Genomic DNA, 98,851 nt, shown 5'->3' on the forward strand with positions numbered 1-98,851 from the left:
GCGCCTGCTACGACGTCTGCCCCGTCGCCATCAACATCCCCCAAGTCCTCGTCCACCTCCGCGAACGCGTCGCCCAGGGCGCCACCACCACCCACCACGGCCAACGCGTCACCATCAAACCCGCCAAAGGCCACGCCGCCGAACGCGCCACCATGCGCGCCGCCCGCTGGACACTCGACCACCCGGGCGTCATGCGCCAGGGCCAGCGCCTCGCCACCCGCACCCGACACCTCCACCCCCAACGACTCCCCGGACCCGCCAAAGCCTGGACCACCACCCGCGACCTCCCCACCCTCCCCCCACAGACCTTCCGCGACTGGTGGCAACACAACAAACACAACCACCCGCAGACCAAGGAGAACGGCCAGTGACCTCCCGCGACACCGTCCTCACCCGCATCCGCAACGCCCTGGGCACCACGTCGGACAGCCCGGCACCGGCCACCACGTACACAGCACGCGACTACCTCACCGTGCACGCCGACCGCACCCCGGACGAGACCGCCGATCTGCTCGCGGACAACCTCGCCGACTACCGGGCCCACATCCACCGCACGGATCAGGCGGGGCTGGCACCCGCGGTGGCGCGGCTGCTGGCCGAGCGGGGTGCGCGGACGGCGGTCGTCCCGGCGGGGGTCCCGAGGGAGTGGCTGGCCGGGATCGGCGGGACACGGTTGCTGGACGACGTACCGCCGCTGACCGCGGCACAGTTGGACCAGGTCGACAGTGTGATCACCGGCTGCGCCCTGGCTATCGCCGAGACCGGCACCATCGTGCTGGACGCGGGCGCCGACCAGGGGCGGCGGATTCTCACGCTCGTCCCCGACCACCACATCTGCGTCGTGCGGGCACCGGATCAGGTGGTCGCGTCGGTCCCCCTGGCCCTCCCCCGCCTGGACCCCACCCGGCCCCAGACCTGGATCTCAGGCCCCTCCGCCACCAGCGACATCGAACTCGACCGCGTCGAAGGCGTCCACGGCCCCCGCACCCTGGACGTCATCCTCGTGGGTCCGCCGCCGAGCGGCTGACCTTCAGCGCCCACACCACCAGAGGGATCTGGACAGGGAGCCGGGCGTAGGCCGCGGCCTTCAGGGGTGCGGGGCGGTGCCGCCAGTCGTAGGCCATCTTGACGTTGGCGGGGAAGACGGCGGCGAAGAATCCGGCGGTGACCAGGGCGCCGGTGCGGCGGGTCGCGGGGAGGGCGACGGCGGCGGCCAGCGCGAGTTCGGCGACGCCGCTGGCGCGGGTCCAGGCGCGGGGGCTGCCCGGAAGGGACTCGGGCACGATCGCCTCGTACGGTCCGGGGGCGAGGAAGTGGGTGGCGCCGGCTCCGGCGAGCAGGCCGACGAGCAGTCGAGTGGAACGTGCGGGCACCGGGCACCTCCTGAGCGGGCGGGCGATTCCCGCCGCACTCTCACCTTACCCATGAGTAAGGTCGGGGCGGCGGCCCCTTCCGCGTTACGAGGCGGTGGTGGCGAGCTGCGAGTCGCGCCGTACGAGCGCGGCGTAGCGACCGTCCTGGGCGAGCAGTTCGTCGTGCGTGCCGCGCTCCATGATCCGGCCCGCGTCGAGGACCACGATCTGGTCGGCGTCGCGCACGGTGGACAGCCGGTGGGCGATCGTGATGGTGGTGCGTCCCGCGGACAGCGCGTCGATCGCTTCCTGGACGTCGTGTTCGGTCCGGGTGTCGAGCGCGCTGGTGGCCTCGTCCAGGATGAGGACGGGCGGGTCGCGGAGGATGGTGCGGGCGATGGCCAGGCGCTGCTTCTCGCCGCCGGAGAAGCGGTAGCCGCGTTCGCCGACGAGGGTGTCGTAGCCGTCGGGCAGCCCGGAGATGTGGTCGTGGATCTGGGCGGCCTTCGCCGCGGCGCGGATCTCGTCGTCGGTGGCCTCGGGCTTGGCGAAGCGCAGGTTCTCGGCGACCGAGGCGTGGAAGAGGTACGTCTCCTGGGAGACGACGCCCACCGCGTCGGCGAGGGTGTCGAAGGTGAGGTCGCGTACGTCGGTGCCGTCGAGCGTCACCTTGCCGCCGGTCACGTCGTACAGCCGGGGCACCAGGTAGCTCAGGGTGCTCTTGCCGGAGCCGGTGGCGCCGACGACGGCGAGGCTGCTGCCCGCGGGGACGGTGATGTCGATGTCGCGCAGGGTCGGCGCGCCGGACTCGGGGTCGTAGGCGAAGTCGACGTGCTCGAAGCGGACGTCGCCGCGTACCCGGTCCAGGGTCCGGGCGTCGGGGCGCTCGGTGATGTCGACGGGCAGGTCGAGGTATTCGAAGATGCGCTGGAAGAGCGCGAGCGAGGTCTGGACGTCCACGCCGGTGGACAGCAGCGACACGGACGGGCGGAAGAGGCCCTGCTGGAGCGAGACGAAGGCGACGAGGGTGCCGATGGAGACGGCGGGCGCGCCGTTGGACATGGTCAGACCGGCGGCCCAGTAGAGCAGTGCGGGCATCGCCGACATGACGATGCCGATGGTGGACATCCGCCAGCGGCCGGACATGCTGGAGCGCACTTCGAGGTCGACCAGGCGCTCGGACTCGGTCGAGAAGTCGCGGGTCAGGGAGTCGGAGCGGCCCATGGTGCGGCCGAGCAGGATGCCGCTGACGGACAGCGACTCGGTGACGATCGCGGACATCGAGGCCATCTGCCGCTGCCGGTTGGTGGCGATCCGCTTGCGTTCGCGGCCGACCCGGCGGGCGATCCAGACGAAGAGCGGGAGCAACAGCAGCGAGACGACGGTCAGCCGCCAGTCGAGGGCGAGCATCGCGATGACGGAGGCGATGACCGCCGTGAGGTTGGAGACCAGGGAGGTCGCGGTCGAGGTGACGGTGGCCTGCATGCCGCCGATGTCGTTGGCGATCCTGGACTGCACCTCGCCGGTGCGGGTGCGGGTGAAGAAGGCCAGCGACATGCGCTGGAGGCGTTCGTAGACGGCGGTGCGCAGGTCGTGCATGACGCGCTGGCCGACGGTGGTGGAGATCAGGGTCTGGAGCACGCCGAAGACGCCGGTGGCGACGGCGGTGGCGATCATGCCGAGGGCGAGCAGGCTCAGCAGGCCGGTGCGGCCCTGCGGTATCGCGGTGTCGAGGATCGCCCGCAGCAGGAACGGCGAGGCGACCGAGACGAGGGAGGAGAGGCCGACCAGGGCGCCGACGACGGCGAGGCGGCCGCGGTAGGGACGGAAGAGCCGCAGGATGCGGCGCATGTCGACGGGGGTGTCGGGCTTCTTCTTCGGTGGTGTCCACCGGGAGGCGAGTTCTCGTTCGTGATCGGGGCGCAAAGGACTCCTTGAGAGTTCAGGCAGATGCTGATATTGGGAGTATAGGTCATTGTTACCTATGCTCACAATGGACATGATCCTGATACGCTCGTCACATGGAATCCCGTACGACAGCCGTGCCGCCGGGCCCGGTGACCGCCGGCCTCGCCACGACCGCGCCGGACGAGATCACCGGGCGGCTCGCCGACCAGCTCATCCGGCTGAGCCGCCGCCTGCACAAGTCCCAGCGCCACCTCATGGAGCCGCTGGGGATCACCCCGGCCCAGGCGCGGCTGCTGCGCACCCTCGCGCACTGCGACGAGCCGCCGCGGATGGCCGATCTCGCCCAGCGCCTGGAGGTCGTGCCGCGGGCCGTGACGACCCTGGTGGACGCGCTGGAGGGGCTGGAGCTGGTACGGCGGGTGCCCGATCCGAGCAACCGCCGGGTGATCAGGATCGAGCTGACCGAGGCGGGCGGCGCCGCGCTGCTGGAGCTGCGCGGGGCCCGCCGTACGGCCGCCGCCGAACTGCTGGCCCCGCTCGACGACGGCCAGCGCGCGGCACTCACCGCGCTGCTGGCCGTACTCGACGAGGAGGCGCCGCACGGCGGCGGCCACCGGCCGTCGCGCTGAGCGGCGTCCGCGGGCTCACTCGGCCAGGTCCGCCGGGGCGGTCTGGCCGCCGATCTGCGGCCCGACCTCGGCGGTGCAGGCGCTGCACCGGCGGGCGGCGGTCGGTATCGCGGTCAGGCACTCGGGGCACTCGCGGACCGGGGCCGCCGCCGCCTTGGGGAAGAACCTCTCCTGCATGCGGTTCATCGGCAGGACGACCAGGAAGTAGATCACCGCGGCGACGATCACGAAGCTGATCACCGCGTCGATGAAGGCGCCGTAGGGGAAGGTCACGCTGGAGACCGTGAACTTCTGAGTGGCGAAGTTGCCCGTGGCGCCGGAGGCCAGGCCGATGAGCGGCGTCAGGAACGCCTTGACGAAGGCGGTCACCAGAGCGGTGAAGGCCGCGCCGATGACGATGCCGACCGCGAGGTCGACGACGTTGCCGCGGAGCAGGAACGTCCGGAAGCCTCTCATGGGTGGGGGGTCCCCTCTGTAGTCAGGAATTGGAACACCACAGTGTGCCGGTCCTCACCACAGAGGGGTAATCGGTCGATGATCAGATCAATTACGCCAGGTGTCGTTGAGTGTGACCGCCCCGCTCGACGGGACCGTCGCCGTCCGGTTGGCGCCGGATTCCCACGTCACGTTGCCGCTTCCGTCCTTCCGTATGTACTTGTACTGGAACGAGGTGCCCGCGGGCATCGCCACGTTGAGCTTCCAGACCGGGTAGCTCGCCGAGGACAGCAGCAGGGCGCTGCCGGTGTTCCAGTTGCCGAGGGTGGAGTTGTCGCCGACGACGTAGATGTTCTGGCCGAAGACCGTGGTGGCGTTCACCGCGAAGGACGCGGCGGACGACGGGTTGGTGCTGCCCCCGGTGCTGCCGCTCGTGGTGCCGCCGTTCGTGGTGCCGCCGTTGGTCGTGCCCCCGTTCGTCGTGCCGCTGCCGCAGGGCGCGCCGACGTACAGCGCGACCGCGTCGTTGGAGCCGATGGTGGCGGTGAACTTGCCGTCGGAGCCGACGGTGTAGCTGGTGCCGCTGTGCTGGACGTCGCAGTAGGAGCCGGCGGGCAGTGAGGTGGTGAAGGTCTGGGTGAGCGAGCCGCCCTCGTGGTTGATCGCCACATAGCCCTTGCTGCCGCGGCCGAACGCGATGGCGTTGTTGCCGTTGGACCACCAGTTGGTGACGGCGGTGCCGGAGACCGCGTTGCGGAAGCCGACCATGTTGGCGATCTGCGGCCAGGCGTGCTGGCACTTCCAGCCGTCGCTGTAGCAGGCGTTGACGGTGCCGCCGTTGGGCGCGCCGGCGTCGTTGTTGGAGAACTCGTAGCCGGAGTAGACGTTGGGCGAGCCGTACGGCCAGGCCAGCAGGTAGACGTTGGCGAGGGTGTACGTGGCGCCGTTCTTGTAGCTGAGGGTCGAGCCGTTGCGCTCGGTGTCCCAGTTGTCCACGAAGGTGCGGGCCTTGTCGCTCGACAGGTAGCCCGCGCCCCACGACGCGCCCCAGTTGCTGAGGGAGGCCAGCTTGTCGCCGGTGAAGATGCGCTTGAGGTCGAAGGCGCCCTGGAAGGCGTCCACGTCACCGGTGTTGACGTACTCGCCCGGCTGCACGGCCTCGCCCGCGCCGTAGATGGCCTCCTGGGCCCAGTAGATGCCCGGATTGCTGAGCTTGGCCTTGATGGCGGCCAGGTCGGTCTCGGCCATGTGCTTGGCGGCGTCCACCCGAAAGCCGTCGACGCCCAGCGCGATCAAGTGGTTGAGGTAGGCGGCGATGGTGCCGCGCACGTAGTCGCTGCCGGTGTCGAGGTCGGCGAGGCCGACCAGCTCGCAGTTCTGGACGTTGTTGCGGTCGCCGTAGTTGTTGATGTCACTGCGGCAGGTGTGGAAGTCCTGGTTCTGGTAGTAGCCCGGGTAGTTGTACTTGCTGTACGTCGTACCGCCCGTGCCGGTGCCGGAGCCCGACGTCATGTGGTTGATCACCGCGTCGGCGACGACCTTGACGCCCGCGCTGTGGCAGGTGCTGACCATGTTCTGGAACGAGCTCTCGTTGCCGAGCCGCCCGGCGATCTTGTAGCTGACCGGCTGGTACGAGGTCCACCACTGGTCGCCCTGGATCTGCTCGGAGGCCGGGGAGACCTCGACGAAGCCGTAGCCCGCGGGGCCGAGGGTGTCCGTGCAGGCCTTCGCCACGGAGTCGAACTTCCACTGGAAGAGCGTCGCGGTGACGTCCTTGCTGCCGGGCGGCGTGGCGTCCGCTTGTTGCGAGGAGAGGGCGAACAGACCGGCGGCGGCGACGATCGCGGCCAGCGCGCCGTTCAGGACGCGGGATCTCATGGGCGGCTCCTTCGGTGAACGGGCAGAGTTCTGCCCTCGAAGGCAGCCACGCGCCTGGCCGCCGGGTGGGGGGTGCGGGCCCCGTTGTCCTCGGGGCCCTCGGGTTCCGCCCAGGAGCTTCCCGCCGTGTGTGCGTACACGTCAAGATGTCGGCGGAAGAACTTTCGCTGTTTTGCTGCAAGTTGTTGCCGAAACACTCCTCCGCGGACCTCGGCTCGTTCCCGTCGCTCACCGGAAAACCTGTTGACCCGGTACGGGCCGCAAGACGAGCCTTGCTCCTCTCCGACCGGATTCCGGCGGGATGTCCGCACGGGCGGAGTCGTCAGGTACGCGGCTGCCCGCCGACATCTCGCGCGAACCTCCGGCGGCCGTATCCGCAACCCGCGGCCGTAGCCTCGTCCGCCGACGCTCGCTCACACCCGCACCGAACTCAGGACACCATGCCGTCCCTCCGTAAGCTCCCCCTGTCCGATCCGGGCGTCCCCGACGCCCGGACGGGATTCCGCTTCCTGCTCTGGCTGTCGTTCCGCGAGGGGAAGGGCCTGGCAGCCGCCACCGCGTGGGGCATCCTGCACATGGCGGCCGTCGCGTCGTTCCCCGCGGCCGTCGGAATGGCCGTGCAGTCGGTCGTGGACCGCTCGGGGTCGCGGCTGGCGCTGTCGGGCGGGCTGATGCTGCTGCTCGGCGTGCTCACCGCGCTCGGCGACACGATGCTGCACCGTACGGCCGTCACGAACTGGATCAGCGTCGCGGCGCGGGTCCAGCAGTTGCTCGCCGGTAAGACGGTCGAGCTGGGCTCGGTGCTCACCCGCCGGGTCGCTGCGGGCGAGGTCGTCGCGGTCAGCACCGGAGACGTGGAGAAGATCGGGTGGTTCGTCGAGGCGCTGGCGCGCTTCACCTCCGCCCTGGTCGCCACGGTCGGCGTGGCCGTCGCGCTGGTCGTCTACGAGCCCGCGCTCGGCGTGATCGTGGCCGCGTCCGTACCGGTGCTGGCGCTGGCCGTACTGCCGCTGCTTCCCGCCGCCACCAAGCGGGCCGACCTCCAGCGGGAGAAGGCGGGCAAGGCCACGGAACTGGCCTCCGACACCGTCGCCGGACTGCGGGTGCTGCGCGGCATCGGCGGCGAGGAGCTGTTCCTCGACCGCTACCGTCGCGCGTCCCAGCAGGTCAGGACCGCCGCCGTGCACAGCGCCCGGATGTGGGCGGCGATCAGTGCCGTCCAGGTGGTGCTGCCGGGGCTGCTGCTGGTGGCCGTCGCCTGGGACGGCGCCCGGCTGGCGATGGACGGCCGGATCTCGGTCGGCGCGCTGGTGACCGTCTACGGCTCGGTGGCCTTCCTGATGTTCCCGCTGCGGAATTTCGAGGAGATCGCCATGGCCTGGTCCTTCTCGCGGCCCTCGGCGAAGCGGGCCGCGCGCGTACTGGCGCTGACCCGGGAGACCGCCGGGGGCGCGGCCGTCTTCCCCGAGGGGAGCGTCGCTCCCGAGGAGGCGGGCGCTCTGGTCGGGGAGATGTACGACCCGGAGTCGGGGCTGCGCGCTCCGGCCGGGCTGCTGACCGCCGTGGTGTGCGGCGACCCGGACGCGGCGGGCGTACTGGCCGACCGGCTCGGCGGGCACAGCCCGGTCCGCGCCGAGGGCGAGGCGTCGGCGCTGCTGGGCGGGCGGGCACTGGACGCGCTGCCGCTCGCGGCGGCCCGCGCCGCCGTGCTCGTCCAGGACAAGGACCCGGTGCTGCTGTCGGGAACGCTGACGGAACTGCTGGGTGTGCCGTCCTCCGGCCGGGTCACGGCGGAGCAGGCCCTCACCGCCGCGCAGTGCGCGGACGTGCTGGACGCGCTCGCGCAGTCCGCCGCCGACCCCGCGGGGGTGGCGGGCGACCCGATGTCGGCGCGGATCACCGAGCGCGGCCGGTCGCTGTCCGGCGGCCAACGGCAGCGCCTGGCACTGGCCAGGTCGCTGATCGCCGACCCCGAGGTGCTGGTGCTCGACGAGCCGACCTCGGCGGTCGACGCGCACACCGAGGCCAGGATCGCGCGCGGCCTCAAGGAACTGCGCGCGGGTCGCACGACGGTGGTGCTCACGTCGAGCCCGCTCGTGCTGGACCGCGCCGACCTGGTGGTCTTCGTGGACGAGGGCACGGCGACGTCGGTCGGCGACCACCACGAACTGCTGCGCACCGACCCGCGCTACCGGGCGGTGGTGACCCGCGAGAGCGAGCCGTCCGACGACCGCGATCCCGGCCACAGCCCCGTCACCGCTGCCGTCGCGGGCTCCGGGGCCGTACCCCACACATCGATGGAGGAATCCGCATGATCGGCCTGCGACCGCCGGAGTACGACCCGGCCGCGCCGCAGCAGAGCGCCACGCTGCCGGTGGGCTCCCCCGCGACCGTGCGCGGCTATGTGCGCGAACTGGCGAAGCGGCATCGCGGTGCATTCGCCCTGCTGGTGACCGTCAACACCGTGTCGGTGCTGGCCTCGATGGTGGGGCCCTACCTGCTCGGCGGTCTGGTCGAGGACCTGTCGAAGGGCGACCGGGACATCCATCTCGGGCGGGCCGTCAGCCTGTTCCTGGCCGCCCTCGTGGTGCAGGCGTACTTCGTGCGGCTGGTACGGCTGCGCGGCGCGATCCTCGGCGAGGAGATGCTGGCCGATCTGCGCGAGGACTTCCTCGTACGGTCGGTGTCGCTGCCGCCGGGTGTGCTGGAGCGGGCGGGCACGGGCGATCTGCTGTCGCGGATCACGACGGACATCGACCGGCTGTCGAACGCGATGCGCGAGGCGGTGCCCGAGCTGGCCATCGCCGTGGTCTGGGCCGGGCTGCTGCTCGGCGCGCTGACCGTGACCTCGCCGCCGCTCGCCCTGTCGGTGCTGGTCGCGCTGCCGCTGCTGCTGGTCGGCTGCCGCTGGTACTTCCGGCGCGCCCCGGGGGCCTACCGCTCGGAGGCGGCGGGGTACGCGGCGGTGGCGGCGGCGCTGGCGGAGTCCGTGGACGCCGGCCGCACCATCGAGGCGCACGGTCTCGGTGACCGGCGAGAGAAGCTGTCGCGGCAGCGCATCGGGCAGTGGGTGGCGTGGGAGCGCTACACGATGTGGCTGCGCAGCGTGCTGTTCCCGGTGATCAACATGACGCACGCGCTGATCGTGGTCGCGGTGCTGATGATCGGCGGCAGCTTCGCCCTCAACGGCTGGATGACGGTCGGCGAGCTGACCACGGGCGCGCTGTACGCGCAGATGCTCGTCGACCCGGTGAACATGATCCTGCGCTGGTACGACGAGTTGCAGGTCGCCCAGGTGTCGCTGGCCCGGCTGGTCGGGGTGCGCGAGGTGGCCGAGGACGAGCCGGACCACACGGTCTCGCCCGACGGCCGCGAGATGGCCGCCGACCAGGTGCGGTTCGGCTACCGGGCGGGCAGCGACGTGCTGCACGGCGTGAGTCTGACGGTGCCGCCGGGTACCCGGGTGGCGCTGGTGGGCCCGTCAGGCGCGGGCAAGTCCACGCTCGGGCGGCTGCTGGCGGGGATCTACGCGCCGCGTGCGGGCGAGGTCACGCTGGGCGGGGCCCAGCTGGCCCGGATGCCCGCCGAGCGGGTGCGCGAGCATGTGGCGCTGGTCAATCAGGAGCACCACGTCTTCGTCGGCACGCTCCGCGACAATCTGCGGCTGGCGCGGACCGGTGCCACCGACGACGAGCTGTGGACGGCGCTGCGCGCGGTGGACGCCGAGGACTGGGGCCGCAATCTGGCGGACGGTCTCGACACCGAGGTGGGCTCGGGCGGCGCGGTGCTCACCCCGGCGCAGGCGCAGCAGCTCGCGCTGGCCCGGCTGGTGCTGGCCGACCCGCACACCCTGGTGCTGGACGAGGCGACCTCGCTGCTCGACCCGCGCGCCGCCCGCCATCTGGAACGCTCGCTGTCCCGGGTGCTGGACGGCCGTACCGTGATCGCCATCGCGCACCGGCTGCACACCGCGCACGACGCGGATGTGATCGCGGTGGTCGAGGACGGCCGGATCAGCGAGCTGGGCAGCCATCACCAGTTGGTGGACGCCGACGGTGCCTACGCGGCGCTGTGGCGGTCCTGGCACAGCTGACCGCGGTGATGTGGCGCGGGGCCCGGCGGCACTGCCGCCGGGCCCCGCTCGCGTGCGAGGGGTCCCGCGTCAGCCGAAGACGCCCAGCGCGCCGAGCGCGCAGCCGCCGCCCGCCAGGAAGAAGACCGGGGTGAGGACCTTGAGCTCCACCCAGCTCCCGGCCCGGAAGCGCATGAACTTCGGCGGTCCCATCGGGTACCAGCGGCGGCGGCCGATCGGGATCGGCCACAGGATCGGGCAGCCGGAGACGGTCAGCGCGTCACCGACGCAGTGCACGAGCGAGCCGAGCACGATGGGCAGCCCGATCCACAGGTAGTGCTGGCCGGGATCGGTGAACAGCCAGTCCTTGCCGTTGCCCGGATTGTCGAGCACGTCGGCGAGCACCCAGGCGCTGGTGGCGCCGAGCAGCCACACCAGCACATCACTGGACATCCGGGCCTGCCGCCACAGCAGTCCCTCGACGGCGAGCACCATGTGTATGAACAAGATGACCAGCACCACCCAGCGCCCGCCGTAGACCGCGCCGGCCGAGAAGCCGCCGCCGACCAGGACCGCCCAGAGCCAGGTGTGGGTGAGGGTGCGGTGGCCGCCCGCCCGTCGCGGGTCGCCCTGCATCCGGGTCGCCTTGTAGACGGCGTGCGCCAGGTGCTCGATGATCTTGCACAGCACGCGGGAGATCGGGCCGAACGCGCGCGAGATCGTCGCCGCCTGGTGGTCCAGGTCGGGGGCGAGCGCGGCACCAGCACAGATCAGCGCACCGACGACGAGCGTCGGCCAGGGCATGGCATGATCCACACCCGCCGCGACCGCTCCGACGGCCAGCCAGGCCGCCGCTCCCGAGAGTGAGTGCGCAGGTCCCATCATGGTGGTGCTCAGCCCCCTACAAGGCCGCCCGCAGGCGGAGTTGACGCATCGTTGACGGCACACCATATCGTTGATGATCACCGCGGCCCGCTCCGGTTCCGCCGCGCGCCGCCGGTACAGGCAAGATGGTGGGGTGACCCTTATCGATCAGATGCCTCCCGCCCCGGACCCCGATGCCCTCTTCGAAGCGTTTTCGACGTGGGCCGAGGGTCAGGGGATCACTCTCTATCCGGCGCAGGAGGAGGCGCTCATCGAGGTGGTCTCTGGTGCGAACGTGATCCTTTCCACCCCCACCGGATCGGGAAAGAGCCTGGTCGCGGCCGGTGCGCACTTCGCCGCGCTGGCCCGGGACGAGGTCACCTTCTACACCGCGCCGATCAAGGCGCTGGTGTCGGAGAAGTTCTTCGACCTGTGCAAGCTGTTCGGCACCGAGAACGTCGGGATGCTGACCGGTGACGCCTCGGTCAACCCGGACGCGCCGGTGATCTGCTGTACCGCCGAGGTCCTCGCCTCCATCGCGCTGCGCGACGGCAAGAGCGCCGACGTCGGCCAGGTCGTGATGGACGAGTTCCACTTCTACGCGGAGCCGGACCGGGGCTGGGCCTGGCAGATCCCGATCCTCGAACTGCCCCAGGCGCAGTTCCTGCTCATGTCGGCGACGCTGGGTGACGTCTCGCGCTTCGAGGAGGACCTGACCCGCCGGACCGGCCGGCCCACGGCGGTCGTGCGCTCGGCGACCCGGCCGGTGCCGCTGTCGTACGAGTATGTGACGACGCCTTTGACGGAGACGCTGACCGAACTGCTGGAGACCCGGCAGTCCCCGGTCTACATCGTGCACTTCACGCAGGCGGCGGCCGTCGAGCGGGCCCAGGCGCTGATGAGCATCAACATGTGCACCAAGGCCGAGAAGGACGCCATCTCCGATCTGATCGGCCACTTCCGCTTCACCACGACCTTCGGCCGCAACCTCGCGCGCTTCGCCAAGCACGGCATCGGTGTCCACCACGCGGGGATGCTGCCCAAGTACCGGCGGCTGGTGGAGAAGCTCGCCCAGGCGGGTCTGCTGAAGGTCATCTGCGGCACCGACACCCTCGGGGTCGGCGTCAATGTGCCGATTCGCACCGTGCTGTTCACCGCGCTCACCAAGTACGACGGCACGCGGGTGCGGACGCTGCGGGCGCGGGAGTTCCACCAGATCGCGGGGCGCGCCGGGCGGGCCGGTTTCGACACCGCCGGGTTCGTGGTGGCGCAGGCGCCCGAGCACGTCATCGAGAACAAGAAGGCGCTCGCCAAGGCCGGGGACGACCCGAAGAAGATCCGCAAGGTGGTCCGCAAGAAGCCGCCCGAGGGCTTCGTCAACTGGTCGGATCTCACCTTCGAGAAGCTGATCGCCGCCGAGCCGGAGCCGCTGACCTCCCGCTTCCGCGTCACCCACACCATGCTGCTGTCGGTGATCGCCCGGCCCGGCAACGCCTTCGACGCGATGCGGCACCTGCTGGAGGACAACCACGAGGACCGCCGCCACCAGTTGCGGCACATCCGCCGGGCCATCGCCATCTACCGCTCGCTGGTCGACGGCGGTGTGGTCGAACGCCTCCCCGATCCGGACGCCGAGGGCCGCATCATCCGGCTGACCGTCGAACTCCAGCAGGACTTCGCCCTCAACCAGCCGCTGTCCACCTTCGCCCTGGCCTCCTTCGAACTGCTCGACAAGGACTCCCCCTCCTACGCCCTGGACATGGTCTCGGTGGTGGAGTCCACCCTCGACGACCCGCGGCAGATCCTGGCGGCCCAGCAGAACAAGGCCCGCGGCGAGGCCGTCGCCGAGATGAAGATGGACGGTGTCGAGTACGAGGAGCGGATGGAGCGTCTTCAGGACGTCTCCTATCCCAAGCCCCTCGAAGAGCTGCTGTCGCACGCCTACGGCATCTACCGCCAGAGCCACCCGTGGGTCGGCGACCACCCGCTGTCGCCCAAGTCCATCGTCCGTGACATGTACGAACGCGCCATGACCTTCGGCGAGTTCACCTCCTACTACGAGCTGGCCCGCACCGAGGGCATCGTGCTGCGCTACCTGGCCGGCGCGTACAAGGCGCTGGAGCACACGGTGCCCGACGACCTGAAGTCGGAGGACTTCCAGGATCTGACGGCGTGGCTGGGCGAGTTGGTGCGCCAGGTCGACTCCAGCCTGCTGGACGAGTGGGAGCAGCTCGCCAATCCGGAGGTGGAGACGGCCGAGCAGGCGGCGGAGCGGGCCGACCAGGTCAAGCCGGTCACCGCCAACTCCCGCGCCTTCCGGGTGCTGGTGCGCAACGCGATGTTCCGCCGGGTCGAGCTGGCGGCGCTGGAGAAGTACCACCAGCTCGGCGAGTTGGACGCCGAGGCCGGGTGGGACGCCGACACCTGGGCGGAGGCGATGGACGCGTACTGGGACGAGTACGACGACCTCGGCACCGGTCCCGACGCGCGCGGCCCGAAGCTGTTGCAGATCGAGGAGCAGCCGGAGCACGGCTTGTGGCGGGTCCGGCAGACCTTCGCCGACCCCAACGGTGACCACGGCTGGGGGATCTCCGCCGAGGTCGACCTCGCGGCCTCCGACGAAGAGGGCCGCGCGGTGATCCGGCTGACCGACGTCGGCGAGCTGTGATCCGGTGCACGACGAAGGGGACGCGATGACGAACCCGGCCGAGAGGCTGGTGGATCTGCTCGACCTGGAGCGGATCGAGCAGGACATCTTCCGCGGGCAGAGTCCGCAGGAGCGGTTGCAGCGGGTTTTCGGCGGCCAGGTCGCCGGGCAGGCGCTGGTCGCCGCGGGCCGCACCACCGACGGCGGGCGGCCGGTGCACTCGTTGCACGCGTACTTCCTGCGGCCGGGTCGGCCCGGCGTGCCCATCGTGTACCAGGTCGAACGGGTCCGTGACGGCCGTTCCTTCACCACCCGGCGGGTGGTGGCGATCCAACAGGGCCGGACGATCTTCAACCTGACCGCCTCCTTCCATCAGCCGGAACCGGGATTCGAGCACCAACTGCCGATGCCCGAGGTGCCCGAGCCCGACGACCTGCCGGGACTCGGCGAAGAGCTGCGTGCGCATCTGGACGTGCTCCCCGAGGCGCTGGAGCGGATGACCCGCCGCCAGCCCTTCGAGATCCGCTATGTGGAGCGGCTGCGCTGGACGCCCGAGGAGATCGAGGGCGCCGAGCCGCGCAGCGCGGTGTGGATGCGCGCGGTCGGGCAGCTCGGCGACGACCCGCTCGTGCACACCTGCGCTCTCACCTACGCCAGCGACATGATGCTGCTGGACGCCGTACGTGTGCCGATCGAACCGCTGTGGGGACCGCGGGGATTCGACATGGCGTCCCTCGACCACGCCATGTGGTTCCACCGGCCGTTCCGCGCCGACGAGTGGTTCCTGTACCAGCAGGAGTCACCTGTCGCGACGGGTGCCCGCGGTCTGGCGCGAGGGCAGATCTTCGACCGGCGGGGACGTCTGCTGGTCTCGGTGATGCAGGAAGGGCTGTTCCGCAAGATCGGCGGCTGACCCGCGTCCGCGCAGCAGTCCCAGCAGCCCGCGTCGCGGGCGCCTGCCCTCCCCCACCGGCCTGCCCGGCGGCCGGGCGGGGCCCCGCTTCCGGTGCGGCGCCGCGTGCCGGGCCCGCTCGGGCGCGGGCCTCCCTCCCGTGTGCGAACCGCCTGGCTCACTCGGCTCCGGCTCCGGCTCCGGCTCCGGCTCCGGAAGTCGTTCAGGCTGCCGCGGCACCCGCTCCACAGGCGGGAGCGCGAGCGGCGGACGGTCGGCTGGGGCGAACGCCGGGTGCGGTGCGGGCTGGTCGGTCCGGGCGCGGCCCATCGCGTCCGCGAGGGCGACCAGTGCCAGCGCGATCTCGTCCGGATGGTCGGCGGTCGTGAGGCTTCTCGTCAGCTCGGGGGAGGCGAGCGGTCCCGGGCGGCCCGGTGGCAGCGCCGCACGGATTCCGCGCAGCCGCGCCCGGTCGAAGGGGTCGGGCACGGCGTCGTCGGTCACCTCGGGACCGAGCAGCGCGGCCCAGACGGCGGCCTCGTCCCAGGCGTCATGGCAGTCCCGTACGAGCTGAGCGACCCGGCGGGACCGCCAGCCGAGGGCCCGCTGATCCTGCCCGGCGTCCAGCGCGTCACGCAGTCCCGCGGGCAGCCGCCCCTTCAGCATCGCGGGGCTCGCGGCGGCGAACTCCCTCAGCTCATGGCCGAGATACACCCACACCAGCGCCCGGTACCGGTTGACGTACCAGCGCACCGGGCGGATCAGCCCGAGCCTCGCCAGCCGTACGAGGCGGTCCCGGCTGATCCCGATCATCGCCGCGCCCTCGGTGCTGGTCACCAGTCGGAGCCGGTCGAGCAGCGCTTGTGGATGGCCTTCCGCGTCCCGCAGCCGGGTCACCTCGTCCACGGGCACCCGCCACTGGCCGCTGCCGCGCGAGACCGTGCGGATCTCGCCGAGTTGGAGCGCCAGCTCGAAGAGCGTGAAGTCCAGGCCCAGCTCCTCCCGCGCCCGGTTCAGCGTCAGCGTCTCCGGCGCCGCCCGCCCGCCTCCCGGCCCGCCGCCGGGCGTCCACGTCACCTGCCGCGTCTCGACGGTCGCCGTACCCGCGCTCGTCGCCGCCGTCGTCCCGGCCCTCGCTCCGGCCCTTGTCCCGGCCGCTCCGGCCCTCGCCCCGGAAGCCGCCGAGGCACCCGTCCCCGGCATCGAGGCGGGCACCGTCCCCGTCGTCGCCTTCGCGTTCTTATTCGGCGTTGTCGTCGCTGTCGTCGCTGTCGTCGTTGTCGTCGTGGTCTTGGCCGTCTTCGTCGTCTTCACTGTCGTCACTCCCCAGCAAACTTCGATCACTGACAGTGACGAATCTATCGCGTACGGACGACAGCCCGTTCGAAGCCTGTGGATAACTTCGGGACGCCCCGGCTCAGGAAGGTGCCGCGCCCGGTTGGCGGGGAGCCACGCCGAGGTGTTCGCCGACGCGGTGGACGAGCAGCGTCATCTCGTAGGCGACCTGGCCGACATCGGCCTCCATGCCGCTGAGTACGGACAGGCAACTGCCGTCGCCCGCCGCGGTGACGAAGAGGAAGCCGTCGTCGAATTCGACCATCGTCTGACGCACGCCGCCGACGGCGAACTGCCGCCCCGCGCCCTTGGCCAGGCTGTGGAAGCCCGAGGACACGGCGGCCAGGTGTTCCGCGGTCGGCCGGTCGAGATCGCCGCTGGCGCCCGTGACCAACCCGTCGTTGGAGAGCACGAGCGCGTGCTTCACGTGCGGCACCCGCTTCGTCAGGTCGTCGAGCAGCCACGCGAGCGGTTTGCCCACCGTCATTGCCTACCTCCCGTCTCCGCTGCGGTACGAGCCTGTCCTGCCGGGCCCGCTTCGGCAACCCCCTCTCGGGACGGGCGGCGCCCGACCGGAGCCGTGAAAGGAGGCGACCGGCGGAAATCAGCCGCCGCGTGGCGCGTACATGATGACACCCACTCCGACCAGGCAGATGACCGCTCCGACGATGTCGAATCGGTCGGGACGGTAGCCGTCGAGAGCCATCGCCCACAGGAGAGATCCGGCCACGAAGACCCCGCCGTAGGCCGCCAGGATCCGGCCGAAGTCGGCGTTGGGCTGGAGTGTGGCGACGAAGCCGTAGAGGCCGAGCGCGACGATTCCGGCCCCCGCCCAGCCGACGCCGCGGTGTTCGCGCACCGCCTGCCAGATCAACCAGGCACCGCCGATCTCCAGGACGGCGGCGAGCAAGAAGAGCCCGATGGAGCGGAACGTGATCATGCGACCATGATGCATGGCCAGTTTCGAGAGCGGGCGCCGCCAGGTCAGGGAGTTCTTCGCCGCGAAGGCCGTGGGATGGGAGAAGCGGTTCCCCGACGACACTCCCGTCTACGCGGCGGCGGTCGGCGAGTTGGGGCTGCGGCCGGGCGGCCGGGCACTGGACGCGGGTTGCGGTACTGCGCGGGCGCTGCCGCTGCTGCGGGCCGTCGTCGGTGCGGCGGGCACGGTGGTCGGTGTCGATCTGACCCCGGAGATGCTGCGGGAGGCCGTCGCCCTCGGCCGGGGCCGGGACGGAGCGCTGATCGAGGCGGCCGGCGAGGAGCTTCCGTTGCGGGACGCGGCTTTCGACGCCGTCTTCGCCGCCGGACTCGTGCACCATCTGCCGGACCCGGCGGCCGGACTGCGGGAATTGGCCCGGGTGACCAGGTCCGCCGGCCGATTGGCGCTCTTCCATCCGATCGGCCGCGCCGCCCTCGCCGCCCGCCGCGGCCACGAACTGCGCGCCGACGACGTACGCGCCGAGCCGCAACTGCGTCCTCTGCTGGCCGCGACCGGCTGGGAGCTGGCATCGCTGGACGACTCCGCGGAGCGGTACCTGGCGGTGGCCGTCCGACACGCCTGACCCTGCTCGGGGCTGCGGCGCGCACATCGGCGGCGTCCGGGACCGCGGCCAGCGCGTCGGCGTGCTCCGCCAGCGAGTAGCCGAAGTCCGCGGGGCGGTCGCTGACGCCGAAGCCGGGCAGGTCGACGACGAGCGTACGGCGGTTCATGAGCGCGGGATGCGCGGATATGTGCACGGTGTACGCGCCCGACGCCGCTCCCAGTCCGTGCACATGGACGCGGACCGGCCCGTCGCCCGCCTCCCTCGTCCACCGCACGTACGCACCCTGTGGTCCGCATTCCGTCTGTCGCACCGCTGGCTCACCATCGCCCGTGCCACCAGCCGCACCGAACTGGCCTGGCTGCGAACGACGTTGACCGCGCTCGACGCGAAGAGCTGACGGCGCGGCCGGGAACGGGCCGCCGCCGGGCGATCACCAGGTGCGGACCGTCGGGAAACCGGCCGTCCGGCGCCGTACCGCCCGAGCGGATTTCCGGCCATCGCGACCTCTCGACGCGGAGGTTACTCGCTGGTTAAGGTGCGCGGACGAGAGACGGCGAGCGAGGCGAGAGGGAACGACGGATGACCGCGGCCGAGAGCCCGGAGGACGACGACGCGCTGTTCGTGCTGACGGCCGCGATGCTGACGCCGGGGCAGTTCCCGGGCGTCCTGGGGGACGACTATCCGGCCGCTTGCGCCGAGTTGGGGCTCGAGCCGCTGGCCGACGGCTACGGCCTGGTCTTCGGGCAGGACGGCGGCGGGGCACGCTGGACCGTGGCGACGACGGACACCGCCACGGTGGCCTGCGCGCTGGCGGCCTGGGACTGCGGACTCGAGTACGACCTGGCGCCCGACGAGAACAGCCTGGCCGCCTCGCTGCCGGGCTGGCCGCTGCCGGTCGCCGTCGCCGTACCCGGCATCCCCGCCCCGCACGACCCGACGGACGGGGAGGGCGGGCGTGCCCCGCTCTCCCCACCCGACACCTCTGTCTGGGGTCCGCCGCAACGGCGCCTCGGGGCCGACGAGATCGCGGTCCGCTGGTTCGAGTGGCGCGACCAACTCGACGTACCGACGGAAGCGGCTCAGGAGGCGGCCGAGGACGCGGCGGCGGACGCGAGCAGGGATGCGGATACGGGTACGGACGCAGACACGGTCACCGACGCCGGAACAGCCGTCGGCACCGGGACGGAAGCCGAACCCCACAACCCGGCCGACCCGCCCTCCATCTCGCACACCGGCATCCGCCACGTCCTCGAAAGCGCGGAGGAGTACGTACGCAATCCGCCGCCACCCGGCCGCGTACGGGCCGCATATGGTGCGGTGCGCGCGGACGGACCCGGCTGGAGTCTGGTGGGCAGGACCGACGACATCGCCTTCGTGCTGTTGGACGACGCGCCCGGCGAGGTGTTGCCGGTCGGCCGCGGCGCCGCCCTGCCGCCGTTGCTGGAAGCCCTCAGCAAGCTGGCCGCGGCCCCGTCCTGACCGCGAAGCCGCGCGAAGAGCCGCGAACGCCCATCAGGACACGCGGGAACCCGCAAGGACGCGCAAGCTCTGCAAGGCACCCCAGGGGCCCGGAAGCGCAAACCGCCGCATATTGCTGCCGAAAACCACCGTCAGCCCGCTCTGACGTCCGCCGCCACCGCGTCCGCCGCCTTGCGCGCGGCGACCAGCACCGGGTCCCACACGGGCGAGAACGGCGGCGCGTAGCCGAGGTCCAGCGCGACCATGTCCTCGACCGTCATCCGCGCGGTGAGCGCGACGGCCCCGACGTCGACCCGCTTGGCGGCGCCTTCGCGGCCGACGATCTGGAGGCCGAGCAGCCGCCCTGTGCCGCGTTCCGCGAGCATCTTGACGGTCATCGGGTCGGCGTCCGGATAGTAGCCGGCCCTGCTGGTGGACTCGATGACGGCGGTCACGTAGCGGAGTCCGGCGCGGCGCGCTTGGGACTCCTTGAGGCCGGTGCGGGCGATCTCGACGTCGCAGACCTTGCTGACGGCGGTGCCGACGACCCCGGGAAAGGTGGCGTAGCCGCCGCCGATGTTGGTGCCGATGATGCGGCCGTGCTTGTTGGCGTGGGTGCCGAGGGCGATGTGCTGGAGGTCGCCGGAGACGAGGTTGAGGACTTCCACGCAGTCGCCGCCCGCCCAGACCCGCTCCTGGCCGCGTACCCGCATGGCCAGGTCGGTCAGCAGGCCGCCGTGCGCGCCCAGCGGCAGGCCCGCGTCGCGGGCGAGCGCGGTGCCGGGGCGTACGCCGATGCCCAGGATCACGATGTCGGCGGGGTATTCGGCGTCGTCGGTGGCGACCGCGCGGGCCCGGCCGTCGGCGCCGGTGAGCACCGCGCGGACGGCCGCGCCGGAGACGACACGGACGCCGAGTCCCTCCATCGCGTCGCGCACCAGGCGTCCCATGTCGGGGTCGAGGGTGCTCATCGGCTGCTCGGCGCGGTCGACGAGGGTCACGTCGAGGCCGTGCTTCAGCAGGGCCTCGGCCATCTCGACGCCGATGTAGCCGCCGCCGACCACCACGGCGCGGCGTACGCCGACCCCGTCGAGGCTGGCCAGGACGCGCTCGCCGTCGTCCAGGGTCTGCACGCCGTGCACGCCGGGCGCGTCGATGCCGGGGACGGGCGGCCGTACGGGTTCCGCGCCGGTGGCGACGACGAGGTGGTCGTAGCCGGTCCACTCCTCGCGGCCGTCGGCGTCCCGCGCCCGCACCCGGCCGGCGGCGAGGTCGATGTCGACCACCTCGGTGCCCATCCGCAGGTCGATGTCGCGCTCGCGGTGCTCCTCGGCGGTGCGCGCGACCAGCGCGTCGGGGCCGGCGGTGTCGCCGCCGATCCAGTACGGGATGCCGCAGGCGGAGTACGAGGTGTGCCGTCCGCGTTCGAACGCGACGATCTCCAGGTCGTCCGCCGCTCTGCGGCGGCGGGCCTGGGACGCGGCCGACATCCCGGCGGCGTCACCGCCGATGACCACCAGACGCTCCGTCATCTTCCGTGGGTCCCCTTCCGCTTACGGTCCGCCGGAGTCCGAGGCCGGGGTCCGGGTCCGGTCCGTACGGTTCTACGACCGGTCGGCCGGGTACGTCACCCGCCCGTCTCGGGAACCCTACGCGGCGGCGCGGCGGGACCCGGGAACGCAACCCCGTCAGACCTCTTTACGTCCATGACATGTCCCAGTAATCTCACGACCGTTCTCGCAGCAACTTGTTGCAGCAACTTGCGCAATTTATCCGGCCGTTCGTTCCGTGGCGCGCGGACGTACGGCTTCCTCCACCGGCCGCCCTCGCGGCCCCGTCCGAGGAGCACGACGTGACCGTCGCTTCGCGCCACAGATATCGACCAGGCCCGCTGACAGCCGTGGTGGCTGTCGTCTTGGGACTCCTGGCGACCCTGCTCCCCTCCCTGTCCACCGGTTCCGCGCACGCCGCCTCGGCGGCGGGCTCGAACACCGCAACCGTCTACTACTCCACCGCGACGACCAACTGGTCGTCGTACAACCTGCACTGGGCGCCCGACGGCGGGACCTGGACGACCGTGCCCGGCGTCGCCATGCAGAGCGCCTGCACCGGCTGGGTGAAGAAGACCGTCGACCTCGGCGCGGCCACCGGCTGGCAGGCGACCTTCAACAACGGCCAGGGCACCTGGGACAACAACGGCGGCAAGAACTACGCCCTGGGCACCGGCACCATCACCGTCAACAACGGCGCCATCGCCCACAGCGACCCGTGCGCGAGCGGCGGGGACCCGGGCGGCGGCGAGACGGGCAGCCCGTCCGGCACCTCGGCCACCGTCTTCTACTCCACCGCGACCGTCGGCTGGACCACCGTCAATCTGCACTACGCGCCGACCGGCGGCGCGTGGACGACCGTGCCGGGCATCGGCATGGAGGCGGCCTGCACCGGCTGGGTGAAGAAGACCGTCGACCTCGGCACGGCCGCGGGGCTCGCCGCCACCTTCAACAACGGCAACGGCACCTGGGACAACAACAACGGCGCCAACTACGCGCTGTCCAAGGGCGTCAGCACCGTCAAGGACACCAAGGTCACGGCCAACGCGGCCGATCCCTGCGCGGCCGTCGTCCCCGACACGACGCCGCCGACCGTCCCCGGCACGGTGAAGGCGACCGCGACCGACACCTCGATCGTGGTGACCTGGAATCCGTCGACCGACGACACCGGGGTCACGGGCTACCGGGTCACCAGGACCGGCGGCACCAAGGGCACGATCGTCACCAGTGTCGGCTCGACGGTCTTCTCCGAGTCCGGCCTGGAGGCGGACACCGCCTACACGTACACCGTCCAGGCGCTGGACGCGGCGGGCAACATCTCCGCCGCCTCCGCTCCGGCTCGGGCGACCACCGGCCACGCGCCGCCGCCCGCTACTCCGGGCACACCGATCGGCACCGACCCGCGCAAGGACCCGATCTACTTCGTGCTCACCGCGCGCTTCTACGACGGCGACACGAGCAACGACCGCGGCGGCAACCAGCACGTGGCGTCGGGGAACGCGGCCAACAACGACCCGATGTTCCGGGGTGACTTCAAGGGCCTGGTGCAGAAGCTCGACTACATCAAGGCGCTCGGTTTCTCGGCGATCTGGATCACGCCCGTGGTGCTCAACCGCAGCGACTACGACTACCACGGTTACCACGGCTGGGACTTCTACCGGGTCGACCCGCGCCTGGAATCGGCCGGGGCGTCGTATCAGGATCTGATCAACGCGGCTCACGCCAAGGGGATCAAGATCTACCAGGACGTGGTCTACAACCACAGTTCCCGGTGGGGCGCCAAGGGGCTGTTCGTGCCGACGGTCTACGGCGTCAGGGACTCGCAGTGGTCGTGGTACTACGACGAGAAGGAGCAGGGCTTCGAGTACGACGGTCTGACGATCGATCCCAAGACCGGCAAGTCGTACTACAACGGCGATCTGTGGTCCACGGCCGAGCCGTCCGGCAATACGTGCCTGAACTGGGGCAAGCCAACAGGGCAGAAGAGCCCCGAGGGCTACACGATCTACAACTGCCAGTGGCCGAACCCCACGTCGAAGATGTTCCCCGCGTCGCTCTACCACCAGTGCTGGATCGGCAACTGGGAGGGCGAGGACTCGCGTTCCTGCTGGCTCGCCGACGACCTCGCGGACTTCAACACCGAGAACGCGCAGGTGCAGAACTATCTGATCGGCGCGTACAACAAGTACATCGACATGGGGGTGGACGGCTTCCGCGTGGACACCGCCGTGCACATTCCGCGCGTCACCTGGAACCGGCGTTTCCTGCCCGCGATCCAGCAGCGCGAGGTCCAGGACTGGGGTCCCGACAAGGCGCGGAACTTCTTCGTCTTCGGTGAGGTCGGCGCTTTCGTCAACGACAAGTGGAACCGCGGATCGGTCAACCACTCGGCGCAGTTCTACACCTGGAAGGAGCGAAAGGAGTACAGCGCGGACGACGCCACCGCGTCGATCGAGCAGTACAACTACGAGGAGCAGCTCGGCACCGGAAACCAGCCGACGTCCGCGAACGCCTTCCTGGAAGGGAACGCGTATCACACCCCGGACCACAGCAAATTCTCCGGTATGAACATCATCGACATGCGCATGCACATGAATTTCGGTGACGCGCACAACGCCTTCAACAACGGCAAGGACTCGGACGACTCGACGAACGACGCCACGTACAACGTCGTCTATGTCGACAGCCACGACTACGGTCCCAACAAGTCGTCGGTGCGTTACACCGGCGGACAGGACGCGTGGGCCGAGAACATGGCGCTGATGTGGACCTTCCGCGGCATTCCGACGCTCTACTACGGGTCGGAGATCCAGTTCCAGGCCGGGAAGACGATCGACTGCGGGCCGAGCTGCCCGCTGGCGACGACGGGGCGCGCGTACTACGGCGACCATGTGGCGGGCACGGTGACGGCCTCGGAGTTCGGGAAGGTCGACAGTGCCTCGGGGGCGGTGGCCACCACTTTGGCGCAGCCTCTGGTCAAACACCTCCAACGGCTGAATCTGATCCGGCGCGCCATTCCGGCGTTGCAGATGGGCCAGTACAGCACCGAGGGGGTGAACGGCGGCGGCATGTCGTTCAAGCGCCGTTACACCGACACCGCGTCGGGCGTCGACAGCTTCGCGCTGGTGACGGTGACGGACGCGGCGTCCTTCAGCGGCGTCCCCAACGGCCGTTACGTGGACGCCGTCTCGGGTGACGTGCGGACCGTGACGGACGGGACGCTGGCCGTCGCGGCGCCCGGCAAGGGCGACATGCGGGTGTACGTGCTCGACCTGGGCGGCAAGAACGCGGCGCCCGGCAAGATCGGTACGGACGGCCCGTACCTGAAGTAGCCCGACCGGCCCGGCCGGCGGTGGAGGGTCTCTCCGCCGCCGGCCGGGTTCACGGGATCAGCCCCCGGCCCCCCGGCCGGGTTCACGGGACTAGCCCTCCGCCGCCAGCCGGGCCCTCGCCTCCATCAAGGCGAAGCCCAGCAGATTCAGCCCGCGCCAGGTGGCCGGGTCCGCGGCGCGCTCGTCGTCTGCGGCCAGTCCGATGCCCCAGACCCGGTCCATCGGGCTGGCCTCGACCAGGACGCGGCCCCCGGTGCCGAGCAGGTAGGCCAGCAGGTCGGGGTGCTGCCGGAATTTGTGGACATTGCCTTCGATGACCAGGCCGAAGCGCTCCGCTTCCCACACGGCCTGGTCGAAGCCGCGGACGGTGCGGCCGACGCTCTTGGCGGTCTTCGGGTGGCCCGCCGCGACAGCCCGCCGCTCGGCGTCGGGGTCGTCGAAGAGCCGGGCCTTGCCCGCCATCATCCAGTGCTCGGCGGTCGCGTAGGTGACGCCGTCGACGGTGAAGGGCGCGGGCCACCACTGGCTGAGGCAGCCGGCACCGACGCTTCCGTCGCGCTGCGGGCGGTGGCCCCAGAAGTACAGATACTTCAGCCGGTCCCCGGTGTGGTCGAGCAGGTCCTGGGTGGACCGGATGTCTGTCGCCATCGTCTGATCAGGCCCTCTCGTGCCGCGGCGACACGGGAACGGGACGTGTTCGCCCGGCTTCGGTGCCCTGGTCGCAGCGGCACACTATCGGGGGTCATACCAGGTCAGCGACCTATTTGCCGACGGCTCACGCGCCGCAGCCGACGCCGCTGCGAGGAGTCGAGGGAGAAGTAGGCGATCGCGGGCACGCCCACGATGACCAGGACGACAGCCCAGAAGGGGATCCAGATCCACAGGAACAGACCCAACGCCACGCCACCGATGACGATCTTCGCGCGATTCGACATTTCCCCGCCTCCGTTCACGGCGGCAAGCGCCGCGCCCTCACCGCTTCTACCCAGGAGAACGCGCCGCGGACAACCGTGGTTCCCCCCGCGTCCCGAGGGCCGTATCCCTGTAACCGTAACGCCGGGACGCGGGGGGAACCAGGCCGGGCGTCAGCCCAGCCGGGCGGCCGGGGCCACGGAGGGCGCCGGAGCGGCGGTCAGCGCGGCCTTGCCGCGGGGCGCCGCGCCCGCACGGGTCGACAGCGCGCCGGAACCGCCGACCAGCGGCAGCCTCAGCACGGAGTGCGACAGGTCGACGGTGACCTTGGGGGTCGTGTCGGGCGGCAGGATGAGGCCGCCGTCGGTGCCCGCGACGATCAGCGCGAGCCGGTGCCCCGCCGGTACGACGTGGTCGGTGGCCGCGAGCTGGACGGTCATCGTGTACGGCTTGCCCGGGGTGAGCGGCACGCCGTGGGAGAGCGACGCGTAGTGCCCGAGGTCGGCCCAGCCGCGGCTGAAGACCGTGTGGTCGACGGCCGTGGTGTCGGCGGCGGTGTCGAGGTAGCAGGCGCTGTCGCCCGCGGTGCTCTCCCCGTAGCAGGAGCGGGTGGCCAGGGTGGTGATGCCCTCGCCGTTGCCGAGGAAGTCACGGATGGTGGCCGGCCCGAGGTCGACCAGGACCGCCGACAGGTGCGCGCTGGTGGTGGACGAGGTGGCGGTCACGGTGAAGGTGCCGCCGCCGGACAGCCGCAGGTCCTTGGCGAGCGTCCCGGTGGTGAAGACGGTCTTGGCCGCGGTCGCGGTGTCGGCCGCCGCCGCCCAGTCCTCCTCCCACAGGTTCGGGTCGTCGGTGAACGACTCGGTGCTGCCGGGCCCGGCGTGCCGGGTGCCGAGCATGCCCAGGCCGTCGGTGGCCGTCGGGCTCAGGCTGAGCGAGGTGGTGCGGGTCGTGGCGGGCGGCCACACGCGGTCGGTGGTCCAGTGGTCGACGGTGCGCTCGATGTCGGCCATCGGCTGCCGCTGGATGCCGTTGTCGACGCCCAGCAGATAGTGGTCGAACCAGCGCTGGAGGGTGGGGACCCAGTCGGTGCGCCGGTAGTCGAAGGGGTCGACGTGGCCGGTCTGCGACAGCCACACCTTGCGCTCGACGCCGTGCGCGGCGAGCGCCTGCCACCACTGGCCGAAGTGCTTGGTGCGGACGTTGAGGTCCTGCATGCCCTGCACGGCGAAGACGCTGGCCCGTACCTTGCCCGCGTCCTTCACGTAGTCCCGCGCGGTCCAGAACGGCGTCCAGTCCCCGCTGCGCGGCGAGCCGTCGATGATCTTCTGCTGGGCGGCGGCGCAGTTGGCGTGCGCGCTGTCGCTCTCGACGTAGTCCGACAGCCACTCGGGGCCGTCCTGGAGCGCCGCGCCCTGGTGGAAGTAGTAGTCGTACCAGGAGGAGATGGAGCTGATCGGCACGATGGTCTTCAGGCCGCGCACCCCGGTGGCGGCGACGCCGTTGGCGATGGTGCCGTCCCAGCTCTTGCCGATCATGCCGACGTTGCCATTGGTCCAGCCCGCCGAGACCGCGTGGCCGCCGGAGCGGGCGCTGTAGCCGCGGGCGCGGCCGTTGAGCCAGTCGACGACGGCCTTCGCGGACCGCACGTCGGAGGGGCCGCCGACGTCCACGCAGCCGTCGGAGCGGTCGGTGCCCGCGAGGTCGACCAGGACGGTCGCGTAGCCGCGGGGCACGAAGTAGTTGTCGTAGAACAGCGGCGCCTGGACGATGTTCCCGTTGGCGTCATAGGTCTTGAGCTGGCTCTCGTTGCCGCGTCCGCAGCAGGAGTAGTACGGGCTCGCGTCCATGATCACGGGGACCTTGCGCCCGGCGGCGGCGGGCTCCGAGGGGCGGACGATGTCCACCGCGACCCGGTCGGTGCGGCCGTCGCCGTCACCGTCGAGACCGGTGTCCACCCAGACGGCCTCGCGGATCGCGTTGGCGTAGGAGTAGTCGGGTTGGCTGAGACCGTGCCGTACGGTTCCGCCTCCTGCGCCGCCGGGGGTACCGGCGTACGCGGAGGACGGAGCGGTGAGTACGGCGGCCAGGGCGGCGAGTACCGCCACCACCACGGATATCCACTGGAAGCGGGCAGCCCGCGTGAGGGAGAGCACGCCAGAGGCTAGCGCCTGACCAGGCCACGTCAACAGGGGGCGTACGCAAGGTCCTGGGACGGCTGAGGCGGCAGGGGGGTGTGCGGAGGTGCTGGCCCCGCCGCCTCAACGGTCGTACGTCCTCGGCTACTTGTTGCCGGTCAGGCCCGCCCTGCGCAGGGCGTCGGCCATCGCGCCGCCGGGCGCGGGCTGTTGACCGCCGCCGCGGCGTCCGCCGCCCTGGCCCTGGCCGCCGCCCTGGCCCTGCCTGCCCTGGCCGCCGCCTTGCCGGTTCTGGCCCTGGCCGCCCTGTCGGTTCTGGCCCTGGCCGCCGCCCTGCCGGGGCGGTCCGCTGCGGCGCTCGCCGCCGCCACCGGCCCCGCCGCCGCGCTGTTGGCGCCCGGCGCCCGGCTCGTCGTCCAGGCGCAGCGTCAGCGCGATCCGCTTGCGCGGCAGGTCGACGTCCAGCACCTTCACGCGGACGATGTCACCGGGCTTGACGACCTCGCGCGGGTCGGACACGAAGGTGTCGGAGAGCGCGGAGACATGGACCAGGCCGTCCTGGTGGACGCCGACGTCCACGAAGGCGCCGAAGGCGGCGACATTGGTGACGACGCCTTCGAGGATCATCCCCGGCCTGAGGTCCTTCATCTCCTCGACGCCGTCCTTGAAGGTGGCGGTCTTGAAGGCCGGACGCGGGTCGCGGCCCGGCTTCTCCAGCTCGGCGAGGATGTCGGTGACGGTCGGCAGACCGAAGGAGTCGTCCACGAAGTCCTGCGGGCGCAGCGTCCGCAGCACCGGGCCGTTGCCGATCAGCGACTTGATGTCGGTCTTCGCGGTGCCGCTGATCCGCCGCACCACCGGATACGACTCGGGGTGCACGCTGGAGGCGTCCAGCGGGTCGTCGCCGTCCACGATCCGCAGGAAGCCCGCGCACTGCTCGTACGCCTTAGGGCCGAGCCGCGCGACCCCCTTGAGGTCCTTGCGGGTACGGAAGGGGCCGTTGGCGTCGCGGTGGGCGACGATGTTGCCCGCCAGGCCCTCGGTGATGCCCGAGACGCGGCGCAGCAGCGGTACGGACGCGGTGTTGACGTCCACGCCGACGCCGTTGACGCAGTCCTCGACGACCGCGTCCAGGGAGCGGGAGAGCTTCAGCTCCGACAGGTCGTGCTGGTACTGGCCGACGCCGATCGAGCGCGGGTCGATCTTCACCAGTTCGGCGAGCGGGTCCTGGAGGCGGCGGGCGATGGAGACGGCGCCGCGCAGGGACACGTCGAGCTCGGGGAGTTCGGCGGAGGCGTAGGCCGAGGCGGAGTAGACCGAGGCGCCCGCCTCGGAGACGACGGCCTTGGTGAGCTTCAGATCGGGGTGCAGCTTGATCAGGTCGGCGGCGAGCTTGTCGGTCTCGCGGGAGGCCGTGCCGTTGCCGATGGCGATCAGGTCGACGCGGTGGGCCTTCGCGAGCCGGGCGAGGGTGGCCAGCGACTCGTCCCACTTGTTGCGCGGCACGTGCGGGTAGATCGTGTCGGTGGCGACCACCTTGCCGGTGTCGTCGACCACGGCGACCTTGACGCCCGTGCGCAGGCCGGGGTCCAGGCCCATGGTGGCGCGGGTGCCCGCGGGCGCGGCGAGCAGCAGGTCGCGGAGATTCGCGGCGAAGACCCGTACCGCCTCGTCCTCGGCCTCCTGGCGGAGCTGGACGCGCAGGTCGATCCCGAGGCGGACCAGGAAGCGGGTGCGCCAGGCCCAGCGCACGGTGTCGCCGAGCCATTTGTCGGCGGGGCGTCCGCGGTCGGCGATGTCGAAGTTCTGCGCGATCCGCCGCTCGAAGCTGGACGGTCCCTCGGTGGGCTCCTCCGGCTCCAGGGTGAGGTCGAGGATCTCCTCCTTCTCGCCGCGGAGTATGGCCAGCACGCGGTGCGAGGGGAGCTTGGTGAAGGGCTCGGCGAAGTCGAAGTAGTCGGAGAATTTGGCGCCCGGCTCCTCCTTGCCCTCGCGCACCTTCGCGACGAGCCTGCCGCGCGTCCACATCCGGGTGCGCAGCTCGCCGACCAGGTCGGCGTCCTCGGAGAAGCGCTCGGTGAGGATGGAGCGCGCGCCCTCGAGCGCCGCCGCCGGGTCCTCCACGCCCTTGTCGGAGGAGACGTACTTCGCGGCCTCGGCCTGCGGGTCGGTCTCCGGATCGGCCAGCAGCAGGTCGGCCAGCGGTTCCAGACCCGCCTCGCGGGCGATCTGGGCCTTGGTGCGGCGCTTGGGCTTGAAGGGCAGGTAGATGTCCTCCAGGCGCGCCTTGGAGTCGGCGGCCATGATCTGCGCCTTCAGCGCGTCGTCCAGCTTGCCCTGGGACTCGATGGACTCCAGGACGGCCGCGCGCCGTTCGTCCAGCTCGCGCAGGTAGCGCAACCGCTCCTCGAGAGCGCGCAGTTGCGCGTCGTCCAGGGTGCCGGTGGCTTCCTTGCGGTACCGCGCGATGAACGGCACGGTCGCTCCGCCGTCGAGCAGTTCGACGGCGGAGCGCACCTGCCCTTCGCGTACGCCCAGTTCCTCGGCGATCCTGCGCTCGACCGATCCGTTACCGCTGATGATCTCGCTCCTCGTGTGCTCGGCTGTTCACTAGCATGTTAGACGTCACCCGCCCGCGACCGGCCGCGGGCGGCGGGAACGATGCGCGGTTCCGGCTCGTTGTGCGGGTGCGGTGAGGCTGTTGACAGTGGCCCCCGCACCAGGCCCTGTCCCCGCCGAATCAGCTCACCGCAGCCGCTTTTCGAACCAGTGGTCCGCGTATGGGCTCGTGTTGTAGCGGGCGATCTCCCTGTAGCCGTGCTTGGCGTACAGCGCACGGGCCTCCACCAGGTCCTTGCGCGTGTCCAGGCGGATCGTGTCCGCGTGGAAGGTGCCGCGGGCGAGGGTTTCCGCGGCGCCGATGAGCAGGCCCGCGACGCCCTGGCCGCGGGCTTCGGGGCCGACATACATCCGGGTCAGCTCCATGGTGTGCGCGTCGAGGACGCGCAGGCCCACACAGCCGACCGGTACGCCGCGGGCAGGAGCGCCGGCGAGCCGGACGGCGAGGAATTCTCCGGTGGGTGGCACGAGATCGTCGCTGGGCTCCTCCGCGAGCACGGCGGAGACCTCGGCGTCGTCCGTCGGACGGCCGTAAAAGCGGCTGACCAGCTCGGTGTAGTAGCGGCGCAACAGCGTCGCCGCCTCGGGGCCGGTGATGGGTACAGGCGCGACCGCCCAGTCGGTCGCGTGCGTGTTGTTCGTCGTCACGCCGGACATCCTGGCAGCGCGTAGGTGGGGTTATCCCCAGGTTTTTCCGGGGTCTGCCACCCCGGGGAACCGGGTGATGGCGCCATGGTCGGGGATCAGTGGCAGTCCATAGCGTCGAGGTGTGGCCGGTCAGGCCAGACACCGGACGTCGAACCGGCCATCGCCGGACCCCGAGGAGCGCCCATGGCTACAGCGACCAGCACGATCATCGACGCGCCGGGACGGCGGTCCGACGGGACGGCGGGCCCGGACGCGGACTCCGCCGGTACGGGGGCGGACGCCGGTACGGGGGCGGACGCCGGTACGGGGGCGGACGCCGGTACGGGGACGGACTCCGGTACGGGGGCGGGACCAGGACCAGGATCGGGATCGGGATCGGGCAGTGATTTCGCGCCGCTGCTGCGCGAGGTGAAGGCGGCCGGGCTGCTGCGGCGGCGCGTGGACCACTACGCGAAGTCGATCGCGCTGAATCTCGTGGCCGTCGCCGCGGTGTGGTCGGCGGTCGTGCTGGTCGGCGGGACGGGTTCGTGGTGGGTGGTGGCGCTCGCGCTGCCCGCGGCGGTGCTGGGGGCGCGTACCGCGTTCATCGGGCACGACGCCGGGCACCACCAGATCGCCGAGAGCCGTCGGACGAACCGGCTGATCGGGCTCGTCCACGGCAATCTGCTGCTGGGCATGGGCGCGGGCTGGTGGACCGACAAGCACAATCGGCACCACGCCAATCCGAACCATGTGGGCAAGGATCCGGACGTCGAGGTCGGCGCGCTGGTGTGGACGCAGGCGCAGGCGGTCGAGCGGGAGGGCTTCGCGCGCTTCCTGACCCGTCATCAGGCGCGCCTGTTCTTCCCGATGCTGCTGCTGGAGGGGCTGGCCCTGAAGGTGGCGAGTCTCCAGGAGCTGAAGCGGCAGGAGCCGCGGCAACGGCTGGTCGAGGGCTCGCTGCTGGTGGCCCACCTGGCGGGTTACGCGGCGCTGCTGCTGTTCGCGATGCCGGTGTGGCAGGCGGTCGTGTTCGCCCTCGTGCACCACGCGCTGTTCGGGCTCCACCTGGGCTGTGCCTTCGCGCCCAACCACAAGGGCATGGAGATGCCCGAGGAGGGCTCGCGCTGGGGTCATCTGCGCCGTCAGGTGCTCACCTCCCGCAATGTGCGCGGCAATCCGCTCACCGACTGGTTCCTCGGCGGCCTCAACTACCAGGTCGAACACCACCTCTTCCCCAGCCTCCCCCGCCCGCACCTGCGCCTCGCCCAGCCGCTGGTGCGCGCCCACTGCCGCCGTCTGTCCATCCCCTACACCGAGACCGGTCTGATCGACTCCTACGTCCAGGCCCTGTCCCACATGCACTCCGTGGGCGCCCCCCTGCGCTCCCCCGCCGTCTGAACTCCCCACCGCCGCCCCCCTTCCGCACCCCCGGCGGCTCAGCCGTCACGGTCGTAGACCGTGACGGCCACCCCGCGTTCCACGAGCCGCGCGGTCACCAGCGGCTCGACCCGCGCCCACCGCCCGCCTGCCAGACCGCAGCCGATCCTCAGCATGTGCACGGAGGCGCCCAGCTCCAACGCCCGGTCGCCGAGCGCCGCGAGGGCGGCGTCGATCGCCTCGTACCGCACCGGCACACCCTTGCTGCCGGTGCGCATGCCGCGCTGGCCGATCAGGTTGGCCACCCACACATAGCTGCCGACCCGCACCAACTGGAGTGCGCCGAGGCCGAAGTCGTTGCGCGCCCGCTCGCGGTGCCAGCGCCGATAGGCGGCCTCGGGCTCCGGCCAGCGGCGCGACACGGCGACGACGAAGCCCTTGCCCCAGCCGCCCAGGTCGTTGCAGACATGCGCGATGACTTTGACGCCCTTGCCCTGTGGTGCGGTGGCGTCTCCCCGCACATACGTGATCTCCCCCATGCCGCCACGGTAAGCGCGACCACTGACAACGCGCCCGCGCTTAAAGCGACGACGGGTGGTGGGTGGTGTGGAGCCAGGCGGTGAACAGCGGGGTGAGGTCGTGGGGGGTGAGGCGTTGGCAGAAGGCGGTGAAGTCGGCGGTGGTGGCGTTGCCGTGGCGGCGGGCGGCGGGCCAGGTGCGGAGGAGGGTGGCGAAGGCGGTCGGGCCGAGGGCTTCGCGGAGTTGGTAGAGGACGAGGGCGCCGCCGCCGTACACGGGGGCGTCGGAGATGCGGTCGGGGCCGGGCGGCGCGCCGGGCGGGAAGGCGCTGTTGGCGGGGTCGGCCAGGGCCGCTGCGGCGCTCCGCTCGACGGTGCGCCCGCCCTCGTGCTCCTGCCACAGCCACTCGGCGTAGGTCGCGAAGCCCTCGTTGAGCCACATGTCCTGCCAGGCGGCGGGCGTGACGGAGTCGCCGAACCACTGGTGGGACAGTTCGTGGACGAGGGTGTCCAGCGGCACGGCGGGGTCGCCCGGCTCGCCGTCGCCGGGGAAGACCGGCTTCGTCTGGGCCTCCAGCGCGTACCCGACCCGCCCGCTCGGCAGGTGGTCGACGATCGCGCCGACGGACGAGAAGGGATAGGGCCCGAACAGCCCGCTCTCCCAGTCCACGATCTCCGGGATACGGCGCAGTGCCGCCGCCGTCGTCGGGTCGTCGGAGCGCGGGTCGACCGCGACGTAGACCGGCACCCCGCCACCGGTACGGGACCGCGTGATGTCGAAGTGCCCGATGGCGACGGTGGCCAGATACGTCGCCATCGGCTCCTTGGCGCGCCAGTGGAACGCGGTCTCGCCGCCGCGGTCGGCGCTGTCGACCAGTTCGCCGTTGGACACGGCGGTGAGACCGTGGGGGACGGTGACGGTGATGTCGTAGGCGGCCTTGTCCGAGGGATGGTTGTTCGAAGGGAACCAGGCCATGGCGCCGACCGGTTCGCCCAGGGCGAGCGCGCCGTCGTCGGTACGGAACCAGCCCTCGTGCGAGCCGTCCGGGTCGGTGAGGGTCGGCGGGACGCCTTCGTACGTCACGGTCGTCTCGAAGCGCGCGCCGTCGCGCAGCGGCGTCGCGGGCGTGACCCTCAGCTCGCTGTCCGCGCGGTCCACGGCGGCGCTCCGCCCGTCGACGGTCACGCGGGTGACGGTGAGCCCCGACAGGTCGAGGTCGAAGCGCGCGAGCGGCTGGGTGGCGGTGGCGGTGACGACCGCCGTGCCGCGCAGCTTTCCTGAGCCGGGGTCGTACGCGAGGTCGAGGCCGTAGTGCGTGACGTCGTATCCGCCGTTGCCCGCCCGCGGGAAGAGCCGGTCGCCGACGCCGGGCGCCCCGACGTCGGCGGAGCCCGAGGCGTGGCCCGTACGGTCGGGGGCCGTACGGTCGGCGGCCGTACGGTCGGGGGCCGCCGTGCCGTCGCCGGAGCACGACAGGCAGCACGCCAAGGAGCACGCGAGCAGGATCGGCAGGGCCGCGCGCGGCGGCGGGAACAGGCGCACGCGGGCCAGCGTACGAGGCTCGGGGCCGGGCGGAGGCGTCCGCCGTACGGCGTGCGAGGACTTTCACAGCGCTAGTGCGACAGCGATACTGTCCAGGTGCCCCAGACCGCTCTCACCATCGACGAGCTGGCCGCCCGCGCCGGGGTGACGGTGCGCACCGTCCGCTTCTACAGCGCCCGCGGCCTGCTCCCGCCGCCCGACATCGGTCCGCGCCGGGTGGGCCGATACGGCTCCGCGCACCTGTCCCGGCTGGCGCTGATCGAGGAGTTGCAGCACCAGGGCCTCACCCTGGCGGCGATCGAGCGCTATCTCCAGCAGCTCCCCGCCGACATCAGCGCCCACGACCTGGCGATCCACCGCGCCCTGGTGGCGTCCTGGCTGCCGGAGGGCAGCCAGGAGATCGACCGGGAGCGGCTCGAACGCCGCGCGGGGCGCCCGCTGGACGACGCGGACCTGGACCGGCTCGCGGCCATGAACGTGCTGGAGCGCACCGACGACCCCGACGCCTTCCGGGTGGATCCGGGCATCCTGCACCTGGGGGTGCGGCTGCTGGACGTGCCCTTTCCCGTGGAGACGGTCGTGGCCGCGCGCGAGGTGATGCTGGAGCACGCGCGGGCCGCCGCCCACGAGCTGGGCCGGATCTTCCTGGACGAGGTGGGGGAGCCGGACCGCCCGGAGCGGATGCGGTCGCTGTCGGCCCAGATGCAGCCGCTGGTCGTACAGGCGCTGGTCACCGCCTTTCAGCGGTCGCTGAAGGAGGAGCTGCGGGCCTGGCCGGTGCCCTCGCCGAAGCCGGACCCCGAGCAGAACCCGCAGCGTTCCCCGTAGCGCCTGAGCGCCTGCACCTCAGCGCCCGTCCGTGAACGTCTCCCCGCTCTCGGCCTTCGCCACCAGCAGCGCGGGCGGTGCGAAACGCTCGCCATAGGTGTCGGCCAGTTCGCGCGCGCGGGCGGTGAAGCCCGCGACGCCGCCCTCGTAGCCGTTGATGTACTGAAGGACGCCGCCGGTCCAGGCGGGGAAGCCGATGCCGAGGATGGAGCCGATGTTGGCGTCGGCGACCGAGGTGAGGACGCCTTCTTCGAGCAGCCGGACCGTGTCCAGCGACTCCGCGAAGAGCATCCGCTCCTGCATGTCGCGCATCGGGATCTCGATGCCGGGTTTACCGAAATGCTCCGCAAGACCGGGCCACAGCCGGGTACGGCGGCCGTCCGCGTAGTCGTAGAAGCCCGCGCCGCCGCTGCGCCCGGTCCGCTCGAACTCGTCCACCATGCGGTCGATGACCCGCTCGGCCGGGTGCTCCTGCCACTGGCCGCCCTCCGCCTCGATCGCGGTACGCGTCTCGCGGCGGATCTTGCGCGGCAGGGTGAGCGTCAGCTCGTCGAGGAGCGACAGCACCTTGGCGGGGTAGCCCGCCTGGGCCGCGGCCTGTTCGACGGAGGCCGCCGCGACGCCCTCGCCGACCATGGCGACGCCCTCGTTGATGAAGTGGCCGATGACGCGGGAGGTGAAGAAGCCGCGCGAGTCGTTGACGACGATCGGCGTCTTGCGGATCTGCCGCACCAGGTCGAAGGCGCGGGCCAGCGCCTCGTCGCCGGTCCGCTCGCCCTTGATGATCTCCACCAGCGGCATCTTGTCGACCGGCGAGAAGAAGTGCAGGCCGATGAAGTCGTCCTGCCGCCGCACGCCTTCGGCGAGCGCCGAGATGGGCAGCGTGGAGGTGTTGGAGCAGAGCAGCGCGTCGGGCGCCACGATGTGCTCGATCTCCTGGAAGACCTTGTGCTTGAGCGTGGCGTCCTCGAAGACCGCCTCGATGACGGCGTCACAGCCCGCAAGGTCCGCCGGGTCGGCGGTCGGGGTGATCCGGGCGAGCAGCGCGTCCCGCTTGTGCGGGGTGGTGCGGCCCTTGGCCAGCGCCTTGTCGAGCAGCGTCACGGAGTACGCCTTGCCGCGCTCGGCGGCCTCCGCGGTGACGTCCTTGAGGACGACGTCGATTCCGGCGCGCGCGCAGGAGTACGCGATGCCCGCGCCCATCATGCCCGCGCCGAGGACGGCGACCTTGGTGACCGGCCGGGCCGGGACGCCCTCGGGGCGGCTGGCACCGGAGTTGACGGCCTGCATGTCGAAGAAGAACGCCTGGATCATGTTCTTCGAGGTCCGGCCGCAGGCCAGCTCGGTGAAGTAGCGGGCCTCGATGAGGGTGGCGGTGTCGATGTCGACCTGCGAGCCCTCGACGGCGGCGGACAGGATCGCCAGCGGCGCCGGGTAGGGCGCGCCCGCGAGCTGCTTGCGCAGATTGGCGGGGAAGGCCGGCAGATTCGCCGCGAAGGCGGGACTCTTCGGGGTGCCGCCGGGGATCTTGTAGCCGGGGGTGTCCCAGGGCTGCCGGGCGTCGGGGTGGGCCAGGACGTACGCCCGCGCGCTCGCCAGCATGGCGTCCCGGTCGGTGGCGACCTCGTGGATGAGACCGGCCTCCAGAGCGCGCTGCGGCGCGTACTGCCGGCCCTGGAGCAGGACCTTCAGCAGCGCGTCGGCGATGCCGAGCAGCCGGACGGTGCGGACGACTCCGCCGCCGCCGGGCAGCAGGCCGAGCGTCACCTCGGGCAGGCCGATCTTGGTGCCGGGCGTGTCGAGCGCGATGCGGTGGTGGCAGGCCAGCGCGATCTCGTAACCGCCGCCGAGCGCCGCTCCGTTGATGGCCGCGACGACCGGCTTGCCGAGGGTTTCCAGGCGGCGCAGGCGGCGCTTGATGCGCAGCGATCCGGCGAGGACGTCGGCCGCGTTCTCCGGGGTGGCGCGGATCAGGTCGCGCAGGTCGCCGCCCGCGAAGAAGGTCTTCTTCGCGGAGGTGACGATGATGCCGCGCACGCCGTCGAGTTCGGCTTCGAGGCGGTCGAGGGTGGCGTCGAGGGAATCGGCGAAGGCCGCGTTCATGGTGTTCGCGGACTGCGCGGGGTCGTCCAGGACCAGGGTGACGATGCCGTCGGTGTCCTGCTCCCAGCGGATGGTGGTGGACTCGCTCATGGTCTTCGGGCTCCGTTGGATCCGTGAGGGGGCACGTGAGGGGGCAGGGGTCAGAGACGTTCGACGACGGTGGCGACGCCCATGCCGCCGCCGACGCAGAGGGTGGCGAGCCCGTACCGCTGGTCGCGGCGCTCCAGTTCGTCGATGAGGGTGCCGAGGATCATCGCGCCGGTCGCGCCGAGCGGGTGGCCGAGCGCGATGGCGCCGCCGTTGACGTTGACCTTGTCGATGCTGACGCCCATGTCGGAGGCGAAGCGCAGCACGACGGCGGCGAACGCCTCGTTCATCTCGATCAGGTCGATGTCGTCGATGGTCAGCCCGGCCTTGGCGAGGGCCTTGCGGGAGGCGGGGGCGGGGCCGGTCAGCATGATGGTCGGCTCGGAGCCGGAGACGGCGGCCGAGACGATCCGGGCGCGGGGGGTGAGGCCGTAGCGCTCGCCGATCTCGCGGTTGCCGATGGCGACGAGCGCGGCGCCGTCCACGATGCCGGAGGAGTTGCCCGCGTGGTGGACGTGGTCGATGGCCTCGACCCAGTGGTACTTCTGGAGCGCGACGGCGTCGAAGCCGCCCAGGTCGCCGATGTCGGCGAAGGACGGCTTGAGCTTGGCGAGGGTCTCAGGGGTGGTGCCGGGGCGGATGAACTCGTCGTGGTCCAGGACGGTGAGGCCGTTGCGGTCGAGCACGGGCACGACGGAGCGGGCGAAGTAGCCCTGCTTCCACGCCTCCGCGGCGCGTTCCTGGGAGAGCGCGGCGAAGGAGTCCACGTCGTGCCTGGTCCAGCCGCCGAGGGTGGCGATCAGGTCGGCGCCGACGCCCTGCGGCACGAAGCCGGTCTCGTACGAGGTCATGGGGTCCATGGCCCAGGCGCCGCCGTCCGAGCCCATCGCGACGCGCGACATGGACTCGACGCCGCCCGCGAGGATCAGGTCCTCCCAGCCGGAACGCACCTTGGCCGCCGCCAGGTTGACCGCTTCGAGCCCGGAGGCGCAGAAGCGGTTCTCCTGGACGCCCGCGACGGTGTCGGGCAGGCCCGCGGCGATGGCCGCGATCCGCGCGATGTCCGAGCCCTGGTCGCCGATCGGGCTGACGACGCCGAGCACGATGTCGTCGACGGCGGCCGGGTCCAGGGTCGGGAAGCGGCGCCGCAGTTCGTGGATGAGGCCGACGACGAGGTCGATCGGCTTGGTGCCGTGCAGGGATCCGTTCGCCTTTCCGCGCCCGCGCGGGGTGCGTACGGCGTCGTAGACGTAGGCCTCGGTGCTCAACGTCGTGCCTTTCTGGAGGGTGGGGCGGGGTGTCCTGGTCCGGCGCGGTGTCCGGGAGGTGCTGCCGTACGGGTCTCAGTCCAGCAGTGCGGGGGTGTCCCAGTCGCGGGCGACCTCCGCGGTGTGCGCGCCGGGCGGCGCGGGCGGCCGGCGCAGGGTGCCCGGTGTCGCGGACAGGCGCGGCGCGGGCGCGGGCTGCACGGTCCCGGCGGCCTCGGTGAAGGTGCCGCGGGCGGCCAGGTGCGGGTGGTGCGGGGCCTCACCCAACGAGAGTACGGGCGCCACGCACGCGTCCGTCCCGTCGAAGACGCGTGTCCACTCGTCGCGGGTGCGGGTGCGGAAGCGGGCCGCGAGGGCGGCGCGCAGGTCGTGCCAGCGGCCGGGTTCCGTGCGCAGGGCCGCGTCCCGCGGCGCCAGTTCCAGCAGCCGGACGAATTCGTCGTAGAAGCGCTGTTCCAGGGCGCCGACCGCCATGTACCGGCCGTCGGAGGTCTCGTAGACGCCGTAGAAGGGGGTGCCGCCGTCCAGGAGGTTGGCGCCGCGCCTGTCCTGCCAGCGGCCGGTGGCGAGGATGGCGTGGATCATCGTGGTGAGGTGCGCGACGCCGTCGACGATCGCGGCGTCCACGACCTGTCCCTCGCCGTGCGCGCGGGCGTGGTGGAGGGCGGCGAGGACGCCGGTGACCAGGTAGAGGGAGCCGCCCGCGTAGTCGCCGAGGAGGTTGGCGGGCGCGACCGGCGGTCCGTCGGCCGGTCCCGTCATGCCGAGCGCGCCGGTCACGGCGAGGTAGGCGATGTCGTGTCCCGCGGTGTCGGCGAGCGGGCCGCTCTGGCCCCAGCCGGTCATCCGGCCGTAGACGAGCCGCGGATTGCGGGCCAGGCACGCGTCGGGGCCGACGCCCAGCCGCTCGGCGACGCCCGGCCGGTAGCCCTCGATGAGGATGTCGGCGCGCTCGGCCAGGTCGAGCACGGTCGCGGGTCCCCGGTCCGCCTTGAGGTCGACCAGCACCGAGCGCTTGTTGCGGTTGGTGAGGTCGTGCTCGGGCGCGACGCCGAGGCCCGCGCCGCCCGGCCGGTCCACCCGTACGACATCGGCGCCGAGGTCGGCGAGGAGCATCGCGGCGAACGGTCCCGGACCGATCCCGGCCAGTTCGACGACACGCACGCCCGCCAGCGGGCCGTCGGGCGCCGCACCCCGGTTTGACAATTCTGATGTCACATCAATGATGCTAGGAACGTGTTCCAGTCTTGGCAAGAGCTGACTGAGCGCTCGCTCAGCCGGTTCACTCGCCTTCGGTTCCGTCTCCGGTCCCGCCTTCGGTCCCGCCGTCGGCCGCCGCCGTCGCGTGCGGCGTCACAGGTGGCAGTGGCCGCCGGAGCCGCGTCCGCTCTCCCGGGGCAGGTCGAGCGTGGGGTTGCGGTCGAAGAAGCCGGTCGGTCTCAGCGTGAAACCGCAGGTGTCCACCGGCATCACCGGCCAGTCCTCCAGGCGCGGCAGATGCGTCGGCCCGAAGGAGTGCCACAGCGTGAGGTCGGTGTCCTCCAGCGCCTCGCCCGGCCGCGACCACTGCCCGACACCGGCCCCGCCCCGGTGCTGGTTGGGGTAGTCGCCGTCCGGATAGTGCCGCTCGGGGCGGTAGCGGGTCACCCACAGGTGCTTGGTGGCGTACGTGACGCGCTCCGCGACCGGTGAGCCGGGCTGCGCGAGCAGCGTCGGTCCCGCGTCGGGCAGCAGGGTGTACGCGACCGGGCGGCCCATCCGGTTGAGCGAGCCGGGGTTGCTGATCCGCCAGCGCCGCCCGGCCGCCGGGTCGGCGACCCGGCCCGCGTCACCGCTGTCGGCCACCACGGTGGCGCGCGTGGTGAAGGCGTTGCCGTTCGGATTGTCCGGGCCCATCGGCAGCCGTACGACGTCCACTTCCTCGACCGTGTTGGCCGGCCCGTCCACCGCCACGTCGAGCCGGGCGCAGAACAGATGCTGGTGGTACGGCGCGAGCAGCCCCGGCGCGATCTCGGTGGCGTGCGGCGAGCTCTCCCCCGGCACGGCGGCCGACGTCTGCACGAGCCCGGTGGCCTTGGCCTCGAAGGCGATCGTGCCGTCCTGGTGGAGATACCAGTAGAAGCCGTAGTCGTAGTTGCCGAGGGTGGCGATGTACGAGATCACCAGGCGGCGCGAACGGCGGCTGTCCACCGCGAAGTTGTCGAAGATGTTGGTGTGCTTCCACAGCAGCCCCGCGTCCTCCTCGTGGACGCAGATCGCGTTGCTCAGCGTCTCCGGGCGGCCGAGGTCGTCGGCCAGCACGGCGTCCACGTACGCGATCTCGCCGAGGCAGTCGCAGCCCAGGCGCAGCGCGTTGGCGTTGCGGCCGAGCAGGTACTCGCCCGCGTCCAGGTAGCAGACCCAGTTGCGGGCCGCGTCGGGCTCCGCGTACGGCACGGCCATCTCGGCGATCGAGGCGCGGTGCAGGACGAGCCGGTCGCGGTCGCCGTCGCGGTGGGTGATCCGGTGCAGCACCAGGCCCTCGCGGGCGTTGAAGTCCAGCCGCAGCCGCCAGTTCTGCCAGCTCAGCACCGGGCCTTCGAGCGTGAAGGACGGCCCCTCCGGCTGGCCGATCTCCAGCGGGCGCAGGTCGGTGCGGGCCGGTCCGTTGAACTCGGCCTCGTAGCGCCCGCATTGGGTAGGCGTCGGGACGGCGCCGGTGTCGATGAGGCGTACGACGCGCCGCTCGATCAGGTCGACCTCCGCGACCAGGCCGCCGACCGGGTGGGCGAACGGGTTGTCGCTCTCGTCGCAGCGCAGGAAGGTCAGCGAGCGCAGCATGCGGCGGCCGGTCTCGGAGGCGATGCCGAAGTTGCCCGCGGCCAGCGGCGCCGCGATCACCAGCGAGGTGTCGGTGACGCCGCGCTCGGCCATCGCCGCGCGCCAGGCGGGGTCGGCCTTGACGATCTCGTCGCAGGTCTCGTACTCCTCGAACAGCAGCGGCGGTTGGCCGTCGGCGGCCGGGTCCAGGTCGCGGTGGGCGAGCAGCAGGCGCGAGGTGACGTCGACCAGGGCCTCGGCGGCGCGGCCGGTGGCGGAGTCGAGCAGTGTGACACGTACCCGGCGGGTGAAGGCGTCGCCGTCGCGGTGGGCGAGCGCGGCGTGCCGGTCGGGCTCGTCGGGCAGGACGAGCGGGAAGCGGGTGGCGTCGGACACCAGGCCCTCCGCCTCCAGTACGGCGCGGGCCGTGTCGATCTCGTCGGCGGTCAGCGGGTCGAGCGGATGCGGAGTGGTGGTGGCGGCCGACGCGGTCATGGGGCCTCCTGACGGCGGAACAGGAACGCTGCGGGGACGGGGAGTTCGGGACATGGGTCCGGAAAAAACGGGCGGCCCGCCGCACCCTGTGGGGTGTGGCGGGCCGTCGCGGTGAGACCTGGCGAGATGGTCAGGAGGACGCTTGCGCGGCGGCCTTCTCCAGTTGGAACGCCTCGTTGCCCTGGCCGATCCTGGCGTGCACCTCGGGCCGCTTGGCGCGCAGTATCAGACCGTAGACCAGTCCGATGGCGGCGGCCAGAGCGATGATGCCGGGCAGCAGCCAGCGCAGCCCGTGGCCGGGGTTGGCGCCCAGCAGCACCGAGAAGTCCTTCACCGAGTAGACGGCGATGGTCAGCAGCCCGAGAGCGGCGACGGCCGAGGTGACCAGCCGCCATGCCTGCACACCGGCGGCGCCGCGCTTGACGAAGAAGGCGATGACGGCGATGGCCGCGGTGGCCATCAGCAGCACGATGCCGAGCGCGCCGACGTTGCCCGCCCAGGTGAACATGCGCAGCACGGGGGCCGTCGGGTCCGGGCCGAACTTCGGGTCGAACTTCCCGTTGTCGGTGGCGGCGAAGGCCACGACGACGGCCAGCGCGACGATCGACTGGAGGAAGGAGCCGACGGCGGGGGCGCCGCTGGACTTCGAGGTACGGCCGACCGCCGAGGGCAGCAGACCGTCGCGGCCCATCGCGAACGCGTAGCGGGCGACGACGTTGTGGAAGCTCAGCATCGAGGCGAAGATGCCGGTGATGAAGAAGATGTTCAGGGTGTCGGTGAACGCGGTGCCCAGCCGGGCCTGGTTCAGCGAGAAGATCAGGTTCGGACCCTGCTCCTGAGCGGCGCCCACGACGTGGTCGGGGCCGGTGCCGACGGTGATCGCCCAGGCGCTGAAGGCGAAGAAGAGAGTGGCGAAGCCGATCGCGGTGAACATCACCTTGGACACGACGCGTTGGGCGTCGCTGGTCTCCTCGGCGTAGACCGGGGCCTGTTCGAAGCCGACGAAGCCGGCGATGGTGAAGCACAGGGCGGTGCCCAGACCCGCGCCGCTGAGCGTGCTGGGGTCGAAGGCGTGCACCGAGACGCCCTGCGGGCCGGGGTCGGACAGGAAGCTGATGTCGAAGACGACGGTCAGCAGCGTCTCGACCAGCAGCAGCACACCGAGCGTCTTCGCGTTCAGGTCGATCTTCAGCGCGCCGAAGATCGCGGTGATCGCGACTCCGCCGAGCGCCGGGATCCACCAGGCCACGTTGTGGTTCCAGTGCTGGGCGATCTGGCTGGAGATCTCGTAGCCGAAGATCCCGTAGAGACCGACCTGCATGATGCTGTACGCGAACAGGGCGACGTACGAGGCGCAGGCGCCCATGGTGCCGCCCAGGCCCCTGGATATGTACGCGTACAGCGCGCCCGCGTTGTGCACATGGCGGCTCATCTCGGCGTAGCCGAAGCTGAAGAGGATCAGCACGAGGCCGACGATGACGAACAGCAGCGGCACCCCGACGACACCCATGGTGGCGAAGGTGGTCGGCACCACACCGGCCACCACCATCAGGGGCGCGGTCGCGGCGAGGACCGAGAGCAGGAGGGCCGGTGCGCCGATCCGGTCCGCGCGCAGTGCGCGTTGCTCGCCCTTGAACGTGCTGATCTCGCTTGTACTGCCCGTCAGCATGCTGCGGTGTCCTTCCGGTGGTCCGTGGTTCGGGTCTTACTGGATCGGTCTTCGAGCGTGGTTCTTCGTGCGTGGTTCCAACTGCGTGTCCTGCTGGGCGAGTACGACCGTGGGGGCCTAGGCGGAACCGAAGCCGAGCGCGTAGTTGCGCGCCGCGCGGAACGCCTTCTTCGGGTCGCGGTCGGGATACGACCACGGGGTGCGTGTCGCCTCCGACCCGATCCGGTTGAACAGGGCGGCGGCTTCCACCGTGTCGCCCGCGTGGAATTTGCCGTACGCAAGGTAGTTCAGGTCGAGCAGCAACCGCGAGTGGTCGTAGCCCTGCCATTCGAGCCACCAGTCGAAGGCCATGCGCACGCTCTGCCGGGCGCGCGGACTGACCCAGTACGGAAGGCCGTTGGGGACGTCGGGCAGGACGTCGGCCGACGCGAGCACCCGGTAGCGCTCCACCAGCGCGACCAACGGCAGTACGGCCAGCGGCGATCCGCGTCCCGCCTCGTCCGCGGCCCACTCGGCGAATTCGTACACCTCGTGGAACGGGTCCTCGCCGTCGGTCTTCTGACGCTCCGCCAGGCACTGCGTCATCAGGTGGTGGGCGTGGTGGTGGCCGCGGTGCCGGCCGCGCGCCTGGTCGAAGGCACGCACCTGCTCGTCGTCGGTGCCGGTGCGGCGGGCGAGCACCAGCAGGGCGAGCCACGGCGACGGATCGCGCGGGGTCATCCGGGCCGCGCGCAGGCAGAGTTCGCGCGCCGACTCGGCGCTCTGCTTGCCCGCGACCGCGCGGAAGACGGCCGCGAACGCGGCCAGCGCGGCGGCGTCCGTGCTCTCGGGCTCGGCGAGTTGCCACTCGCCCGCCCAGGCGGCGGCGCTCTTGCCCTCGCCGAGGACGACCAGCCGATGTCCTCGGCGGTCCCAGTTGTCCCCGGTACGGCTCAGCAGGTCACGGGTCTCCGCCCAGCGGCCGTGGGCCAGGGCAGCACGAGCCGCGACCAGCTCCTCGTCACCGAGAGCGGGGTCGAAAGCCACGTCGTCCTTGCCACGCGAGAAGCGGAAGGGTGGCGGCGGTGGGGTCATCCGCGGGCAGCCCTCCACGGCGTGCGTAACGTCATGTGATCACGCACAGCCAACCGGTCGGCACGGGGTGGCATCAAGCCCGGACCTGTTGTCTCGCTGTAGTCCCGTATGGTGACGGGGGTTTGGGACACGGATCGGGATGGATGCGCTGGTTCGGCTGCGCGATCGGCCGGACACCTGATATTCGAGAGGCCGATCAAGGTGTGTCGGCATCGCGCGGTGGGGACCAGGTGACATGGACGGCGGGAGCGTGAGCGGTGCGGACGCGGGGGAACGACAGAGTGCGGCAGCCTCCACCCACCCGCTCGCCTATGTACGGCGAAGACACGGGTGGAGCTACCAGGACCTGGCACGGGTCATAGCCGACAACGCGCGGATCCTCGGGGTGCCGATGGCGGCCCGCCGCGAGAAGGTCTGGCGCTGGGAGCACTGGGGGGTCGTGCCGGAGGCCGACAGCCAGCGCGCGCTGGCCCGCGCGCTCGGAATCCCCTCCAGGGAACTGGAGTTGAGGCCCTGGCCGCGCTGGCTCCCGGCGCACGGCGGCATGCCGGACGGGCTGCCGTGGACGGTCGAGGGCAGTTTCACCGCGCTCACCGCGCTGCTCGACAACGGCGCGAGCGACCCGCGCGGCTTCCCCATCGCGGACGAGCAGGCGCTGCTCGACGCCATCGCGGACTGGGACGCGGCGGGCGCGGAGGGCACGACGGGCGCCACCGGTTCCGCGGGCTCGGGCGGCGCGGCGGGCGCGATGGGTTCCATGGGTTCACGTGCCGTGGACAAGAAGGCGGGTTCGCCCTCGGCCGCGGCGGGACGCGGGTCGCCCTCGCCCGCGGCGGGACGCGGGTCGGCGTCGGCCGCCATGGCCGAGCGGTGGGACGAACCGGTGCCCGGCACCCGCTCGGGACGCGTGCCGCGACAGGCGAACGCCGCGGCCGCGTTCCGCGACGACGCCGTCGACAAAGCGGTGGCCGCGGCCGTCGTGGACGGTCCGGTGATCGACTGGCTCGAAGCCGGGGTGCTGGGGCTGCGCAAGCTCGACGACCGGCTCGGCGGCGCGGCCGTACGGCACCGGGTCGAGGCCGATCTGCGCATGGTGCGCGGCCTGTTGCACCGGGGGCAGCACGAACGGGCCCACGGGGCAAGGCTGTTGCGGGTCGCCGCCGACCTGGCGCAGCTCGGCGGCTGGGCGGCCACCGACACCGGCCGGCTCGGGGCGGCGCAGCGGCACTATCTGACCGGTCTGCGGCTCGCCCACAGCGCGGGTGACCGCCCGCTGGCCGTCGCGCTGTGGGGCGGCCTCGCGCTGCACGCGGTGATCGCGGGTCAGCCGCGGGACGCGGTGGCCGCGGCGGAGGCGGGGGTACGGGCGGCGGGCGGCACTCCCCCGGCCGTCCGGGCGCTGGCCGCCAGCAGGCTGAGCCGGGCGCACGCCGCGGTCGGCGCCGACGGCGCCTCACGGCGCGCGGTCTCCGAGGCGGAGCGCCAACTGGACCTGGCGGAGCGGGAGTCGGGTCCGTCATGGCTCTACTGGTTCGACGCGGCCGAACTGGCCGCGCAGACCGGTCAGTCGCTGCTCGACCTGGGCCACGCGCACGAGGCCAGGCCCCTGTTGGAGCAGGCGCTGGCGATGCAGGACGCCTCGTACGTACGCGACCGCTGCCTGTACTCGGCGCGCGCCGCCACCGCCCGCGCCCTGACCGGTGACCTGGAGGGCGCGCGCACGCTGGGCCGCGAGGCGGCCCGGCTGTCCCGGCACTGCGGCTCCCCGCGCATCGCGGACACGCTGGACGCGCTGAAGGTCCGGCTCGACGCCACGAGGTGACCTCTTCCCCCCGGTGCGCGGTCCCGCCTTCGCGGACCGCGCACCGGCGCCGAACGTGCGGGCTGCTCCGGGGGACGGTGCCGCGGGCCGGTGCTCCCGGCACTCCCGGCGCTCAAGGCCGGTGCGCAACGTCACCACGGATTGGCCGAGAAGCCTACGGGAGGCGGTGCGAGACGCCGGTTCGGACCCCGGCCCGCGGGGCGTGTACGTCATGGCGACCGGTCGTGACGTACAACCGGCCGCACAAGTACCCAACGATGACTGATTCGCGGACGCGGCCCCGTCCGTACCGTCTTGACCTGCGAGAACACGGCGCCACCCGGCACCGGACAACGTAGGGAGACACCAGCCATGAGCGACACCCTGTACCTGGTCCAGCGCTACATCGCCGCCTGGAACGAGACCGACCCGGCCGCCCGGCGCCGCCTGATCGACGAGGTCTTCGCCGCCGACGGCCGCTACACCGACCCGCTGGCCGACGTCACCGGGCGGGACGCCTTCGACGCGGTGGTCGGCGCCGTGCAGGCGCAGTTCCCCGGCTTCGTGTTCACCCTGGGCCCGGTCGACGCTCACCACCACATCGCCCGCTTCACGTGGGAGCTGGGCCCGGCGGGCGGCGAGTCGCTGGTGGTCGGCTTCGACGTGGCCGCGATCGGCGAGGACGGCCTGGTGCACAGCGTCCAGGGCTTCCTCGACAAGGTCCCGGCCGGCGCCTGAGCGCCGCTCCACGGGGTACGGGTGCGGCCCGCGCAGGGCCCCGCCCGTACCCCGTACCCCGTACCCCGTACCCCGTACCCCGTACCCCGTCACCACTGAGCCGCACCCGTACCCCGTCATCGCCCCGGACATCCGTCCCCCTGCGACAGGAGTTCCGTCATGGCCTCGGCCACCACCGCCGCGTCCCCGCCCGCGAGCCGCGACGGCTCGCCGGTCAGCAAGCGGCCAGACCTCGGCCTGCTGCTCCTGCTGGCCGCGACCTTCATGATCGCGCTCGACATCTTCATCGTGAATGTGGCGATCCCCTCCGTCCAGAACGACCTGCACGCGGGCACCGCGTCGATCCAGTGGGTGGTGGCGGGCTTCGGCCTGGCCGTGGCCACCGGGCTGATCACGGCGGGCCGGCTCGGCGACGTCTTCGGCCGCAGACGGATGTTCACCGTCGGGCTCGCGCTGTTCACCGCCACCTCGGCGGCGTGCGGATTCGCCCCCACCGCAGGGACGCTGGTGGCGGCGCGGGTCCTCCAGGGCCTGTCGGCCGCGCTGATGAGCCCGCAGGTGCTGTCGATTCTCCAGACCGCCTACACCGGCAAGGCGCAGGCCCGCGCCTTCAGCATGTACGGGCTGACGATGGGCGTCGGCGCGGTCTTCGGGCAGCTCATCGGCGGTCTGCTGATCAAGGCCGACGTGCTCGGCCTCGGCTGGCGGGCCTGCTTCCTGATCAACCTCCCGGTCGGGCTGCTCGCCCTGGCGCTGGTGCCGCGCGCCCTGGCCGAGTCGAGGGCGCCGCAACGGCCCCGGCTGGACCTCACCGGCGTGGCGCTGTCCACCGCCGCTGTCGTCGCGCTCGTGCTGCCGCTGATCCAGGGGCGTGCGGCGGGCTGGCCGCTGTGGACCTGGCTGTGCCTGGCCGCGTCCGCCGTGCTCGTCACCGTCTTCGTCCGCCACCAGGACCGGCTCGGCCGCCGAGGCGGCGACCCGGTGCTGAACACGGACCTGTTCCGGCAGCGCGGTTTCGGTCCCGGCTCCCTCGCGCAGTTCGTCTTCTGGAGCGGGCAGGGCTCGTTCTTCCTGATCCTCGCCCTGTACCTCCAGGCGGGCCGCGGCCTGAACGCCCTGCACTCGGGCACGGTCTTCCTGGCGATCGGCGGCGGCTACCTGCTGACCTCGACGAACGCGCACCGCATCGCGGCCAGGCTCGGCGGCCGTACGGTCCCGGCCGGAGCGCTGGCGATGGCCGCGGGGCTCGGTCTGCTGTGGGAGGCGGCGCACCGCTCCGGGACCACCGGCAGCCTGTGGGAGCTGGTGCCGGGGCTCGTCATGGACGGCGTCGGGATGGGCATGGTGATCGCCCCGCTCACCCACGACGCGCTGGCCACCGTCCCGCCCCGGCTCGTCGGCTCGGCCTCCGGCGTGGTGGCCACCACGCAGCAGATCGGCGGCGCGCTCGGCATCGCCCTGATCGGCATCATCTTCTACGGCGCGGTCGGCGACGGCGCGCCCGGCGGTTACCCGCACGCCTTCCGGATGGGGCTGGTGTTCCTGCTCGGCCTCGAACTGGCGCTGGCGGTCCTGAGCTTCGCCGTCCGGCGGCGCGAGGCGGCTCGGTGAGCCGAGCCCTCGGGCGGCACGGGTAAGGGGCGACCACCTGGGTGGTCGCCCCTTACCCGTCGTCAGATCGACATGTCGTCAGATCCGGCGGAGCCGCACCACGGGAATGTCCCGGTCGGTCTTCTCCTGGTAGTCGGCGTACGGCGCGTACACATCGAGCAGGTGCGGCCACACCCGGGCCTTGTCCTGCGGCGACAGCGTCTCGGCGCGGGCGGCGAAGCGCTCGCCGAGCACCCGCAGGTGGACCTCGGGGTTGTCGCGGACGCTCAGGTACCACAGGGGGTGCTCGGGGGCGCCGCCCTTGGAGGCGACGATCAGGTAGTCGTCGCCGTCCCGGCCGTAGATCAGTACGGTACGCAGCCACGCGCCGCTGCGACGGCCCTGGTAGTCGAGGAGCAGGCAGGGCGAGCCGTTGAGGTCGGTGCCCTCGGTGCCGTTGGACTCCTCGTAGCGGCGGGCCTGGTCGGCCACCCACTTCTCGGGGCTGACCTTCACCGCGGCGGGGTCATAAGACGTCATGCGTGTGTGCCTTCCAGAGGGTTCGAGTAGCACCCAGCGTAGGGCGGGCGCGCCGCAAACAGGGCGTACGGAGCGGTCACAGGCCCGGCGCGCCCCAGACGGGGAACCAGCGCGACAGGTCGTCCTCCAGCCGGAGGTCATTGGTGACCAGGGCTCTGACCTGGAGTTCCAGCGCGTTGTCCCGCTTCTCGCCGGGCAGCGGGGCGAAGGGGTAGAAGGAGCCGCGCTTGTAGAGGTAGACCAGCGCCACCGAGCGGCCCGCGGGGTCCTTGAACCCGAGCAGCGAGCAGAGCAGTTGCGGGCCGAAGCCGCGTTCCTCCAGGGCGGAGTTGATCGCGTGCAGATCGGTGACGAGGTCGGTCATCTCGGCGGGGTCCTTGCGGGCCAGCAGCCAGGTGTAGCCGTACGAGTCCTGGCTGGCCTCCGCGCCGACCAGGGCCCGCAGGTCCTGCTGGATCTCGGCGAAGGCGCCGCCCTCGACGGCCGCGAAGCAGACCGAGCCGAGGCCGGTGGGCCGCAGCTCGCTCGCCGCTTCGAGGGTGATGGCGGCCGAGGTGAGGCCGAAGAGCTGATCGAGGTCGGGCTTGACCGGCTTGCTGCGGCCGAGGATGACGTCCAGCAGACCCATCAGTGGCGGTCCAGTTCGAGAGTGATGCGGCTGAGCTGCTCCAGCCGCTGCTCAAGGGAGGGGTGGGTGGACAGCAGCTTCGAGAAGGCGGAGCCTCCGCCCTTCGCGCTCAGCGCGGGCGCGAAGTAGAAAGCGTTGAAGGGCTCCGCCTTGCGGAGGTCCTTGGTGGGGATCGCGCCGATCTGCCCGGTGACCTTGGTCAGTGCGGAGGCCAGCGAGGAGGGGCGGCCGGTGAGCAGCGCGGCGCTGCGGTCGGCGGACAGCTCGCGGTAGCGCGACAGCATCCGGGTGAGCAGGAAGCTGATGGCGTAGACGACCGCGCTGACCAGCGGGATCGCCACGGCGAGCACGGCGGTGCCGGGGTCGCGCGCCCGGCGGAAGCCGCCGTAGAGGCCGATCCGGGTGATGACACCGGCGAGGATGCCGAGGAAGGAGGCGATCGTCATGACCGCGACGTCCTTGTGGGCGACGTGGGACAACTCGTGGGCGATGACGCCCTCCAGCTCGTCCGGCTCCAGGCGGCGCAGCAGCCCGGTCGTGGCGCACACCGTGGTGTTCTTCTTGTTGCGACCGGTGGCGAACGCGTTCGGCACGTCGGAATCGGCGATGGCGACCTTGGGCTTGGGCATGTCGGCGAGCGCGCAGATGCGGTCCACGACGCCGTGCAGCTCCGGCGCCTGTTCGGGCGTGACCTCCTTGGCGCCCATGCTGAAGGCGGCGATGCGGTCGCTGAACCAGAACTGCGCGATGAAGAGAACTCCGGCGATCACGAGGATCAGCGGCCAGGATCCGCGCAGCAGCGCCAGCAGCGCGCCGACGAAGACGACATAGAGCAGACCGATCAGGAACATCGTGACCACCATGCGCGTGGTCAGCCCCCGGTCGGGCGCGAAGCGGTTGCGGTCCATGGCCCCTCCCGAGACATGCGGGGCGCGGACCACTGGCGGCGGTCCGTCGTACCTCGTTGTCGAGTGTGCACCTGTTCAACGACTACGACGAGCCCGTCGGTTCCGCTCAGGCCCTCACATCGAGCACCAATTTGCCGAAGGTTTGCCGGGCCCGCAGCTCCTCATGGGCCCTGACCGCCTCGGACAGCGGATATACCCCGCCGAGTCGGGGTACGAGGCGGCCCGCCGCGGTCATCTCCAGCAGCTCGGCCATCGGCTCGCGGTACATCCCCGGACGGCCGAGGCAGTGCGTCAGCCAGAAGCCGACGACCGCGCGGGAGCGGGCCATGAGCTGTGCGGCCTGGACCGGTGTCGGGGGCGTCCTGGAGGCCAGACCGTACGTGACGAGGCGGCCGAACGGCGCGAGCGCGGCGAGCGAGGCGTCGAAGACCGGGCCCCCGGTCATCTCCAGCACGATGTCGACCTTCTTGCCGCCGTTCGCCTCGACGAGACGGTCCTTCAGGTTCTCGGGGCCGGAGTCGACGGCGACGTCGGCGCCGAGTTCAAGCGCGAGGTCCCGCTTGTCCTCGGACGAGGCGGTGGCGATCACCCGGCCCGCGCCGAAGGTCTTGGCGAGCTGGACGGCGAGCGAGCCCGTACCGCCGGCCGCCGCGTGCACCACGACGCTCTCGCCGTCGGCCAGGCGTCCGGAGGTGCGCAGCAGGTGCCAGGCGGTGAGGCCCTGGACGACCAGGGCGAGCGCCTGCCCGTCGGTGACCTCGTCGGGCACGTCGTGGGCCAGGTACTCCTGGACGACGGCCTTCTGGGCGTAGCCGCCGTTGTCGGTGAGGGCGACGACCCGGCGGCCCTCCGCGGTGCGGCCGACCACCTCGGCGCCGGGGACCATCGGGAGCGTGGAGCGCGAGAGGTAGGAGTTCTCGACGGTGTGCGTGTCGGCGTAGTTGATCCCGGCGGAGTCGACGTCCACGAGGAGCTGGCCCGGGCCTGCCACGGGGTCGGGCAGCTCGGTCTCCCGCAGCACCTCGGGACCGCCGAATTCGGTGATCTGGATCGCGCGCACGTCGGCTCCTCAGCGTGGTGGGGCGCACCCTGCGGGTGCTTTCCTGGCGTCCGCCGGTGTGTCCCGGTGTCCGCTCCGCCGATATTACCGACTGGTTGGTATGTCGCACACCGCTTGGGCACACCGCTTGGGCACGCCGCAACGCGTTCCGTCGCGCACTCCACCACGGCACCGCCGCCCCCGCCGGTGCGCTCAGGCGGCGGGCACCGGCACGGGCGGCGGCGGGCCGACGTACCGCGCGGACGGCCGGATGATCTTGCTGTCCTCGGCCTGCTCCAGGATGTTGGCGCTCCAGCCGACGACGCGGGCGGCGGCGAAGGTGGGTGTGAACATCTCGCGCGGCAGCCCGCAGAGCTCCATCACGACGCCCGCGAAGAACTCGACGTTGATGTGCAGCTCGCGGCCGGGCTTCAGCTCGGCGAGCAGCGCCTCCGCGCGGGCCTCCACCTGCACCGCGAAGTCCACCAGGTCGCCGCCGAAGCTCTGCGCGATGCCCTTGAGCATCCGCGAGCGCGGGTCCTCGGTGCGGTACACGGGGTGGCCGAAGCCCATGATCCGCTCGCCCGCACCGATGTGCTCCCGCAGCCAGCCGTCGATCCGGTCGGGCGTGCCGATCGCGTCGAGTGTGTCGAGCGCGCGGCTGGGCGCGCCGCCGTGCAGCGGCCCGGACAGCGCGCCGATCGCGCCCACCAGACAAGCGGCCAGGTCCGCCCCCGTCGAGGCGATCACGCGGGCGGTGAACGTCGAGGCGTTGAAGCCGTGGTCGACGGTCGAGATCAGATAGCGCTCGACGGCGCGGGCTCGTACGGGCTCCGGCTCCTCGCCGGTCAGCATGTAGAGGTAATTCGCCGCGTACGGCAGGTCGTCGCGCGGCTCGACCGGCTCCAGGCCCTGGGCGAGCCGGTGCAGCGCGGTGAGCAGGGTGGGCACCACCGCGCAGGCGGCCAGCGCGTCGGCGCGGCGGCGGTCGGGCGTGAGGTCGTACAGCGGGCGGAATCCGGCCGAGGCGCCGGTCAGCGACAGTGCGGTGCGCAGCCCCGCGAGCGGTCCCGACAGCGCGCTGGCGCGGGCGATGGCCGGGAGCGCGTCCGCCACGTCGGCGGGCAGGTGCCGCAGGGCGGCGGTCCGCGCGGTGAACGCGGCACGCTCGGCCGCGTCGGGCAGCGCGCCGTGGAACATCAGGTGCCAGACGTCCTCGAAGCCGCGGCTCTCGGCCAGCTCCACGGCGGAGAACTCGCGGTAGTGGTAGAAGCCTTCGAGCCCGCGGACGTCGCCGATGGATGTGTCGGTGACGATCACGCCCTTGAGACCGCGGGGTACGTCGATCGGGGCGTTCTGCTCGGTGGTCGGCATCGTGTCCTCCTTGGGTATTGACTCGACTCTCCATGATTGATTTAAACTCTGTCAATGTTGATTGAATCAATGTGAATGAGCTGAGCACTATGGATACGGTGAGCCCATGACGGATCAACCGGCGGACCGGATCAGCACCCGGGAGGCCGCCCGGCGGCTCGGCGTGAAGCCGGAGACGCTGTACGCGTATGTCAGCCGCGGCCTGCTCGCCAGCCGACGGGCCGAGGGCGGCAGGGGCAGCACCTTCGACCCGGACGAGGTCGAGGCCCTGGCCCGGCGCGCACGGCCCGCGGCGGCCGGTGCCGACGGACCCTCGGACAGCGGGGGCGGCGGGGGCGGAAACAGTGCCTGGGTCCGTATCCGTACCGGCGTCACTTTGATCGAGGACGACGGCCTCTACTTCCGCGGGGTCGACGCGACCGGGCTGGCCACGGCGTACGGCTTCGAGGAGGTCGCCGAGTGGCTGTGGACCGGGGTGCTGCGGCGCGGGGTCCGCTTCACCGCGCCCGAGCCGCTGTTGAAGGCCGCCCGCAGCGCGGGCGACGCGCTGCCCGCGGGCTGCGGTCCGATGGACCGGCTGCGGGTCGCGGTCATCGCGGCGGCCACCGCGGATCCGCTGCGCTTCGATCTGTCGGAGGAGGCCGTGCTGGGCACGGCGCGCAGCCTGATCCCGACCCTGGTCGGCGCGCTGCCGCCGCTCGGCCGGCCGCATTCGGGAGAGAGCGGGCTGGCCTGGCGGCTGTGGTCGCGGCTGACCGAGCGGCCCGCCGACGAGGCGTCGCTGCGGGTGCTGGACGCGGCGCTCGCGCTGCTCGTCGACCACGACCTGGCCGCCTCGACGCTGGCCGCGCGGGTCGCCGCCTCGGCCCGCGCGCACCCCTACGCCGTGGTGTCCGCCGGACTCGGCGCGCTGGACGGGCCGCTGCACGGACAGGCCAGCGCCCTGGCCCACCGGACGCTCGCCGAGGTGCTGGAGCGCGGCGGCGCGGGTCCCGTCGTCGCCGAGCAACTGCGCGCCGGTCGGCGGATCCCCGGCCTCGGGCACCGCCTCTACCAGGGCGAGGACCCGCGCGCCCGGCTGCTCTTCCATCTGCTCGGGCAGGTGCCCGCCGCCTCCGACGCGCTGGCCGCGGCCCGCGACCTGGCGGCGACGGCCGCCCGCCACACCCCGCTGCACCCCAACGTCGACCTGGCCCTCGCGGTGCTCTCGGTCTCCGCCGCGATGCCCGCGGAGGCGGGCGAGACGGTCTTCTCCGTGGCGCGCACGGCGGGCTGGATCGCGCACGCCCTGGAGGAGTACCAGGAGCGCCCGCTGCGGATGCGCCCCAGCGGCACCTACCAGGGACCGCCGCCGCCCCAGCCGCTGCCGTGACGGCGCGCGGTCGCCTCCCACGGGCGGATGACCGCCGACGCCGCCCTCAGCGGAGACCCGGGCCTCGGCCGGAGGCTGGGCCCCGGCCGGAGTCCGGGCCGGGCCGGGACCCGTCGTCAGACGCCGGTCAGACGGGGGATGCGGCCGACCAGTTCGGCCCACTCCGTGTCCTTCTGGCCCGGCACCATGCGGCCCGCGGACCGCCACTGGTCGGCGAGTTCCGCGAAGACCGGTGCCTCCGTGCTCTGCAGAACCGTTCCGGCACGGGAATAGCGCCATGGCTGGTGACCGTCGCCCGCGCCGTCGGCGCCGTCGTCCTGCGGAATCCACTGCGTTGCTGCCATAGCCCGACCAACGACTCCGACGGGTCGGACGCCACTGCACACCCCGCCCGCACCACTCGTATGAGTGAACTCTCCGGGGTCCGCGGCACCCGCGGCGACGGCAGGAATTTCCGGCGGGCGCCGCCCGTTGTGGGGGCATGAGCACTGTGGAGCTGACCAAGGAGAATTTCGACGAGGTCGTGTCGTCGCACGATTTCGTCCTCATCGACTTCTGGGCCGCCTGGTGCGGGCCGTGCCGGATGTTCGCACCGGTCTACGACAAGTCGTCCGAGAAGCACCAGGACCTGGTCTTCGCGAAGGTCGACACGGAGGCGCAGCCCGAGCTGGCCGCGGCCTTCCAGATCCAGTCGATCCCGACCCTGATGATCGTCCGTGACAAGGTCGCGGTCTTCGCGCAGCCGGGAGCGCTGCCCGAGCCCGCCCTGGAGGACGTCATCGCGCAGGCCCGCGCCCTCGACATGGACGAGGTGCGCAAGTCGGTCGAGGAGGCCCAGCAGAGCTCCTGACGGGCCCGCCCGCCACCGACGCGACAGCGAGGGACATCCGGGGCCGCGCCCCCGGCCCGCGGCGAGCAGGATTCGCCGCCGGGCCGGAGCGCGGCCCTTGCGCTGCCGTGTCGTCGGCCCGCCGGGGTAACGCGGCCGGGCCCGTGCGCGACACCGTCCGCGGGCCCGCCCTCCAGGGCATTGTCAGTGGTCGCGTCTAGGCTCCGATGGTGGGTACAGCCATCGCCGCCGTCGCGCGGATCGCCGCCGTGCCCGACCCGGTGGGGTCGGGCGGGCGGCTGCGCGCGCTCGGGGAGGACGGGACGGCGGCCGGGGAGGTCGATGTCGTACGGGACCTGGCCGCTGAGGTCGCGCGGCGGGAGGCCGAGCAGGCGCCGCGCTGGGTCTGGGCGGCGACCGACGAGGTGTATCCGTGGCTGCTCGACCGGGGGTCGGTGCGCACCGCGCGCTGCCATGACGTGAAGCTCGTCGAGTCGCTGCTGCTCGGGCAGGAGGGCAGGCACCGCAGGCCCCGGTCGCTGGGGGCGGCGTGGGCGCGGCTGCACGGGCTGCCCGAGCCCGAGGACGCCCCGGAGCCCGGCGCGGACGACCAGCCGGTGCTGTTCGCCGCCGACCGGCGTCATCTCCCGCGGGATCTCGATCCGTTGGCCGCGCTGGTCGAGGTGCACGCGGCGCAGCAGCGGCGGATCGCCGCGAGCGAGCACCCCGACCGGATCCGGCTGCTGTGCGCGGCGGAGTCCGCGGGCGCGCTCGCCGCGGTCGAGATGGGCCGGGACGGGCTGCCGTGGAGCGCAGAGGTGCACGACGAGTTGCTGACCGGGCTGCTCGGCCCGCGCCCCGCGGGTGGCGCACGGCCCGCGCTGCTGGGCGAGTTGGCCGCCCGTATCCAGGACGCGCTCGGACGTCCGGTCAACCCCGACTCCCCCGCCCAGATGCTGCCCGCCTTCGCCCGCGTCGGCGTGCATCTGACGTCGACCCGCTCGCACGAGCTGCGCGAGGTCGGGCATCCGGCGGCCGGGCTGCTGCTGCGCTACAAGGAACTGTCCCGGATTCACGCCGCGCACGGCTGGGCCTGGCGCGAGAGCTGGGTGCGCGACGGCCGCTTCCGCGCCGAATACGTGGTGGGCGGCGTGGTGTCGGGCCGGTGGGCGACGCGTGGCGGCGGCGCCCTTCAGATCCCGCGGCTGCTGCGCTCCGCCGTCGTCGCCGACCCCGGGCACCGACTGGTGGTCGCCGACGCCGGGCAGCTGGAGCCGCGGGTGCTGGCCGCGATGTCCGGTGACGCCGGGCTCGCGGCGGCTGCCGCGGAGGGCGATCTGTACGCGGCGCTGGCGCGGAACGCCTTCGGCGGCGACCGGCCGCGCGCCAAGATCGCGCTGCTCGCGGCGATGTACGGGCAGACCAGCGGCGAGGCGGGCCAGCTTCTCGCGGTGATGCGCCGCCGTTTCCCCGCCGCCCTCGCCCTGGTGGAGGCCGCGGCCAGAACGGGCGAGGCGGGCGGGATCGTACGGTCGCGGCTGGGCCGTACGTCGCCCGCGCCGTCCGCCGACCGGTTCCTCGACGAGAGCGCCGACCCCGGCGACGGCGCGTCCCCCGACCGCCGCGCGGCCCGGTCCTGGGGCCGCTTCACGCGCAATTTCCTCATCCAGGCCAGCGCCTCCGACTGGGCCTTGGCCATGCTGGCCTCGCTGCGCCGCCGGCTGACCGCGATCGGGCCGGAGCCCCAACTGGTCTTCTTCCAGCACGACGAGGTGATCGTGCACGCCCCGACCGAGCTCGCGCCCGCCGTCGAGGCGGCGGTGACGGCGGCCGGTGACGAGGCCCGCCTCCTGGTCTTCGGCTCCGCCCCGGTGCCGTTCCCGCTGGAGACGCACGCGGTGGCGTGCTACGCGGACGCCAAGTAGCCCGGCGGCAGGGTCACTTGTCACCCGCCGCGTCGGATTCCGCCGTCGCGGCGGCGGAATCCGCGTCGTCCACCAGCTTGCGCATACGGGCGAGTTCGGAGTCCGAGGGCGCGGAGGAGTCGCTGCCCGCGGATGCGCCCGCCGACACGGCGGCCGAGGTGTCCGCCGACGACGCCGGTGCGGACGTACGGCCGGAGTGTCCGCAGCCGGTCACCAGCGCCCCGGCGATCGCGCAGGCGGCCAGCACGGCGCCGCCCCGCTTACGGCCGCCCTTTCGCGACGCGGCGCCGCTCACTTCGTGCCGCCCTTCGCCGTGAAGTCCTGTGTCCCGCACCAGGTGCGGACGGCGTCCAGGTCCGTGCTGCGCCGGTTGAGGGTCGGCACCAGCGACTTGCGGAAGGTCAGCTTGTCCTTGAGATACGTGGCCACCGCCGTGTCACCGGCCGTGTTCGCGTTGTCGACCCGCTTCTGGAGCCGGGCGACGGAACCGCGTTCCGTGGCAGGGCCGTTGAGCCGGGCGAGCGCGCGGTCGATACGGGCGTCGATCTTCGGCAGCCGCTTGCACAGGGCGCGGGCGCCGTCCCCGGTCGGGGCCTTGTGGACCTTCGGGGTCCTGGACGCGGCGGACGGGTCCGTCGACGGTGCGGCGGACGGGGCGGCCGCCGGTGCCGAGGACGGGTCGGCAGACGGTGCGGCCGACGGGCTCGTGGCGTCCGCGACGGCGGTGCCGGCCGCGGCGAGCAGGGCGGCGAGCGCGGCGGCTGTCGCCACGGCGGTGCGAGTGGGGCGCATGGGTTCCTCCCTGAGGGTTTCGGCACCGGTCGCGGTGCCCGTCAGAGCCGGAGGTTAGGAACCGTCTTTGTGGAAACCTTGTGACCGCGCGACAGGCCCGCGACGACCGGCCGGACCGCAACTGCCGTGCACCCCGCGAACCTTGCACGTGGCCCGGTCCGACCGGTGACCCCCGCGCGGAACCCGAGGCAGGCGGTGCCCGGTGCGGTCCGCGGCCCTACGGCCGCTCCCCCGTCGACGCGCCCGCCAGCCAGTCCCGGCCGCCGGGCAGCGGGCGCTCCGACGTGCCGAGCGGCAGCACCACGGTGAAGCGCGCGCCGGGACCGCCCGGCCGGTCGCCGACGGTGATCCGCCCGCCGTGCAGGGCGATCTGCTGCCCGACCAGGGCGAGGCCGAGCCCGGAGCCAGGGCTGTCGGGGCGGCGGCGGAAGCGCTGGAAGATCTCCCGCCGGGCGGCGGGCGGCACTCCGGGCCCGTGGTCGGCCACGGTCAGTACGACAGAGGGGCCCGCCGGGTCGGCCCCCGGTGAGAGCGTCACCTCGATCAGCGCCCCGCCTCCGCTCCCCGTACCGCCGCCGGGCCCGTGCCCGTCCCCGTCCCGACTCGCGCCGTGCACCGCCGCGTTGACCAGCAGATTGTCGACCGCCGAGCGCAGCCCCTGCGGCCAGCCGTACACGCGCAGGCCCGGCCGCGCGGTCAACTCCACGCGTACGTCGGGGCGTTCGCGCCGCAGGTCGGCCACGGCGGCGTCCAGCACGTCGGCGAGGTCGACCGGCACGAAGGCGTCGGCCTCGACCAGGTCGCCCTGGGCGAGGGCCCGCAGCATCACCAACAGGCCGAGCAGCCTGGTGTGTTCGCCGCGCAGGTCGGCGATGATCTCGGCGCGTTCCGCGGGATCGGGCTCGGGACGGCCGTCCAGGACGTCGAGGTTGATGCGCATGCTCATCAGGGGGTTGCGCAGTTCGTGGGAGGCGGCGGCGGAGAAGGAACGCGCGGTGGCCAGCGCCTCGGCCGTACGGGCGGCCTGTTCGTCGTAGCGCGCGAGGACGGTCTGGAGCGTGCGGGCGAGTTCGTCGACCTCGGTGACGCGGGTCGGCGTGTGGTCGAGGCGGGCGGCGCTGGTGCGCGGGTCGATGCCCCCGGCGCGGCGCTGGAGCCGCCGCAGCGGGAGCGCCGCGCGGGTGACGGCGAGCCAGGCGGCGGCGCCCGCGACCGGCGCGGTGAGCAGCGCGACGGTGAGGATCCTGCGGCGCACCCGGCTGATCTGCTCCTGGCCCGCGGTGTCCGGCGAGAACAGCCACAGGGTGCCGGTCGCGGCGGGTCGCACGACGGACAGCGGTACGGCGAGCACCCGCCAACTGCTGCCGTCCGCACGGAAGGTGACGGGCCGTACGGCGTCCGCCGCGGCGGGCAGCGGCCGGCCGTCGGTGGGCTGCGGGCCTTCGGTGACGGTGCCCTCGGTGCCGGTCACGCGGATGCCGACGTCGAGCGCGGCGGCGAACAGCTTGCGCTGACGGGCCTGTTCGACCTCGGCCGACCGGTCGTTCGCCATGGCCCGCAGCAGATTGCGGGCGTCGGTGCGGACGGCGGCGGCCCGGTCCCGCAGGTGCGCGTCGGCCTGCGCGTGGACGTCGTGGCCGACCAGCCGGACCATGATCCAGCCGGAGGCGAGGACGAGCAGCGGTACGAGGACGGTGATCGCCAGCGCGATCCGGGTGGACAGCCTCACGACGCGCCGTCCCGTACCCCGGCTCGCCGCTGTTCGCGTCCGTCGGCCCGCAGGACGAATCCCACGCCCCGCACGGTGTGCAGGATGCGGGGCCTGCCGCCCGCCTCCAGCTTCTTGCGCAGATAGCTGACGAAGGTGTCGACGGCGTCGGTGCGGACCTCGAAGTCGTATCCCCAGACCCGGTCGAGGAGTTGGTCGCGGGTGAGCACGAGACCGGCGTTGCGGGCGAGGATCTCCAGGAGTTCGAACTCCCTGCGGGTCAGCTCCAGCGCCCGGCCCTCGCGGGCGGCGGTGCGGGCGGCCGGGTCGAGGACGAGGCCGCAGGCGCGGACCTGGCCGTCGGGGCGCGGCGGCCGGCGGCGCAGCAGGGCGTGCAGCCGCAGGACGAGTTCTTCGAGTGCGAAGGGTTTGACGAGGTAGTCGTCGGCGCCCGCCTGGAGTCCCGCGACCCGGTCGGCGACCTCGTCGAGCGCGGAGAGCACCAGCACCGGCAGGTCGTCGCCGCCGGCCCGCAGGGTCCGGCAGACCTCGATGCCGTCCACGTCGGGCATCGATATGTCCAGGACGAGGATGTCGGGCGGGGTACGGCTCAGCAGGTCGAGCGCGGCGGCGCCGCCGTCGGCCTCGGTGACGGCGAAGCCGCGCAGCCGCAGGGCGCGGCCGAGTGAGCGGCGGATCGCCGCGTCGTCGTCCACGACCATGACGCGGCCGGGGCCGGGGCCGGGACCGCGGTCGGGCTCGGAACCGGGGCCGCCGCTCGCCTCCGGGCCGTTCGTGTGCGGCATCGGATCTGTCATCGGAACATGCCTCCGCTCCCCGGCCGTCGCATGGTGCATCGCGGGAACCATGCCTACACGGCCGGGGAGCGGAGAGCCATCGGGGGGTGGCGCCCCCGCCGTCGCGGCGGGGCGCCACCCGGATCACTCGGGCGGTGTCACCCGCCGTACTGCGCGAAGGTGCGGGTGAAGTCCCACGCCTGCTGGGAGACGCCGGAGCAGGTGTCGTCGTTCGGGTAGCCGCCGGGGCAGGGCCGGTCCCGGTTGGCGGACCAGAAGGTCAGCCGGGCCAGGTGGTGCTGCTGGGCGTAGGCGAGGATCGTGCGGAAGTCGGCGACGGTGACGGTCTCGCTGTTGTCGGTGATGCCGTTCATCGACGAGATACCGCTGTGCCGGTACGCCTGGTCGTCGGTGTAGCCGTACGCGTTCTTGAGGGCGTTCTTCAGGCCGTCGGTGGCCTTGGTGGTGAGGTTGCCCATGTTCTGGCCCGCGCCGCCGAAGTCGAACGGCATGATCGTCCAACTGTCGACGGTCAGCCCGGAGGCGGCGGCCTTGTTGATCAGGCCGGTGTCGGGGCCGCTCTGCCCGGTGCCGATGGTGACGTACTCGACGATGCCGGGATTGTTGGCCTTGATGGTCTTGAGCGCGTCGACCGTGCGCTGCTGGACGGTGCCGTTGCTGTAGGCGCTGGCCTCGATGTCGATGTCGATGGCCTTGAGGCCGTAGGCGTTGATGACCTTCTGGTAGGCGCCCGCGAGCGCACTCGCGCTGGTGCAGGACTCTTCCAGCTTGTTGCCGCTGTAGCCGCCGAAGGACGGGACGACGTCGCCGCCCGCCGCCCTGATCTTGTTGATGGTGTTCTGGTCGACGCCGCCGGTCAGCGCCCGGCCGCCGTCCCACTGCGGGTTGCAGGTGCCGTTGCTGAGCACGAAGGCGAGCGTGAACCACTTGACGCCGGTCGCGTTCATGATCGTCGTCGGGTCGGGCGGGTTGCCCCAGCCGTTGTAGAGGTACGGCGCGACGGCCTGGACGCCGGTGCCGCCGGACGGCGGCGGGGTGGTCGGCGGGGTGCCGCCGCCGGTGGGCAGCGTCCACTTCTGGTTGGCGGAGCCCGCGCAGTCCCAGATCTGGAGCCGGGTGCCGTTGGCGGAGCTGGGGCCCGTCGCGTCCAGACAGCGGCCTGAACCGGCGTTGACCAGCGTGCCGTTGCTCGACGTCCACTTCTGCGCGTTGGTGCCGTTGCAGTCGTAGAGCTGGATCTGGGTGCCGTTGGCGGTGCCCGCGGCGGTCACGTCCATGCACTTGCCGAGGGCGCGCAGGGTGCCGTCGGAGGAGACGGTCCACGCCTGGGCGGCGCTGCCGTTGCAGTCGTAGAGCTGCACGGCGGCCCCGTTGGCGTTGCTGCCCGAGGCCACGTCGACGCACTTGCCGCCGTAGCCGGTGACGGCGCCGGTGGCGTCGGCGCCGGACGCCTGGCTGATCCCGAGGGCGGTCAGGGCTCCCGCGGCGAGCGCGGCGGTGGCCAGGAGTGTGGTGGTCTTTCGCATCTGCCGGATTCCTCTCATCAGCCGGTCACGGTCCACTTCTGGTTGGCGGTGCCCGCGCAGTCCCAGATCTGGAGCCGGGTGCCGTTGGCGGAGCTGTTGCCGGAGGCGTCCAGGCATCTGTTGGAGGCCGGGTTGACGATGTCGTGGGCGGCGCTCACGGTCCACTTCTGCGCGTTGGTGCCGTTGCAGTCGTAGAGCTGGATCGGTGTGCCGTTGGCGGTCCCGGCCGCGGTGATGTCCATGCACTTGCCGAGGGCGCGGATGGTGCCGTCGGAGCCGACCGTCCAGGACTGCGCGGCCGAGCCGTTGCAGTCGTAGAGCTGCACGGCGGCGCCGTTGGCGCTGCTGCCCGAGGCCACGTCGACGCACTTGCCGCCGAGGCCGGTGATGGCGTGTCCCGTGCCGGTGCCCGGTCCCGAGCTGTCGCTGGTGGTGACGTGCACGTAGTCCACGACGAGCTGCTGCGGGAAGGTGGTGCTGGAGTTGGGGTCGCCGGGCCAGTAGCCGCCGACCGCGAGGTTGAGCAGCAGATAGAAGGGGTGGTCGAACACCCAGCGGTTGCCGCCGAGGTCGGCGGACGTACGGGTCTGGTAGACGTTGCCGTCCACGGACCACTTGATGGAGTTCGGCGCCCAGTCGATGGCGAAGGTGTGGAAGGCGTCGGAGAAGCTCTGTCCGCCGGGGAGGGTGTATCCGGCGCCGATGCCGGCCGAACCGGAGTAGCCGGGGCCGTGGATGGTGCCGTGCACGCTGCCGGGCTCGAAGCCGACGTTCTCCATGATGTCGATCTCGCCGCTGTTGGGCCAGCCGACCGAGCCGATGTCGTTGCCGAGCATCCAGAAGGCGGGCCACATGCCCTGGCCGCGCGGCAGCTTCATCCGGGTCTCGAAGTGGCCGTACGTCTGGGTGAACTTCTGCGGGGTGGACAGCCGCGCGGAGGTGTACTGGCAGGACCCGTACCAGCACTGGTAGTTGGCCGGATTCTCCTTGCGGGCGGTGATGACGAGGTTGCCCTGGCCGTCGAGCGCCGCGTTGTGGGTACCGCTGGTGTAGTACTGGCGCTCGTGGTTGTTGACGTTGTCACCGGTCTCGTAGCCCCACTTGGAGCTGTCGACCGCGCTTCCCGCGGGGCCGTTGAAGTCGTCGGTGAAGGTGGCGGTGGCCGCCACCGAGGCGGTGTCGAGCCTGCTCGCGGTGGCTTGCGGGGACGCGGTCTGTTGCAGCCAGCCGCACAGCAGCAGTCCTGCGGCGGCCAGCAGCGCGAGGGGGCGTATGCGTCGGGTGGGGGGTGATGCCGACATTGCCGGACTCCTCGGTCGGGTCGTCAGAAAACGGTTTTGGGCATGCTCCTGACAGACAGTGAGGTGCGGGGCACCCTGGGAGACTTCCCTTACGTCTTAGTTCAGGACGTGATTTAAATGGCGGGACTGAGGGGAGTCAAGGCTTCCGGCAAAGGTACGTACCTTAAAGTTCGCGGCGCTTGACGAGCACGGCGAGCACGACCACGCCGGGGATGAGCGGCAGCCAGGTGGTGACCAGGCGATAGCCGAGCACGGCGGAGGTCGCGGCGACGGCGGAGGCCCCGGCCGTGACCAGCGCGAGGGCGAGCGCCGCGTCCAGCGAGCCGAGCCCCGCCGGGGTCGGCAGCCAGCCCGCCGCGGTGCTCGCGAAGAAGTACGCCACCAGGATGCCGCTGACCGGCACCGGGGCGTGGACCGCCTTGACCACGGCGACGACCACCGACGCGTGCATGGCGGGGAAGGCCAGCGAGCCGCCCCACAGGCACGCCACGCGCGCCCGGTCGCGGTGCAGGGTCCGTACGTCGTCGGCCACCGACGCCAGGAAGCAGCGGGCCCGGTCGCGCGCGCGGCCCGCGTACCGCGAGGCCACGAACGCCAGCACGACCAGCACCAGCGCGACCGCGCCGATCACCATGGGGTCGGCGGGCAGCACGAATCCGTCGGGGGCCAGCCGGTGCACTTGCAGAGCGTCGGGGAAGAGCGCGAGCAGGACGAGCAGCAGCGTCACCCGGCCGATGGCGGCGGCCGAGGCGCGGACGGCGAGCGCCGCGAGCGACCGTGTCGGCGTCATGCCGTGCCGCACCAGGAAGCGCAGATTGACGGCGTTGCCGCCGACGCCCGCGGGCAGGACGTGGTTGGCCGCCGAGGCCGCGAACTGCGCGGCCAGCAGCCGGCCGGGCGGCAGCGACATGACGACCGCGCCCTGCTGGGCGACGGCCGAGCAGACCCACGTCATGCACGCGGCGAAGACCGCGACGGACATCCACTCGGCGTCCGCCTGGCCCAGCCGCCCGGCGCTGTCGCCGATCATCGGCCACTTGCTGACGGCGAGCGCCGCGACCGCGGCCACCGGCAGCAGCATGGCGGCGGACCGCACCGAATTGCGCTGCCAGAGCGCACCCTCGTCACGGGCGATGGACACGGTGACTCCTCGTCGCATGCGGTACGACGGCCGGGGCCGCCGGGGGACGGTGCGCGTAGCAGTGCGGGAAGTGGGACGGTTTGTCCAGACTAGGTGCCTTCCGGGGCGGCGTCGTACCGGCACAGGGCCACCCGGGTCAATCGTCGGACCCGCGCGCCGCGACGGCGAGGGTCCGTCAAGGGCCCCTTTTCCCGGCTGCCTTGGGGGTCCGGCCACGCCTGGAGTCTGCCCGCGTACGGTGAACGGCGCGCAGACCGTGACTGTCGCCATGTCCCCGGTCGGGTGACTCTCCACCGCCGCGGGATTAGCTCCGGAGAGTGCCGCGCATGGGCGCGGCGGACGGCGCGGAAGCCGAGGTCACCGGCGGGTTCCCGCCATGGCGCCGCGGCGGTCGTCGGAACGGTCGCCGGGGCGCGCGCTCAGCGGGTCGGGTCGGACCGCCCACCGAAGCGCCCACCGGGGCGCGGTCACCAGGTCAGGAACGCCTCGTAGGCGGGCGCGAGGGTGTCGGTGAGGGTCCGGCCGCGGACGCTGACCGCCGGACGGCCCAGTTCGGCGACGGCCGGTGCCGGGGCGGCGGCGCGGCGGTCGGGGAGGTCGCCGCAGTCCCAGAAGCCGCCGTCGGGGGCCGAGCCGTCGTCCGGGGCCGGGTCGTCGTCGAGGGGTACGGGCGGCGGGCCGTTGCGTACGGCGTCCAGGACGGCGCGGCGGTCCCGGCCGCGCCAGGTGGTGAGCAGGAACGGTTCGTCGTCGAAGGCGGCGCCGAGCGCGGCGAGTACGGCGGTGAGGTGGGTGCAGGGCAGCGCCCAGTCCGGGCAGTCGCACTCCAGGACCGGCTCGCCGTCCCCGGCCGGGAGCAGCGGCAGCCCGGCCCTGGCGAAAAGGGCGTCGGCGTCCGGCGGCAGCTCGCCGTCCAGGAGTTGCTCACGCGCGTCGGAGTCGGCGACGAGGGCCCGCTCGGCCCGCCGCCACTCGGCGTCGGTCAGCACCGGCAGTTCGATCCGCACCGTCCACGGCGTCGGCGCGCCGTCCCGTACCCGGGCGGTGACCAGCCCCGGCTCCACCGCGAGTCCGGTGACGCGCCCCGACGCCGGGCCGCGCGCGTACCCGAGCCCCGCGAGCCGGGCGTCCAGCCGTGCGGCCCACGTACGGCCCCCGCTTCCCGCCCCGGTCATCCGCTCACCCCCGCTACGGTCCCCGCCGCGCCCGTACACCCACCGGGGCCCACGGCGTCCGCCGGGACGCCGCACTCGCACCGACCGCAGAGGCGCGTCACTCGCTCACCGCCTCCTCCTCCGACAGCCGCAGGGCGTCGCGCAGTTCGGCCGTGGTCAGCTCCGCGAGCCAGTTCGCTGCCGCGGTGTCGCCCGCGCCGACGGCGCCGACGGCGGCGTCCGCGAGGGTGCGCTTGGCCTCGATCATCGCGTCGACGCGCTCCTCGACGGTGCCCGCGCAGACGAAGGTGCGCACCTGGACGTCGCGGGGCTGGCCGATCCGGAAGGCGCGGTCGGTGGCCTGGTCCTCGACGGCCGGATTCCACCAGCGGTCGATGTGCACGACCTGGCTGGCCGCGGTGAGGTTGAGGCCGGTGCCGCCCGCCTTGAGGGAGAGCAGGAAGACGGCGGGGCCGTCCGTCTCCTGAAAGCGGGCCACCATGTCCTCGCGGGCCCGCGCCGGGTCGCCGCCGTGCAGGAACAGCACCTCGGTGCCGAGCCGCCTGGCCAGGTGCGGGCGCAACAGGGCGCCGAAGGCCGCGTATTGGGTGAAGCACAGCGTCTTGTCGCCCGCGGCGAGCGCGGTCTCCAGCGTTTCCTCCAGACGGGCGAGTTTGCCGGAACGGCCGTCCAGAGACGAGCCGTCGCCGAGGAAGTGGGCGGGGTGGTTGCAGACCTGCTTCAGCTTGCCGAGGGCGGCCAGCACGTGGGCGCGGCGGCGCAGTCCGCGGGTCTCGTCCATGCGCGCGAGCATGTCGGCGACGACCGCGCGGTAGAGCGCGGCCTGCTCCGCGGTCAGATTGCACACCACCTTGATGTGCTGCTTCGCGGGCAGTTCGCGGGCGATGGCCGGATCGGACTTGAGCCGCCGCAGCACGAACGGCCCGGTGCGGCGGCGCAGTTCGGCCGCCACGGCCGCGTCGCCGTCGCGCTCGACGGGGATCGCGTACCGCTCCTTGAAAGCGCCCGCCGTACCGAACAGGCCGGGGTTCACCAGGTCGAGCAGCGCGTGCAGTTCGGCGAGGCGGTTCTCGACGGGGGTGCCGGTGAGGGCGATCCGGTGCCGGGCGGGCAGGGCGCGCAGCGCCCGGTACTGGTGCGTGGCGCTGTTCTTGACGCTCTGCGCCTCGTCCACGACCAGCCGCCGCCAGGTGACGGCGGCCAGCGCCTCGTGGTCGCGCTGCACCAGCCCGTAAGTGGTGATCACCAGGTCGGCGCCTCTTACCGCCGCGGCCAGTTCCGTACCGGTCAGCCGCCCCGCTCCGTGGTGCACGTACACCCGCAGCTCGGGTGCGAAGGCGGCGGTCTCGCGCCGCCAGTTGCCGACCAGCGACATCGGGCAGACGACGAGCGTCGGGCCGTACGCGCTCTGGTCGCGCCGGTCCGGGTCGCCGTCCCGGTCGCGGTCCCGGTCACCCTCCCGCTCGCCGTCCCGCTCGCGTTCCACGGCGAGCAGCGCGAGGGTCTGGGCGGTCTTGCCCAGGCCCATGTCGTCGGCGAGCACGGCGCCGAGGCCGAGCCGGGACAGGAACGCGAGCCAGTCCAGGCCGCGTTGCTGGTACGGACGCAGGGTCGCGGTGAAGTCGGCGGGTACGGCGACCGGTTCCGGGCGGTGCTCCGCGCTGCCGCGCAGCAGTGCGCCGAGGCCGCTGAGCCGGTCGGCGGGGTCGTCGGCGGTGACCGCGGTGACGGGCAGCCCCGCCTCGGCCGCGGTCGGGTCGAGGGCGATCCGCAGGGCCTGTCCCGTGGTCATGGTGCCGCTGCCCGCGCGTTCCAGGAAGGCCAGCACGGCGGCGATCCGCTCCGGGTCGACCTCGGTCCACTGGCCGCGCAGGCGTACCAGCGGCTGCCGGGCGGCGGCGAGCGCGGTGAGTTCCTTGTCGGTCAGCGCCTGGTCGCCGAGGGCCACCCGCCAGCGGAAGGCCACGATCGCGTCCCGGTCGGCGATGCTCGACGTCTCGACGGTGCCGGGCTGCGCCTCCCGTACGGTCAGCGCCATGCCCAGCGCGGGCTTGCGCTGCCACCACGACGGGACCAGCACCCCGAAGCCCGCCTCCGTCAGCGCCGGGGCCGCCTCCCGCAGAAATTCCAGCGCCCCGGCCCGGTCGAGCCGCAGCCCGGAGGGGCGCTCACCTGCCAGCGCGGTGCGCAGCGCCTGATACGTGCGGGCGGCGCGGGTCAGCGCGGCGAGCACCGTCTGCGGTGGGTCGTCGGCGTACCGCGTCAGCGCGGCCTGCGCGGGGCCGCGCGTCCACACCTCGGCGGTCTCGACGGTGAGCGACGGCTCGTCGACGGCCTGGACGAGGAAGTCGAGACTCCAGCCGTCGTCCTCCGCCCCGTCGCCCGGTCCCGCGCCGAGGTCGCCGCCGCGCGGTTCCGTCAGCCGGAAGCAGAGCCGCAGCGGCTGGTCGTCCGCGGCGGCCGACGCGTGCCAGGCGGCGAGCCGCTCCCCCAGCCGGGCCGTCTCGACCGGGTCGGCCGCGCGCATCCGGCCGTCCGCCGCGCCGAGCGCCGCCGCCCACGCCTCGGCCGCTCCGGCCGCCTTCCCGCCCTTCACCAGCGGCCCCGCGTCCTCCAGCGCCGCCCGCGCCTCGCTGTCCACCAGCACGGCCATGACGTCCGTGACGAGCCCGGCCGCCGACCGTACGCCGTCGGCCGCGCCCAGGGTCAGCGTCGGCGGGACGGCCGCGGTCAGCCGGGCCAGCTCCTGGTGGCCCGCGGCGTCGGGCGCCGGGCGCCACCGGGCGTGCGGGACGCCGTCCTCGCGGACGAGTTCGGGCAGCAGCCTGCCCCGGCCGACCAGCCGCCACGCCACGTCGTGGGCGGCGACCAGCCACCGCACGGAGGCGCCGTAGGGCAGCTCGGGCAGGTCGGCGTGCGACAGCTCGCCGAGGAGCTGGGCGGCCTGGCCGGGGGTGAACAGGACGGCCGGTACGGTCCAGGGCGCGAGCGCGCCGCGACCGTCGCCGGGAGCGGCCGGGGTCCGCAGTTCGGGCGACGGCCGGGGCCGCCCGGCGGTGGTGGGCAGGACGAGGCCCGCGGTCCCGCGCGCGGCGCGGCCCGCGAGCCAGCCCAGTCCTGGGCCGCCCGTCGAGAGCAGCCGTACGACCTCGGCGGCGGGCACGGCGAAGGGGTGCGTGGCGGGCGCGCCCGCCGGAGTCTCCCCGTCCGCGTCCCGGCCCGTCGCCGTCCTGGGACGACTACCAGCGGCAGGCTCCGCCGCCCGCGCGCCACCGGCGGCGGGCGGGCTCGTGCCGCCCGCCGTGCGCGGCGGTGTGTGTTCCGTCCACAAGGCGAGCCGCCGGTCCGCTCGCCACTGGGCGTGCAGAGCGAACACGGCGGCTGCCTTCCGTCGGCGACGGCTGATCGGCGGTTGATCAGCGGGAATGGTGGCTGCCGACAGCCTACGTCGAGGTCAGGACATCACCGGGGCGCCACCGGGGCCGCCCGTGGTGGCAGGGGTCACGCGGCGGGCGTGGTCCACTGCTGGTTGGCGGCCCCGGTGCAGTCCCAGATCTGGAGCCGGGTGCCGTTGGCCGAGCTGGGTCCCGTGGCGTCGAGGCATCTGCCCGACTGCGGATTGACCAGGGTGTTGTTGGCGCCGTGCGTCCATTGCTGGGCGCCGGAGCCGTTGCAGTCGTAGAGCTGCGCCTGGGTGCCGTTGGCGGTGCCGCCGCTGGCCAGGTCGAGGCACTTGCCGAGGACCTGGAAGGTGGTGCCGGAGGCGGTCCACTGCTGGGCGGTGGTGCCGTTGCAGTCGTAGAGCTGCACGGCGGTGCCGTTGGCGCTGCTGGCGTTGGCGGCGTCGGCGCACTTGCCGCCGTAGCCGGTGATCGCGCCGGTGTGGCCGGTGCCGCCGTTGCCCGTGCCCTGGGTGCCGTTCCAGGTGAAGGTGGCCGAGGCGCCGGCGGGCAGCGAGTAGGAGAAGTTCTCGTTGCCCCAGTTGGCCCGGATCGTCTGCGCGGACGACGTGTCGTTGTAGGCGATGAGCGCCTTGGACCCGTCGGGGTTGCGCCAGGCGACGTTCGGCACGCTGGTGTTGGCGGTGGAGGCGATCCGGTACGCGCCGGGCTTCACGAATTTCGTGAGGTGGCCCATCGTGTAGTACTCGATCGTGTAGTCGACCTGCCCGCTGCGGCTGTCGCCGTTGTGCACGGTGATCAGGCCGGTGCAGGTGCCGCAGCCGCCGTTGTGCGGACCCATGTTCTGGTCGACCGCCAGGCTCCATTTGACCCAGCTCTGGCCCCAGTTGCGGGTGTAGTCGATCAGATTGTGCATGTCCTCCTTCTGCTGGTTGGCGATCCAGGTGCCACCGGAGTGCTCGGTGTCGAAGGCGGGCAGATTCGGGTACTGGTTGTGGACGGTGGTCTGCTCGCTGACGTCACCGCCGTATCCGTGCCAGGCCAGACCGCCGAAGTTGGGGTCGTTGCGGATGGCCGCGTCGGTGACGGTGGGGGCGGCGTAGCTGTCGTACGTGTCCCAGTTCCAGTCCAGCGCGAGGACCTTGGTGGACAGGCCGGCCGCGTGCAGCGCGGGCAGCAGATTGGTCTTGGTGAAGTACGCCAGCCCCGCGCCGTTCCACTGCGCCGACGGGTAACCGCCGCAACAGGTGGGCTCGTTCTGCACGGTGACGTAGTCGATCGGCACACCCTGCGCCTGGTACGCCTGGAGGTACTTGACGAAGTACTGCGCGTACGCGGCGTAGTACTGCGACTGCAACCAGCCCTGGCTGTAGGCGCCGTTGTCCTTCATCCACGGCGGCGGGGTCCAGGGGGTGCCCATCACCTTGACGTTGGGGTTGAGCTGACGCGCCTGCTTGGTGAGCGGCACGACGTCGGCCAGGTCGTGGGCGATGCTGAAGTGCGCGAGCGTCGGGTCGGTCTGCCCCGCGGGCATGTCGTCGTACGTGTAGTTGCCGCGGGCCAGGTCGGAGGCGCCCATCGGATTGCGCAGGAAGCCGAGGCCGATCCCGTTGACCGGGTCGAACAGCTTCTGCATCACGGTGTTGCGGGTCGAGGCGGACAGCGCGCCGCTGGAGTTCATCAGCCAGGCCGCGGTGTCGGTGAACGAGGCGCCGCCGCCGCTGAACTGCTGGTAGGTGGTCTTCTCGTCGACGGTGACGTTCTGTCCCGAGCCGCCGGTGCCGGTCGCGAAGGTGAGCGGCGTCTGCTGTTCGAGGCCCTTGACGACGTTGCGTCCGCCGGAGTCGGAGGTGGTGGTCAGATAGACCTGCACGCTCTCGCCCGCGGCGTGCGCGGTGGCCGGAACGGCCAGCATGGGGGTGACGGCCGCCGCGGCGGCGGCGAGCATCCCGACGAGTGTGCGCCGCAAGCGGCGTCTGCCCGCGTGGGGGCGGGTTGCTGCGCTCATGGGTCCGGTTGCCTTTCTACGGCTGAGATGGCATGGCCCTGACATGACGAAGTGGGCAGTCGTGGGGCGCCCACTTGTTTCATCACTTGTTTCACGACTTATATCGCGACGTGATTTAACTCGCGCACCCTATAGGCGTCAAGGGATTGAACATGGGCTGAATCGCTGTAACGGAATGAAACAGCGGTGAATGCGTGCGGGCGGCCGGTGTGACCTGCGGCATTGGTCCAGACCGCAGGAGGAAGCGCGGCGGCGCGCGGGAGCGGGCTCCGGGGACGCGCCTCTTTCCCCGGCGGGCTCAGCCCCAGGGAGCGGGCTCAGCCTCAGCGGGCCGCCTCAGCGAGCGGCTTCAGCGGGCGGCCTCAGCGCCCAGCGGGCGGGCTCAGCCTCAGCGGGCGGGCTCAGCGCCGAGCGGGCGCCGTGCTTCCGCGCGGCACCAGGACCGGCGCCTCCAGCAGGATGTCGGCCACTTCCTGGCCGTCGACCAGCGCGAGCAGCGCGGCGGCGGCCCGCTCGCCGTACGCGGGCACGCGCCGGCTGACGGCGGTGAGCGCCGGGTGCACCAGACGGCACAGCTCGCTGTCGTCCCAGGCCACCAGGGACAGTTCGGCCGGGACCGGGATGCCCATCTCCTGCGTCACGCTCAGCGCGGCGACCGCCATCACGTCGTTGTCGTACACGATCGCGGTCGGCCGGTCGGCGCCGGACAGCAGGCGGCGGGTGGCGCGGGCGCCGTCCTCGCCGGAGTAGTCGGTGTACACACAGCTCACGCCGGTCAGGCCCAGTTCGGCCGCCGCCGCGTCGAACGCCTCGCCGCGCTCGCGGGTGTGCACGAAATGCGCGGGCCCCGCGACACGGGCGATCCTCCGGTGCCCCATCGCGGCCAGATACGCCAGCGTCTCCCGTACGGCCTCCGCGTCATTGAGCCACACCGACGGGACGCCGGGAACGCCCGCCGCGTGGCCGACCACCACGCCCGGCAGCTCCAACTCCCTGAGCAGGCCCAGCCGGTGGTCGTCGTCGCGCAGGTCGACCAAGAGCACGCCGTCCACCCGGCGCTCCCCCCACCAGCGGCGGTACGCGGCCTCCTCGGCGTCCGCGTCCTCGGTGACCTGGAGCAGCAGCGCCGTGCCGGTGGCGGCGAGACCGGCCTCGACGCCGGAGATGAGCTGCATGAAGAACGGCTCGATGCCCAGCACCCACGCGGGCCGGTCCACGACGAGTCCGATCGCGCCGCTGCGACTGTTGGACAGCGCGCGGGCGGCGCTGCTCGGATGCCAGCCCATCCGCGCGGCGATCTCCAGAATCCGGGCCCTGGTCTGCGCCGACACCCCGGCCTTGCCGTTCAGCGCGTACGAGACCGCGCCCTTGGACACGCCCGCGGCGTCGGCGATGTCGGCGATGGTGGGACGCTTCACAGGGCTCACTCGGCCTCTAGGTGCCAGGGCCCGCGCGGGCCGTGCTCGGATGCGATCGGCACACACCTTAACAACGCTGAAACGTCGCCGCACCCTGTGTGACGGACTCCCATGGTGCCCTATGACGCTGCTTCGCTCAACCGGTTCAGCGACTTCGAGCGCCCTGCGCGCGAGTGCCGCTCCGGCCCCCTCACGGCTCCCCCGACCGGACCGCGTCCCGTACCGCCCGGGGGTGGCGGGGCGCCGGCTCCGGGGCAGGGGGGCCGCCGGGAGACACGCGCGGAACAGGCGTACAGGGCCTGTGTGGCCTCTCCCGGCCGGGCCCCGCCCCTCACGCCCGTGTCGCCGCGATCTCCAGGCGTACGTAGTCCACGACCGGTTCGGCGAGCCGGGCGGCGACGGCCTTGACGAAGGGCTCACGGTCGTCGTCGGCCATGCCGTCGAGGTGGGCGCCGAGGACGACGGTGGCGAGGTAGGACTCCAGTTGGTCGCCGGGCTCGAAGCGGGCCGGGTCCGGCCGGAGGCCGACCTCGATGCCGGTGAACCCGGCGTCGGTGAGCTGCCGCCGGGTGTCCTCGACCCCGGCGAAGTCCCAGACGTCGGGCGCGCCGCCCAGGACGTCGGCCACGGCCGCGTTGACGGCCGCGATGTTGCCCCGGCCGCCGCATTCGCTGACCAGTCGGCCACCGGGGCGCAGCCGTCCGGCGAGCGAGGTGAAGAGCGCCGCGTGGTCGGCGATCCAGTGGAAGGCGGCGACGCTGAAGACGGCGTCCACCTCGCCGTCGAACGGCAGCGGTCGCGTCAGGTCGGCGTGGACGACCTCGACACGGTCCAGCCGTCCGGCGAGGCGTTCGCGGAGCTGTTCCAGCATGCGGACGGAGCCGTCCACGGCCACCACCCGGCCGCGCGGCAGGAGGTCGAGCAGGCCCGCCGTGTCGCGGCCGGTGCCGCAGCCCGCGTCGAGCACCCGCTCGTCACCGGCCAGCGGCAGCCGCCCGAGCGTGCGCCGTCCCCAGCCGAGGTGCGGCAGGGGCAGCGAGTCGTACGTCTTGGCGTCCCATTCCCTCGGCATGGCGCGGCACTCCGTTCCCCGGCCCTCGGGCCGTCAGCTCCCGCCGCGGCACGGCGAGTTCAGCGGTCACGCTACGCCCGTCGTCCACATCATGACACCCATATCTCACATAATGAGCTACAGGGTCGCTGACCAGGTCGGCTTGCGGTCCTTGTCGACCAGCGCCGCGCGCACGCCCTCCGCGAAGTCGGGGGTGAACGCCGTCGCGCACGCCCATGCCAGCTCGTCCGCCAGGCACTCCTCAAGCTCCGCGCGGGCGCCGCGCGCCAACAGGTCGAAGGTGATCGCCAGGCTCGCGGGCGACGCGCGGCGCAGCGCCTCCAGCGTGTCGTCCGCCCACGCGCGGTCCTCGTCCTCCGCCACCAGCCGCGCCCACACCTCGCCGAGGTCGGGGGCCGCGAAGCAGCGTTCGATCGCGGCGAGGTGGTCCGTCAGCTCCGACGGCGGCGCGCCGACGTACCGCGCCAACGGCGCCCCCGCCGGGTCCGTGCCGTCGTCGCCGGTCAGCGCCGCCTCCAGCGCGGGCAGTTCAGCGGCGGGCACGTAATGCGTGGCGAGACCGCACGCCACGGCCGCCGCGCCCGACACGCGCACTCCGGTCAGCCCGAGATACCAGCCGACCGCGCCCGGCAGCCGGGGCAGGAAGTAGCTGGCGCCGATGTCGGGGAAGAAGCCGATCCCCGTCTCCGGCATGGCGAGCGCCGCCCGCTCGGTCACGACCCGCGCCGACCCGTGCACCGAGATGCCGAGGCCGCCGCCCATCGCGTAACCGTCGATCAGCGCCGTGTACGGCTTCGGGTACCGCGCGATCATCGCGTTGAGCCCGTACTCGGCCGTGAAGTACGTCTTCACCGTCGTCTCGTCCCCGGCGAGCGCCGCCGCCCGTACGGCCCTGATGTCACCGCCCGAGCAGAACGCCTTGGGCGACGTGCTGCGCACCACGACCGACCGTACGGCCGCGTCGTCGCGCCACCCCTCCAGCGCCTGCGTCATCAGCCGGACCATCGTCAGGTCCAGCGCGTTCAGCGCCCCCGGACGGTCCAGCTCGATCACCCCCGTGCCCCCTTCGCTCACACGGGTCCTCACGGGCGATCCGACGGCATCCATGCTGCTCCCCACGGCTTCCGGACCCCGCCACCGGAGCCTCGCCCCCATCCAAACAGACGCCTCTCGACGCCCCGCGCGAGCGGCCCCGGCGCCGGTGGGCGGGCACGCGGGCGGGCAGGGGTGTGCGGAACCGTCTCACCAGGCCGACGCGCGGTACGCGCCCCCGAGGGACTTGGTACGCTCGGCGACGGGCCGTGACTGGCGCGCTGGGATGGGTTCAACCATCGGGAAGCGGCCCGCGCTGGAAGCGATGAAGTGCCGTGCGCCTGGGCCGTCCCGTTCCGATCAGGAGGACTCCCATGGCCGCTTCCGAGCCGTCTGCCAGCACCGCCTCGACCGCCTCAACCGCTTCAACCGCCTTCCGCAGCGCGCTGGACGTGATCCGCGGGGTCGAACCGCGCGTCGCGGACGCCATCGCGAACGAGCTGACGGACCAGCGCGAGATGCTGAAGCTGATCGCCAGCGAGAACTACGCGTCGCCCGCCGTGCTGCTGGCGATGGGCAACTGGTTCAGCGACAAGTACGCCGAGGGGACCGTCGGCCGCCGTTTCTACGCGGGCTGCCGCAATGTGGACACCGTCGAGTCGCTGGCCGCCGAGCACGCGCGGACCGTGTTCGGCGCCGACCACGCCTACGTACAGCCGCACTCGGGCATCGACGCGAATCTGGTGGCCTTCTGGGCGGTGCTGTCGCAGCGGGTCGAGAGCCCGGCGCTGGCCAAGGCGGGCGTCAGGCAGGTCAACGACCTGTCGGAGGGGGACTGGGCGGAACTGCGCCGCGAATTCGGCAACCAGCGGATGCTCGGCATGTCCCTGGACGCGGGCGGCCACCTGACCCACGGCTTCCGCCCGAACATCTCGGGCAAGATGTTCGACCAGCGCAGTTACGGCACCGACCCGGCGACCGGTCTGCTGGACTACGACGCGGTACGGGCCACCGCCCGCGAATTCCGTCCGATGATCATCGTGGCGGGCTACTCGGCGTACCCCCGGCTGGTGAACTTCCGTCTCATGCGGGAGATCGCGGACGAGGTCGGCGCGACGCTCATGGTGGACATGGCGCACTTCGCCGGTCTGGTCGCGGGCAAGGTGCTGACCGGCGACTTCGACCCGGTGCCGCACGCGAGCATCGTCACGACGACCACGCACAAGTCGCTGCGCGGCCCGCGCGGCGGCATGGTGCTGTGCGACGACTCGCTGGCCGAGCACGTCGACCGCGGCTGCCCGATGGTGCTGGGCGGCCCGCTGCCGCACGTCATGGCGGCGAAGGCGGTGGCGCTCGCGGAGGCGGCGCGGCCGGAGTTCGCCGACTACGCGCAGGCCGTCGTCGACAACGCGCGCTCCCTCGCCGAGGGGCTGCTGACCCGCGGCGCGAAGCTGGTGACGGGCGGCACCGACAACCACCTCGTGCTGATCGACGTCTCCGGCTACGGGCTGACCGGCCGCCAGGCCGAGGCCGCGCTGCTGGACGCGGGCATCGTCACCAACCGCAATTCGGTGCCGCAGGACCCGAACGGCGCCTGGTACACCTCCGGCATCCGGATCGGCACCCCGGCGCTCACCACGCGCGGGCTCGGCGCGGTCGAGATGGACGAGATCGCGGGCCTGATCGACACGGTGCTGTCCGGTACGACGGCCGCGCCCGCGAAGAGCGGCGGCCTGTCGAAGGCGAAGCACGTGCTGGACGCGGCGGTGGCGGAGCAGGTCGCCAAGCGCGCCACCGACCTGCTCGCGGGCTTCCCCCTCTACCCGGGCATCGACCTGAGCTAGCGCCCGCGACCCGAACCGGGTCCTGGACCGGACTCACCGAACGCCGAGCGGGCCCTTCCCTTGCGGGAGGGCCCGCTCTGTTCGGCGGATCGACGGTTCGGCGGATCGACAGTCCCTAGCTGAACTGCCAGATCACGCCGTGGTGGGCGATCGTCAGCGCCAGGACGACCAGCAGGTCGGCGACGCCGAGGGCGAAGCCGAGCAGCGCGCGCCCGCGGCGCTGGGTACCGCGGCTGATCGCGACCAGGGCCAGCACGATGGCGACCGGGCCGAGCACGAGGTTGAGGACGAGCAGGCCGGGGAGGCCGAGCAGGAAGGACGCGACGGCCATGCCGTCGGCGTCACGGGTGTTCGCGGCCGGTGTGCCGGTCGCGACCGGGTGGGCTGCGGTGTTCACGGTGTTCCTTCCGGGAACTGTCGTGGTGGGCCGGGGTGTCGGGCCGGTACGGGCCCGTGCCGCACGCGGAGTGCGGGGTGCGCGTCGGCGTGGGTTCAGCCGCGGTGCCGGGCGATGCCCTCGCGGACCGCGAAGCCGAACAGCCAGACGGCGATGGCGCCCGCGGCGACGAGGAAGACCGGCAGCGTGGTGTGGGCGGCGGCGCCCATCAGGACGCCCATGCCGAGCAGAAGGACGACGAGGCTCATGTCTGCTCCACCTCCGGGGAGTTGACGTTTCAGATAACACTTGTTCACTGACTTCATCAGTGTAGCGCCGACCCGCATTGGCCAAAGTCGGAGAACGGTTGTTTACTGAATGACATGAGTCACACTCCGGGGGTCCGCCAGGCACAGAAGCAGCAGACCCGGCAGTCGCTGCTGGACGCGGGCCTGCGGCTGCTGGAGCACCAGAACCTCAGCAGCCTGGGCCTGCGCGAGCTGACCCGGGAGATCGGCGTCTCCCCCGCCGCCTTCTACCGGCACTTCCCCGACATGGCCGACCTCGGCGTCGCCCTGGTCGCCGAGTCGCTGGGCAGCCTGCACACCGTGATCCGGGCGGTGCTGGCCGAGGGCGCCGACTCCGCGGAACTCATCGACCGGACGGTGGCGCTCACCGCGGCGTACGTGGCGGAGCACCGCGCACATGTCCGCTTCATCGCCCGCGAGCGGCACGGCGGCGTGGCGCGGGTCCGCGAGGCCATCGCCGCGGAGCTGAACGGTTTCGCCGACGAGGTGGCCGCGGGACTCGCCGCGCAGCCCGTCTCCGCGGGCTGGCCGGCCGACGACCTCCGCGTACTCGCCGAGCTGTACGTCGACCACATGGTGATGACGGCCGCGGCCTTCCTGGAGGCCCCCGCGGACGACCCGGCGGCGCGCGACCGCATCATCCACGCCGCCCGGATGCGCATGCGCGTCATCAGCATCGGCCGCGCCCACTGGCTCGACCCGGAGGCGTAGCGAGCCGGTCCGGGAGTGCGGGACGAGCCGGTCCGGGAGTGCGGAAAGGGGTGCCGCCGGTGCGAATGGAGACCCATCCGCACCGGCCGTCCCCCGTTGTCCCCCGCGCCTCCCCCGACACGGGACACCCACGATGCCCAGGGGCACCGGTGCCCCCGATCATGTCCCGGACAGGAGGTGCCAAGGGAGGGCATAACGCGCCAGGCACCGGACCCAACACGCCACATGCCGCGTAAGCTGCCGGAACCCCTTCGCATGCACCACGCACCACGCACCACACACACCTCCCGACCCGACCCGACGAGCCGACTGCCCGAGGAGCCGGTCATGCCCCCCACCGCGACACCGCCCGTCGGCCCGGCAGGGCCCGCCGCCCCCGACCGGCTGACGGAGCCCGACCGGCTGACGGAGTGCGTCGTCGTGCCGCGCTTCATCGCCACCGCGGCCACCCCGAGCCTCGCGCAGGCGCGGCAACTCGTACGGGCGGCGGGACTGCCGAACGTCCTGCACGGGCCGGAGACCGCGCGGACGCCGTCCGCGAACACCTACCGCCTCTGGGGCGCGGTACTGGCCCGCACGGAGCGGCCGGACGCCGGGCTACTGGCCGCCGCGGGCTACCGGCCGGGACTGCTCGACCTCTTCGACTACCTGCTGAGCACCGCGCCCACCGTCGGCCAGGGCCTGGCCAGAGCCGCCTCGTACATCCATCTGGTGAGCAGCAATTCGGTGCTGACCAGCACGGAGTCGGGCGACGAGGTGAGCGTGGAGTACGCGGTGCGGCGCGGTGACGACGAACTGCGGGGCGTCGTCGCGGAGTTCGCCCTGTCGGTGGTCACCTCGCAACTGCGCCACGCCACCGGGACGGCCCTCACCCCGCTGCGGGTCTCCTTCACTCACCGGCGGCCACGCGGACACGGCGGCTACGGGGAGGCGTTCGGCGACGCGCCGGTGGACTTCGACGCCGAGGCGGACGCGATCACGCTGCACCGCGCCGATCTGGAACGCCCGTTGGTCACCGCGGACCCGGCGCTCGCCGCGATCATGATGCGTACCGCGCGGACCGTACGGGTTCCCCGGGCGGACACCGAGGGCGTCGCCGTGCCCGGTCTGCGCGAGGCGATCATCACCCAACTGCCCGACGGACGACCGTCGTTGGCCGAAGCGGCGCGGCGGCTCGCGGTCAGCCCGCGCACCCTCCAGCGCCGTCTCGGCGAGGCGGGCACCACCTGGCGCGCCGAACTCGACGCCGTACGCCGTGAACGGTCCGCCGATCCCCGGCACGCGGGCGGCGGCTCCGCCCAGCGCGCGGCCCGCCTCGGTTTCGCCGAATCCCGGTCGCTGCGCCGCGCGATGAACCGCTGGGACGCGCGCGAGCGCGAGACCGGGCAGCATACGGATCGGGCGGACCGGGCGGACCAGGCGGAACAGGTGGGCCAGGACAGGGAAACGGAACGCGACAGGGAGTGGGGACGACGTGCGTGAGTCCGGTGAGCACACCGAGGGCGGCGACCCCGTCTGCTGGCTGAACCGCGTCTGCGACGAATGCGGCGCCTTCCGCGAGGACATGACGGCCCGCGCCTGCGCCCGCTGCGGTACGCCGTTCCCGACGGGTGACGGCGTCGGGCCGGGCCAGGCCCGCGAGCACCCCGACCGCACCGACCACGACTCCCCCTCCGACTGACCCCGCAGCCCGCCCCAGCCCGCAGAGAGCCGCCCGCATGCCCGGATCCGACCGCGTCCTCGTCTTCAGCGCCACCGCCGGGTACCGGCACGACTCCATACCGGCCGGGGCCGCCGCCCTCACCGAGATCGCGGCGGACCACGGACTGCGCGTCCACCACACCGAGGACAGCGCGGAGTTGGGGGCAGCCGTGCTCGACGGCTGCGCGGCCGTCGTCTTCCTCTCCCCCACCGGTGACGTCCTCGACGACCTGACCCGCCGTCACCTGCGGGCCTACGTCACGGACGGCGGCGGTTTCCTCGGCGTCCACGCCGCCGCCTGCGCGGAGGAGCACTGGCCGTACTATGAAGAGCTGGTCGGCGCCCGCTTCGACGGGCACCCGGAGATCCAGCGGGCCGAGATGACCGTCGAGGACCGTACGCACCCGGCGACCGCGCACCTGCCGGAGCGCTGGACGTGGACCGACGAGTGGTACAACTTCCGCGCCAATCCCCGCGATGCCGGCCGGGCCACCGGCGCGGACGCGGGCGTACGCGTGCTGGCCTCGGTGGACGAGCGGGGCTACACCGGCGGCACGATGGGCGCCGACCATCCGCTGGTGTGGTGCCGTCGCCTGGGTGCGGGCCGGTCGTTCTACACGGCGCTGGGCCACGACGCGACGGCCTACGCCGACCCGGACTTCCGCGCCCACCTGCGCGGCGCGCTCCTGTGGTGCGCCGCGAAAGGCCCGTCCGGCGACGGGAACTGACGGCGGATCACGCAACCGGAGGGCGCGCGGGGGCCAACCATGCGCCGCAAATCTGCGCGTTCGCGGGCGCAATCGGCTACCGCGCTACTACCCTGAGTCGCCGCGGGGTTGGCGAGGCGGAGCCGGGAGGGCCGGATGGACGCAGAGCCTAAGAACGGAACGGAGCCCGTACGGTCGGGCGGCCGGCCGGCGGAGCAGTTCGACCAGTTACTCCGCCGTGCGGAGAACGGGGAACGGGTGGAACCCGTCCTGGCCGCGGAGGTGCGCACCGCGCTGATGCACTACTGCGGCCTCCAGTCGTGCCGTCACACCAAGGGCCCGCCGCGCAAGCTGAACCGGCGCACCTTCCGGCACAGCTTCCTGCTGCCGGACGGCGCCGTCCGCGTGGTGTGGGAGCTCGAACACAACGCGGGGCCGGACGACGGCGCCGTGCACCGCGCCGTCTTCACCGAACGCGAGGACCTGACGCTCGCCGAGTGGGAGGTCGACGCGGTCTTCGGCGGCTCCCCGGGACCGCGCGACCTCGCCCCCGACGCGCCCGCGTCGCCGTACGAGGACACGTTGCCCGCGACCGCGACCGGGCTGCTCGCCGACACCCCCGACGCCTTCCGTCGCGCGTACACCGAGGGCGACTCCGCCGAGCACGCCTGGCGGCTGCTGCGCCGCGCGACCAACGCCAACGCGCCCGGCCAGGACGTCCGCGGCAGGCTGCGCGCCGCAATCGCGCACGACATCAGCATCGTCACCCGCCGCAGCGCCCTGATCCGGGGCCGCCATGTGTCGTGGTCGCTGTACGAGCACGCGTTCCTGCTGCTGGACGGCACCGAGGTGAGCCTGTGGGAGATCGACCACACCCGCACACCGAGCGGCGACCCGGTGTGCGAGGTCTACGCGTCGCAGGACGCGGCCCTGGACACGGCGGTGCGGCGGATCGAGGCGGCCTGAGGACGTCGATCCGTACGGGCACGGGCTAAAGGGCGGCGCCCACCGCGCCGTTGGCCGCGGCACGCGCGCGGGCGACGGCCGCGGCGAGGTCGGCGGCGCCGATGATCTCCTCGTGGGTGCCGTGGCTCCCGCAGGCGTAGGCGCCGGAGACGGAACCTGCGAGCACGCACTCCGCCAGGTCGCGCCCGGCGAACCGGGCGTGCAGGAAGGCGGTGAGGAAGGCGTCACCGGCTCCGTTGCTGTCCACGACCGGGCGTTCGGGGGTGACGGCGGGGAAGTGCCGCGGCCGGTCGTCGCCGCGGGCCAGGACGTGGCAGCCCGCGGCGCCGTCGGTGGCGACGACCAGCGAGGCCCTGCCCCGCTCGACGATCCGCAGCATCACCGCGCCGATCCCCTCGCCCACCGAGGCGGCGCTGAGGAAGACGAGATCCGCGCCGTACGCCCACGGGTGGGCGGAGGCGTCCTCGCCGTCCCAGGCGTGCAGGTCGGTGGAGACGGTGCGGCCCAGCCGGGCGGCGTCGGCGAACACGTCCTGGGCCAGGGGCGATCGGGAGATGTGCACATGGCGGGCGCGGGCCAGGTGGGGCAGGTAGAAGGCGCTCGGCAGCCGCAGGCCGTCCGGGTGGCGGCCGTCGTAGAAGGAGAAGCGCCGCCCTTCGCGGTCGACCAGGTTGACGCTGCGCGGGGTGCCCGCGGGCGCGGGCAGATGGCTGAAGTCGAGCCCGGCGGACGCGTACCGCTCCAGGATCATCCGGCCCTGCGCGTCGTCGCCGAGGAAGTCGATGAATTTGGTGGTCAGGCCGAGCGCGTGGAAGCCGAGGGCGACGCCGTTGCCGGTGTGCGCGACATAGTCGCGGATCGGCGGGACGCCGACCGAGTCGCTGTCGGGGATGGCGAAGTCGTCGACCCGCACGATGGTGTCCACGCCGGTGCCGCCGACCACGAGGACGTCGTAGTCGGGGCTCGCGGAACCGGGGCTTTCGGAACCGGGCGCGTCCGCGCCCCGTACCTCGGCGTCCGTCGCGTCGCGGCCCCGCGGTGCGGTGGTCATCGGCGGTCTCCCTCGTGGTCACCGCGGCGCGCGGCGTGGTCCTGGTGCGCGGTCAGTATCAGCAGCGACAGCCGGGACAGCGGCGGCACCGGGTCGGTGCGGCCCGCCCGCTGCCAGGCGATGATGATCGTCAGTCTGATCATCTTCCGGGCGACGTACAACAGCAACGCGGCCATGGGCAGTTCGGCGAGGCCGGCGGTGAGCAGCGAGCCGACCCTGTCGTCGCTGTTCCAGTCGAGGACGACGTCGAACCAGGCGTCGCAGATCAGCAGGGTGCCGGTGACGATCGCCCACGGGATGAAGATCTGGAGCCGCCGCCAGGCGCACAGCGCGGTGACGCCGATCGCGAGGATCAGCGCGCAGTCGAAGCCGACCCACGCGAAGCGCCACTGGCTGACCACCCGGTGGCTCGGGAGGCTCGCCAGCAGGTAGCCGATCCAGGGGATGAGGAAGATGAAGCTTCCGGTGACGACCGCGAGGAACATCTGGCGCATGTGACGCACGTGAGGATCGTGCGGCGAGGGAACCCCGGTAAGCATGGCGTCCACTGTGCCGGATCGTCGCTCCGGAGGTCACCTCACGGTCGTCCCGTGGTCGTGTGTCGCGTTCTCGTCACTCTTTCCCTGCCCGGAGGAGTCGTCCGAGCCGGAATTCGACCCCGCGCCGGAGCCCTGCTCCGAGCCGGAATTCGACCCCGCGCCCGAGCCGGAGTCCTGGCCGGGGGCCGTGGCGCCCGGCGACGGCGGCGCGGACGTGCCCGGCCAGGTCGGCGCGCCCCCGGTGGGCCAGGTGTAGCCGTCGGTGTCGACGGGGTCGGTCGTGGCGGCCGGGGCGGACTGCCCGTGCGCGAGCACCCGGCGGCAGTAGTCGGCGATCCGCTCCTTGCGGCCCGCCTCCCCCTGGAGCCGGGCGACCAGCCACGGATCGGCGTGCCCGCCGTGCCGGGTGGCCTGCGTATAGCCGCGGCACAGCGCCTTGAGCACGGCCTGGTGGTTCCTGTCCGACGGCTTGTACGGGCCGGGGTGGTGCGGGGCGCGCGGGTCGCCGTGCCGGTGTCCCCCGTCGTCCCCGGTGGGGGACGGCGAGGCGGTGCGGGGCGCGTCGGTGCCGGGCGCGGGCGGGGAGGTCGTGCGCGGTACGGCGGCGCCCGGTCCGTCGGCGGTCCCGCCGGTGCCACCGGCGGCGAGGGGACCCGCGTGGAAGGCGCCGCCGCGGAAGGGTCCGGGCAGCACGCCGGTCCCGGCGGCCACGGCCACCCCGCTCACCGCGAAGACCGCGACCAGTCCCCCGGCCAGCGCCTTCGCGGACCGCCCCGACACCACCAGCCGCCGTCCCTCGTCGGCGCCGCCGGTACGGCGCGCGGCCCGGAAGGCGGCCAGCGCGGCCTGTTCGCGCTCGGGGTCGACCTCGGTGTCCCCGGACGCGGCCGTCAGCAGCCGCAGCAGTGTGAAGAACCGGGCGTCGGCGACCTCGTGGAGGGTGCCGGGTTCGGCGGGGCACTCGCCCTTGGTGACGACGCTCAGCAGCCGTTCGGCGGTCACCGGGTCCGGCCAGGTGCCCACGTCACGTCCGTCGTCCATCTCACGCCTCCCCGGCATCGTCACCCACCACCTCGTCGGCGCCGCCGCGCCCCGGCCCGTCCGCGCCCGCGACCCGTCGGCGTCCGACGACCGCCGGCCCGCCCGAGTCCGTACACGCGATGTCCGTGCGCGCGGTTTCACCACGCGCGATGTCCTTACCTCCGGCGCCCGTACCGGCCGGGTCCGTGACGTCCGCGTCCGTAGTGCCGACCTCCCCGCCGGATTCCGCGGGCGCCACCGCGCGTTCGCGCGGCTCGCGGGCTCCGGCGCCCAGCTGTTGGGCGAGGCGGCGCAGGCCGCGGTAGGCGGCGGTGCGTACGGCGCCGGGGCGTTTGCCGAGGACGTCGGCCGCCGCGGGTGCGCTCAGGCCGATCACGACGCGGAGCAGGACGGCCTCGGCCTGGTCGCGCGGGAGCGCGGCGATCAGGGCGAGCGCGCGGGCGGTGGACAGATTGTCGAGGGCGGTGCCCGCGGAGTCGGGCACGGGGACCGGCTCGGCCGCGGCGGGGTCGAGGACGGTGGTGCGGGGGCGGGACTTGAGCCGGCGTATGTGGTCGAGGGCGCGGTGCCTGGCGATGGTGGCCGCCCAGCCGCGGAAGGCGGCGCCGTCACCGCGGAAGGCGTGCAGGTCGCGGACGATGTCGTGCCAGGTGTCGGAGGCGATGTCGTCGGCGTCGTCGCCGACCAGGCCGCGCAGGTAGCCGAGCAGCATCGGCTGCACCTCGCGGTAGACGACGGTGAACGCGGCCTCGTCCCCGGCTCTCGCGCGGGTCACCGCGCGGCCGAGTTCCCCGCCGTCCGTCCCCGCGCGCCGTCGCGTACCGGCCCTGACCACCGCGTCCTCTTCGTACGTCGCGGCACCGCGCACCGTGCCCATGCCCCCGGAGCGGCCGGACCCCCGGGGTTGCCGTCCCGTCTCGTACAGCGTCGCGGCCCCGGCAGGTGTCACCGCGGACCCCGTCCGGCGCGGGACGGCTCGGCGGTGCGTCGTTCCGGGTGCGGGCGTACCGGGCCCGCGCCCGTGGGACCTGCGAACCGGCGGGCGCGGCCGGGGGGCGGACCGTACTGTGTGCGCGCCGGACCGTGCATACCGCCTCCGCTCAGCGAGCCGACCGCTCCTGGTGGGCGGTACGTGGCTCTACTCCCCACAGCGCCCACAGCGGCGAAAGCGTCACTCGCGCCCCATACGCCACGACCGGCGGACGGTCGCCTTCCGGTCCACGGGAGCGGGCGGCGGCGGAGCGGGGGCTCGGGTGGGCGCGAGTGGGCCGGGGTCGGACGGGCGGGGGTCGGACGGGCGGGGACGGGAAAGCGCACGGCCGCCTTCCCCGCCCTGCCGCGAGCGGGGAGAGCGCGGTGGCGGGGAAGGCGGCCGGCGGCATCAGTGCGGCAGCAGCGGCGGGTTGGCCCGGCGGACCAGTTCCAGCGCCTGCTGGGTGAACCACGCGCCCGCCGCCGGGTCCGCGTAGCCGCGTTCCGGGTCGTTCGGGCCCGCGGTGCCGCGGGTGCACTGGCCGTCGGACTCGCCCGGGATCTTCACCCAGAGCTTCGCGTCGGCCAGCGGGTCGCCGGTGTTCAGGGTCGGCCTGGCCCCGAGGCCGCGGCCGGGGGGATTGCACCAGTCCTGCGCGTCGGTGTAGACGCCGGACGGCGGGGTCCAGGGGCCCTGGCCGTTGCGGCTGGTGTCGGTGACGAAGTGCTTCATGGCGGACGGCGCGGTGTGCACGTTCGCGGTCAGCCAGGTCTGCGCGTCGTTGACCGGCCAGTACTGGTTGGGGCAGGCGGCGGTGTCGCCGCCGCCCGCCGCGTAGGCGAGGCAGGACGAGATGAGCTTGCCGTACCAGGCGAGTTCGCTGTCCGAGCGGTAGTTGGAGATGTTCAGGTAGAAGCCGGTGGCGTCGCCGACGCCCGCCTCCACCAGCCGGGGGACGATGTCGTTGACGTTGTGCCAGCCGCTGTGGCCCGCGTCCAGGTAGACCTTGGTGCCCGCCTGCGGCTCCAACGCCTCGACGGCGTAGTGGATTTCGTCGTAGCGCGCGGCCGTGAGGGTGCCCTGCGCGTCGTCGGCGCCGCAGTCGGACGGGAGCAGCGCCAGCGAGTCGGGTTCGAGGATCACTGTGGCGGGCTGCGCCCCGATGCCGCGCTTGACGGCGTCGATCCACGCCTCGTACTCGGCGGTGTTGGCGGCGCCGCCCGCCGAGTACTGGGCGCAGTCGCGGCCGGGGATGTTGTAGAGCGCGAGCACCGGCAGCGCGTGGCGGCGGGCGGCGTCGGTGACGGTCTTGTGGACCGAGCTCTCCACCTGGGCGGGTGTCCCGTCGCCGTACCAGACGGCCTGCGGGGTCAGGGTCATCGCCAACACCCCTGCCGCGTCCCGGAATTGCCCGTGCCGCAGCAGGTCCAGGATCTGCCGGTTCCCGTCCGCGTTGGCGGGCGGGGTGTAGAGCGCGGCGGGCGGGCGCGGGGCGGGGTTCGTGCCGTGACCGGTCGTCGCGTGCGCCGGGGCGACGGCGACGGCGGCCAGCGCGGCGGTGGCCGTGGCGGCGGTGACGAGCGTACGGGCGGTACGTGCGCGGACGCGTGCGGGCATGCGGGTGGACTCCTCGATACGGCGGGACGGAGTGCGGGCGCTGTCCGGGCGACGCTGAGTGGGAGCGCTCCCATGAACGGCTAGGGGAATTAACTCCTCATAGCGCGGCGCCGTCAATCCCCTGTGCGGGCTTCAAGAAATGAAGCCCGCACAGGAGCGGGGACCCGGCACAGGCGCGAGCCAGGAACCCTACTTGAGCGCCCCCGTCACCAGATCGATTCGCCAGAACCGCTGGAGCGACAGGAAGAGCGCGATCACGGGAACGACCGACAGCAGCGTGCCGGTCACCACCAGCGAGTACAGCGACGCCTCGTCGGCGCCGTGCCGCAGCAGGCTGTACAGCCCCACGGTGAGCGGGAATTTGTCGTCGCTGGTGAGCATCACGTACGGCAGCAGGAAGTTGTTCCAGATTGCGATGAACTGGAGCAGGAACACCGTGACCAGGCCGGGGCCCATCAGCCGCAGCCCCACGGTGAAGAACAGCCGGGCCTCGCCCGCGCCGTCGATCCGCCCGGCCTCAAGCAGCGAGTCGGGCACCGCGGCGGCGGCGTAGATCCGGCACAGGTAGATGCCGTACGGGTTGAACAACTGCGGGAGCAGCACGCCGATCAGACTGTCCGTCATGCCGACCTTGGACAGCAGCAGATACTGCGGCACGGCGAGCACGACCTGCGGCAGCAGCACTCCGGCGAGGATCGTGTTGAACAGCGCGGTACGGCCGCGGAAGGCGTATTTGGCCAGCGCGTATCCGGTGGCGGCGGAGACGAAGGAGGCGAGCAGGCCGCCGACCGCCGCGTAGAAGAAGCTGTTGAGCATCCAGCGCCAGAAGATGCCGTGCTGATAGTCCGTCAAGTCCCTGATGTTGCGCAGCAGTCCGAGGTCGGGCGAGGGGACGTAGGTGGCGGTGGAGAAGAGTTTGGTGCGGGATTTGGTGGCCGCGATCAGGATCCAGAGCGTGGGCACGACGCAGTAGAGCGCGCCGAGGACGAGCGCGGCGGTGGGGAGGAACGCGATGCGGGGGCGGGGGGCCGGGGTGCCGCGCTCCTGGCGCTCGCGCGGCGGGGCGCCCGCGGGCGCGGTGGTCACGGTGGTCACTTGGCCTCCCGCTGGACCCGGGACTGGATGACGCGCGCGGTCACGAAGGAGACGGCGAGCGCGGCGACGGTCAGGACGACGGAGGTGGCCGCCGCCGCGTGGATGTCGGAGTTGCCGAAGGCGTCGTCGTAGATCTTCATCAGCGGCACCCAGGTGGAGGAGACGGCGTTGGACAGCGGCTTGAGGGTGTTGGGCTCATTGAAGACCTGGAGCGCGGCGAGCACCGTGAACAGGCAGCACATCACCACCGCGGGCATGACCAGCGGCACCTTGATCCGCAGCACGATCTGCCACTCGGTCGCGCCGTCCAGCCGCGCCGACTCGTGGAGTTCGGCGGGCAGCGCGCGCAGCGCCGTGTAGATCACGATCATGTTGAAGCCGACCGCGCCCCACACCGCCACGTTGGCGACCGAGAAGAAGACCGCGGTCCGTCCGAAGAAGTCGACGTGGTCGCCGCCGATCGGGCTGGTGGCGGGCAGGTAGAGGAAGCCCCACATCAGCGAGGCGATCACGCCGGGGACCGCGTACGGCAGGAAGATCGTCAGCCGGGTGATCCGCTTGAGCCGGGTGCGTTCCATGTCGAGCAGCACCGCGAACAGCAGCGCGAGGAACACCGTCCCCGGCACGGTGATCGCGCCGAGCGCCAGCATCCGCGTGACACCCGACCAGAGGTCGGAATCCCCCAGCACGTCACGGTAGTTGGCCAGGCCCGCCCATACGGTGTGGGTGCCGCCGCCGAGCAGCCCGCCGTTGACCTTGCGGCGCTGGAAGCTGAGCAGCAGCGCGTAGACCCCGGGGGCCACGACGAAGGCGGCGAAGAGCAGGACGGCGGGCAGGACCAGCAGATACGGGAACCGGCCGGTCCTGCGCGCGGTGGTCGTCTGACGCTCCATCAGCCGACCGTGAATCCGAGCTTCTTCATGTCCGCGACGGTGGCGCTCTGCATGGCGTCGAGCGCGCCCTTGAACGAACCGCCGCCCTGGAGCGCCTTGCTGAAGTTGTCGGTGTAGCCGGTGAAGGTCACGGTGACGTCGGGTCCCCACATCGGGAAGCTGCGCGCGGCCGGTGCGACCTTCTTGACCTGCGCGTAGAAGTCCGGCTGGTTCGGGAAGAACGCGGGCGCGGCCTGGAGCACGGGCAGCGAGCGGCCCGCGGTGGCGGCGGGATAGACGTTGATCTGCTTGACCTGCTCGGTGACCGCCGCGTCGTCGGTGTTCAGCCAGGACGCGAACGCGGCGGCCTCGGCCGGGTGCCGGGAGTCGCTGGTGACGGTGGTGGCGGAGCCGCCCCAGATGCCGGTGGCGGGGTCTCCGGCCGTCCACGCGGGCAGCGGCGCGACCGCCCACTTGCCCTTGGTGGCGGGCGCGATGCCGCCGATCTGCGCGGGCGCCCAGGCGCCGGAGATCCAGGTGAGCAGCGTCCCGTCGTTCATCTGCTTGTTCCACTGCGGGCTGAACGACGGATTCTTGGCGATCACGCCGTCGTCGACCAGGCCCTGCCAGTAGTCCGCGACCTTCACCGTGGGCGCGCCCGCGATGTCGACCTTCCAGGTGGTTCCGCTGGTGGTCCACCAGTCGGCGCCCGCCTGCTGCGCGAGGCCGGTGAACCAACCGGGGTCCGCCGCGTCGAAGTTGGTCAGATACGCCTTGGGCGCCTTGGCCCGCAGCGTCCTGGCCGCCGCCGCGTACGCGTCCCACGTCGTCGGTACGGCCAGGCCGTACTTCGTGAACAGGTCGGCGCGGTAGAAGAGCATCAGCGGGGCGACGTCCTGCGGGACGCCGTACACCTTGCCCTCGAACACCGTGCTCTTCAGGGTCGGTTGGTCGAATTTCCCGACGGTGTCCTTGGTGTACTCGGTGATGTCCCGCACGACGCCCTTGGAGACCAGCGCGGGCAACGACTGGTACTCGACCTTGGCGATGTCCGGACCGTTCTTCGCCTCGTGCGCGGTGATCATCTTGGCGACCAACTGGTCACCGCCCGCCGGGTTGGAGAGCTTCACGTGGATCTCGGGGTGCGCCGTGTTCCACTTGGCGACGACCTTGTCCATGTTCGGGTCCCAGTCCCAGAAGGACAGTTCGACCTTGCCCTTCCCGCTCGGCTCCTGGCCGGACTTCTTGTCCGATCCGCCGCCACAGGCAGCCGTCGTCACCAGCAGCCCTGCCGCCACCAGCACAACGGCGGCTCTTGTCCGTGTCACGCCCATGGGGTGGTTCCTCAGCTCTCGTCGGTGGCGGGCGCGGTGGCCCAGTCGGGAAGGTTCAACGGCGTGCGCTGGAGGCCGATCCACTGCCGCCGCGTGAAGCCGGGCATCTGGTTCTCCGCGCCGTGCCTGGCGTGCGCGTCGTTGACGTGCACCTCGCCCGCCGCGAGCCGCTCCGCGACGGACAGACCGCGGATCAGATCCCGCGTGAAGACCGAATTCATCAGCATGGGAAGGCCGTTGGTCAGCGCCACGGCCTCCTCCTCGGTGTCGACCACCGTCACCGGGATCACCGGCCCGAAGACCTCCTCCCGGAACGCGGGCATCCGCGGCGTCACCCCGGTCAGCACCGTCGGCCGGTAGAACAGCCCCTCGTACGTGCCGCCGGTCACCAGCCGCGCGCCCATCGCCAGCGACGGCTCCACGATCGTGCGGTGCAGCCGGTCGAGCTGCGTCCGGCTGATCAGCGGCCCCAACGCGTTCCCCGCGTCGAACGGGTCCCCCACCTTCAGCGCCGCCGCCCGCCGCACCACGGCCTCCACATACGTGTCCGCGACGGCCCGCTGCACGATGTGCCGACTGGCGCTGATGCACGTCTGCCCCTGGAACTCCAGCGACGCCACCATCGCGCAGTCCGCGGCCAGTTCCACATCCGCGTCGTCCAGCACCACGAACGCGTTACTGCCGCCCAACTCCAGCCGGATGTCCCGCAACTCCCCCGCCGCAGCCCGGCTGATCGCCAGCCCCACCTCCCGCGACCCGGTGAAGTCCAGCATGTCCACCCCCTGATGCCGCGCCAACGCCCACCCGGCCTCGGGGCCCTCCCCCGTCACCACGTTCAACACCCCGCGCGGCAGCCCCACATGCTCGGCCGCCTCCGCCAGCACCTGCCCGCCGATCACCGGCGTCAGCTCCGCCGGTTTCAGCACCACCGTGTTCCCGAACGCCAGCCCCGGCGCCACCGCCCGCATCGCCAGATTCATCGGGTAGTTCCACGGCGTGATCAGCCCCAGCACCCCGAGCGGCACCACCCGCGACAGCGACAGCTTCCCCGCCTTGTACGGCGGCAGGATCTCCCCCGCGTTCTCGCTCACCTGCACCGCCGACAAGGCGAGCTGCCGCACGCTGGTCCCCACCTCGTCCTCGGCCTTCGCCCTCACCCCGCCCGTCTCCCGCATGCTCTGCTCGACCAGCTCCCCGAACCGGTCCTCCAAATACCGCCCCAACTCCCGCACATACCGGCCCCGTTCCGGCGCCGCCAGCCCCGCCCACGCCGGCTGCGCCGCCCGCGCCGCCGCCACCGCCCGGTCCACGTCCTCCGCCGCCCCCAGCGCGTACCGCCCGATCTCCCGCCCCGTCGCCTTCTCCTCCACCACCCCGCTCCTCCGCGACGCCGCCGCCACGAACTCGCCGTCGATGTACAGCCGACCGTCTCCGGGATGCGAGGGCATACGTTCTCCAAGGAAGGGGGTACCGAAATGAGCCGCCTTTTTCTTGGACTTAAACTAAGTAGCGACCGATCACCGGTCAATCCGTCGCACACAACTTTTTCCCGGACCCCACATCCCCCAGCCGGTTCCCCACCAGCTCACCGCCCCGCCCCGGGGTTCGCCGCACGGGTGCCCCTGCGCGAGGGGCTGCGCCCCTACGGCACCGCTGCGCAGGTGGGTTCGCCGCACGGGTGCCCCTGCACGAGGGGCTGCGCCCCTACGGGACCGCTGCGCAGGTGGGGTTCGCCGGTAGCCAGCGAGCCAAAGGCGGCGCCGGTGTCGAAAGCGACGATGAGCAGGGAGCGAGGAACGAGCGACCGTCGAAGAGGAGCGTCGACACCGGATCTAAGCCGCCGGAGGCGAGAGGGCGGCAAAAAAGGGGAAGGACGGTGAGCCGACGCAAGGCGGCTCCCACCCACGGTTCGCCGCCACGCTGAGCTCACCCAAGACCCCCTACCCCCCCGTCAACACCCCGTGCACCGGCAGCGTCGCCGCCCCCAGCGCCACCGCCTCCGGGCCCAGGCGGCCCAGTTCCACCGCCGTGCCCGCCGCCAGGTAGTCGAGCGTGTGGCGGCGCATCGCGTCGCGTACGGCGGGGAGCATCGTCGGGCCCATGGCGCCGCTGACCCAGCCGGAGAGGATGACGCGGTCGGGGCTGAGCAGATTGATCAGGTTGGCGATGCCGATGCCCAGGTACTCCGCGGTCCAGCGGACCGTGTCGGCCGCCGGGCCCGGCCGGGAGGCGGCGGCGACGAGCGCGGCGACGCGCGCCTCGGTGCCGACGCCGGGGAGTTCGGGGGCGCCGGGGACGCGCCCGTAGTGGCCGAGGATGGCGTCGGCGCCGACGTACGCCTCCAGGCACCCGTGGGAGCCGCAGCGGCACGCGGCGCCGCCCGCCTCGACGACGGTGTGGCCCCACTCGCTGGTGGTGCTGGTGACGCCGCCGGGCGAGCCGGTGGCGACGGCGGCGCCGACGCCGACCGCGAGCAGCGCGACGATGGCGCGTTCGGCGCCCCGGCCCGCGCCGCGCCACATCTCGGCCTGGCCGAGCGTGCGGGCGCAGTTGTCGAGGTGGAGGGGCGCGGCGATGTGCGGCCTGAGCAGGGCGTCGAAGGGGACGTCCGACCAGCCGAGGGTCGGCGCGTGGACCGAGCCGTCGGGCAGGACGGCGCCGGGCACGCCGACGCCCACGCCGAGCAGGGTGCCGGTGTCGACGCCCGCCTTGGCGGTGACCTCCTCGATGCCCGCCGTCACGAGCCCGGCCAGCACCGCGGGGTCGGGCCGTCCGGTGTCCATCGGGTAGGTGGCGGTGGCAAGGGTGTCGAGCGTCCAGTCGAAGAGCCCGACCTGGACGTGGGTCTCGCCGATGTCGACCCCGGCCACCTGCCCGTATCCGGGCCGCACTTCGAGGAGCGTGCGGGGACGGCCGCCGTCGGAGACGAGCAGTCCCGCCTCGGCGACGAGGCCGTCCGCGACCAGGTCGGTGACGACGTTGCTGACGGTGGCGGAGCTGAGCCCGGTGGCGCGCATCAGGTCGTAGCGGCTGGCGGGGCCGTGCAGATAGAGCCGGGTCAGCACCGATGTGCGGTTGTGCCGACGCAGGTCCCTCGTCGTCCGGCCCACGTCGCGCGTCACCGGGCTCCCTCCACGATGTCGGTCGGACACGGCACCCCCGGGAGAGCGCAGTACAGGGCACATAGTGCCAGATCACCCACTCTCCGCTTTGGGGAGCACTCCCCAGGAACCAAGACATCGGATGCTTACGGGTTAACTCACCCCTTCCCACCGACCCGCGGCCGTCCTTGGACCACTCCTCACACCCGTCCCGTCCCCCGGTAGAGGTCGAGTTCGCCGTCCAGTTCCACGGCCAGCACGGTGGCGTGCTCGTCCACGTCGCCCGCCGAGGGCGCGTCGATCCACAGCACTCCCGGTACGTCGTGCAGGCCGCCGGTGACCTCGTGGCCGAGTTCGGCACCGGTGCCCACCACGGTCACGCGGCGTACGGCGTTGCGCAGGCCGCGCAGTGAGACCGTCTCACGCGGGGCGTCGAAGCAGGTCAGGTAGAGGGTGCGGCGGTCGGCGGAGAGGGTGCTCGGACCGTAGTGGTGACCGGCCGGGAGTCCGGCGACGGTGCCGTAGACGGCGGCGGAGTGCCGGGCGATCCAGTCGCCGAGCCCTTCGAGGCGGGCCGCCTGCTCCGCGGTGATCGTGCCGTCCTCGCGCGGGCCCACGTCCAGCAGCAGGTTGCCGCCCGCGCCGATCGTCTCGGTGAAGTAGCGCACGAGCTGGCCGACCGACTTCTGGTGGTCGTCGTGGCCCTGGTAGCCCCAGGAGTCGTTGACGGTCAGGCACAGCTCCCAGGGGCCGTCGGGGGCCTGGAGCGGGACGCCCTGCTCGGGGGTCGCGTAGTCGCCGCGGCTGAACATCCGGGCGTTGAAGACCGTCTCGGGGTTGACCGCGAGGACGGCGTCGGCCAGCGTGTCGATACCCCACTGCTCCTCGGCGCGCTCCCACTCGCCGTCGAACCACAGCAGGTCGGGGCGGTACCGCTCGGCCAGTTCCACGACCTGGGCGTCGCGGTAGCCGAGGTAGCGCCGCCAGGCGGCGGGGTCCTCCGCGCCCGGTGCGGGGGCGCTGAGCGGGTTGTCGTTGACGGCGGCCTGGAGCGGGTCGGGGTCGGGGTGCCGGACGGACGGGTAGTCGGGGTGCGACCAGTCGGAGTGGGAGTAGTAGAAGCCGACCTTGAGCCCTTCGGCGCGCAGCGCGTCGGCGTAGCCGCCGAGCAGGTCGCGACCCGCGGGGGTGTCGCGGGTGACGGACAGGCCGTCCTCGCGGGCGGTGTCCCACAGGGCCACGCCGTCGTGGTGACGGGCCGTCAGCACGGCGTAGCGGGCGCCGGCGCGGGCGAACAGCCGCGCCCAGTCGTCCGGTTCGTACGCGGCGGCGGTGAACCCCGCGAGCTGCTTCATGTACCGCTCCCGGGTGACCTGCCCGGTGTAGAAGGACCACGACTCGGGGACGCCGTCGACGGCGTAGATCCCGTAGTGGATGAAGATGCCGAGCTTGGCGTCGGCGAACCAGGGCTGCATGGGCATGGGGCGCGTCCTCGCGAGACGATACATCGGATGTGTTGCCGGGACGCGTTGACCTTACGGTTCGCCGGTCCGGGCAATCAATCCCCCTCAGGATCCCTCAGGAACCCCCAGGCTCCACCTGATCAGGACCGGGCCGGAGTGTGCCCGGGGGACGCCCCCGACTGTCAGGTGAGGGGGGCGCCCCGGTCTCGGTGCGTTCTCTCAGAACGCCAGTGGCGCGGAGAGCGGCAGCCGGGCGGCCGTGGGCCCGGCGTACAGCGTGTACGGGGCCGGGCGGCTCCGCCAGCGTCCTTCCGCGGGTGACCACCGCTGGAACGACCGTGCTGCCACGTGAACTTCCGCCACGACATCCTCACCGGGCTCGGCCCGGACCGCGGTAAATCCGGCCAGTCGCGGTCCACCGTTGTCATAGTCGCCGTCGGGCCCGGTGCCGAGGTAGACCTGGACGACCTCGCGGCCGGCACGCGCCCCGGTGTTGCGCAGCGCGACCCGTACCACGATGTCCCGTTCCCCATCCTCACCTGCGGCTTCGCCGTGGCCCGAGGTCTCCTCCACCGCCTCGGGCACGTCCAGCAACCGGTAGTCCCAGGTGGTGTAGCCGAGCCCGTGACCGAACCAGTACGCGGGTTCCGCGCCCGCCCTGCGCCACGCACGATGGCCGATATACGGCCCTTCCTCGTACGGCAGCACTCCGTCGGCGGGAGTGGTGGACGGCAGGGGCGCGCCCTCGGCGAGTCCGGCCCAGGTGGTGGGCAGCCGCCCGCCGGGCTCGGCGTGGCCGAACAGTACGTCGGCCAGGCCGTGTCCGGCCTCCTGGCCGGGGAACCAGCTCAGCAGCACCGCGGGGACGCTCTCCCGCCAGGGCAGTTCGACCGGTCCGCCGGAGTTGACGATCACCACGGTACGGGGGTTGGCGGCGGCGACCGCGGCGACGAGTTCGTCCTGGCGGCCGGGGAGCGCGAGCGACGTACGGTCGAAGCCCTCGCTCTCGATCTCGTCGGTGGTGCCGACGACCACGACGGCCACGTCCGCGTCGCGGGCCAGCGCCACGGCCTCGGCGATCGACTCGTCCTCGTCGCGGCGCGGCGGGTCGGCGGCCAGCGCGACCGCGAAGCCGTCGTCCGCCTCCCAGTGCCGGGTGGCGACCAGCAGCAGTTCACCGCCCGCCGTCACCTGCCGGGACGCCACCCGGAAGGACGGTGTGACATGGACATATGTGGGGTCCCGCGATTCGGGTCGCACATAGGTGTCGATCAGCGTCTCGCCGTCCGCCCGCAGGGTGACCGCGCCGAGGCCGACGACGGCGAACCGCCACTCCCCCGTGACATCCGGTGTGACCAGGGCGCTGACCTCGACGGCCGCCGCGGTGGCGGCGAGTTCCGGCGCGTCGCCCGACTCCAGGATCCGGCCGCTGAGCCGGTGCTCGGCGTGGATCTCGGCGCCGTCGGCGGCGAGGTAGCGGACCAGGACGCCGGGTGCGCCGCTGCGCGGGTCGCGGGAGTTGCCGCTGTGCAGCGGGGTCGGGCGGGTGGTGAGGACGACGCCCTCGGCGTGCACGACCTCGGCGCTGTCGCCGACCGCGTCCCTGATGCCGTCGAGCGGCGAGACGACCTCGATCGGGAAGACGCCCGCGCTGCCGCCGCCCTGGACGCGCGCGGCGGCGGCGTTCGGGCCGAGTACGGCGATCCGCGGCGGCCCGCCGTCCGGACCGTCCTGGCCGGTCCCTCGTCCGGGGGCCGGGTCGAGCGGCAGCAGCCCGCCCTCGTTGCGCAGCAGGACGCTCGCGGCGGCGACCGCGCGGCGCAGCAGGGCGCGGGCGTCGTCGGACACGACCGGCGCGGCGGTCGCCGGAGGGGTCGCTCGTGTTTCGCCGTGGGCTTCCAGGGGTGACAAGGTCCCCTGGAAGCCCTCCAGCGCACCGACCCGTGCGGCGAGCCGCAGGAATCGGCGGACCTTGTCGTCGATCACCGTCTCGGGCACCCGGCCCTCGCGGACCGCCGCCACCAGCGGCTCGCCCCACAGCGGGTGCGGCCCCGGCATCGCGAGGTCCTGCGGGGCGAGCGCCGACTCCTCGGTGGACCGGACCGCGCCCCAGTCGGAGACCACGACCCCGTCGAAGCCCCAGGTGCCCTTGAGCGGTTCGGCCAGCAGCGGGCTCTCGGACATGGTGACGCCGTTGACCGCGTTGTACGCGGACATCACCACCCACACGCCCGCGCGCACCGCGGCCTCGAAGGGCGCCATGTACACCTCGCGCAGGGTGCGTTCGTCGACGCGGGCGTCCAGCGTCAGACGTTCGGTCTCCGAGTCGTTCGCCACATAGTGCTTGGCGGTGGCCGCGACGCCGCCGGCCTGGACGCCGCGGATGTACGCGGCGGCCGTGCGTCCGGTGAGCAGCGGGTCCTCGGAGTAGCACTCGAAGTGCCGTCCGGCCGCCGGGGTCCTGTGCAGGTTGAGGGTGGGGGCGAGCATGATGTCGATCCGCTTGCGGCGGGCCTCCGCGGCGAGCAGACCGCCCAGTTCGGCGACGAGTTCCTCGTCCCAGCTCGCCGCGAGCGCGGTCGGCGACGGCAGGACGAGCGCGGTGTCGCGTTCGTCCCAGCGCTCGCCGCGTACGCCCGCGGGCCCGTCGGACACGCCCATCTCCCGCAGGCCGACGGCCGGTTCGCCCTGCGTCCTGAAGGAACTGGCGCCGGAGAGCAGCCGGACCTTGGCGGGGAGGTCGAGCTTGGCGACGAGCGCGTCCAACTCCGCGTCGGACGGGGCGGGTTCCGCCTCCGACGCGGGCTGTGACGCGGACCCCGGCGCGGGCCCCGACCCGTTCCCCGACGCGGGATCGGACAGCGTCGCGGGCCCGGGAAGGGGCAGGGACTCGGACTCGGGAGTGATCATGGTCATCCCTTCATGGCCCCCTGCATGATGCCGTCCAGGATTTGACGGCCCATCAGCAGGAAGACCGCGATGATCGGCAGGCTGGAGACGAGCGCCCCGGTGAGCACCAGGGAGTAGTCCTGGATGTAGCCGCTGGCCAGTTCGGACAGCGAGAGCTGCACCGTGGGGTTCTGCTGGGTCATGACCACCTTGGGCCAGTAGAAGTCGTTCCAACTGGCCATGAAGGTGAGCATGCCGAGCACCGCCATCGCCGGGCGGGCGGCGGGCAGTGCGATGTGCCAGTACAGGCCCCGGGTCGTGCAGCCGTCCATCCGGCCCGCGTCGAGCAGTTCGTCGGGGATGGCCGTGACCAGGTACTGCCGCATGAAGAACACGCCGAAGGCGTTGGCGGCGGCGGGCACGATGAGCGCCTGGAGGTGGTTCGCCCAGTGCAGCCAGTTCGCCATCATGATGTAGAGCGGGATGATGCCGAGCTGGGTGGGGACCATCATCGTCGCCACCACGGAGCCCAGCAGCGGACTCCGGCCGGGGAACCGCAGCTTGGCGAAGGCGAATCCGGCGAGCGTGGAGGTCAGCACCACCGAGACGGTGACCGTGCCGGCCACGATCAGCGAGTTGACCAGGGCCAGTTGCATGTCGGCCTGATCGAACGCCCGGCGCAGGTTGGACAGGAGGTGGCTGCCGGGCAGCAGCGCGGGCGGCACCTGGCTGAGCGCGGCGTTGTCCCGCGAGGCGGCGACCAGCGTCCAGTACAGCGGGAAGACCGAGAGTCCGACGACGACGGCGAGCGCGACGTAGACGCCCTTGCCGGCCGAGAGCTGACGGTCCCGGCCGGACCGGCGGCGGGGGCGCTTGGTGAGCGGCAGGGTGGTCATGCGGCCTCGACTCCCTTCATGCGGCGGGCCAGAAGGAAGTTGACGGCGACGATCACGACGATGACCAGGAACATCGCCCAGGAGATCGCGGCGCCGTAGCCGTATTTGAACTTCCCCCAGAACTGGTCGTACGAGTACAGCGCCATCGTCTGGAACTGGTGCTGCGAGCCGCCCGCCATCGGGGTCTGGCTCGCGCTGAACAGCAGTGGCTCGCCGAACATCTGGAGCGCGCCGATGGTCGAGGTGATGACGGTGAACAAGATGGTGGGGCGCAGCACCGGGATGGTGATGGACCTGAACTGCCGCCACCGGCTGGCCCCGTCGATCGCGGCGGCCTCGTACAGCTCGAAGGGGACGGCCTGCATCGCGGCGAGGTAGATCAGCGCGTTGTAGCCGGTCCAGCGCCAGGTGACGATGGTGGAGATGCCGATCCAGGAGGACCAGGTGCCCGCCTGCCAGTCGGTGTGCGGGACGCCGAAGAGGCCGAGGAACCAGTTGACCAGGCCGAAGTCGCGGCCGAAGAGCTGGACGAAGATGATCGTGACGGCCGCGACCGAGGTGACGTTGGGCAGCAGCACGCCCATCCGGATGAAAGTGCGGCCCCGCAGGCGGTAGTTGAGCAGGTGGGCCAGGCCCAGCGCGAGCAGCAGTTGCGGGACGGTGGAGAGCACGCCGATGCCGAGGGTGTTGCGCAGCGCGTTCCAGAAGAACTGGTCGTGCAGCAGAGTGCGGTAGTTGTCGAGGCCGACGAAGGTGTGCCTGCTGCCGTCGGTGTCGGCCCGCCAGGCGGTGAGCGACACATACGCCGTGTAGAGCAGCGGGAACAGGCCGAAGACGCCGAAGACGAGGAAGAACGGCGAGATGTAGAAGTACGGCGACAGGCGCCGCTCGGCCCGGTGCCAGCGGGCCCCCTTGGCGGGGGCGAAGTCGGGCGCCGTCTTTCCGGGCGAGGGATTGTCCTGCGAGGCGGCGGGCGGGGTGCCGGTCGAGACGGCCATGCATCTGCTCCTGGTTGGTGGCCGGCGGGGGTACGCGGTGGGCGGGGAGTGGGAAGGGTGCGCAACCCCCGCCGGCCCGTCGAGTGGCGCGAGCGGCCCGGAACGGGAACCTCGGGGCGGTCAGGAACCCGGAGGATCTGAGGACCTCACGTTCGGGGCCGGCTCCCGTCGTGCCCCACCGTCCGCGCGGCCCGCTCGGGATGGACGGCACGATGTCCCGGCAGCGCACCGCCATCCGCCCGGTGCACATCGCGGAGATCCTGGCCAGTACGCGGGA

81 protein-coding genes, 1 pseudogene and 1 riboswitch are annotated in these 98,851 nt (G+C 72.5%); of the genes and pseudogenes, 25 read left to right on the forward strand and 57 right to left on the reverse strand.

What is annotated here, in order from left to right:
- Together ABZX65_RS29535 and ABZX65_RS29540 are read left to right on the forward strand one after the other, a co-directional pair.
- A partial coding sequence (locus ABZX65_RS29535; RefSeq protein ID WP_355346607.1) for a lactate utilisation protein LutB domain-containing protein occupies nucleotides 1-371 on the forward strand: 371 nt, incomplete at its 5' end.
- Nucleotides 368-1,027, forward strand: coding sequence for an LUD domain-containing protein (locus ABZX65_RS29540; RefSeq protein ID WP_355346610.1), 660 nt, complete (start codon nucleotides 368-370; stop codon nucleotides 1,025-1,027). The genes ABZX65_RS29535 and ABZX65_RS29540, both read left to right, overlap by 4 nt.
- Here the strand turns inward: ABZX65_RS29540 and ABZX65_RS29545 are convergent.
- Nucleotides 996-1,373, reverse strand: a complete 378-nt coding sequence (locus ABZX65_RS29545; RefSeq protein WP_355346613.1) for a hypothetical protein — start codon at nucleotides 1,371-1,373, stop codon at nucleotides 996-998. The two genes, ABZX65_RS29540 and ABZX65_RS29545, sit on opposite strands and share 32 nt — an antisense overlap.
- Nucleotides 1,374-1,457: 84 nt before the next feature.
- Nucleotides 1,458-3,203: an ABC transporter ATP-binding protein gene (locus ABZX65_RS29550; protein WP_355346819.1), complete on the reverse strand. Its 1,746-nt coding sequence runs from the start codon at nucleotides 3,201-3,203 to the stop codon at nucleotides 1,458-1,460.
- Between the two features lie 170 nt (nucleotides 3,204-3,373).
- Here ABZX65_RS29550 and ABZX65_RS29555 point away from each other — a divergent pair, with 170 nt between their 5' ends.
- Nucleotides 3,374-3,889, forward strand: a complete 516-nt coding sequence (locus tag ABZX65_RS29555) for a MarR family transcriptional regulator (protein WP_355346616.1) — start codon at nucleotides 3,374-3,376, stop codon at nucleotides 3,887-3,889.
- 15 nt (nucleotides 3,890-3,904) lie between these two features.
- Here the strand turns inward: ABZX65_RS29555 and mscL are convergent, their stop codons facing one another.
- Both mscL and ABZX65_RS29565 read right to left on the reverse strand, forming a co-directional pair.
- Nucleotides 3,905-4,345, reverse strand: coding sequence for a large conductance mechanosensitive channel protein MscL (gene mscL / locus ABZX65_RS29560; RefSeq protein ID WP_355346619.1), 441 nt, complete (start codon nucleotides 4,343-4,345; stop codon nucleotides 3,905-3,907).
- 87 nt (nucleotides 4,346-4,432) lie between these two features.
- The gene (locus ABZX65_RS29565) at nucleotides 4,433-6,202 is read right to left on the reverse strand and encodes a carbohydrate-binding module family 20 domain-containing protein (protein ID WP_355346622.1); all 1,770 of its coding nucleotides are present in this window, start codon (nucleotides 6,200-6,202) and stop codon (nucleotides 4,433-4,435) included.
- Nucleotides 6,203-6,642: 440 nt separating this feature from the next.
- Between ABZX65_RS29565 and ABZX65_RS29570 the strand changes: the two genes are divergently transcribed.
- Both ABZX65_RS29570 and ABZX65_RS29575 read left to right on the forward strand, forming a co-directional pair.
- Entirely contained in the window at nucleotides 6,643-8,517 is a 1,875-nt protein-coding gene (locus ABZX65_RS29570; RefSeq protein WP_355346625.1) for an ABC transporter ATP-binding protein, read from the forward strand.
- Nucleotides 8,514-10,295, forward strand: a complete 1,782-nt coding sequence (locus tag ABZX65_RS29575) for an ABC transporter ATP-binding protein (protein ID WP_355346627.1) — start codon at nucleotides 8,514-8,516, stop codon at nucleotides 10,293-10,295. The genes ABZX65_RS29570 and ABZX65_RS29575 overlap by 4 nt, the downstream gene beginning before the upstream one ends.
- Nucleotides 10,296-10,364: 69 nt before the next feature.
- Here the strand turns inward: ABZX65_RS29575 and ABZX65_RS29580 are convergent, their stop codons facing one another.
- Nucleotides 10,365-11,159 (reverse strand): metal-dependent hydrolase, encoded by a 795-nt coding sequence (locus ABZX65_RS29580; RefSeq protein ID WP_355346630.1) that lies wholly within the window; start codon nucleotides 11,157-11,159, stop codon nucleotides 10,365-10,367.
- A gap of 133 nt (nucleotides 11,160-11,292) precedes the next feature.
- Here ABZX65_RS29580 and ABZX65_RS29585 point away from each other — a divergent pair, with 133 nt between their 5' ends.
- Both ABZX65_RS29585 and ABZX65_RS29590 read left to right on the forward strand, forming a co-directional pair.
- The gene (locus ABZX65_RS29585) at nucleotides 11,293-13,806 is read left to right on the forward strand and encodes a DUF3516 domain-containing protein (protein WP_355346633.1); all 2,514 of its coding nucleotides are present in this window, start codon (nucleotides 11,293-11,295) and stop codon (nucleotides 13,804-13,806) included.
- Between the two features lie 25 nt (nucleotides 13,807-13,831).
- The gene (locus ABZX65_RS29590) at nucleotides 13,832-14,698 is read left to right on the forward strand and encodes an acyl-CoA thioesterase II (RefSeq protein WP_355346636.1); all 867 of its coding nucleotides are present in this window, start codon (nucleotides 13,832-13,834) and stop codon (nucleotides 14,696-14,698) included.
- On the opposite strand, the gene ABZX65_RS29595 is transcribed toward ABZX65_RS29590, so the two are convergent.
- The 3 genes from ABZX65_RS29595 to ABZX65_RS29605 form a co-directional block, all read right to left on the reverse strand.
- Complete coding sequence (locus ABZX65_RS29595; RefSeq protein WP_355346639.1) at nucleotides 14,585-15,991, reverse strand: DUF6397 family protein; 1,407 nt, start codon at nucleotides 15,989-15,991, stop codon at nucleotides 14,585-14,587. The genes ABZX65_RS29590 and ABZX65_RS29595 overlap by 114 nt on opposite strands.
- Before the next feature lie 103 nt (nucleotides 15,992-16,094).
- The gene (locus tag ABZX65_RS29600) at nucleotides 16,095-16,499 is read right to left on the reverse strand and encodes a roadblock/LC7 domain-containing protein (RefSeq protein WP_188284368.1); all 405 of its coding nucleotides are present in this window, start codon (nucleotides 16,497-16,499) and stop codon (nucleotides 16,095-16,097) included.
- Nucleotides 16,500-16,616: 117 nt separating this feature from the next.
- Nucleotides 16,617-16,952, reverse strand: coding sequence for a YnfA family protein (locus ABZX65_RS29605; RefSeq protein WP_355346642.1), 336 nt, complete (start codon nucleotides 16,950-16,952; stop codon nucleotides 16,617-16,619).
- A 13-nt stretch (nucleotides 16,953-16,965) separates the two neighbouring features.
- On the opposite strand from ABZX65_RS29605, the gene ABZX65_RS29610 reads away from it, so the two are divergent.
- The 3 genes from ABZX65_RS29610 to ABZX65_RS29620 all read left to right on the forward strand — a co-directional run bounded on the left by ABZX65_RS29610 (nucleotide 16,966) and on the right by ABZX65_RS29620 (nucleotide 19,035).
- The gene (locus ABZX65_RS29610) at nucleotides 16,966-17,574 is read left to right on the forward strand and encodes a class I SAM-dependent methyltransferase (RefSeq protein WP_355346645.1); all 609 of its coding nucleotides are present in this window, start codon (nucleotides 16,966-16,968) and stop codon (nucleotides 17,572-17,574) included.
- 157 nt (nucleotides 17,575-17,731) lie between these two features.
- On the forward strand, nucleotides 17,732-17,953 hold the full coding sequence (locus ABZX65_RS29615) for a hypothetical protein (protein WP_355346648.1): 222 nt from the start codon (nucleotides 17,732-17,734) through the stop codon (nucleotides 17,951-17,953).
- Between the two features lie 182 nt (nucleotides 17,954-18,135).
- The gene (locus ABZX65_RS29620; RefSeq protein ID WP_355346651.1) at nucleotides 18,136-19,035 is read left to right on the forward strand and encodes a hypothetical protein; all 900 of its coding nucleotides are present in this window, start codon (nucleotides 18,136-18,138) and stop codon (nucleotides 19,033-19,035) included.
- 131 nt (nucleotides 19,036-19,166) lie between these two features.
- Here ABZX65_RS29620 and ABZX65_RS29625 read toward each other — a convergent pair whose 3' ends face one another.
- The gene (locus ABZX65_RS29625) at nucleotides 19,167-20,546 is read right to left on the reverse strand and encodes an FAD-dependent oxidoreductase (protein WP_355346654.1); all 1,380 of its coding nucleotides are present in this window, start codon (nucleotides 20,544-20,546) and stop codon (nucleotides 19,167-19,169) included.
- A gap of 401 nt (nucleotides 20,547-20,947) precedes the next feature.
- On the opposite strand from ABZX65_RS29625, the gene ABZX65_RS29630 reads away from it, so the two are divergent.
- Entirely contained in the window at nucleotides 20,948-23,896 is a 2,949-nt protein-coding gene (locus ABZX65_RS29630; protein ID WP_355346821.1) for a carbohydrate binding domain-containing protein, read from the forward strand.
- Nucleotides 23,897-23,986: 90 nt separating this feature from the next.
- Here ABZX65_RS29630 and ABZX65_RS29635 read toward each other — a convergent pair whose 3' ends face one another.
- From ABZX65_RS29635 to ABZX65_RS29655, 5 genes are all read right to left on the reverse strand, one after another.
- A complete protein-coding gene (locus ABZX65_RS29635; RefSeq protein ID WP_355346657.1) occupies nucleotides 23,987-24,544 on the reverse strand; it encodes an NADAR family protein in 558 nt (185 codons plus the stop codon).
- 104 nt (nucleotides 24,545-24,648) lie between these two features.
- Nucleotides 24,649-24,831, reverse strand: coding sequence for a hypothetical protein (locus ABZX65_RS29640; protein WP_188284361.1), 183 nt, complete (start codon nucleotides 24,829-24,831; stop codon nucleotides 24,649-24,651).
- Between the two features lie 150 nt (nucleotides 24,832-24,981).
- The gene (locus ABZX65_RS29645) at nucleotides 24,982-26,964 is read right to left on the reverse strand and encodes a Xaa-Pro dipeptidyl-peptidase (RefSeq protein WP_355346662.1); all 1,983 of its coding nucleotides are present in this window, start codon (nucleotides 26,962-26,964) and stop codon (nucleotides 24,982-24,984) included.
- A 126-nt stretch (nucleotides 26,965-27,090) separates the two neighbouring features.
- Complete coding sequence (locus tag ABZX65_RS29650) at nucleotides 27,091-29,526, reverse strand: Tex family protein (protein ID WP_355346823.1); 2,436 nt, start codon at nucleotides 29,524-29,526, stop codon at nucleotides 27,091-27,093.
- A 165-nt stretch (nucleotides 29,527-29,691) separates the two neighbouring features.
- The gene (locus ABZX65_RS29655) at nucleotides 29,692-30,213 is read right to left on the reverse strand and encodes a GNAT family N-acetyltransferase (RefSeq protein ID WP_355346665.1); all 522 of its coding nucleotides are present in this window, start codon (nucleotides 30,211-30,213) and stop codon (nucleotides 29,692-29,694) included.
- 183 nt (nucleotides 30,214-30,396) lie between these two features.
- Between ABZX65_RS29655 and ABZX65_RS29660 the strand changes: the two genes are divergently transcribed.
- Complete coding sequence (locus ABZX65_RS29660) at nucleotides 30,397-31,593, forward strand: acyl-CoA desaturase (protein ID WP_355346668.1); 1,197 nt, start codon at nucleotides 30,397-30,399, stop codon at nucleotides 31,591-31,593.
- A 38-nt stretch (nucleotides 31,594-31,631) separates the two neighbouring features.
- Here the strand turns inward: ABZX65_RS29660 and ABZX65_RS29665 are convergent, their stop codons facing one another.
- Nucleotides 31,632-32,111: a macro domain-containing protein gene (locus tag ABZX65_RS29665; protein WP_355346671.1), complete on the reverse strand. Its 480-nt coding sequence runs from the start codon at nucleotides 32,109-32,111 to the stop codon at nucleotides 31,632-31,634.
- Between the two features lie 40 nt (nucleotides 32,112-32,151).
- Nucleotides 32,152-33,633, reverse strand: a complete 1,482-nt coding sequence (locus tag ABZX65_RS29670; RefSeq protein ID WP_355346674.1) for a M1 family metallopeptidase — start codon at nucleotides 33,631-33,633, stop codon at nucleotides 32,152-32,154.
- Nucleotides 33,634-33,729: 96 nt separating this feature from the next.
- Here ABZX65_RS29670 and ABZX65_RS29675 point away from each other — a divergent pair, with 96 nt between their 5' ends.
- On the forward strand, nucleotides 33,730-34,461 hold the full coding sequence (locus ABZX65_RS29675) for a MerR family transcriptional regulator (RefSeq protein ID WP_355346677.1): 732 nt from the start codon (nucleotides 33,730-33,732) through the stop codon (nucleotides 34,459-34,461).
- Between the two features lie 18 nt (nucleotides 34,462-34,479).
- On the opposite strand, the gene ABZX65_RS29680 is transcribed toward ABZX65_RS29675, so the two are convergent.
- From ABZX65_RS29680 to ABZX65_RS29705, 6 genes are all read right to left on the reverse strand, one after another.
- The gene (locus ABZX65_RS29680) at nucleotides 34,480-36,654 is read right to left on the reverse strand and encodes a 3-hydroxyacyl-CoA dehydrogenase NAD-binding domain-containing protein (RefSeq protein WP_355346680.1); all 2,175 of its coding nucleotides are present in this window, start codon (nucleotides 36,652-36,654) and stop codon (nucleotides 34,480-34,482) included.
- 50 nt (nucleotides 36,655-36,704) lie between these two features.
- Nucleotides 36,705-37,919 (reverse strand): acetyl-CoA C-acetyltransferase, encoded by a 1,215-nt coding sequence (locus tag ABZX65_RS29685; RefSeq protein ID WP_355346683.1) that lies wholly within the window; start codon nucleotides 37,917-37,919, stop codon nucleotides 36,705-36,707.
- Between the two features lie 75 nt (nucleotides 37,920-37,994).
- Nucleotides 37,995-39,137: a CaiB/BaiF CoA-transferase family protein gene (locus tag ABZX65_RS29690; protein WP_355346686.1), complete on the reverse strand. Its 1,143-nt coding sequence runs from the start codon at nucleotides 39,135-39,137 to the stop codon at nucleotides 37,995-37,997.
- Nucleotides 39,138-39,272: 135 nt separating this feature from the next.
- Complete coding sequence (locus tag ABZX65_RS29695; RefSeq protein WP_355346689.1) at nucleotides 39,273-41,213, reverse strand: primary-amine oxidase; 1,941 nt, start codon at nucleotides 41,211-41,213, stop codon at nucleotides 39,273-39,275.
- 130 nt (nucleotides 41,214-41,343) lie between these two features.
- Entirely contained in the window at nucleotides 41,344-42,882 is a 1,539-nt protein-coding gene (locus ABZX65_RS29700; RefSeq protein ID WP_355346692.1) for an APC family permease, read from the reverse strand.
- A 117-nt stretch (nucleotides 42,883-42,999) separates the two neighbouring features.
- Nucleotides 43,000-43,956 carry a hypothetical protein gene (locus tag ABZX65_RS29705; RefSeq protein WP_355346695.1) on the reverse strand — a complete coding sequence of 319 codons (957 nt, stop codon included), beginning with the start codon at nucleotides 43,954-43,956 and terminating at the stop codon, nucleotides 43,000-43,002.
- Between the two features lie 235 nt (nucleotides 43,957-44,191).
- On the opposite strand from ABZX65_RS29705, the gene ABZX65_RS29710 reads away from it, so the two are divergent.
- The 3 genes from ABZX65_RS29710 (at nucleotide 44,192) to ABZX65_RS29720 (ending at nucleotide 48,106) form a co-directional block, all read left to right on the forward strand.
- Nucleotides 44,192-45,778 carry a hypothetical protein gene (locus tag ABZX65_RS29710; RefSeq protein ID WP_355346698.1) on the forward strand — a complete coding sequence of 529 codons (1,587 nt, stop codon included), beginning with the start codon at nucleotides 44,192-44,194 and terminating at the stop codon, nucleotides 45,776-45,778.
- Nucleotides 45,779-46,129: 351 nt separating this feature from the next.
- On the forward strand, nucleotides 46,130-46,495 hold the full coding sequence (locus tag ABZX65_RS29715; RefSeq protein ID WP_355346701.1) for a nuclear transport factor 2 family protein: 366 nt from the start codon (nucleotides 46,130-46,132) through the stop codon (nucleotides 46,493-46,495).
- Between the two features lie 159 nt (nucleotides 46,496-46,654).
- Nucleotides 46,655-48,106, forward strand: a complete 1,452-nt coding sequence (locus tag ABZX65_RS29720; RefSeq protein WP_355346704.1) for an MFS transporter — start codon at nucleotides 46,655-46,657, stop codon at nucleotides 48,104-48,106.
- 78 nt (nucleotides 48,107-48,184) lie between these two features.
- On the opposite strand, the gene ABZX65_RS29725 is transcribed toward ABZX65_RS29720, so the two are convergent.
- From ABZX65_RS29725 to ABZX65_RS29745, 5 genes are all read right to left on the reverse strand, one after another.
- Nucleotides 48,185-48,625, reverse strand: a complete 441-nt coding sequence (locus tag ABZX65_RS29725; protein WP_355346707.1) for a nitroreductase family deazaflavin-dependent oxidoreductase — start codon at nucleotides 48,623-48,625, stop codon at nucleotides 48,185-48,187.
- A gap of 76 nt (nucleotides 48,626-48,701) precedes the next feature.
- Entirely contained in the window at nucleotides 48,702-49,253 is a 552-nt protein-coding gene (locus tag ABZX65_RS29730) for a hypothetical protein (protein ID WP_355346710.1), read from the reverse strand.
- Entirely contained in the window at nucleotides 49,253-50,161 is a 909-nt protein-coding gene (gene htpX, locus ABZX65_RS29735; protein ID WP_355346713.1) for a zinc metalloprotease HtpX, read from the reverse strand. Before htpX ends, ABZX65_RS29730 begins: the two co-directional genes overlap by 1 nt.
- A gap of 106 nt (nucleotides 50,162-50,267) precedes the next feature.
- The gene (locus ABZX65_RS29740) at nucleotides 50,268-51,221 is read right to left on the reverse strand and encodes an NADPH:quinone oxidoreductase family protein (protein ID WP_355346716.1); all 954 of its coding nucleotides are present in this window, start codon (nucleotides 51,219-51,221) and stop codon (nucleotides 50,268-50,270) included.
- Nucleotides 51,222-51,413: 192 nt separating this feature from the next.
- Complete coding sequence (locus ABZX65_RS29745; protein ID WP_355346719.1) at nucleotides 51,414-52,574, reverse strand: citrate synthase/methylcitrate synthase; 1,161 nt, start codon at nucleotides 52,572-52,574, stop codon at nucleotides 51,414-51,416.
- A 106-nt stretch (nucleotides 52,575-52,680) separates the two neighbouring features.
- Between ABZX65_RS29745 and ABZX65_RS29750 the strand changes: the two genes are divergently transcribed.
- Complete coding sequence (locus ABZX65_RS29750) at nucleotides 52,681-53,946, forward strand: citrate/2-methylcitrate synthase (RefSeq protein ID WP_355346722.1); 1,266 nt, start codon at nucleotides 52,681-52,683, stop codon at nucleotides 53,944-53,946.
- 116 nt (nucleotides 53,947-54,062) lie between these two features.
- Here the strand turns inward: ABZX65_RS29750 and ABZX65_RS29755 are convergent, their stop codons facing one another.
- Entirely contained in the window at nucleotides 54,063-54,290 is a 228-nt protein-coding gene (locus ABZX65_RS29755) for a hypothetical protein (RefSeq protein WP_355346725.1), read from the reverse strand.
- A 137-nt stretch (nucleotides 54,291-54,427) separates the two neighbouring features.
- Here ABZX65_RS29755 and trxA point away from each other — a divergent pair, with 137 nt between their 5' ends.
- Nucleotides 54,428-54,796 carry a thioredoxin gene (gene trxA / locus ABZX65_RS29760; RefSeq protein WP_355346728.1) on the forward strand — a complete coding sequence of 123 codons (369 nt, stop codon included), beginning with the start codon at nucleotides 54,428-54,430 and terminating at the stop codon, nucleotides 54,794-54,796.
- A gap of 206 nt (nucleotides 54,797-55,002) precedes the next feature.
- A complete protein-coding gene (locus tag ABZX65_RS29765) occupies nucleotides 55,003-56,700 on the forward strand; it encodes a bifunctional 3'-5' exonuclease/DNA polymerase (RefSeq protein ID WP_355346731.1) in 1,698 nt (565 codons plus the stop codon).
- Between the two features lie 13 nt (nucleotides 56,701-56,713).
- Here the strand turns inward: ABZX65_RS29765 and ABZX65_RS29770 are convergent, their stop codons facing one another.
- From ABZX65_RS29770 to ABZX65_RS29830, 13 genes are all read right to left on the reverse strand, one after another.
- A complete protein-coding gene (locus tag ABZX65_RS29770; protein WP_355346734.1) occupies nucleotides 56,714-56,995 on the reverse strand; it encodes a hypothetical protein in 282 nt (93 codons plus the stop codon).
- The gene (locus tag ABZX65_RS29775) at nucleotides 56,992-57,492 is read right to left on the reverse strand and encodes a hypothetical protein (RefSeq protein WP_355346737.1); all 501 of its coding nucleotides are present in this window, start codon (nucleotides 57,490-57,492) and stop codon (nucleotides 56,992-56,994) included. Before ABZX65_RS29775 ends, ABZX65_RS29770 begins: the two co-directional genes overlap by 4 nt.
- A gap of 217 nt (nucleotides 57,493-57,709) precedes the next feature.
- Complete coding sequence (locus ABZX65_RS29780) at nucleotides 57,710-59,221, reverse strand: HAMP domain-containing sensor histidine kinase (RefSeq protein ID WP_355346740.1); 1,512 nt, start codon at nucleotides 59,219-59,221, stop codon at nucleotides 57,710-57,712.
- Nucleotides 59,218-59,922, reverse strand: a complete 705-nt coding sequence (locus tag ABZX65_RS29785; RefSeq protein WP_355346825.1) for a response regulator transcription factor — start codon at nucleotides 59,920-59,922, stop codon at nucleotides 59,218-59,220. Before ABZX65_RS29785 ends, ABZX65_RS29780 begins: the two co-directional genes overlap by 4 nt.
- Nucleotides 59,923-60,155: 233 nt before the next feature.
- Entirely contained in the window at nucleotides 60,156-61,544 is a 1,389-nt protein-coding gene (locus ABZX65_RS29790) for a ricin-type beta-trefoil lectin domain protein (RefSeq protein ID WP_355346743.1), read from the reverse strand.
- 17 nt (nucleotides 61,545-61,561) lie between these two features.
- The gene (locus ABZX65_RS29795; protein WP_355346746.1) at nucleotides 61,562-62,845 is read right to left on the reverse strand and encodes a family 16 glycosylhydrolase; all 1,284 of its coding nucleotides are present in this window, start codon (nucleotides 62,843-62,845) and stop codon (nucleotides 61,562-61,564) included.
- 163 nt (nucleotides 62,846-63,008) lie between these two features.
- Nucleotides 63,009-63,986 (reverse strand): lysylphosphatidylglycerol synthase domain-containing protein, encoded by a 978-nt coding sequence (locus ABZX65_RS29800; RefSeq protein ID WP_355346749.1) that lies wholly within the window; start codon nucleotides 63,984-63,986, stop codon nucleotides 63,009-63,011.
- Nucleotides 63,987-64,453: 467 nt separating this feature from the next.
- Entirely contained in the window at nucleotides 64,454-65,161 is a 708-nt protein-coding gene (locus tag ABZX65_RS29805) for a hypothetical protein (protein ID WP_355346752.1), read from the reverse strand.
- Nucleotides 65,162-65,258: 97 nt separating this feature from the next.
- Nucleotides 65,259-68,324 carry a DEAD/DEAH box helicase gene (locus ABZX65_RS29810; protein ID WP_355346755.1) on the reverse strand — a complete coding sequence of 1,022 codons (3,066 nt, stop codon included), beginning with the start codon at nucleotides 68,322-68,324 and terminating at the stop codon, nucleotides 65,259-65,261.
- A gap of 338 nt (nucleotides 68,325-68,662) precedes the next feature.
- On the reverse strand, nucleotides 68,663-70,510 hold the full coding sequence (locus tag ABZX65_RS29815) for a ricin-type beta-trefoil lectin domain protein (protein ID WP_355346828.1): 1,848 nt from the start codon (nucleotides 70,508-70,510) through the stop codon (nucleotides 68,663-68,665).
- 461 nt (nucleotides 70,511-70,971) lie between these two features.
- Nucleotides 70,972-71,988: a LacI family DNA-binding transcriptional regulator gene (locus ABZX65_RS29820; RefSeq protein WP_355346758.1), complete on the reverse strand. Its 1,017-nt coding sequence runs from the start codon at nucleotides 71,986-71,988 to the stop codon at nucleotides 70,972-70,974.
- A gap of 331 nt (nucleotides 71,989-72,319) precedes the next feature.
- On the reverse strand, nucleotides 72,320-73,060 hold the full coding sequence (locus ABZX65_RS29825) for a class I SAM-dependent methyltransferase (RefSeq protein ID WP_355346761.1): 741 nt from the start codon (nucleotides 73,058-73,060) through the stop codon (nucleotides 72,320-72,322).
- 117 nt (nucleotides 73,061-73,177) lie between these two features.
- Entirely contained in the window at nucleotides 73,178-74,134 is a 957-nt protein-coding gene (locus tag ABZX65_RS29830) for an enoyl-CoA hydratase/isomerase family protein (RefSeq protein ID WP_355346764.1), read from the reverse strand.
- Between the two features lie 217 nt (nucleotides 74,135-74,351).
- Nucleotides 74,352-74,446, forward strand: a riboswitch (ZMP/ZTP riboswitch).
- 20 nt (nucleotides 74,447-74,466) lie between these two features.
- Between ABZX65_RS29830 and ABZX65_RS29835 the strand changes: the two genes are divergently transcribed.
- Entirely contained in the window at nucleotides 74,467-75,936 is a 1,470-nt protein-coding gene (locus tag ABZX65_RS29835) for a glycine hydroxymethyltransferase (protein ID WP_355346767.1), read from the forward strand.
- Between the two features lie 115 nt (nucleotides 75,937-76,051).
- Here ABZX65_RS29835 and ABZX65_RS29840 read toward each other — a convergent pair whose 3' ends face one another.
- Entirely contained in the window at nucleotides 76,052-76,267 is a 216-nt protein-coding gene (locus ABZX65_RS29840; RefSeq protein WP_355346831.1) for a DUF4190 domain-containing protein, read from the reverse strand.
- 161 nt (nucleotides 76,268-76,428) lie between these two features.
- Nucleotides 76,429-76,581, reverse strand: a complete 153-nt coding sequence (locus ABZX65_RS29845; RefSeq protein WP_355346770.1) for a hypothetical protein — start codon at nucleotides 76,579-76,581, stop codon at nucleotides 76,429-76,431.
- Between the two features lie 114 nt (nucleotides 76,582-76,695).
- On the opposite strand from ABZX65_RS29845, the gene ABZX65_RS29850 reads away from it, so the two are divergent.
- The 5 genes from ABZX65_RS29850 (at nucleotide 76,696) to ABZX65_RS29870 (ending at nucleotide 80,705) form a co-directional block, all read left to right on the forward strand.
- Nucleotides 76,696-77,331 (forward strand): TetR family transcriptional regulator, encoded by a 636-nt coding sequence (locus tag ABZX65_RS29850; protein ID WP_355346773.1) that lies wholly within the window; start codon nucleotides 76,696-76,698, stop codon nucleotides 77,329-77,331.
- A 327-nt stretch (nucleotides 77,332-77,658) separates the two neighbouring features.
- Complete coding sequence (locus tag ABZX65_RS29855; RefSeq protein ID WP_355346776.1) at nucleotides 77,659-78,813, forward strand: AraC family transcriptional regulator ligand-binding domain-containing protein; 1,155 nt, start codon at nucleotides 77,659-77,661, stop codon at nucleotides 78,811-78,813.
- Entirely contained in the window at nucleotides 78,806-79,012 is a 207-nt protein-coding gene (locus ABZX65_RS29860; protein ID WP_355346779.1) for a hypothetical protein, read from the forward strand. The genes ABZX65_RS29855 and ABZX65_RS29860 overlap by 8 nt, the downstream gene beginning before the upstream one ends.
- Before the next feature lie 37 nt (nucleotides 79,013-79,049).
- On the forward strand, nucleotides 79,050-79,760 hold the full coding sequence (locus tag ABZX65_RS29865; protein ID WP_355346782.1) for a ThuA domain-containing protein: 711 nt from the start codon (nucleotides 79,050-79,052) through the stop codon (nucleotides 79,758-79,760).
- 135 nt (nucleotides 79,761-79,895) lie between these two features.
- Nucleotides 79,896-80,705, forward strand: coding sequence for a DUF6227 family protein (locus ABZX65_RS29870; RefSeq protein WP_355346784.1), 810 nt, complete (start codon nucleotides 79,896-79,898; stop codon nucleotides 80,703-80,705).
- A 25-nt stretch (nucleotides 80,706-80,730) separates the two neighbouring features.
- Here ABZX65_RS29870 and ABZX65_RS29875 read toward each other — a convergent pair whose 3' ends face one another.
- From ABZX65_RS29875 to ABZX65_RS29940, 14 genes and pseudogenes are all read right to left on the reverse strand, one after another.
- Entirely contained in the window at nucleotides 80,731-81,756 is a 1,026-nt protein-coding gene (locus tag ABZX65_RS29875) for a carbohydrate kinase family protein (protein WP_355346787.1), read from the reverse strand.
- Entirely contained in the window at nucleotides 81,753-82,259 is a 507-nt protein-coding gene (locus ABZX65_RS29880) for a hypothetical protein (RefSeq protein WP_355346790.1), read from the reverse strand. Before ABZX65_RS29880 ends, ABZX65_RS29875 begins: the two co-directional genes overlap by 4 nt.
- A gap of 69 nt (nucleotides 82,260-82,328) precedes the next feature.
- Nucleotides 82,329-83,336 (reverse strand): hypothetical protein, encoded by a 1,008-nt coding sequence (locus tag ABZX65_RS29885; RefSeq protein ID WP_355346793.1) that lies wholly within the window; start codon nucleotides 83,334-83,336, stop codon nucleotides 82,329-82,331.
- 268 nt (nucleotides 83,337-83,604) lie between these two features.
- Nucleotides 83,605-84,171 (reverse strand): annotated as a pseudogene (locus ABZX65_RS29890) (RNA polymerase sigma factor); the annotation flags it as partial.
- A gap of 546 nt (nucleotides 84,172-84,717) precedes the next feature.
- On the reverse strand, nucleotides 84,718-85,926 hold the full coding sequence (locus ABZX65_RS29895; RefSeq protein ID WP_355346796.1) for a glycoside hydrolase family 6 protein: 1,209 nt from the start codon (nucleotides 85,924-85,926) through the stop codon (nucleotides 84,718-84,720).
- A 189-nt stretch (nucleotides 85,927-86,115) separates the two neighbouring features.
- Nucleotides 86,116-87,012, reverse strand: a complete 897-nt coding sequence (locus ABZX65_RS29900) for a carbohydrate ABC transporter permease (RefSeq protein ID WP_355346834.1) — start codon at nucleotides 87,010-87,012, stop codon at nucleotides 86,116-86,118.
- Nucleotides 87,013-87,017: 5 nt separating this feature from the next.
- Nucleotides 87,018-87,914 (reverse strand): sugar ABC transporter permease, encoded by an 897-nt coding sequence (locus ABZX65_RS29905; RefSeq protein WP_355346799.1) that lies wholly within the window; start codon nucleotides 87,912-87,914, stop codon nucleotides 87,018-87,020.
- Nucleotides 87,914-89,221 (reverse strand): sugar ABC transporter substrate-binding protein, encoded by a 1,308-nt coding sequence (locus ABZX65_RS29910; protein ID WP_355346802.1) that lies wholly within the window; start codon nucleotides 89,219-89,221, stop codon nucleotides 87,914-87,916. The genes ABZX65_RS29905 and ABZX65_RS29910 overlap by 1 nt, the downstream gene beginning before the upstream one ends.
- Before the next feature lie 17 nt (nucleotides 89,222-89,238).
- Entirely contained in the window at nucleotides 89,239-90,675 is a 1,437-nt protein-coding gene (locus ABZX65_RS29915) for an aldehyde dehydrogenase family protein (RefSeq protein WP_355346805.1), read from the reverse strand.
- A gap of 492 nt (nucleotides 90,676-91,167) precedes the next feature.
- Nucleotides 91,168-92,349: an ROK family transcriptional regulator gene (locus tag ABZX65_RS29920; protein ID WP_355346808.1), complete on the reverse strand. Its 1,182-nt coding sequence runs from the start codon at nucleotides 92,347-92,349 to the stop codon at nucleotides 91,168-91,170.
- Nucleotides 92,350-92,528: 179 nt separating this feature from the next.
- Nucleotides 92,529-93,809 carry an alpha-L-fucosidase gene (locus ABZX65_RS29925; protein ID WP_355346810.1) on the reverse strand — a complete coding sequence of 427 codons (1,281 nt, stop codon included), beginning with the start codon at nucleotides 93,807-93,809 and terminating at the stop codon, nucleotides 92,529-92,531.
- A gap of 201 nt (nucleotides 93,810-94,010) precedes the next feature.
- Nucleotides 94,011-96,701 carry a glycoside hydrolase family 3 C-terminal domain-containing protein gene (locus tag ABZX65_RS29930; RefSeq protein WP_355346813.1) on the reverse strand — a complete coding sequence of 897 codons (2,691 nt, stop codon included), beginning with the start codon at nucleotides 96,699-96,701 and terminating at the stop codon, nucleotides 94,011-94,013.
- A gap of 2 nt (nucleotides 96,702-96,703) precedes the next feature.
- Complete coding sequence (locus ABZX65_RS29935) at nucleotides 96,704-97,576, reverse strand: carbohydrate ABC transporter permease (RefSeq protein ID WP_188285249.1); 873 nt, start codon at nucleotides 97,574-97,576, stop codon at nucleotides 96,704-96,706.
- Entirely contained in the window at nucleotides 97,573-98,574 is a 1,002-nt protein-coding gene (locus ABZX65_RS29940) for a sugar ABC transporter permease (protein ID WP_355346817.1), read from the reverse strand. Before ABZX65_RS29940 ends, ABZX65_RS29935 begins: the two co-directional genes overlap by 4 nt.
- Nucleotides 98,575-98,851: the final 277 nt, after the last annotated feature.

Origin of the sequence: Streptomyces sp. NPDC003300, assembly GCF_040610915.1 — a bacterium.
In the GTDB taxonomy this organism is placed as follows: domain Bacteria; phylum Actinomycetota; class Actinomycetes; order Streptomycetales; family Streptomycetaceae; genus Actinacidiphila.

Bases quoted from the DNA above. Each gene is read 5' to 3' on its own strand.
- ABZX65_RS29615 (WP_355346648.1), top strand. From the start codon at position 17,732: ATGCGCGGATATGTGCACGGTGTACGCGCCCGACGCCGCTCCCAGTCC.
- ABZX65_RS29850 (WP_355346773.1), top strand. From the start codon at position 76,696: ATGAGTCACACTCCGGGGGTCCGCCAGGCACAGAAGCAGCAGACCCGG.
- ABZX65_RS29555 (WP_355346616.1), top strand. From the start codon at position 3,374: ATGGAATCCCGTACGACAGCCGTGCCGCCGGGCCCGGTGACCGCCGGC.
- ABZX65_RS29660 (WP_355346668.1), top strand. From the start codon at position 30,397: ATGGCTACAGCGACCAGCACGATCATCGACGCGCCGGGACGGCGGTCC.
- ABZX65_RS29715 (WP_355346701.1), top strand. From the start codon at position 46,130: ATGAGCGACACCCTGTACCTGGTCCAGCGCTACATCGCCGCCTGGAAC.
- ABZX65_RS29565 (WP_355346622.1), bottom strand. From the start codon at position 6,202: ATGAGATCCCGCGTCCTGAACGGCGCGCTGGCCGCGATCGTCGCCGCC.
- ABZX65_RS29790 (WP_355346743.1), bottom strand. From the start codon at position 61,544: ATGCGAAAGACCACCACACTCCTGGCCACCGCCGCGCTCGCCGCGGGA.
- ABZX65_RS29570 (WP_355346625.1), top strand. From the start codon at position 6,643: ATGCCGTCCCTCCGTAAGCTCCCCCTGTCCGATCCGGGCGTCCCCGAC.
- ABZX65_RS29720 (WP_355346704.1), top strand. From the start codon at position 46,655: ATGGCCTCGGCCACCACCGCCGCGTCCCCGCCCGCGAGCCGCGACGGC.
- ABZX65_RS29755 (WP_355346725.1), bottom strand. From the start codon at position 54,290: ATGGCAGCAACGCAGTGGATTCCGCAGGACGACGGCGCCGACGGCGCG.
- mscL (WP_355346619.1), bottom strand. From the start codon at position 4,345: ATGAGAGGCTTCCGGACGTTCCTGCTCCGCGGCAACGTCGTCGACCTC.
- ABZX65_RS29935 (WP_188285249.1), bottom strand. From the start codon at position 97,576: ATGACCACCCTGCCGCTCACCAAGCGCCCCCGCCGCCGGTCCGGCCGG.
- ABZX65_RS29665 (WP_355346671.1), bottom strand. From the start codon at position 32,111: ATGGGGGAGATCACGTATGTGCGGGGAGACGCCACCGCACCACAGGGC.
- ABZX65_RS29805 (WP_355346752.1), bottom strand. From the start codon at position 65,161: ATGACCGGGGCGGGAAGCGGGGGCCGTACGTGGGCCGCACGGCTGGAC.
- ABZX65_RS29775 (WP_355346737.1), bottom strand. From the start codon at position 57,492: ATGCGCCCCACTCGCACCGCCGTGGCGACAGCCGCCGCGCTCGCCGCC.
- ABZX65_RS29580 (WP_355346630.1), bottom strand. From the start codon at position 11,159: ATGATGGGACCTGCGCACTCACTCTCGGGAGCGGCGGCCTGGCTGGCC.
- ABZX65_RS29930 (WP_355346813.1), bottom strand. From the start codon at position 96,701: ATGATCACTCCCGAGTCCGAGTCCCTGCCCCTTCCCGGGCCCGCGACG.
- ABZX65_RS29940 (WP_355346817.1), bottom strand. From the start codon at position 98,574: ATGGCCGTCTCGACCGGCACCCCGCCCGCCGCCTCGCAGGACAATCCC.
- ABZX65_RS29695 (WP_355346689.1), bottom strand. From the start codon at position 41,213: ATGACCGCGTCGGCCGCCACCACCACTCCGCATCCGCTCGACCCGCTG.
- ABZX65_RS29600 (WP_188284368.1), bottom strand. From the start codon at position 16,499: ATGACGGTGGGCAAACCGCTCGCGTGGCTGCTCGACGACCTGACGAAG.
- ABZX65_RS29840 (WP_355346831.1), bottom strand. From the start codon at position 76,267: ATGGCCGTCGCGTCCTTCCTGCTCGGCCTCCCCGGCCTGCTCGTCCTC.
- ABZX65_RS29905 (WP_355346799.1), bottom strand. From the start codon at position 87,914: ATGGAGCGTCAGACGACCACCGCGCGCAGGACCGGCCGGTTCCCGTAT.
- ABZX65_RS29870 (WP_355346784.1), top strand. From the start codon at position 79,896: ATGGACGCAGAGCCTAAGAACGGAACGGAGCCCGTACGGTCGGGCGGC.
- ABZX65_RS29725 (WP_355346707.1), bottom strand. From the start codon at position 48,625: ATGACGTCTTATGACCCCGCCGCGGTGAAGGTCAGCCCCGAGAAGTGG.
- ABZX65_RS29635 (WP_355346657.1), bottom strand. From the start codon at position 24,544: ATGGCGACAGACATCCGGTCCACCCAGGACCTGCTCGACCACACCGGG.
- ABZX65_RS29855 (WP_355346776.1), top strand. From the start codon at position 77,659: ATGCCCCCCACCGCGACACCGCCCGTCGGCCCGGCAGGGCCCGCCGCC.
- ABZX65_RS29605 (WP_355346642.1), bottom strand. From the start codon at position 16,952: ATGATCACGTTCCGCTCCATCGGGCTCTTCTTGCTCGCCGCCGTCCTG.
- ABZX65_RS29815 (WP_355346828.1), bottom strand. From the start codon at position 70,510: ATGCTCGCCGCCGCCGCGGCGGCCGTCACCCCCATGCTGGCCGTTCCG.
- ABZX65_RS29710 (WP_355346698.1), top strand. From the start codon at position 44,192: ATGGACGGCGGGAGCGTGAGCGGTGCGGACGCGGGGGAACGACAGAGT.
- ABZX65_RS29625 (WP_355346654.1), bottom strand. From the start codon at position 20,546: ATGACGGAGCGTCTGGTGGTCATCGGCGGTGACGCCGCCGGGATGTCG.
- ABZX65_RS29825 (WP_355346761.1), bottom strand. From the start codon at position 73,060: ATGCCGAGGGAATGGGACGCCAAGACGTACGACTCGCTGCCCCTGCCG.
- ABZX65_RS29865 (WP_355346782.1), top strand. From the start codon at position 79,050: ATGCCCGGATCCGACCGCGTCCTCGTCTTCAGCGCCACCGCCGGGTAC.
- ABZX65_RS29590 (WP_355346636.1), top strand. From the start codon at position 13,832: ATGACGAACCCGGCCGAGAGGCTGGTGGATCTGCTCGACCTGGAGCGG.
- ABZX65_RS29875 (WP_355346787.1), bottom strand. From the start codon at position 81,756: ATGACCACCGCACCGCGGGGCCGCGACGCGACGGACGCCGAGGTACGG.
- ABZX65_RS29835 (WP_355346767.1), top strand. From the start codon at position 74,467: ATGGCCGCTTCCGAGCCGTCTGCCAGCACCGCCTCGACCGCCTCAACC.
- ABZX65_RS29705 (WP_355346695.1), bottom strand. From the start codon at position 43,956: ATGACCCCACCGCCGCCACCCTTCCGCTTCTCGCGTGGCAAGGACGAC.
- ABZX65_RS29640 (WP_188284361.1), bottom strand. From the start codon at position 24,831: ATGTCGAATCGCGCGAAGATCGTCATCGGTGGCGTGGCGTTGGGTCTG.
- htpX (WP_355346713.1), bottom strand. From the start codon at position 50,161: ATGGACCGCAACCGCTTCGCGCCCGACCGGGGGCTGACCACGCGCATG.
- ABZX65_RS29795 (WP_355346746.1), bottom strand. From the start codon at position 62,845: ATGTCGGCATCACCCCCCACCCGACGCATACGCCCCCTCGCGCTGCTG.
- ABZX65_RS29610 (WP_355346645.1), top strand. From the start codon at position 16,966: ATGGCCAGTTTCGAGAGCGGGCGCCGCCAGGTCAGGGAGTTCTTCGCC.
- ABZX65_RS29845 (WP_355346770.1), bottom strand. From the start codon at position 76,581: ATGAGCCTCGTCGTCCTTCTGCTCGGCATGGGCGTCCTGATGGGCGCC.
- ABZX65_RS29550 (WP_355346819.1), bottom strand. From the start codon at position 3,203: ATGCGCCGCATCCTGCGGCTCTTCCGTCCCTACCGCGGCCGCCTCGCC.
- ABZX65_RS29915 (WP_355346805.1), bottom strand. From the start codon at position 90,675: ATGCCCTCGCATCCCGGAGACGGTCGGCTGTACATCGACGGCGAGTTC.
- ABZX65_RS29765 (WP_355346731.1), top strand. From the start codon at position 55,003: ATGGTGGGTACAGCCATCGCCGCCGTCGCGCGGATCGCCGCCGTGCCC.
- ABZX65_RS29885 (WP_355346793.1), bottom strand. From the start codon at position 83,336: ATGGACGACGGACGTGACGTGGGCACCTGGCCGGACCCGGTGACCGCC.
- ABZX65_RS29680 (WP_355346680.1), bottom strand. From the start codon at position 36,654: ATGAGCGAGTCCACCACCATCCGCTGGGAGCAGGACACCGACGGCATC.
- ABZX65_RS29925 (WP_355346810.1), bottom strand. From the start codon at position 93,809: ATGCCCATGCAGCCCTGGTTCGCCGACGCCAAGCTCGGCATCTTCATC.
- ABZX65_RS29700 (WP_355346692.1), bottom strand. From the start codon at position 42,882: ATGCTGACGGGCAGTACAAGCGAGATCAGCACGTTCAAGGGCGAGCAA.
- trxA (WP_355346728.1), top strand. From the start codon at position 54,428: ATGAGCACTGTGGAGCTGACCAAGGAGAATTTCGACGAGGTCGTGTCG.
- ABZX65_RS29620 (WP_355346651.1), top strand. From the start codon at position 18,136: ATGACCGCGGCCGAGAGCCCGGAGGACGACGACGCGCTGTTCGTGCTG.
- ABZX65_RS29575 (WP_355346627.1), top strand. From the start codon at position 8,514: ATGATCGGCCTGCGACCGCCGGAGTACGACCCGGCCGCGCCGCAGCAG.
- ABZX65_RS29895 (WP_355346796.1), bottom strand. From the start codon at position 85,926: ATGCCCGCACGCGTCCGCGCACGTACCGCCCGTACGCTCGTCACCGCC.
- ABZX65_RS29750 (WP_355346722.1), top strand. From the start codon at position 52,681: ATGACGGATCAACCGGCGGACCGGATCAGCACCCGGGAGGCCGCCCGG.
- ABZX65_RS29730 (WP_355346710.1), bottom strand. From the start codon at position 49,253: ATGGGTCTGCTGGACGTCATCCTCGGCCGCAGCAAGCCGGTCAAGCCC.
- ABZX65_RS29745 (WP_355346719.1), bottom strand. From the start codon at position 52,574: ATGCCGACCACCGAGCAGAACGCCCCGATCGACGTACCCCGCGGTCTC.
- ABZX65_RS29785 (WP_355346825.1), bottom strand. From the start codon at position 59,922: ATGGTCGTGGACGACGACGCGGCGATCCGCCGCTCACTCGGCCGCGCC.